Source organism: Pantoea sp. MBLJ3 (assembly GCF_000816655.1).
Lineage (GTDB): Bacteria > Pseudomonadota > Gammaproteobacteria > Enterobacterales > Enterobacteriaceae > Pantoea > Pantoea eucalypti.
Window position 1 is genome coordinate 282,782 of sequence record NZ_JSUT01000005.1, and the last position, 115,343, is coordinate 398,124.

The 115,343-nt window shown below is 55.3% G+C and carries 101 protein-coding genes (2 of these 101 running past the window's edge); 76 read left to right on the forward strand and 25 right to left on the reverse strand.

The window, feature by feature from the left end; all coding sequences use genetic code 11:
- The 10 genes in view from NP77_RS07865 to NP77_RS24005 are tightly spaced (at most 44 nt apart) and all read left to right on the forward strand, a layout consistent with a single transcriptional unit that may run on beyond the window.
- Positions 1–839, forward strand: partial view of a phage tail tape measure protein gene (locus NP77_RS07865; protein WP_039659685.1) — the 3' portion only. The gene continues 1,186 nt to the left of window position 1, outside the view; the window shows 839 of its 2,025 coding nt (coding positions 1,187–2,025); its start codon lies off the left edge, out of view; its stop codon occupies positions 837–839.
- 13 nt (positions 840–852) lie between these two features.
- A complete protein-coding gene (locus NP77_RS07870) occupies positions 853–1,347 on the forward strand; it encodes a hypothetical protein (RefSeq protein WP_039659687.1) in 495 nt (164 codons plus the stop codon).
- Between the two features lie 44 nt (positions 1,348–1,391).
- The gene (locus tag NP77_RS07875; RefSeq protein WP_039659690.1) at positions 1,392–2,801 is read left to right on the forward strand and encodes a DNA circularization protein; all 1,410 of its coding nucleotides are present in this window, start codon (positions 1,392–1,394) and stop codon (positions 2,799–2,801) included.
- On the forward strand, positions 2,798–3,871 hold the full coding sequence (locus NP77_RS07880; protein WP_039659692.1) for a phage baseplate assembly protein: 1,074 nt from the start codon (positions 2,798–2,800) through the stop codon (positions 3,869–3,871). The genes NP77_RS07875 and NP77_RS07880 overlap by 4 nt, the downstream gene beginning before the upstream one ends.
- Positions 3,871–4,428, forward strand: a complete 558-nt coding sequence (locus NP77_RS07885; RefSeq protein WP_082040835.1) for a phage baseplate assembly protein V — start codon at positions 3,871–3,873, stop codon at positions 4,426–4,428. The genes NP77_RS07880 and NP77_RS07885 overlap by 1 nt, the downstream gene beginning before the upstream one ends.
- Entirely contained in the window at positions 4,425–4,838 is a 414-nt protein-coding gene (locus tag NP77_RS07890; RefSeq protein WP_039659694.1) for a phage GP46 family protein, read from the forward strand. Before NP77_RS07885 ends, NP77_RS07890 begins: the two co-directional genes overlap by 4 nt.
- On the forward strand, positions 4,831–5,898 hold the full coding sequence (locus tag NP77_RS07895) for a baseplate J/gp47 family protein (RefSeq protein ID WP_039659696.1): 1,068 nt from the start codon (positions 4,831–4,833) through the stop codon (positions 5,896–5,898). Before NP77_RS07890 ends, NP77_RS07895 begins: the two co-directional genes overlap by 8 nt.
- Positions 5,889–6,470 (forward strand): YmfQ family protein, encoded by a 582-nt coding sequence (locus NP77_RS07900; RefSeq protein ID WP_039659698.1) that lies wholly within the window; start codon positions 5,889–5,891, stop codon positions 6,468–6,470. Before NP77_RS07895 ends, NP77_RS07900 begins: the two co-directional genes overlap by 10 nt.
- Before the next feature lie 2 nt (positions 6,471–6,472).
- Complete coding sequence (locus NP77_RS07905) at positions 6,473–7,303, forward strand: glycine-rich domain-containing protein (RefSeq protein WP_052250636.1); 831 nt, start codon at positions 6,473–6,475, stop codon at positions 7,301–7,303.
- The gene (locus tag NP77_RS24005) at positions 7,303–7,734 is read left to right on the forward strand and encodes a tail fiber assembly protein (RefSeq protein ID WP_039659700.1); all 432 of its coding nucleotides are present in this window, start codon (positions 7,303–7,305) and stop codon (positions 7,732–7,734) included. The genes NP77_RS07905 and NP77_RS24005 overlap by 1 nt, the downstream gene beginning before the upstream one ends.
- Before the next feature lie 74 nt (positions 7,735–7,808).
- On the opposite strand, the gene NP77_RS07915 is transcribed toward NP77_RS24005, so the two are convergent.
- Positions 7,809–9,296 carry a hypothetical protein gene (locus NP77_RS07915; RefSeq protein WP_039659702.1) on the reverse strand — a complete coding sequence of 496 codons (1,488 nt, stop codon included), beginning with the start codon at positions 9,294–9,296 and terminating at the stop codon, positions 7,809–7,811.
- Positions 9,297–9,590: 294 nt separating this feature from the next.
- Here NP77_RS07915 and NP77_RS07920 point away from each other — a divergent pair, with 294 nt between their 5' ends.
- Both NP77_RS07920 and NP77_RS07925 read left to right on the forward strand, forming a co-directional pair.
- Entirely contained in the window at positions 9,591–9,830 is a 240-nt protein-coding gene (locus NP77_RS07920) for a hypothetical protein (protein ID WP_039659704.1), read from the forward strand.
- Positions 9,831–9,832: 2 nt separating this feature from the next.
- Entirely contained in the window at positions 9,833–10,156 is a 324-nt protein-coding gene (locus NP77_RS07925; RefSeq protein ID WP_039659706.1) for a phage repressor protein, read from the forward strand.
- A 127-nt stretch (positions 10,157–10,283) separates the two neighbouring features.
- Here NP77_RS07925 and NP77_RS07930 read toward each other — a convergent pair whose 3' ends face one another.
- Both NP77_RS07930 and NP77_RS07935 read right to left on the reverse strand, forming a co-directional pair.
- Entirely contained in the window at positions 10,284–11,093 is an 810-nt protein-coding gene (locus tag NP77_RS07930; protein WP_039659708.1) for a hypothetical protein, read from the reverse strand.
- 433 nt (positions 11,094–11,526) lie between these two features.
- A complete protein-coding gene (locus NP77_RS07935; RefSeq protein ID WP_039659709.1) occupies positions 11,527–12,462 on the reverse strand; it encodes a formate/nitrite transporter family protein in 936 nt (311 codons plus the stop codon).
- Between the two features lie 242 nt (positions 12,463–12,704).
- Here NP77_RS07935 and ccmA point away from each other — a divergent pair, with 242 nt between their 5' ends.
- From ccmA to mlaA, 10 genes are all read left to right on the forward strand, one after another.
- Complete coding sequence (ccmA, locus tag NP77_RS07940) at positions 12,705–13,322, forward strand: cytochrome c biogenesis heme-transporting ATPase CcmA (protein ID WP_039659710.1); 618 nt, start codon at positions 12,705–12,707, stop codon at positions 13,320–13,322.
- A complete protein-coding gene (ccmB, locus tag NP77_RS07945) occupies positions 13,322–13,981 on the forward strand; it encodes a heme exporter protein CcmB (protein ID WP_008926500.1) in 660 nt (219 codons plus the stop codon). The genes ccmA and ccmB overlap by 1 nt, the downstream gene beginning before the upstream one ends.
- 67 nt (positions 13,982–14,048) lie before the next feature.
- Complete coding sequence (locus NP77_RS07950) at positions 14,049–14,789, forward strand: heme ABC transporter permease (RefSeq protein ID WP_008926499.1); 741 nt, start codon at positions 14,049–14,051, stop codon at positions 14,787–14,789.
- Positions 14,786–15,019 (forward strand): heme exporter protein CcmD, encoded by a 234-nt coding sequence (ccmD, locus tag NP77_RS07955; protein ID WP_039659712.1) that lies wholly within the window; start codon positions 14,786–14,788, stop codon positions 15,017–15,019. The genes NP77_RS07950 and ccmD overlap by 4 nt, the downstream gene beginning before the upstream one ends.
- Positions 15,016–15,501, forward strand: a complete 486-nt coding sequence (gene ccmE, locus NP77_RS07960; RefSeq protein ID WP_008926498.1) for a cytochrome c maturation protein CcmE — start codon at positions 15,016–15,018, stop codon at positions 15,499–15,501. Before ccmD ends, ccmE begins: the two co-directional genes overlap by 4 nt.
- Positions 15,498–17,456 (forward strand): heme lyase CcmF/NrfE family subunit, encoded by a 1,959-nt coding sequence (locus tag NP77_RS07965; protein WP_008926497.1) that lies wholly within the window; start codon positions 15,498–15,500, stop codon positions 17,454–17,456. Before ccmE ends, NP77_RS07965 begins: the two co-directional genes overlap by 4 nt.
- Entirely contained in the window at positions 17,453–18,010 is a 558-nt protein-coding gene (locus NP77_RS07970) for a DsbE family thiol:disulfide interchange protein (RefSeq protein ID WP_039659714.1), read from the forward strand. The genes NP77_RS07965 and NP77_RS07970 overlap by 4 nt, the downstream gene beginning before the upstream one ends.
- Complete coding sequence (locus NP77_RS07975; protein ID WP_003853088.1) at positions 18,007–18,459, forward strand: cytochrome c-type biogenesis protein; 453 nt, start codon at positions 18,007–18,009, stop codon at positions 18,457–18,459. The genes NP77_RS07970 and NP77_RS07975 overlap by 4 nt, the downstream gene beginning before the upstream one ends.
- Entirely contained in the window at positions 18,459–19,670 is a 1,212-nt protein-coding gene (gene ccmI, locus NP77_RS07980) for a c-type cytochrome biogenesis protein CcmI (protein ID WP_003853087.1), read from the forward strand. Before NP77_RS07975 ends, ccmI begins: the two co-directional genes overlap by 1 nt.
- A gap of 150 nt (positions 19,671–19,820) precedes the next feature.
- Positions 19,821–20,585, forward strand: coding sequence for a phospholipid-binding lipoprotein MlaA (gene mlaA / locus NP77_RS07985; protein WP_003853085.1), 765 nt, complete (start codon positions 19,821–19,823; stop codon positions 20,583–20,585).
- Positions 20,586–20,902: 317 nt separating this feature from the next.
- Here the strand turns inward: mlaA and fadL are convergent, their stop codons facing one another.
- A complete protein-coding gene (gene fadL / locus NP77_RS07990) occupies positions 20,903–22,186 on the reverse strand; it encodes a long-chain fatty acid transporter FadL (protein WP_039659716.1) in 1,284 nt (427 codons plus the stop codon).
- A 358-nt stretch (positions 22,187–22,544) separates the two neighbouring features.
- On the opposite strand from fadL, the gene NP77_RS07995 reads away from it, so the two are divergent.
- From NP77_RS07995 to sixA, 4 genes are all read left to right on the forward strand, one after another.
- Entirely contained in the window at positions 22,545–22,841 is a 297-nt protein-coding gene (locus tag NP77_RS07995; RefSeq protein WP_082040836.1) for a YfcZ/YiiS family protein, read from the forward strand.
- Between the two features lie 158 nt (positions 22,842–22,999).
- Complete coding sequence (fadI, locus tag NP77_RS08000) at positions 23,000–24,310, forward strand: acetyl-CoA C-acyltransferase FadI (RefSeq protein WP_008926494.1); 1,311 nt, start codon at positions 23,000–23,002, stop codon at positions 24,308–24,310.
- The gene (fadJ, locus tag NP77_RS08005; RefSeq protein WP_039659718.1) at positions 24,310–26,406 is read left to right on the forward strand and encodes a fatty acid oxidation complex subunit alpha FadJ; all 2,097 of its coding nucleotides are present in this window, start codon (positions 24,310–24,312) and stop codon (positions 26,404–26,406) included. Before fadI ends, fadJ begins: the two co-directional genes overlap by 1 nt.
- A gap of 224 nt (positions 26,407–26,630) precedes the next feature.
- Positions 26,631–27,113, forward strand: coding sequence for a phosphohistidine phosphatase SixA (gene sixA / locus NP77_RS08010; protein ID WP_033763107.1), 483 nt, complete (start codon positions 26,631–26,633; stop codon positions 27,111–27,113).
- A 29-nt stretch (positions 27,114–27,142) separates the two neighbouring features.
- Here sixA and smrB read toward each other — a convergent pair whose 3' ends face one another.
- Complete coding sequence (smrB, locus tag NP77_RS08015) at positions 27,143–27,691, reverse strand: endonuclease SmrB (RefSeq protein WP_008926491.1); 549 nt, start codon at positions 27,689–27,691, stop codon at positions 27,143–27,145.
- A gap of 159 nt (positions 27,692–27,850) precedes the next feature.
- Between smrB and prmB the strand changes: the two genes are divergently transcribed.
- From prmB to NP77_RS08045, 6 genes are read left to right on the forward strand one after another with little or no spacing between them, the layout of a single operon-like run.
- The gene (gene prmB, locus NP77_RS08020; RefSeq protein WP_008926490.1) at positions 27,851–28,783 is read left to right on the forward strand and encodes a 50S ribosomal protein L3 N(5)-glutamine methyltransferase; all 933 of its coding nucleotides are present in this window, start codon (positions 27,851–27,853) and stop codon (positions 28,781–28,783) included.
- 45 nt (positions 28,784–28,828) lie between these two features.
- On the forward strand, positions 28,829–29,914 hold the full coding sequence (gene aroC, locus NP77_RS08025; protein ID WP_003854287.1) for a chorismate synthase: 1,086 nt from the start codon (positions 28,829–28,831) through the stop codon (positions 29,912–29,914).
- Between the two features lie 4 nt (positions 29,915–29,918).
- A complete protein-coding gene (gene mepA / locus NP77_RS08030; protein WP_003854286.1) occupies positions 29,919–30,743 on the forward strand; it encodes a penicillin-insensitive murein endopeptidase in 825 nt (274 codons plus the stop codon).
- An 8-nt stretch (positions 30,744–30,751) separates the two neighbouring features.
- Positions 30,752–31,555: a sulfite exporter TauE/SafE family protein gene (locus NP77_RS08035; protein ID WP_003854285.1), complete on the forward strand. Its 804-nt coding sequence runs from the start codon at positions 30,752–30,754 to the stop codon at positions 31,553–31,555.
- Positions 31,556–31,574: 19 nt separating this feature from the next.
- Positions 31,575–32,120: an elongation factor P hydroxylase gene (locus tag NP77_RS08040; protein WP_003854284.1), complete on the forward strand. Its 546-nt coding sequence runs from the start codon at positions 31,575–31,577 to the stop codon at positions 32,118–32,120.
- A 32-nt stretch (positions 32,121–32,152) separates the two neighbouring features.
- Complete coding sequence (locus tag NP77_RS08045) at positions 32,153–32,437, forward strand: YfcL family protein (RefSeq protein ID WP_003854283.1); 285 nt, start codon at positions 32,153–32,155, stop codon at positions 32,435–32,437.
- A gap of 36 nt (positions 32,438–32,473) precedes the next feature.
- On the opposite strand, the gene mnmC is transcribed toward NP77_RS08045, so the two are convergent.
- Entirely contained in the window at positions 32,474–34,480 is a 2,007-nt protein-coding gene (gene mnmC / locus NP77_RS08050; protein WP_039659720.1) for a bifunctional tRNA (5-methylaminomethyl-2-thiouridine)(34)-methyltransferase MnmD/FAD-dependent 5-carboxymethylaminomethyl-2-thiouridine(34) oxidoreductase MnmC, read from the reverse strand.
- 154 nt (positions 34,481–34,634) lie between these two features.
- Here mnmC and fabB point away from each other — a divergent pair, with 154 nt between their 5' ends.
- On the forward strand, positions 34,635–35,855 hold the full coding sequence (gene fabB, locus NP77_RS08055) for a beta-ketoacyl-ACP synthase I (RefSeq protein WP_003854282.1): 1,221 nt from the start codon (positions 34,635–34,637) through the stop codon (positions 35,853–35,855).
- Positions 35,856–35,933: 78 nt separating this feature from the next.
- On the opposite strand, the gene NP77_RS08060 is transcribed toward fabB, so the two are convergent.
- A complete protein-coding gene (locus NP77_RS08060) occupies positions 35,934–37,358 on the reverse strand; it encodes a PLP-dependent aminotransferase family protein (protein WP_008926488.1) in 1,425 nt (474 codons plus the stop codon).
- A gap of 87 nt (positions 37,359–37,445) precedes the next feature.
- Here NP77_RS08060 and NP77_RS08065 point away from each other — a divergent pair, with 87 nt between their 5' ends.
- Positions 37,446–37,889 carry a rhodanese-like domain-containing protein gene (locus NP77_RS08065; protein WP_003854280.1) on the forward strand — a complete coding sequence of 148 codons (444 nt, stop codon included), beginning with the start codon at positions 37,446–37,448 and terminating at the stop codon, positions 37,887–37,889.
- A 1-nt stretch (position 37,890) separates the two neighbouring features.
- Here the strand turns inward: NP77_RS08065 and flk are convergent, their stop codons facing one another.
- The 4 genes from flk to NP77_RS08085 all read right to left on the reverse strand — a co-directional run bounded on the left by flk (position 37,891) and on the right by NP77_RS08085 (position 41,991).
- Positions 37,891–38,937 (reverse strand): flagella biosynthesis regulator Flk, encoded by a 1,047-nt coding sequence (gene flk / locus NP77_RS08070; RefSeq protein ID WP_003854279.1) that lies wholly within the window; start codon positions 38,935–38,937, stop codon positions 37,891–37,893.
- Positions 38,938–39,050: 113 nt separating this feature from the next.
- Positions 39,051–40,556, reverse strand: coding sequence for a tripartite tricarboxylate transporter permease (locus tag NP77_RS08075; RefSeq protein WP_003854278.1), 1,506 nt, complete (start codon positions 40,554–40,556; stop codon positions 39,051–39,053).
- Positions 40,557–40,566: 10 nt separating this feature from the next.
- Positions 40,567–40,998: a tripartite tricarboxylate transporter TctB family protein gene (locus NP77_RS08080; protein ID WP_008926487.1), complete on the reverse strand. Its 432-nt coding sequence runs from the start codon at positions 40,996–40,998 to the stop codon at positions 40,567–40,569.
- Positions 40,999–41,010: 12 nt separating this feature from the next.
- On the reverse strand, positions 41,011–41,991 hold the full coding sequence (locus tag NP77_RS08085; RefSeq protein ID WP_008926486.1) for a tripartite tricarboxylate transporter substrate binding protein: 981 nt from the start codon (positions 41,989–41,991) through the stop codon (positions 41,011–41,013).
- Positions 41,992–42,111: 120 nt separating this feature from the next.
- On the opposite strand from NP77_RS08085, the gene tctD reads away from it, so the two are divergent.
- Both tctD and NP77_RS08095 read left to right on the forward strand, forming a co-directional pair.
- Positions 42,112–42,783 carry a transcriptional regulator TctD gene (tctD, locus tag NP77_RS08090; protein WP_039659724.1) on the forward strand — a complete coding sequence of 224 codons (672 nt, stop codon included), beginning with the start codon at positions 42,112–42,114 and terminating at the stop codon, positions 42,781–42,783.
- Positions 42,774–44,162 carry a sensor histidine kinase gene (locus tag NP77_RS08095; RefSeq protein WP_039659726.1) on the forward strand — a complete coding sequence of 463 codons (1,389 nt, stop codon included), beginning with the start codon at positions 42,774–42,776 and terminating at the stop codon, positions 44,160–44,162. The genes tctD and NP77_RS08095 overlap by 10 nt, the downstream gene beginning before the upstream one ends.
- Here the strand turns inward: NP77_RS08095 and NP77_RS08100 are convergent.
- Positions 44,143–45,042, reverse strand: a complete 900-nt coding sequence (locus NP77_RS08100) for a DMT family transporter (RefSeq protein ID WP_003854273.1) — start codon at positions 45,040–45,042, stop codon at positions 44,143–44,145. The genes NP77_RS08095 and NP77_RS08100 overlap by 20 nt on opposite strands.
- A gap of 89 nt (positions 45,043–45,131) precedes the next feature.
- Between NP77_RS08100 and NP77_RS08105 the strand changes: the two genes are divergently transcribed.
- From NP77_RS08105 to hisP, 15 genes are all read left to right on the forward strand, one after another.
- The gene (locus NP77_RS08105) at positions 45,132–45,359 is read left to right on the forward strand and encodes a hypothetical protein (protein WP_039659727.1); all 228 of its coding nucleotides are present in this window, start codon (positions 45,132–45,134) and stop codon (positions 45,357–45,359) included.
- 55 nt (positions 45,360–45,414) lie between these two features.
- Positions 45,415–46,548, forward strand: coding sequence for a 4-phosphoerythronate dehydrogenase PdxB (gene pdxB / locus NP77_RS08110; protein ID WP_008926482.1), 1,134 nt, complete (start codon positions 45,415–45,417; stop codon positions 46,546–46,548).
- Between the two features lie 303 nt (positions 46,549–46,851).
- On the forward strand, positions 46,852–47,859 hold the full coding sequence (locus tag NP77_RS08115; protein ID WP_003854270.1) for an aspartate-semialdehyde dehydrogenase: 1,008 nt from the start codon (positions 46,852–46,854) through the stop codon (positions 47,857–47,859).
- A 2-nt stretch (positions 47,860–47,861) separates the two neighbouring features.
- Entirely contained in the window at positions 47,862–48,665 is an 804-nt protein-coding gene (truA, locus tag NP77_RS08120; protein WP_003854269.1) for a tRNA pseudouridine(38-40) synthase TruA, read from the forward strand.
- 29 nt (positions 48,666–48,694) lie between these two features.
- A complete protein-coding gene (locus NP77_RS08125; RefSeq protein ID WP_008926480.1) occupies positions 48,695–49,357 on the forward strand; it encodes a DedA family protein in 663 nt (220 codons plus the stop codon).
- A gap of 144 nt (positions 49,358–49,501) precedes the next feature.
- Positions 49,502–50,416, forward strand: coding sequence for an acetyl-CoA carboxylase, carboxyltransferase subunit beta (gene accD / locus NP77_RS08130; RefSeq protein ID WP_031590594.1), 915 nt, complete (start codon positions 49,502–49,504; stop codon positions 50,414–50,416).
- A 94-nt stretch (positions 50,417–50,510) separates the two neighbouring features.
- A complete protein-coding gene (gene folC, locus NP77_RS08135) occupies positions 50,511–51,779 on the forward strand; it encodes a bifunctional tetrahydrofolate synthase/dihydrofolate synthase (protein ID WP_008926478.1) in 1,269 nt (422 codons plus the stop codon).
- On the forward strand, positions 51,769–52,551 hold the full coding sequence (dedD, locus tag NP77_RS08140) for a cell division protein DedD (RefSeq protein WP_003854266.1): 783 nt from the start codon (positions 51,769–51,771) through the stop codon (positions 52,549–52,551). Before folC ends, dedD begins: the two co-directional genes overlap by 11 nt.
- 265 nt (positions 52,552–52,816) lie before the next feature.
- Positions 52,817–53,302 (forward strand): colicin V production protein, encoded by a 486-nt coding sequence (cvpA, locus tag NP77_RS08145; RefSeq protein ID WP_003854265.1) that lies wholly within the window; start codon positions 52,817–52,819, stop codon positions 53,300–53,302.
- Between the two features lie 37 nt (positions 53,303–53,339).
- Positions 53,340–54,857: an amidophosphoribosyltransferase gene (purF, locus tag NP77_RS08150; protein ID WP_003854264.1), complete on the forward strand. Its 1,518-nt coding sequence runs from the start codon at positions 53,340–53,342 to the stop codon at positions 54,855–54,857.
- A gap of 112 nt (positions 54,858–54,969) precedes the next feature.
- Complete coding sequence (locus NP77_RS08155; protein ID WP_008926477.1) at positions 54,970–55,539, forward strand: UbiX family flavin prenyltransferase; 570 nt, start codon at positions 54,970–54,972, stop codon at positions 55,537–55,539.
- Positions 55,540–55,798: 259 nt separating this feature from the next.
- Positions 55,799–56,581, forward strand: a complete 783-nt coding sequence (gene argT, locus NP77_RS08160; protein ID WP_003854262.1) for a lysine/arginine/ornithine ABC transporter substrate-binding protein ArgT — start codon at positions 55,799–55,801, stop codon at positions 56,579–56,581.
- A 178-nt stretch (positions 56,582–56,759) separates the two neighbouring features.
- Positions 56,760–57,449, forward strand: a complete 690-nt coding sequence (locus NP77_RS08165) for a histidine ABC transporter permease HisQ (protein WP_003854260.1) — start codon at positions 56,760–56,762, stop codon at positions 57,447–57,449.
- Positions 57,442–58,158, forward strand: coding sequence for an ABC transporter permease (locus NP77_RS08170; protein ID WP_003854259.1), 717 nt, complete (start codon positions 57,442–57,444; stop codon positions 58,156–58,158). The genes NP77_RS08165 and NP77_RS08170 overlap by 8 nt, the downstream gene beginning before the upstream one ends.
- An 8-nt stretch (positions 58,159–58,166) precedes the next feature.
- Entirely contained in the window at positions 58,167–58,940 is a 774-nt protein-coding gene (gene hisP, locus NP77_RS08175) for a histidine ABC transporter ATP-binding protein HisP (RefSeq protein ID WP_003854258.1), read from the forward strand.
- Positions 58,941–58,976: 36 nt separating this feature from the next.
- On the opposite strand, the gene NP77_RS08180 is transcribed toward hisP, so the two are convergent.
- Positions 58,977–59,876 (reverse strand): TIGR01777 family oxidoreductase, encoded by a 900-nt coding sequence (locus NP77_RS08180; RefSeq protein WP_003854257.1) that lies wholly within the window; start codon positions 59,874–59,876, stop codon positions 58,977–58,979.
- Between the two features lie 182 nt (positions 59,877–60,058).
- On the opposite strand from NP77_RS08180, the gene yfcF reads away from it, so the two are divergent.
- Complete coding sequence (yfcF, locus tag NP77_RS08185; RefSeq protein WP_008926475.1) at positions 60,059–60,700, forward strand: glutathione transferase; 642 nt, start codon at positions 60,059–60,061, stop codon at positions 60,698–60,700.
- 108 nt (positions 60,701–60,808) lie between these two features.
- Positions 60,809–61,333, forward strand: coding sequence for an NUDIX hydrolase YfcD (gene yfcD / locus NP77_RS08190; protein ID WP_003854255.1), 525 nt, complete (start codon positions 60,809–60,811; stop codon positions 61,331–61,333).
- Positions 61,334–61,443: 110 nt separating this feature from the next.
- On the opposite strand, the gene pta is transcribed toward yfcD, so the two are convergent.
- Complete coding sequence (gene pta, locus NP77_RS08195) at positions 61,444–63,573, reverse strand: phosphate acetyltransferase (protein ID WP_033743374.1); 2,130 nt, start codon at positions 63,571–63,573, stop codon at positions 61,444–61,446.
- Positions 63,574–63,659: 86 nt separating this feature from the next.
- On the reverse strand, positions 63,660–64,862 hold the full coding sequence (gene ackA / locus NP77_RS08200) for an acetate kinase (RefSeq protein ID WP_039659730.1): 1,203 nt from the start codon (positions 64,860–64,862) through the stop codon (positions 63,660–63,662).
- A 337-nt stretch (positions 64,863–65,199) separates the two neighbouring features.
- Between ackA and yfbV the strand changes: the two genes are divergently transcribed.
- From yfbV to NP77_RS08215, 3 genes are all read left to right on the forward strand, one after another.
- On the forward strand, positions 65,200–65,652 hold the full coding sequence (gene yfbV / locus NP77_RS08205) for a terminus macrodomain insulation protein YfbV (RefSeq protein ID WP_039659731.1): 453 nt from the start codon (positions 65,200–65,202) through the stop codon (positions 65,650–65,652).
- A 145-nt stretch (positions 65,653–65,797) separates the two neighbouring features.
- The gene (locus tag NP77_RS08210; RefSeq protein ID WP_003854251.1) at positions 65,798–66,292 is read left to right on the forward strand and encodes a YfbU family protein; all 495 of its coding nucleotides are present in this window, start codon (positions 65,798–65,800) and stop codon (positions 66,290–66,292) included.
- Between the two features lie 13 nt (positions 66,293–66,305).
- Positions 66,306–66,965: a sugar phosphatase gene (locus NP77_RS08215; protein ID WP_003854250.1), complete on the forward strand. Its 660-nt coding sequence runs from the start codon at positions 66,306–66,308 to the stop codon at positions 66,963–66,965.
- A gap of 29 nt (positions 66,966–66,994) precedes the next feature.
- Here the strand turns inward: NP77_RS08215 and yfbR are convergent, their stop codons facing one another.
- The gene (yfbR, locus tag NP77_RS08220; protein ID WP_039659732.1) at positions 66,995–67,594 is read right to left on the reverse strand and encodes a 5'-deoxynucleotidase; all 600 of its coding nucleotides are present in this window, start codon (positions 67,592–67,594) and stop codon (positions 66,995–66,997) included.
- Positions 67,595–67,663: 69 nt separating this feature from the next.
- Positions 67,664–68,881 carry a pyridoxal phosphate-dependent aminotransferase gene (locus NP77_RS08225; protein ID WP_003854248.1) on the reverse strand — a complete coding sequence of 406 codons (1,218 nt, stop codon included), beginning with the start codon at positions 68,879–68,881 and terminating at the stop codon, positions 67,664–67,666.
- A 963-nt stretch (positions 68,882–69,844) separates the two neighbouring features.
- Between NP77_RS08225 and lrhA the strand changes: the two genes are divergently transcribed.
- From lrhA to NP77_RS08300, 15 genes are all read left to right on the forward strand, one after another.
- Positions 69,845–70,768 carry a transcriptional regulator LrhA gene (gene lrhA / locus NP77_RS08230; RefSeq protein WP_003854247.1) on the forward strand — a complete coding sequence of 308 codons (924 nt, stop codon included), beginning with the start codon at positions 69,845–69,847 and terminating at the stop codon, positions 70,766–70,768.
- A 638-nt stretch (positions 70,769–71,406) separates the two neighbouring features.
- The gene (locus tag NP77_RS08235; RefSeq protein ID WP_003854246.1) at positions 71,407–71,850 is read left to right on the forward strand and encodes an NADH-quinone oxidoreductase subunit A; all 444 of its coding nucleotides are present in this window, start codon (positions 71,407–71,409) and stop codon (positions 71,848–71,850) included.
- 15 nt (positions 71,851–71,865) lie between these two features.
- A complete protein-coding gene (locus NP77_RS08240) occupies positions 71,866–72,543 on the forward strand; it encodes an NADH-quinone oxidoreductase subunit B family protein (RefSeq protein ID WP_003854245.1) in 678 nt (225 codons plus the stop codon).
- Between the two features lie 113 nt (positions 72,544–72,656).
- Positions 72,657–74,456 (forward strand): NADH-quinone oxidoreductase subunit C/D, encoded by a 1,800-nt coding sequence (gene nuoC, locus NP77_RS08245; protein WP_008926471.1) that lies wholly within the window; start codon positions 72,657–72,659, stop codon positions 74,454–74,456.
- 2 nt (positions 74,457–74,458) lie between these two features.
- Positions 74,459–74,974, forward strand: coding sequence for an NADH-quinone oxidoreductase subunit NuoE (gene nuoE, locus NP77_RS08250; protein WP_003854243.1), 516 nt, complete (start codon positions 74,459–74,461; stop codon positions 74,972–74,974).
- Positions 74,975–74,976: 2 nt separating this feature from the next.
- Positions 74,977–76,317 carry an NADH-quinone oxidoreductase subunit NuoF gene (nuoF, locus tag NP77_RS08255; RefSeq protein WP_175501446.1) on the forward strand — a complete coding sequence of 447 codons (1,341 nt, stop codon included), beginning with the start codon at positions 74,977–74,979 and terminating at the stop codon, positions 76,315–76,317.
- Between the two features lie 110 nt (positions 76,318–76,427).
- Positions 76,428–79,151 carry an NADH-quinone oxidoreductase subunit NuoG gene (gene nuoG / locus NP77_RS08260; RefSeq protein ID WP_039659734.1) on the forward strand — a complete coding sequence of 908 codons (2,724 nt, stop codon included), beginning with the start codon at positions 76,428–76,430 and terminating at the stop codon, positions 79,149–79,151.
- A complete protein-coding gene (gene nuoH, locus NP77_RS08265) occupies positions 79,148–80,125 on the forward strand; it encodes an NADH-quinone oxidoreductase subunit NuoH (protein ID WP_003854240.1) in 978 nt (325 codons plus the stop codon). Before nuoG ends, nuoH begins: the two co-directional genes overlap by 4 nt.
- An 11-nt stretch (positions 80,126–80,136) precedes the next feature.
- Positions 80,137–80,679, forward strand: coding sequence for an NADH-quinone oxidoreductase subunit NuoI (nuoI, locus tag NP77_RS08270; protein ID WP_003854239.1), 543 nt, complete (start codon positions 80,137–80,139; stop codon positions 80,677–80,679).
- A gap of 10 nt (positions 80,680–80,689) precedes the next feature.
- Complete coding sequence (gene nuoJ, locus NP77_RS08275) at positions 80,690–81,241, forward strand: NADH-quinone oxidoreductase subunit J (RefSeq protein WP_003854237.1); 552 nt, start codon at positions 80,690–80,692, stop codon at positions 81,239–81,241.
- Positions 81,238–81,540, forward strand: coding sequence for an NADH-quinone oxidoreductase subunit NuoK (gene nuoK / locus NP77_RS08280; protein ID WP_003854236.1), 303 nt, complete (start codon positions 81,238–81,240; stop codon positions 81,538–81,540). The genes nuoJ and nuoK overlap by 4 nt, the downstream gene beginning before the upstream one ends.
- The gene (gene nuoL, locus NP77_RS08285; protein WP_003854234.1) at positions 81,537–83,372 is read left to right on the forward strand and encodes an NADH-quinone oxidoreductase subunit L; all 1,836 of its coding nucleotides are present in this window, start codon (positions 81,537–81,539) and stop codon (positions 83,370–83,372) included. Before nuoK ends, nuoL begins: the two co-directional genes overlap by 4 nt.
- Positions 83,373–83,582: 210 nt before the next feature.
- Positions 83,583–85,103: an NADH-quinone oxidoreductase subunit M gene (gene nuoM, locus NP77_RS08290; protein ID WP_039659736.1), complete on the forward strand. Its 1,521-nt coding sequence runs from the start codon at positions 83,583–83,585 to the stop codon at positions 85,101–85,103.
- Positions 85,104–85,109: 6 nt separating this feature from the next.
- On the forward strand, positions 85,110–86,567 hold the full coding sequence (gene nuoN / locus NP77_RS08295; protein WP_003854230.1) for an NADH-quinone oxidoreductase subunit NuoN: 1,458 nt from the start codon (positions 85,110–85,112) through the stop codon (positions 86,565–86,567).
- A 125-nt stretch (positions 86,568–86,692) separates the two neighbouring features.
- Entirely contained in the window at positions 86,693–87,151 is a 459-nt protein-coding gene (locus tag NP77_RS08300; RefSeq protein WP_003854228.1) for a GNAT family N-acetyltransferase, read from the forward strand.
- Positions 87,152–87,183: 32 nt separating this feature from the next.
- Here NP77_RS08300 and NP77_RS08305 read toward each other — a convergent pair whose 3' ends face one another.
- Entirely contained in the window at positions 87,184–88,842 is a 1,659-nt protein-coding gene (locus NP77_RS08305) for a glucan biosynthesis protein D (RefSeq protein ID WP_008926468.1), read from the reverse strand.
- Between the two features lie 335 nt (positions 88,843–89,177).
- Here NP77_RS08305 and elaB point away from each other — a divergent pair, with 335 nt between their 5' ends.
- Together elaB and NP77_RS08315 are read left to right on the forward strand one after the other, a co-directional pair.
- Positions 89,178–89,489, forward strand: a complete 312-nt coding sequence (gene elaB / locus NP77_RS08310) for a stress response protein ElaB (protein WP_003854223.1) — start codon at positions 89,178–89,180, stop codon at positions 89,487–89,489.
- Between the two features lie 246 nt (positions 89,490–89,735).
- A complete protein-coding gene (locus NP77_RS08315) occupies positions 89,736–90,932 on the forward strand; it encodes a nicotinamide mononucleotide deamidase-related protein YfaY (RefSeq protein WP_008926467.1) in 1,197 nt (398 codons plus the stop codon).
- A 139-nt stretch (positions 90,933–91,071) separates the two neighbouring features.
- On the opposite strand, the gene yfaE is transcribed toward NP77_RS08315, so the two are convergent.
- From yfaE to ubiG, 4 genes are all read right to left on the reverse strand, one after another.
- A complete protein-coding gene (gene yfaE / locus NP77_RS08320; RefSeq protein ID WP_003854219.1) occupies positions 91,072–91,332 on the reverse strand; it encodes a class I ribonucleotide reductase maintenance protein YfaE in 261 nt (86 codons plus the stop codon).
- A 2-nt stretch (positions 91,333–91,334) separates the two neighbouring features.
- On the reverse strand, positions 91,335–92,465 hold the full coding sequence (gene nrdB, locus NP77_RS08325; RefSeq protein WP_003854217.1) for a class Ia ribonucleoside-diphosphate reductase subunit beta: 1,131 nt from the start codon (positions 92,463–92,465) through the stop codon (positions 91,335–91,337).
- Positions 92,466–92,537: 72 nt separating this feature from the next.
- Entirely contained in the window at positions 92,538–94,823 is a 2,286-nt protein-coding gene (nrdA, locus tag NP77_RS08330) for a class 1a ribonucleoside-diphosphate reductase subunit alpha (RefSeq protein WP_003854215.1), read from the reverse strand.
- A gap of 504 nt (positions 94,824–95,327) precedes the next feature.
- Positions 95,328–96,053, reverse strand: coding sequence for a bifunctional 2-polyprenyl-6-hydroxyphenol methylase/3-demethylubiquinol 3-O-methyltransferase UbiG (gene ubiG, locus NP77_RS08335; protein WP_003854209.1), 726 nt, complete (start codon positions 96,051–96,053; stop codon positions 95,328–95,330).
- Positions 96,054–96,230: 177 nt separating this feature from the next.
- Here ubiG and gyrA point away from each other — a divergent pair, with 177 nt between their 5' ends.
- Together gyrA and rcsC are read left to right on the forward strand one after the other, a co-directional pair.
- The gene (gene gyrA / locus NP77_RS08340) at positions 96,231–98,903 is read left to right on the forward strand and encodes a DNA topoisomerase (ATP-hydrolyzing) subunit A (RefSeq protein ID WP_003854208.1); all 2,673 of its coding nucleotides are present in this window, start codon (positions 96,231–96,233) and stop codon (positions 98,901–98,903) included.
- A 503-nt stretch (positions 98,904–99,406) separates the two neighbouring features.
- Entirely contained in the window at positions 99,407–102,259 is a 2,853-nt protein-coding gene (rcsC, locus tag NP77_RS08345; RefSeq protein WP_003854206.1) for a two-component system sensor histidine kinase RcsC, read from the forward strand.
- A gap of 52 nt (positions 102,260–102,311) precedes the next feature.
- Here rcsC and rcsB read toward each other — a convergent pair whose 3' ends face one another.
- Genes rcsB through NP77_RS08360 form a run of 3 tightly spaced genes read right to left on the reverse strand, consistent with a single transcriptional unit; the run spans position 102,312 to position 106,795 of the window.
- Positions 102,312–102,962, reverse strand: a complete 651-nt coding sequence (gene rcsB / locus NP77_RS08350; protein ID WP_003854204.1) for a response regulator transcription factor RcsB — start codon at positions 102,960–102,962, stop codon at positions 102,312–102,314.
- Position 102,963: 1 nt separating this feature from the next.
- Positions 102,964–105,621, reverse strand: coding sequence for a phosphotransferase RcsD (gene rcsD, locus NP77_RS08355; protein WP_008926131.1), 2,658 nt, complete (start codon positions 105,619–105,621; stop codon positions 102,964–102,966).
- 19 nt (positions 105,622–105,640) lie between these two features.
- Positions 105,641–106,795 carry an MFS transporter gene (locus tag NP77_RS08360; protein WP_003854200.1) on the reverse strand — a complete coding sequence of 385 codons (1,155 nt, stop codon included), beginning with the start codon at positions 106,793–106,795 and terminating at the stop codon, positions 105,641–105,643.
- A 749-nt stretch (positions 106,796–107,544) separates the two neighbouring features.
- Here NP77_RS08360 and NP77_RS08365 point away from each other — a divergent pair.
- Positions 107,545–115,343 carry the 5' portion of an Ig-like domain-containing protein gene (locus NP77_RS08365; protein ID WP_039659738.1) on the forward strand. 9,901 nt of this gene lie beyond the right edge of the window, so the window shows 7,799 of its 17,700 coding nt (coding positions 1–7,799); the start codon lies at positions 107,545–107,547; its stop codon lies beyond the right edge, outside the window.

Genomic DNA, 115,343 nt, shown 5'->3' on the forward strand with positions numbered 1-115,343 from the left:
CGGCCGGTTTTGTTGGAATGAAGTTGGGGCTGCTGGGAATTAACTTTGCACTGGGTATTTTGGGACAAGGCCTGAAGCTTTCTCCCATGGATGTATTTCTAAGGCTGGCCTCGCTGGGGATCGGTTTATTGATTTCTGACTGGGATAAGTTCGGCCCGATAGTTGGAAGGGTCTGGACTAAGATAGACGGCCTGACAGAGTCCCTGGGCGGTATGAACGGCATTATTACCGGAATTGGTGGAGTAATGGCCGGATTATTCACGGTTCAGGTTATTGGCTCGCTGACAACCGCCACAACTAAAGCAAGCGGTCTTCTCGCTGTGCTTACCAAAATAGGCAAGCTAAGTGCTCTGACAGTATCAATAGCCGTCGCGCTGTATATGTTCAAGAAGCTTGAAGAAATTTCTGATGCCGCAACCCAGAAGGATGGCACTGAATCCTTCTGGGAATCATTTAAAAAGAGGTGGAAAGCTGGCGGCTGGTATAACAACCAGAAAGATCTCGACGCAGGTAACCTAAAATTGCCAGGTAAAATTCCATCCGTTCCTTCTGAGATGGTGACCAAGAGTGGCGAATCGAAGCCGTTCTGGGATTCGATAGCAGATGAATGGGGGGCTGGAGACTGGTTTAAAATTCAGAGGCAGAACTCAACAAGCAATCCGCAAATGGCAAACCAAAATCTTACTATGCCGCCATTGCTTAAGGAGCCTGCAAGACAGGGGGAGCTCAAAGTAAGTTTTGAAGATGCTCCGCAGGGAATGCGGGTAACTCCTGTAGGGGGTAATCTTCCCTGGCTTGACCTTGATGTGGGTTATAATCGGTTCTCGACTCTAAATTAAGGAAAGCATCCGTATGCCCCTGCTTGCGTTTCTAATGACTCTATTTTTTGTTAGTGGGGTAATGGCCAGTGAGTGTTACCCCGCTTTCAATGAAAAAGACTTCATAGCTGCAATTGGTAAAAAGCCTGAGAAGGTGCAGGTTTTTAAAGATGGCGGGATGCTAAGACACCAGTATTCCTTCAGGAAGGAGCAGTCTCTTGAGGATGCGTTTGATGATAGTAAACAGTCAGAGTATGGACCGCAGATTTACGTGACCGTTTATGAGCCGCCATGCGCTGAAAAGATAAGCATTCATTTCTACGCGAATGAAGACAAATCAATGAATGAGGTTAACGTAGCTTTAGCCGGTAAAGCTTTTGAATACCTTACCGGAATAAGCCCGGCGATATTCAAAAATAAGCTGGAGAAGTTCAAAGGCGTTCAGAGATTTGATTCCTATGATGAAAAAGCTGATTCTGTCTTCGCAAAATTAGGCGACTCCTATTCGATACAGATACACCTGAGATAAACATTAACCCGCTCCGGCGGGTTTTTTATTGCCCGGAGTAAGCCATGAGTTGGAAAGACAATCTGCAGGATGCCTCGCTGCGGGGCGTCCCGTTTAAGGTAGATGAAGATGAGGCCACCTTTGGCCGCCGCGTACAGGTGCATGAGTACCCGAATCGCGACAAGCCGTGGGCAGAAGATTTAGGGCGTGCGACGCGCCGGTTCAGTGTGCAGGCATACCTGATTGGTGATGACTACTTTGAGCAGCGCAACCGGCTGATTGAGGCTATTGAAAAGCCGGGTTCCTGTACGCTGGTTCATCCTTACTATGGCGAGATGACCGTAGTTGTGGACGATGCTGTGCGCATCAGTCATTCCCAGAACGAAGGCCGCATGTGCCGCGTCAGTTTCAGCTTCATTGAGTCGGGCGAACTCTCCTTCCCGACCGCAGGTCTGGCAACCGGCCAGAAATTATCTTCTTCCGTTTCATTCCTGGATGACGCCATTTCATCGGCTTTCGGTGCCTTTGGTATGGATGGCATGCCTGATTTTCTGCAGGACGGCGTTCTGGATGAGGCCAGCGGCATGTTCAGTACCGTAACGAGCGCTTTTCAGTATGTGGATTCAGGTGTCAGCGCGGCTTCACGTCTGCTGCAGGGAGATTTATCAGTGCTGCTCAGCCCTCCATCCAGCGGCATGAGTTTCGTCAACCGGCTGCAGACCATGTGGCGGGCAGGCTCACGGCTGACCGGTAACGCTTCCGACCTGATGTCGATGATTAAGGGGCTGACAGGCGTCACCGTCGATTCAGGACTTGCCCCGCGCGGCGTCTGGAATACCGACAGCAAAACGGCTCAGACGCAGACCATCCAGCGAAACTATGTGGCGCAGGCGGTGCGAACCACGGCAATCAGTGAAGCGTCCGCAGCGGTAACAAACCTGCCTCAGCCAGCAAACCGCACCGTCACGCGCCAGCAGGACCCATTGCAGCCGGTCAGAGTTTCGCATCCGGCCGTCACCAACATCCAGCCGGTATCTGGCGTCACCTCCGCAGTGTCAGCATCCACTGCAGCGACGACTACAGATTCAGCTTCATTGACGTCCGTCACCACCGCCTCTGCCTCATCAGGAGTCACATCATCAACCGACAGCGGGACCGTCATCACATGGGATGACCTGGCTCAGGTGCGTGACAGCCTCAACGAAGCTATTGATCGTGAGATGGAGCGAGTTTCCGATGACGGCCTGTATCAGGCGCTGGTTACCGTGCGGACTGACCTTAACCGGGATATCTCAGCCCGACTTGAGCAGGTCGAGCGCATGACAGAGCGCATGCCGTCACAGGTGATGCCTGCACTGGTGCTGGCCGCTGACTGGTACGACTCCGCATCCCGCGCCGGTGACATTACCGCACGCAACGGCATCCGCCATCCCGGCTTTGTGCCGGTTCAGACACTGAGGGTGCCGGTACGATGAACAACACCGTTATTCTTCGCGTTAACGGGCAAGAGTGGGGCGGCTGGACATCGGTCCGGATCGCCGCCGGCATTGAGCGTATCGCGCGCGACTTCACCGTTGAGATTACCCGCAGCTGGCCGGGTGATACCGACCAGGCAAACCGCAGTAACCGGATTAAAAACGGTGACCTCGTTGAAGTCCTGATAGGCACAGACAAAGTGCTGACCGGCTACATCGAGGCGACGCCGGTCCGGTATGACGCACGCAGCATCAGCGTGGGAATCTCAGGGCGCAGTAAAACCGCTGACCTCATCGACTGCTCAGCCACGCCGTCGCAGTACGCCGGTCGCTCGCTTGCACAGGTAGCCGCAGAGCTGGCGAAGCCGTTCAGCATTACCGTGGTGGATGCAGGCGGTGCATCAGGTGCTTTACAGGGCGTTCAGGCTGACCAGGGGGAAACGGTCATGGACGTGCTGAATAAGATGCTGGGCCTGCAACAGGCGCTGGCCTACGACAACGCAGAAGGCAATCTGGTTATCGGCGGCATCGGCAGTCAGCAGGCCCACACCGCTCTGGTTCTGGGTGAGAACATTCTTTCCTGCGATACCGAAAAGAGCATCCGCGACCGGTTCAGCGACTATCAGGTGTCCGGTCAGCGAAAGGGAAATGACGATGATTTTGGCGAGGCGACAACCACTGCAATTCGCTCAAAGACCATTGATGGCGGACTGAAGCGTTACCGCCCAATGATTATCCGTCAGACCGGCAACGCCACCACGGCAACCTGCACTGCGCGCGCAGAGTTTGAGATGCGCCAGCGTGCCGCCCGGACTGATGAAGTGACCTACACCGTGCAGGGCTGGCGACAGGGTGACGGCTCACTCTGGCTACCTAACCTGCAGGTAATCGTCTTCGATCCCATCCTCGGCTTTAACAATCGCCAGATGGTCATCGCTGAGGTCACCTATCAGCAGGATGAGAACGGCACTATCACGGAAATCCGGGTCGGACCGCCGGATGCTTACCTCCCTGAACCGGCTAAGCCCGGCAAGCGTAAAAAGAAAAAGACTGAAGAGGATGATTTCTGATGGCAAACCCGATGTCAGGTATGGGCCGTGCGCTGTCTAACCTGCTGGCCCGCGCCGTGGTTCGCGGACTGAACACGGCGACAAAGTGCCAGATGCTTCAGGTTGAAATGGCCGGGGGCGAGGGGAAAAGCGATATTGAGCACATGGAGCCTTACGGCTTTACCGCGGCGCCCCTGACCGGAGCTGAGGCCGTGGCCGCCTATTTCGACGGTGACCGTTCTCATGGTGTGGTGCTGGTCGTTTCTGACCGTCGCTACCGCATCAAAAACCTGACGTCCGGTGAGGTGGCGGTATATGACGATCAGGGGCAGTCGGTCACGCTCACGCGCGAGGGGATAATCGTCAACGGTGCAGGAAAGCCAATCACCTTTACCAACGCGCCTAAAGCCCGGTTTGAAATGGACATCGAGGCGACAGGTGAAATTAAGGATAAGTGTGATTCTTCCGGTATTACGATGTCAGCGATGCGCGTTTCTTACAACGATCATACGCATAAAGAAAACGGCTCTGGCGGCGGCACTACCGACGCTCCAACCCAGAAAATGGTGGCGTCATGATAATCGTCGTAAATGGCTCTGAGCAGGATGCAACCTGGCCGACCGACCCGCTTACCAGAGCCGTAATTGTTTCGCTTTTCTCCTGGCGAAAAGCCGAGGCTGATGATAATCCCACTCAGGATAACGGGTGGTGGGGCGACAGCTTTCCGACAACTCAGAATGACCGCATCGGATCGCGCCTTTATCTCCTCAGTCGTGAAAAGCTCACTAACAAGACAGCGCTCAAAGCCCGTGAATACATCAGCCAGGCGCTGCAATGGCTTGTCGATGACGGCGTGGCCGTGCGCGTGGACGTGACAGCAGAGCGCACAGGTATCAGCACTCTCAACGCCGCTATCGTCATCAGTCAGAAAGACGGAAACCGGGCAACTTATTCATTTAACGATCTATGGAGTGAGCTAAATGGCTGACAGTGGATTTACCCGCCCGACACTCCCTCAGTTAATTACCGCCGTTCGCAGCGATATCCTTACCCGCCTCGCAGCAGATACGACGCTGGCAGCGCTGAGGCGCACTGATGCTGAGGTATACGGGCGTGTTCAGGCGGCAGCCGTGCATACCGTCTACGGCTATATCGATTACCTAGCACGCAACCTGCTGCCGGACCTTGCTGATGAGGACTGGCTTACCCGCCATGCCAACATGAAGCGATGCCCGCGCAAAGCAGCCACGACAGCGGCAGGCTATGCCCGCTGGGCGGTCGCAATAGCCGGTATCACCGTACCCGCAGGGGTCACCATTCAGCGTGACGACCTGGTGTCGTTCACCACTACAGCAGCGGCCACATCAGCTGGCGGCGTGCTTCGAGTGCCTGTTGTCTGCGATACGGCGGGTAAAGCCGGAAACACGGATGACGGTCTGGCTATGCGTCTGGTGAGCCCGATTACAGGTCTTACCTCAGCTGGCGTAGCGGACAGCATTCAGGGTGGTGCTGACGTGGAAGACCTGGAAGTCTGGCGCGCGCGTGTCATTGAGCGCTGGTACTGGACGCCGCAGGGTGGCGCTGACGGTGACTATGAGGTGTGGGCTAAAGAGGTTGCGGGCATTACCCGTGCGTGGACTTACCGTCACTGGAGCGGCCGAGGAACGGTTGGTGTGATGGTGGCTAACAGCGACCTGATTAATCCGGTTCCGGACGCCGCAACTGTAGCGGCTGCACAGGCTTACATCGAGCCGCGGGCTCCCGTGGCCGGCGCCGATATCTATGTGTTTGCGGCAGCGCCGCACACGGTTAACTTTCAGATTCACCTGAACCCCGACACCACGGCGGTTCGCTATGCCGTTGAAGCTGAACTGCGATCAATGATGCTGCGCGACGGTGGCCCGGAAAGTGTACTGAAGCCGTCGCGCATCAGCGAGGCAATCAGTATCGCAGCCGGCGAGTACAGTCACACGCTGGTCAGTCCGTCTGCTGACATCACTATCGGTAAGGGTGAGCTGGGCGTTGTGGGGACTATCTCATGGATTTAACGGCGCAGTACCGGCAGATGCTTGGCGCACTCCTGCCGCGTGGTCCTGCATGGGATGCCGATGACCTGCTGCTGACTGGCCTGGCTCCTTCGCTTGCAGTGCTTCACGGGCGCGGTGACGCACTGATGCTGGAAACCGACCCGCGCTCCGTAACGGAGCTTATCGACCGGTATGAGGAGATCAGCGGATTACCTGACAGCTGCGCACCTCCGGGTGTTCAGACGCTTCAGCAGCGCAGGCAAAGGTTAGATGCAAAGCTGAACCTGGCGGGTGGAATAAACGAAGCTTTTTATCTGGAACAGCTTGAAGCGCTGGGGTACACAGACGTCACCATCACCCGATATAAAAAGAGCCAGTTTACTTGTCTCTCAGTATGCACGGATTCTTTGTATAGCGAAGAGTGGCGCTACTACTGGCAGGTCAATATGCCTGCTGCAACTCAGATAACCCCGATGACGGCAATCAGTAACGCCACTGACAGCATCAGAACATGGGGAGACACGACCGCTGAGTGTGTTCTTAACAAGCTTTCCCCGTCACACACCTACGTCATTTTCAGATACCCGGAGTAACCATGCATCGTATTGATACATCAACCGCGCAGAAAGATAAGTTCGGCTCGGGAAAAAACGGATTCACCGGCGGTAACCCGCAGACAGGTGAGCTCCCGACCGCACTGGACGCTGACTTTTTTGATTCCGTCCAGGAGGAGATCGCAGCCGTTATCGAAGCTGCCGGCATTACCCTGGCAAAAACAAATAATGCACAGCTTGTCGCAGCAATCAAGTCGCTTACAGGACCGGGTCGCCTTCTCAATATCCAGTCATTTCCAATAACCAGTAATTACGTTCCTGTAGCTGGAACAAAAAAAGTGCGTGTGAGGGCGTGGGGTGCAGGGGGGGCAGGCGCCGGAACAGCAACCGCAGGAGTAGGCGCGGCAGGCGGTGCAGGCGGGGCTTATGTCGAGGTTACGATAGATTTGTCGGGTCTGACATCAATTCCTATTACCGTTGGCAAGGGAGGCACAGCAGTGCCGGCAAATAGCTCAGCTTCAGGAGTGGCTGGAGGGGACACCTTGATTCCATTGCTTGGAGTTACTGCTAAAGGCGGCGGTGGCGGCAGTGCTGTTGCTGCTGCAATCGGCGGAACCCCAACCTCTTCAAAGGCTACTGCTTCTTTGCTTGTAAAAGGACAGGACGGACAAGGATCAGCAATTACGAGTATTGGCGGCCAGGGGGGCGCAGCATTCGCGAGCTCTGCGGGTGTGGCCCGAACAGGCTCCAGTAGTGATAACGGTGGATACCCTGGCGGTGCAAGTGCAGGAGCTTCGTATCCATCAGGTGGCACGCCAAGAGGCTCAGGCGCTGGTGCGGATGGCCTGGTTATTATTGAGGAGTACGCATAATGAGTGACCGTTACGCAATCGTCGTTGAGGGTGTGGTACAAAACATCATCGCATGGGATGGTGAGACAGAATATGACGTAAAGCAAGCAGGCTATGGTGATAAAGCTGAGCTGATGGCTCTGGATGAGGACTCATCGGTAAATGCTGGATATCTTTATAACGGGAAATCATTCTCAGCGCCTCCGCTTACTAAAGAACAGCAGGCAGCTCAGGACGCGTATGCGCTGACAGGAAACCTAAACCTCAAGTCTGCGCTGATGGATGAAGCAAACCAAAAGATATCAGTCCTCCAAGATGCTGTTGATCTGGAGATGGCAACAGAGGATGAAGCTGCATCCTTGCCTTTATGGAAAAAGTATCGTGTGCTGCTTAATCGTATTGATGCTAATACGTCAAATCAGGTCACATGGCCTGAAAAACCCAAGTCATAATTAAACGCTAACCTTCTGGTGTTTAATAGTATTAAATATGAATGGGGCATCAATGCTGCCCTTCATATCTTTAATTAGTGTATTTGCCTTTCTAGTAAGCCGCCTCTATATACATCAATGGATGTTATTCTTTGGAGGTCTTTAAATGGTATATCCCCGTTTATTACAATAATCGGGCATTCACCTTTATCGTTCTTTTCATTTTCAGTTGGCAGCCTCTCCCATACAGAACGTCCCATAATCAAGTTAAGGTAAGCTCTTACTCGGGTGCTATTGTAGATTGATGCGCAATCATAACCTTCAACGGCCATCGCTTTATTCGCTATGGCAACATTGGCTGTTTGCGCATCCTTCCAGTTTCTGAACTGGCCAACATCAGATCGATATGTGGCAAATGATAAGATGCAAGAGATAATAGTTAAAGTCATTGACGCAAAGAGCCATCTCCCTTTACTGACCAGAAAGATGTGACACATCATTATTGAAATGATAAATGAAAGCTTTAATCTATCAAACGTGTAACTCGTTGCATGCTGCGCGAGGATTATGTTCTCAATCAAAGAAAATGCCAACAAAATTACCATTAGATTTTCTAAGTCGTTGCGCACTCCCTTATTCATTAATTTTGAAGTTGTAAACGCAGGGATGACAATCAAAAACAAACTGTAGGACTGGTAATATCCAGCAAGCAAGGCCCTGAAATCCGCTCCGCCACCACTCCTTACTGAGAATCTCGCAATCGAAGCCGAAATAAACTCTCCTAGATCAAGAGTCATGTATAGCTGAGTAGCGAATGTCACAGCAGCTACGAACATTGATGCCAGCAAGGTAAAAGCTAACCTTACGTCTCTTCTTTTTTTACTTGCCAAAAAGTAGGTTGCTGATAGACCGCCAATAACGTAACCGGTCCACTCCGTCATGCACAGAAGGCATAAGGAAATTCCTGATGCTATTGACCATGCATTTTTATTACTTGCAATTAACTTGCAGATTGAAAAAACCAATGTAGCAATAAACAGTTGGCTAAGTGATTGAGGCCAATATAGTAACCCTGTAGAAGCCAAAGACTCTCTTGATAAAATCAATGGAGAGCACGCCAATGCTATTAAAATGGCTTGGGTTTGATTTTGTGGCTTGAACACTTTTAACAATGTGAAGAAAAATATCAAAGATGATGATGCCAGAATGATGAGGTTTAAAACCAAAAGGTTCATTATTGAATAGTTCAAGCCAAGTGCTTTTATGAATAAAGCTGGAGCTAAAAAACCAACCGATGGGAAGCTTGTGTATATGTACGAGCCTGACTTATCACGAACTGCCGCACCCCAGGGTATACCCTTATTTATATCACCACCCTGAGTTACCACGGGCAAAAGGTGGTGTTCACTTATCGAGCCTTCATTCAGAGATTTTGCAATAAGCAATGAGTGATAGGACGCCTCAATATTCTCAATGGCTTCATTTTTACTGACATCGATATATTTTATGGATGAGGAAATAATAATCATGGCACTTATAATTAACAATCCAAACAAAAAACCTCTGCGTTTATATTCAGCCATGACTACCTATTCCATAAGTTAAAGTTGTTAAAGTTAGCTAGGTTCGATCTTATCATCAGTCATATATACACACCTATAAAAAAGCCCGGCGACCGGGCAATGACTCATCCGCTCCTGTCTGAGCAGGCTACGGGGTGGGTAATTTGATGTTAGTCACCCCCAGCCGAAGCCGCCAACCAAAAATATCCTTTACTGTCATGCCCTTTACAAATCTGTGGCTCACTTCAACTTGATCAAACCCATCGATCGATATTACTGTTTATCCATACAGTACTTATCAGAGGAGGATTTAGCATGGCAAGAGAGAGCGACATACGCGGCGCATTCATGGCTGCAATAAAAAAAGACAGTAAGGGGCGGCAGATAGTCACTACAGCTGCATTCCAGAAGCACCTGGACGATGTGAACCACGTATGGACGCTGCAGGAGTGCAACCGGTGGATACGGTACTATCAGAACTTCTTCTTCGAGTTGGTCACGGAGCAGAGTGAGAACAAGACCTGGGCGCTCCGCAATATGGGATACGTGAGGTAGCTATGGGATTTCCATCACCTGCAAGTGACTATGTTGAAAAGCGCATCGACCTGAACGACATATTGATGCCTCACCGCAACAACATGATTCTGATTGAGACGCCGGACGGGTTCGTTCTGGCCGACAAATCAGTGAAGCCAAAACCGGGCGATAAGGTCGCATTCCAGCTCGGTGAGTTCCCTCAGCTGGGAAGGCTATTCCGAACGGGCATCATTACCTTGGACGGTGAGACGATCGACGGAGAAGGGCTGGAAGGGATTATCTTACTGGGTAAGGTGACGGCTCAAGTCTTGGCTGTTTATGAGCCATTCCGACCTACGATTTAACTTGATTGGGATATTTGTCGTAAAAAAAGCAGCTATAAGTAGCTGCTTTTATTTAGTAATTTCTAGGTGGAGGGGGACACCCCTTTAACCTTTAAATTCCATGACTATGTTAAAGGCAAAAGCGATCTTACAAAGATTCAAACCATTTAAGGTGATCAACGACAGTAGATACTGTCATCTTAGTTGCATGATTATTTGCCTGAGTTTTAGCTATAGCCTGTCCACGAGAACGCTTCTCTTGCAGCGTACGTTTTTTGTCAGCCAATGAAGCTACTACTTGGTTTTCCGCTTTTTCAGTGTACATGTCATGTGTCTCCCTCATAGTCTCCACAAGGGTAAGTTTAAGATTTATAAAGTATTTATCGTCAATTGGAAGCATTGTGCCATGAACGGTTGAATTTTGAACCCATTCAAGTTTGTGCACTTTACCACCAGAACAACCATCTTGGCTATAAGCATAATTCATTGCGCAGATTATGCCACACGAATGAGAAAAAGCCCTTGGAGGAGTTTTATTCCTTTTCTTATGCGCATAAACAGCGGCGTGATAAAAAAACGAGCCAGCGTAAAAACCCCCGCTTCCAAAGGAGTAGATACCGTTAGCCTTATGGCTGGGATAGTAGACATGAGGCTTAGATTTTAGGTTGCCATTAGACAGCGTCAAAGTCACAGAGTCGTATTCAAGTTCGAAATATGGGTCGTACATATTGAACAGGTTGTAGAACTGCTGCCCCGTTATCAGTCCACTTAAAAGTGCTTGATAAAGCACTATTGCTATGTGACTACCTGCCATAAGCGTAACTAACATTTCTCCAGTCTTAGGGGAGTGATGTAGTATAAACTTATCTTCTTTTATGTCGTTGATTTCGAAGCCGTTTATAGACCATTTCGAATCGCAGGCAGCAAATGCGGTTGGCTGATAAAACACGGTAGTCATAAATAAATCCGTTTTTTATTCTAATTTAACGAATTATTTACGGCTTACAAGCCTTAAAAGTTTAGCGAAAGAAGATTTATTTTTATTATTGCGTACATTTTTAAGTACTTTATGGTGGGTTTTATTGTAATTTTTTATATAAAAAACAAATGCTTGTTTTGTTTAATCGCTATATCCATTTATACTAAGAGGACAGCGGCGTGCAGTATAGCGAAACAGTCCTGAACATTCACCAGGTTGCCGCGCGTTTGCTCATTACGCCAGCAATCCCGATTTTCTGCACTGGACGCGGTTAAACATGACGCGCGCAGATCGTTCACGCTGAAAAGATTCTCTGCTTCAGCCTGACGGTTTGATCTCAATATCATAGGTTCAGCCAGCATGCCTGAAAGGCAGACAAAACCGGTAAATCAGCCTTGTCTGCCCTTGCCATTTATTCCGCGTTTTCCTTCTCTTCACGCTGGCGGCGTTTTTCCTGCTTCCGCTTCTCAGCTTTTGCTTTGGCCACAGCGGCTTCACTCATGTCATTGCGAATCTGTGCATGGCTGATCAACGCAAAAATCAGGGTGCCGCCAGTGATGTTGCCGAGCAGCGTCGGCAGGGCAAACGGCCACAGGAATTCATGCCAGCTAATGCTGCCGTTAAACACCAGATAGAGCACTTCTACTGAGCCCACGACAATGTGCGCCAGGTCGCCCAGCGCAACCAGCCAGGTCATCATCACAATCACCAGCAGTTTCGCGCCGCCCGCAGAGGGGAACATCCAGACCATGGTGGCGATAATCCAGCCGGAAATGACCGCATTGGCAAACATCTCGCCTGGGGTGTTTTCCATGACCTTCATGCTGATGTCGGTAAACGCCTGACGGGTGGCCTCGTCAAAAATCGGCATCTCATTGAAGGCCAGCGCACCCAGCGCTGTACCAATCAGGTTACCCAGCAACACAATGCCCCATAACCGTAACAGCAGGCCCGTGTTACCCCAGGTGGGTTTGTGCATCACCGGTAATACGGCGGTAACGGTATTTTCGGTAAACAGCTGCTGGCGCGCCATAATGACAATAACAAAACCAAAGGTATAACCCAGATTTTCCAGCAGGAATGCACCCGGTACGCCATCCAGATGCACCTTAAATATCCCCTTGGCCATCAGCGAAGCGCCCATGGACAAGCCTGCCGCGATAGCTGACCAGAGCAGCGCCATCCCGTCGCGCTCCAGCTCCTTTTCCCCATCCTGGCGAATCTCTTCATGAATCGCAGCCGCGCGGGAGGGTAAAGCCTCCTCATCAACTTCGATGTCAGTGCCCTTGTCCTTCTCTTCGCTCTCTACGTCGTTAGGACCCTGCTCATTACCTGATGAAGGCTTCATATTTTCTCCTGGTGATAGTGCTGTAACGTTATAAGCGTAGCCGTTTTTTATTTGCCGGAAATGTAACGTCCGATGCGAATAAGCGTAACAACGTTTTTCGGAACTGCATTTTTATTCAGACTGCTGATGAAAACGCACGAATAATCCCTTACCAGCGAAACTGAGCGCTGGCTCACACTTCGGCCCACAGCAACATTGTGGTAATATCCCGGCCACTTTTAGCTGGTGCGACTCCCCCTTCAATGCTGGAAATCATTACACTCACTTGTGCATACGACGAACGGTCGCTGTTCCGGCGGCTCTCATTTCGCGTATCCGCAGGTGACATTGTGCAGATTGAAGGCCCCAATGGTGCCGGTAAAACCTCGTTGCTGCGCCTGCTGGCCGGGCTGAGCCGTCCTGAAGAGGGTGAAATACGCTGGCAGCAGCAGTCGATCCTGCGTCAGCGTGAAAGCTGGCATCAGGCGATGCTCTATCTGGGTCATCAGCCCGGCGTCAAAGGCGTGCTCACGCCACTGGAAAATCTGCGCTTTTACCATCCCGATTGCAGTAATGCGCAGATTTTTGCTGCGCTGGAAAGTGTCGATCTCACGGGCGACGAAGAGGTGCCCGTCAGCCGGTTGTCGGCAGGGCAGCAGCGTCGGGTAGCGCTGGCACGTCTGTGGCTCAGTCAGGCTCGCGTATGGATTCTTGACGAGCCGCTGACCGCCATCGACAAAGCGGGTATTGAAAAATTAATGACGCAGTTCGCCCGGCATGCCGATAACGGCGGTGCAGTGATCCTGACCACCCATCAGGATTTGCCTGCAGAGGTAGCGCGGGTGCGTAAAATTCGCCTCGGCGATGTGGAGGCAGAGTGATGCTGTTTCGCCTCATCCAGCGTGAATTACGCATCGCCTTTCGTGGCGGCGCGGATGTCGTCAATCCACTCTGGTTTTTCCTGATCGTCATTACCCTGTTTCCTTTAGGTATCGGACCGGACCCGCAACAGCTGGCTCGCATTGCACCGGGCGTTGCCTGGGTTGCTGCGCTGCTGGCGTCGCTGCTGGCGCTGGAGCGTCTGTTCCGTGATGACTTCAGCGATGGCTCGCTGGAGCAACTGGTGTTGCTGCCGACGCCGCTGCCGGTAACGGTTATCGGCAAAGTGGTGGCGCACTGGCTGGTCACTGGCGTGCCACTGATTATCCTGTCGCCGCTGGCCGCGCTGCTGCTGTCACTGGATTTTAATGGCTGGCGGGCAATGGCCCTGACGCTGTTGCTGGGTACGCCAACCCTGAGTTTTCTCGGTGCGATTGGCGTGGGTCTGACGGTGGGTTTACGGCGCGGCGGCGTGCTGCTGAGCCTGCTGGTATTACCGCTGGCTATTCCGGTTTTAATCTTCGCCAGTGCGGCGATGGAGGCGGCCAGTCAGGGGTTGCCGATTGGCGGCTATCTGGCGATTCTTGGCGCTATGTTGATGGGCAGTGCGACACTCGCGCCGTTTGCTACGGCGGCGGCGCTACGCATCACGTTGCAATAGCCACTTTGCAATAACCGCGCGTACAAGACGCGGCAACACTCTTTTATCGTTAATGTGAGCATTTGATATGTGGAAAGCGTTACATCAGCTGGCCAGACCCGAACGGCTTTATCAGTTTTCGGGGCGACTGGTTCCGTGGTTCGCCATCGCCGGGCTGGCGGCGTTGCTGCTGGGCTGGGTCTGGGGATTTGGATACGCACCCGCTGACTATCAGCAGGGCGACAGCTTCCGCATCATGTACATTCATGTGCCCGCTGCGATGTGGTCGATGGGGGTTTATGCTTCAATGGCCATCGCCGCCTTTATCGGCCTGGTGTGGCAGATGAAAATGGCCGATCTGGTTTCCGCCGCCATGGCTCCGGTGGGTGCGGTTTTTACCTTTATTGCGCTGGTCACCGGCTCGGCATGGGGCAAACCGATGTGGGGCACGTGGTGGATCTGGGATGCCCGCCTCACATCAGAGCTGGTACTGCTGTTCCTCTATATGGGCGTGATTGCGCTGTATCACGCTTTTGATGACCGCCGCACCGCAGGCCGGGCAGCGGGTATTTTGATTCTGGTCGGCGTGGTCAATCTGCCGATCATTCACTTCTCAGTGCAGTGGTGGAATACCCTGCATCAGGGCTCGTCGGGCATTCTCCAGCAGGCGATTGCGCCGGTTATGCGCACGCCGCTGCGCTGGGCAATCCTCGGTTATCTGCTGGTCTTTATTACGCTGACGCTGATGCGACTGCGTAACCTGATTCTGTTAACCGAACGTCATCGTCCCTGGGCGATTGATGTGGCGAAGCGGGGGGAGCAGGCATGACTCCAGCCTTTTCCTCCTGGCACGCCTTCTTTGCGATGGGCGGTTACGCTTTCTACGTCTGGCTGGCAGTGGCCTGCACGTTGCTTTCACTGATCGGCCTGACGCTGCATACCCTGTTACTGCGCCGCCGTTTGCTGGCGGAGATTCGCCAGCGTGACGCACGTGAACGTCGCATCCGGGCAGCAAAATCGAAAAAAGCCGCGACTGAAGCGGCAGGAGAGAAGTTGTGAATATCCGTCGACGCAACCGCCTTTATGCGGCCCTGGCGATCCTGCTCGGTCTTGGCCTGGCCACCGCGCTGGTGATGTATGCGCTGCGCTCAAACATCGATCTCTTCTATACCCCAGGCGAAATCCTCTACGGCAAAGGGGAGGCGCACGAGAAGCCCGAAGCGGGACAGCGGCTGCGCGTCGGTGGCATGGTGATGCCCGGCAGCGTCCGGCGCGATCCGAAAACGCTGGCTGTGTCGTTCAAACTTTATGATGCGCGTGGTGTGGTCAGCGTCAGTTTTGAAGGGATCCTGCCGGACCTGTTCCGTGAAGGGCAGGGCGTTGTCGCGCAGGGCGTGCTGGCGGCGGGCAACCAGGTGATCGCCAAAGAGGTTCTGGCAAAACATGATGAGAAATATACGCCGCCGGAGATTGAAAACGCGATGAAGAGTGATCAAACCGGCCCGCAGTCGCGCTATCAGGTGGGAAATAAATCATCATGATGCCCGAAATCGGAACCTTTCTGCTCTGCCTGGCGCTGGGCCTCTCCCTGTTGCTGAGCAGCTATCCACTGTGGGGCGCGGTGCGCCAGGATGCCCGCCTGATGGCGATGGCGCGTCCGCTGGCCTCGGGTCTGTTTGTCTGTATCGCTGCGGCGTTTGCACTGCTGGTCTGGGCCTTTATCAGCAACGACTTTACCGTTGCCTATGTCGTCACCAACTCTAACAGCCTGCTGCCGGTTTACTATCGCATCGCCGCCACCTGGGGCGCACATGAAGGATCGCTGCTGTTGTGGGTGTTGCTGCTGAGCACCTGGACACTGGCGGTGGCGATATTCAGTCGTGGTATGCCGCAGGATGCGCTGGCACGCGTGCTGGCAGTGATGGGGATGATCAATCTTGGCTTCCTGCTGTTTATCCTGCTGACGTCTAATCCGTTTGGCCGCACGCTGCCGGACTTCCCGATAGACGGCCATGACCTGAATCCCATGCTGCAGGATATCGGCCTGATCTTCCATCCGCCGCTGCTCTATATGGGCTATGTCGGCTTTTCGGTGGCGTTTGCGTTTGCCATCGCCTCACTGATGGCTGGCCGGCTGGATACCGCCTGGGCGCGCTGGTCACGCCCGTGGACGACTGCGGCCTGGGTCTTTCTGACCATTGGCATCGTACTGGGATCGGCGTGGGCCTATTACGAGCTGGGCTGGGGCGGCTGGTGGTTCTGGGATCCGGTTGAAAATGCGTCGTTTATGCCGTGGCTGGCGGGCACCGCCCTGATGCACTCGCTGGCGGTCACTGAAAAGCGTGGCACCTTCAAAGCGTGGACTGTGCTGCTGGCGATTACGGCGTTTTCGCTGAGCCTGCTGGGGACGTTCCTGGTGCGATCCGGGGTGCTGGTGTCGGTGCATTCCTTCGCCTCCGATCCGGCGCGCGGGATGTTTATCCTCGCGTTTCTGGTGATTGTCATCGGCAGTTCGCTGCTGCTTTACGCCATCAAAGGCGGGCAGGTGCGTGGCCGGGTACAGAATGAAACCTGGTCGCGCGAATCATTTTTGCTGGGCAATAATGTGCTGCTGATTGCCGCGATGCTGGTGGTCCTGCTCGGCACGCTGTTGCCACTGGTACATAAGCAACTGGGGCTGGGCAGCATTTCGGTCGGCGAGCCGTTCTTCAACACCATGTTCAGCTGGCTGATGGCGCCGTTTGCGCTACTGATGGGAATCGGACCGCTGGTGCGCTGGCGTCGCGATGAACCGCAAAAGCTGGCAAAACGGCTGGCACTGGCGCTGATCGTGACCCTGGCCTGTTCCATGATCATTCCCTGGTGGTTGCAGGATCGCATTGAGGCGATGACCGTGGTTGGCCTGCTGATGTCGCTCTGGATTATTGTACTGACACTGCTGGAGCTGCACGAACGCGCCACCCATCGTCACCCGTTCTTTGCCGGATTACGTCATCTGTCACGCAGTCACTGGGGCATGGTGCTGGGCCATCTGGGCGTAGGGGTCACGGTGATTGGCATTGCATTCAGCACGCAGTACAGCGTGGAGCGCGATGTGCGGATGAAAGCAGGCGATAGTGTCGATATTCATCACTATCACTTTGTCTTCCGTGGTGTGCAGAATCTGCAGGGGCCGAACTACAGCGGCGGCATGGGTATTATTGATGTCACCCGCAACGGCAAACATGAAGCAACACTGCAGGCGGAAAAACGCTTTTACACCGCTGCCCGCACCATGATGACTGAAGCGGCGATCGATGGCGGTTTCAGCCGCGATCTCTATGCGGCGCTGGGCGAAGAGCTGGATGATGACAGCTGGGCCGTGCGCATTTACTACAAACCCTTTGTTCGCTGGATCTGGTTCGGTGGCGCACTGATGGCGCTGGGTGGCCTATTCTGCCTGTTCGATCCCCGCTACCGTTCGCGCAAAAAAGCGGAAACGGAGGCGCGGACATGAATAAGAAAATCCTGTTCATTCCCCTGATGCTGTTTCTGCTGCTGGCGGCGGCGCTGCTGTGGCAGCTGACCCGCAATGCCGAGGGTGACGATCCGACCCGACTCGAATCTGCGCTGATTGGCAAACCGGTGCCGCTGTTCCGGCTGGAAGCACTGGATCAGCCGGGCAAAATCTACGATCAGCATGTGCTGACGGATGGCAAGCCGATGTTGCTGAATGTCTGGGCGACCTGGTGTCCGACCTGCCGCGCAGAGCATCAGTATCTGAATACGCTGGCGGAGCAGGGCATCCGCGTGGTGGGGCTGAACTACAAAGACGATCGACGCAAGGCCGTTAACTGGCTGAACACGCTGGGCAATCCCTATGCGCTGAGTCTTTATGATGGCAACGGTATGCTGGGACTCGATCTTGGTGTCTATGGCGCGCCGGAAACCTTCCTGATCGACGGCAAAGGAATCATTCGTTATCGCCATGCGGGCGATCTGAATGTGCGTGTCTGGGAGCAGGAAGTGAAACCGTTGTGGATGAAATACAGCGCGGAGGCGGGATCATGAGAACGCTGTTACTGCTCTGCGGCCTGCTGTTCAGCATCAATCTCTGGGCGACCATCGACACGCTGCAATTTGACTCGGTAGCCCAGGAAGAGCAATACCGTGACCTGACTGCGTCGTTGCGTTGTCCGAAATGTCAGAACAACAGCATCGCCGACTCGAATGCCATGATTGCCGCCGACATGCGATTAAAGGTCTACGAGCTGATGAAGCAGGGCCAGAGTCGCCAGCAGATCATCGACTATATGGTGGCGCGTTACGGCAATTTCGTCAGCTATTCGCCACCGGTCACGCCCTCCACCCTGATTCTCTGGGCGGGCCCGGCGCTGTTTGCGCTACTGGGCGGCGCGGTGATCATCCTGCGCAGCCGTCAGCGTAAAACCCGCAGCGAGCTGGATGAAGATGAGCAACAGCGTCTTAATGCGCTACTGAAGTCAGACAGGAAGCCGTAATGAGTGCATTTTGGATCACCCTTTTTCTGTTACTGCTGGCAGCCTGCACGCTGTTTATGGCGGCGGGCTGGCGGCAACGTCAGGCCAGCACAGGCGATCGCGATCGTCTTAATCAGCGCTTCTACCATCAGCGCATAGATGAGCTGGCGCAGGATGAAGCGCAGGGCGTGGTCGCTGAACGTCCGCTGATGGAGCGGGAATTACAGCAGACACTACTGGCGGATATTCCGCCGTCACAGGCAATGCAATCACACACCAGCAGCCGCTGGATTTTGCTGCCAGGCCTGATTGTACTGATTGCGGTCTCGCTGGGCACTTATCTGAAAACCGGCGGCCTGGCACAATTCACTGGCTGGATGCAGGTGCAGCAGGCGTATCCTGAGCTGCGTGCCCGTCTGATGGACCCTGGCGCTAAACCGCTGAGCATGGAAGAGCTGGCGCGTTTAGAGCTCGGATTGCGTACCGCGTTGCAAACAGAACCGGATAATCTGGCCGACTGGACGATGCTGGGGCGGCTCGGCATGGTGCTGAATAATACAGAGATCGCCAGTCAGGCCTTTGAGCATGCTTTACAGCTGGCCCCCAACGATCTGGCGCTCAAACAGGATTATGCAGAGGTTCTGACGCGATCTTCTGACCCGCAGGATAACCGGCAGGCGTCACTGCTGCTGCAATCATTGCTGAAAGCAGATCCGCACAACCTGCGGACGCTGAGCCTGCTGGCGTTTAATGCTTACGGACAGCAGCAATACGATCAGGCTATCGACGCATGGCAGACGCTTTTAGCTCTGTTGCCTGCCGATGACAAGCGGCACGCGATGATCGCCCGCAGCATTGAAAAGGCCAGAAGTGAGGCAGGGCAGCAGAGTCGTCAGCTGGCGCTGACCGTGACGCTGACACCTGAGGCAGAAAAAATGTTACCGCCAGACGGAGTGTTGTATATTTCGGTTTCTGACGGGGATTCACCCGTGCCGGTGGCGGTTAAGCGGATGCCGCTGAGTCATTTCCCGCTGACGCTGACGCTCGATGACAGTAACGCCATGATGCCAGATCGCCTGCTTTCGGCGCAGCATCAGGTCGCAGTAAGGGTGCGCGTTTCACGCGATGGCAGCGCCAATCCGCAGCCGGGTGACTGGCTGGGGCTGAGCGCCGTAACGCCCTGGGATGGGCATCAGTCCATCGCGGTAGAGATCAATAAGCAGCTTCCCTGAACGTAAAAATTGATAATGTTAACAATGATGCGTGCCATTGCCTGCTGCCTCTGGCACAAAGTCAGCTATGCTCATCGGGTAAGCCGATTCGACTCCGGGCTGTGACCTGAACGATGGGTAGACCTTTTTCATCCGCACAGGGAGATTGGAATGAATTATCGCCTGACCAGCCTGGCTGTGGCCAGCGTCCTTCTGGTGGGTTGTGCCAGTTCAAAGCCCGCGAATAGCGATCCTGCCGGGCGCAGCGATCCATTCGAAGGCTTTAACCGCACGATGTTTAACTTTAACTACAATGTGCTGGATCCGTATGTGTTACGTCCGGTCGCTGTCGCCTGGCGCGATTATGTGCCGGTTCCGGCACGTACCGGCCTGAGCAATTTCCTTGGCAACCTGGAAGAACCTGCCAGCATGGTCAACGCCATCCTGGTGGGTGACGGGCGCGATGCGGGTATTCACTTTACCCGTTTCTTCCTGAACAGCGTGCTGGGCCTGGGCGGTTTCATTGACGTTGCCGGTAAAGCGAACCCGGAACTGGCGCGTGAAGAGCCGCACCGTTTCGGTACTACGCTGGGTCATTACGGCGTTGGCTATGGTCCTTACGTTGAACTGCCTGCCTATGGCAGCTTTACGGTTCGTCAGGATGGCGGCGACTACGTTGATACCCTCTATCCGATTCTTGGCTGGCTGACCTGGCCGATGTCGATCGGTAAATGGACGCTTGAAGGGATCGAGACCCGTGCGCAGCTGCTGGATTCCGATGCGATCCTGAAACAGCAGAGCGATCCTTACGCCTTTATTCGTAACGCTTACTTCCAGCGTCACGACTTCCTGGCGCGCGGTGGCAAGCTCAAGCCGGAAGACAACCCTAACGCAGCCGCGATTCAGGATGACCTGAAGGATATCGACGCGCAGTAAGTGCAGGATCCCCTGCCTGCGTGTCGCTGTGTTTTTCTGCAGAGCGCACAGCAGCTGAAGTGATGGGAGCATACGCCCGGAACAAAGCATCGCGGGCCATGGATAAAGACGCCGGGAGCGTTTTTAAACAACGCAAAGCGTTGGCCCGGAAGCGGGCGCATCTCAGGGATGAGGTGCGTAATCGCCCGCGCTGAGCAGTCAGGTATGGCGGGTTTTGCGTCTTTGCAAAGGGCGCATGCTCCCTGAGCCAGCCAGCGACCCGCCGCCACAAAAAAGGGCGACTCACCAGAGTCGCCCTTTTTGATCGTGCTATTTCATCAGAACTTGTAGTTAAAGTTCGCGCCGTAAAGCCAGGCCTTACCTTCAGAGGTAAAGGTATAAGGACCTTCTTTCACCGTCACTTTCTGTCCGTGCATATAAGAGATGCCTAAATCAACAGAGGCATTATCGTTAAAGGCATAAGAGGTACCGGCACTTAGCCACAAACGATCCTGGTCCGGAATAGAGATAGAACGCTTATCTGCTGGCACCGGGCTGTCATCAAACGCAATACCGGTACGGAAAGTCCAGTTCTTGTCGTAGGAATAGGTCGTGCCCAGCGCAATGCGGTACGCATCGTGGAAGCTTTCATCTTTATAGAACAGCGTCTGGCCGTTTGAACCGGTCGCTTTCAGCTCCTGGAACTGACTCCAGCTGGTGTACGCCAGGCTGTAGTGAACCGCCCACTGCGGTGCCACTCTATGCCAGCCCGACACTTCCCACATCTCCGGCAGATTCAGGGTTAATGCCCCCGGAACGGTCGTGCCGTTGGTGCCATCAGGAACACCGGTCACGGTCGGATCATTAAACGCATTCAGCCGTGATGAGAGGTTGCTCTTGTAATCGCCATCGAAATCAATTTTAACTTCTGAACGGTAGGTAAAGCCGAAGCGGTTATTTTCATCCACTTCATACAGGACACCGGCATTCCAGCCGTAGCCCCACTTATCGCCTTTCAGATGGGCCACCTGGGTATCAGCCGGAATACCCAGCCTCGCGCCTGATTCACCTGCATAGCGTTCAATTTTGGCTTTGGCGTAAACCGCATCAAAACCCACACCCACACTAAAATGATCATTCAGACGATAGGCGGTGCTGAGATTGAAATTGCCGGTCATCAGGTCGGTTTTACCCCCGTAACCGCCTGCGGTGTAGCCATTATTAAACTCTGTGGCTAAGCCATAATTTGACGTTGCAGATGCGCCAATCCACCACTGATCGTTAATAGGCTGAACGTAATGAATATTGGGGATCCACTGATTCGGGGCAATATTATTGGCATCCAGGCTGCGTCCGCTGGGACTGCGACCACTGATGTTGACATCTGGCGCAATATAAACCGCACCGAGTGAAAATTCAGGACGATCCATTAATGCCATCGTCGCCGGGTTACGGCTGGCTGACGCCGCCGTATCGCCCATTGCCCCTTCGCCTGAATATGCGCGACCTAAACCAATCGTAGAGAATTCATTTAACTGAAATCCAGCTGCGTAAACGTGTGAAGAGACAAGCGCCACTGCAGCCGCCACGGCTGACTTTGCAAATAGGTTTTTATGGTTCATGACCACAACCTCATGTGAATTATTATTTAACGCTATAACGTCGCGTAACAAAGGACGGCGGATTGTAGGGACTGATGTAAAGCGCACATATCAGACCAGTGCGGAGAGTATAGGTCCGACCTGTGTGCATGTTGCAATATTGTTTTTCAAATATTTCAGAATTGATCGCTTAAAATTCGATCTGCTTAACAAAACAGCCCTAATTCTGCACAGCATACCGATTCCAGTTTGTTCTGGATCAATTTTTATTGTGATATTCGTCACTTAGGGCCATACGCGTGGCGCATTTTTGGGCAAGCAGGTAAAATTTCGGTCATAAAATCGCGCAAACCGCCAGAATGCTGGTCAGGAGAATGAAATGACTGATGCCATTAAAAAATGCAGTGCGACCGAAACCGCAGCCTGTTGCTGTGTTGATGTGGGCACAGTGATGGATAACACCGATTGCACTGCAAGCTGGTCAGAATGGTTTGCTCAGCGTGCCGATGCGGAAGCGAAATTAGCGCAACTTACCCAGCGCGCGCGTGAGGTTGAATCAAAACCCTGTGTGATTGAATCGCGCTTCAGCGAAGTAAATCAGGGCGTACAGCTCGATGTCGATTTCACCTTCAGCTGCCAGGCTGAAACCCTGATTTTTCAGCTCGGTTTGCGTTAAATCTCTAAGCGCCGCGTACATGCGGCGTTTTTCATTTTCGTGTTTCCCTTCGCACTTTTTCCTTTCCGATATTGGCGGCTCACCCGCTTGTGGTTAACACTGATCAGGTCAGACCTCTTCAGGCAATGATGCCACAGTCCCAGCCACAGGTGAGAATAATGAGCAAAGCGCAGCCGCTGCTGACGCGTGATGGTGAACGCATCGCAATAACCCATGGGTTACGCACCCCTTTCCTGCGCCAGGCGACCGGCTTTCATGGCATTCCCGCCATTGAACTGGGACGTATGGTGGTCAGCGAATTAATGGCGCGCAGTGAACTTCCCGCTGAAGTGATAGAGCAACTGGTCTTTGGGCAGGTCGTGCAGATGCCGGAAGCGCCGAACATTGCGCGGGAAATTGTTTTAAGCAGCGGGCTGAATGTACATACCGACGCTTACAGTGTCAGCCGTGCCTGCGCCACCAGTTTTCAGGCGGTAGCGAATGTGGCAGAAAGTCTGATGGCGGGCACCATCTCTGCGGGCATCGCGGGTGGGGCTGACTCCTCTTCAGTGCTGCCAATCGGTGTCAGTAAAACGCTGGCGCGTGCGCTGGTGGATCTCAATAAAGCCCGCAGCTTCGGGCAGAAACTGCAGATCCTGCGACGTCTGCGCCCACGCGATCTGCTGCCGGTGCCACCCGCAGTGGCGGAGTATTCCACTGGCCTGCGCATGGGCGACACAGCCGAACAGATGGCGAAGAGTCACGGCATTACCCGTGAAGCACAGGATGCGCTGGCATTGCGATCCCATCAGCATGCCGCCCGAGCCTGGCAATCCGGGGTACTGAATCAGGAAGTGATGGCCGCTTTTGTGCCGCCGTGGAAAACCGCTATCGATCAGGACAATAACGTCCGTATGAATGCCAAAGCGGAGGATTACGCCCGACTGCGTCCGGCATTTGATCGCCAGCACGGTAGTGTTACTGCGGCGAACAGTACGCCACTCACCGACGGCGCGGCCGCGGTGATTCTGATGCGCGAGGGCCGCGCCCGCGAGCTGGGTATCAGACCGCTGGGTTATCTGCGCAGCTACGCTTTTTCCGCTATCGGGGTGCAGCAGGATATGCTGCTGGGTCCGGCGTACGCTTCACCACTGGCCCTGGATCGCGCTGGCGTGACCCTGGCCGATCTGACGCTGATCGATATGCATGAAGCGTTTGCCGCCCAGACGCTGAGCAACCTGCAGATGTTTCGCGATGAGCGCTTTGCCCGTGAGGTACTGAATCGTCCGCATGCGCTGGGCGAAGTGAATGAAGAGCGCTTTAACGTGCTGGGCGGTTCAATCGCCTATGGTCATCCTTTCGCCGCCACGGGCGCGCGCATGATTACCCAGACGCTGAACGAATTACGCCGCCGGGGTGGCGGGTTAGGACTGGTCACTGCCTGTGCAGCAGGTGGTCTGGGTGCGGCAATGGTTCTGGAGGCCGAATAATGGAGCAGAATGCGTTTCATCTGAAGATGCGACTGGATCACGTCGGCATCATCACGATTGATGTCCCTGATGAGAAAATGAACACCCTGAAAGCGGAATTTGCCGGTCAGATCATCGCGATTATTGCGGAGGCGCGGCGCGATCCAAAGCTGGCTGGCCTGGTGCTGATTTCCGGCAAGCCGGATAACTTCATTGCGGGTGCGGACATCAGCATGATCGACCGCTGCAAGAGCGCGCAGGAAGCTGAAGCGCTGGCAAAACAGGGCCAGGAAGTGATGGCTGCGCTCGACGCGCTGCCGTTCCCGGTGGTTGCAGCCATCCACGGTGCCTGCCTCGGCGGCGGACTGGAGCTGGCGCTGGCCTGCGATGCACGTATCTGTTCGCTGGATGATAAAACCCGGCTCGGATTACCGGAGGTACAGCTCGGCTTGCTGCCAGGCTCTGGCGGCACTCAGCGGCTGCCACGCTTAATCGGCGTGCAGCAGGCGCTGCCGCTGATTCTGACCGGCAAAACGCTGCGGGCTAAACAGGCACGTAAGCTGGGTGTGGTTGATGACGCGGTGCCGCAGGCGATTCTGCTGGAGACCGCCATCGCCCGTGTGAAAAAGGGCAAGGTCAGCGGACGAACGCTGCCGCTGCGCGACCGTCTGCTGCATGGCCCGATTGGCCGTCAGGCACTGTTTGCCCTGGCGAGCCGTCAGACAGCTGCCAAGACCCAGGGCAATTATCCGGCGGCAAATCGCATTATTGAGGTGGTGCGCATCGGGCTGGAACAGGGCAGCCGGGCAGGACATGATGCTGAAGCGCGTGCCTTTGGTGAACTGGCGATGACGCCAGAATCCGTTGCGCTGCGCGGCATCTTCTTCGCGACAACGGCCATGAAGAAAGAGCGGGGCGGAGACGCGGAGCCTGCCGCGGTGAAAAGCGTCGCTATTCTCGGCGGTGGCCTGATGGGCGGCGGCATTGCCAGCGTCACCGCCATCAACGCGGGCTTGCCGGTGCGCATCAAAGATATCAGCCTGGAAGGGGTAAACCATGCGCTGAAAACCAGCTGGGAGCTGCTGAGTAAAAAGGTTAAACGACGCCAGCTGACGCCGGCACAGCGTCAACAGCAGATGGCTCGTATCACGGGCGGCACCGATTATCAGGGCTTTTCACAGCGTGATGTGGTGATCGAAGCCGTATTCGAAGATTTAGCGCTGAAGCAGCAGATGGTGAGCGAAGTGGAAGCACACTGCCAGCCGCACACGCTGTTTGCCTCAAACACCTCTTCGTTGCCGATCGAAGAGATCGCCGCCAAAGCGCAGCGTCCGGAAAACGTCATCGGGCTGCACTATTTCAGTCCGGTCGAAAAAATGCCGCTGGTGGAGGTGATTCCCCATCTGAACACCTCAACCGCAACGCTGGTGACGATTGTGGCACTGGCACGCAGCCAGGGCAAAACCCCGATTGTGGTGGCGGACAAGCCGGGTTTCTATGTTAACCGCATCCTGACGCCTTATATAAATGAAGCGATGCGCTGCCTGCTGGAGGGCGAACCCATCGACCATATTGATCGGGCGCTGGTGAAGTTTGGTTTTCCGGTCGGCCCGATTCAGCTGCTGGATGAGGTGGGTATCGACGTCGGCAGTAAAATCAGTCCCATCCTGCATCAGGCCTATGGCGAACGCTTTGCCGCGCCGGCCGCGTTTGATGCGGTGTTGAAAGATGGCCGCAAGGGACGTAAAAACAGCAAAGGCTTTTATCGCTATGACCAGGCGCGCTGGCAGCGTAAAAAACCTGACGCCTCACTTTATACTTTGCTGAAGGTCACACCGAAAGCCAGGCAGAGTGAGGCACAGATTGCTGAACGCTGTGTCATGATGATGCTCAATGAGGCGGCTCGCTGTCTTGACGAGCAGGTGATCCGCTGCGCGCGCGATGGCGATATCGGTGCCGTGTTTGGCATCGGCTTTCCGCCATTTTTGGGTGGTCCGTTCCACTACATGGACAAACTGGGCGCGGCGGAAATGGTCAACAGATTAACCCGGCTTACGCAGCAACATGGGGAACGTTTTACACCCTGTGACGCGCTGATTGAGGTGGCTAAAAAATAGACGAAATTTTACATTTCTGCTGAAAATGGAATAACCAATCCGATTCAGCGGCTTAGAAAAACGCCGCCAGAGTGTGCGGCGCAGCATGATTCTGAGAAGTGCTTATTTAATAAACAACCGGTTGACTATACTGAAGCCATTAGGGTAAAACACAGCGTTCATTCGCAGAGTGAAGAGTCAGGCGCTACGCGTCGGGCGATGTCGACAAACAACAGCGGTGCTTTATGCAAGTTTTTATCATGCGTCACGGCGATGCGGCTCTGGAAGCAGCCAGTGATTCAGTCAGGCCATTGACCTTATGTGGCTGCAACGAATCACGTCAAATGGCCAACTGGCTTAACAGCCAGACGCCGGACATTGAGCGAGTAATGGTGAGTCCCTATTTACGCGCGCAGCAAACGCTCGCGACGGTGCGTGAAGCCTTTCCCCTGCCGGAAGGCCAGGACGTTCTGCCGGAGTTAACGCCGGGTGGCGATCCTGAGATGGTAGGGTGCTATCTGCAGGCGCTGGCGAATGAAGGCGTGAAATCGGCGCTGGTGATCTCACATTTACCGTTGGTAGGGTATTTAGTCTCTGAACTGTGCCCACAGGAAGCACCGCCCATGTTTGCCACTTCCGCCATTGCCTGCGTGGAGTTCGATCCCGCGGCAAGCGCAGGTAAATTGCTGTGGCAGGTCAGTCCCAAAAAACTGGCGAAAGCGATCTGACGTCTCTGGGCCGATCCCGTCGGCCCCTTTTATGGCAACTCAGGCGGTTGCCACTCCTCAATCTCAATCAATACCAGCAGCGCGGCGTCACCGCCAAACATCTTCGGCGCCTGATGAAAAGCCATCACCCACGGATGCTGGGCCAGCCACAGCGGCGTCTGCTGCTTCAGAATATGCTTCCCATGACCGGTCATGACGCTGGCGCAGAACAGATGTTCACGGCGGCAGGCGGCGATGAGTGCCCCCAGCTCCTGCTTGGCCTGCTGCTGCGTTAATCCGTGCAGATCCAGGAAAATCTCTGGCGTATAGTCGCCGCGACGCAATTTTTTCAGCTCAAAGTGACTGACATCGGCGCGAACGTAACGGGTTGCCCCTTCCGTAGAAAGCAGCGGCTGAAACTCATCCGAAAAGTAGTGACTGTTGTCCGCCTGCTCTGAAAGCAGACGTTTCACCGGAATCTGGCGGGTTTTCACCGGCGCTTTATGGACAAAGGTGTCCTGTTTTAACTGACGTGTTCCGGTCATTAACTGGCGAAACAGCGCTTCATCATCCGGGCTTAGTGGTGTTTTTTTACTCATGGCAGGTCAGTCATATCAGAAAAGGCTGTCACACAGCAGAGCCGCTACCTTACCGTTAAGTGTCATTAAATGTCAGCTTTTTCACCTCGCTGCGCTGAATTCTCCCCGGCTTCATGGCACACTACTGGCCGATTTAGCAAAAGTCCTGCGGAGGGCTACGTGGACAAAATTTTCGTCGATGAGGCAGTGAACGAACTGCACACCATTCAGGACATGCTGCGCTGGGCGGTCAGCCGCTTTTCCGCTGCCGGAATCTGGTACGGACATGGTACAGACAATCCCTGGGACGAAGCCGTTCAACTGGTCCTGCCGTCACTCTGGCTGCCGCTGGATATTCCGGAAGATATGCGCAACGCGCGTCTGACCGCCAGCGAACGTCTGCTGATCGTTGAGCGCGTTATCCGTCGCGTCAACGAGCGCATTCCGGTCGCCTATCTGACCAATAAAGCCTGGTTCTGCGGTCACGAATTCTTTGTGGATGAGCGCGTGCTGGTTCCACGTTCACCCATTGGCGAACTGATTGAGAACCGCTTTGCCGGCCTGGTCAGCACGCCGCCGCGTCATATTCTGGATATGTGTACCGGCAGCGGCTGCATCGCGATTGCCTGCGCCTATGCCTTCCCGGAAGCGGAAGTGGACGCCGTGGATATCTCCACCGGTGCGCTGGCCGTCGCCGAGCAGAATATTGAAGAGCATGGACTGATTCATCAGGTGACGCCAATTCGTGCTGACCTGTTCCGCGAACTGCCACAGCTAAAATACGATCTGATCGTCACGAATCCGCCGTATGTGGATGCGGAAGACATGGATGATCTGCCAAACGAATATCGTCACGAACCTGAGCTGGGTCTGGCGGCAGGCAGCGATGGCCTGAAGCTGGTGCGCCGTATTCTGGCGTGTGCACCTGACTATCTCAGCGAGCAGGGCGTTCTGGTCTGCGAAGTGGGCAACAGCATGGTGCACATGATCGAGCAGTATCCCGATGTGCCCTTTACCTGGCTGGAATTCGACAACGGCGGTGACGGCGTCTTTACGCTGACGCGCCAGCAGATTGTCGACGCACAACACCATTTCTCTTTTTATAAAGACTAAAAGTGGGGCGAAGTATCGCCCGCCAAACCCTGAGAAGGAAACAGCATGGCCGGAAACAGCATCGGGCAATTTTTTCGAGTAACCACCTTCGGCGAGTCCCACGGTCTTGCGCTGGGCTGCATTGTTGACGGCGTGCCGCCAGGCATCCCGCTGACCGAAGCCGATATTCAGCACGATCTCGATCGCCGTCGTCCTGGCACATCGCGCTATACCACGCAGCGCCGCGAGCCGGATCAGGTGAAAATTTTGTCCGGTGTGTTTGAAGGCGTGACGACCGGCACCTCAATTGGTCTGCTGATTGAGAACACCGATCAGCGCTCGCAGGATTACGGCGCGATCAAAGATCTGTTCCGTCCGGGCCATGCGGATTACACCTACGAGCAGAAATATGGTCAGCGCGACTACCGTGGCGGCGGCCGCTCGTCGGCGCGCGAAACCGCGATGCGTGTGGCGGCAGGTGCCATCGCCAAGAAATACCTGCAGATGAAACACGGTGTGGTGGTGCGCGGCTATCTGTCACAGATTGGTGATATCGCCTGCGAGCTGAAAGACTGGAGCATCGTAGAAGAGAACCCGTTCTTCTGCCCGGATGCTGGCAAGCTGGAAGCGCTGGACGAACTGATGCGCGGCCTGAAAAAAGAGGGCGACTCCATTGGCGCTAAAGTCACTGTCATGGCTGAGAACGTGCCACCAGGCCTGGGCGAGCCGGTCTTCGACCGACTGGACGCCGATCTGGCGCATGCGCTGATGAGTATCAATGCCGTCAAAGGCGTCGAAATCGGTGACGGCTTTGCGGTGGTAAACCAGCGCGGCAGTCAGCATCGCGACGAGATCCGTCACGATGGTTTCCAGAGCAATCACGCGGGTGGCATTCTGGGCGGTATCAGCAGCGGTCAGATCATCAGCGCCAATGTGGCGATGAAACCGACTTCCAGCATCACCGTGCCGGGTAAAACCATTACCCGCGATGGCGAAGAAGTGGAGATGATCACCAAAGGTCGTCACGATCCCTGCGTGGGGATCCGTGCCGTGCCGATCGCGGAAGCGATGATGGCGATCGTGCTGATGGATCATCTGCTGCGCCAGCGGGCGCAGAACGGTGATGTTAACAGCTCCGTGCCGCGCTGGTGATGGCATGAAAGCGCTCTTGCTTACCCTGAGTGCGCTGCTGATCAGCGCCTCAAGCCTGGCGGCGACGCCGTGGCAAAACATTCAGCATCCAATCAGCGGCGCACCGCAATCTATTGGCGGCTTTGCCAATGGCTGTATTGTTGGCGCGCAGTCGCTGCCGCTGAATTCACCCAACTATCAGGTGATGCGGCAGGATCAGCGGCGTTATTTCGGTCATCCCGATTTGATTCAGTTTATTCAGCGGCTCAGCACCCAGGTGCATAACCTGCAACTGGGTAACGTGCTGATTGGCGACATGGGCATGGCAGCAGGCGGGCGCTTCAGCAGCGGTCACGCCAGTCATCAGACCGGACTGGATGTAGATATCTGGCTGCAGCTACCAAAAAGCCGCTGGAGCGCGCAGCAACTGCTGAAGCCGCAGCCGCTGGATCTGGTTGGGCCAGGCGATAAAAATGTCATTGCGCGCCACTGGCAGCCGGAAATCGACAGCCTGATTAAACTGGCGGCCAAAGATGATGATGTCACACGCATCTTCGTCAATCCGGCAATTAAAAAGCAGCTTTGTGCTGATGCAGGTAACGATCGCGACTGGCTGCGTAAAGTGCGTCCGTGGTTTGCTCATCGTGCCCATATGCATGTGCGGCTGCGCTGCCCGGCAGGCAGTATTGGCTGTGAAGATCAGCCTGCACCGCCGCCAGGCGATGGCTGTGGCGCAGAACTGCAGAGCTGGTTCCTGCCGAAGCAACCGGGTTCTGGTGCACCGGTGAAACGTGAGCCACCGCCGCTGCCGCCTGCCTGTCAGGCCCTGCTGGATAAACATTTACTGTAAGGGATTCCATGGATTGGTTTGTGGTCAGCCCGCTGCTGGTCGGGCTGCTGTTTTTAATCGCCATGCTGGCCGGTTTTATTGATTCAATCGCGGGTGGCGGGGGATTACTTACGGTACCTTCGTTGCTGGCGGCGGGCCTCTCTCCCGCCCAGGCGCTGGCGACCAATAAACTGCAATCAGTCGGCGGATCGTTTTCCGCCAGTCTCTACTTTGTCCGACGCGGTGCAGTGAAGCTGAATGAACAGTGGCTGAATATCGCCATGACGCTGATGGGGTCCGTGCTGGGTGCGATACTGATTCAGCGCCTGCAGGCGGATTTTCTGCGCCAGATGCTGCCGCTGTTTTTAATCGCCATCGGCCTGTGGTTCCTGCTGATGCCGCGCCTGGGGGAAGTGGATCAGGCGCGCCGCCTGCATGGCCTGGCTTATGCGCTGGTGGGCGGCGGAGCAGTAGGATTCTACGACGGATTTTTCGGACCGGGCGCAGGCTCCTTTTATGCGCTGGCTTTCGTCACGCTCTGCGGCTACAACCTGGCCAAAGCGACCGCGCACGCCAAGGTCCTTAACTTCACTTCAAACCTGGGCAGCCTGCTGTTCTTTATGTTCGGCGGCAAAGTGGTGTGGGGAACAGGCCTGGTTATGATGCTCGGCGCGTTCTGCGGCGCGCGTCTGGGCGCGCGGCTGGTGCTGAGCCGCGGACAGAAACTGATCCGCCCGATGGTGGTCATTGTCTCTGCCGTCATGAGCATTAAATTACTGTGGGACAGCCACGGCAGCGACGTTCTGGCCTGGCTGGCCACGCTGCATTCGTAACTTTTTACGTGATACCGTCATGAACCCGACTCATCATTATGAACAGCTGATCACGCTGTTTGATCGCTGTTTCAGCGATGAATTTCAGACCCGTCTAATTAAAGGCGACGATGAACCGATCTATCTTCCTGCGGATGCAGAGTCGCCGTGGAACCGCGTGGTCTTTGCCCACGGCTTCTACGCCAGCGCTCTGCACGAGATCTCACACTGGTGCATCGCCGGTGAAGCCCGCCGCAAACTGGTCGATTTTGGCTACTGGTACTGCCCGGATGGCCGCGACGCGCTGACCCAGAGTCAGTTTGAAGCCGTGGAAGTGAAGCCGCAGGCGCTGGAGTGGATGTTTTGTACGGCGGCAGGCTTTCCCTTCAACGTGAGTTGTGACAATCTCGATGGAGATTGTGAGCCGGATCGCATTGCGTTTCAGCGTAAAGTCCATGCTCAGGTCATGAGCTATCTGACGTCGGGCATTCCCGACCGTCCCGCGCGTTTTATTACCGCCCTGGCGGAATTTTATGGCAGGCCGTCATTAACAGCGTCGCAGTTTCCCTGGCCGGACGATCTGTGATGCAGAAAGGCATTATAAATAGAGGAATTAAGATGATCGCAGAATTTGAAGCGCGTATTCTGGCCCTGATTGACGACATGGTCGAGCATGCCAGTGACGATGAGCTGTTCGCCAGCGGTTATCTGCGCGGGCATCTGACACTGGCCGTGGCCGAGGTGGAGCAACTGGGCGAACATACGCCAGAAGCGCTGCAGATTCAGGTCTCCCGCAGCCTGCAAAATGCCATTGCGGCGGGTGAACTCTCGCCGCGCGATCAGGCATTAGTGGTGGGGATGTGGGACAACCTGTTTGTCCAGGCTCGTCAGCTCTCCGCCTGACAGTGCAGGGCGGCATGCCGCCCTTATCATCGCCAGTTAAACCGCTTTTCCCTTCAGTAATTTCCTTACCCAGTAACGATTAGGATTGAGGGCTGCCAGCGTACTGGCATCCAGCGGCTGTGGCTCGCCGGTCAGCTGGGCTGCCAGCACTTCGGCTGCCAGCGGTGCACTGCACAGGCCGCGCGACCCCAGCGCCCCAAACAGGTATAAGCCCGTAAACTCAGGTGCGTCAGCGATGTCATGACCTGCTGCAAGCTGGGTCGGTAAATCAGCATACTGCTTAAGCGTCGCATCATAATCCGGTACGCCGCCCACCATCGGCAGGTGGTCCCGCGTGGCACAACGCACGCCCATTCTTGCTTCACCGCCACTGACATCCACGTTTGTTGCCCAGCGGCTGTCAGGCAGGCAATGCAACAGGCGGCTGCGGTTCTCCTGCTGATCCTCTTCCCGGTAATCTGTGGCGGTTTCGCCACGGTGATAGCTGGCACCGATGCAGTGAGTACCAAACTGTGGGCTGACGGGCGTCAGATAGCCGTCGTAACAGAGCACGGTGTGGAGTGCATTAAGCCCCGGCGTGGAGGGAACATGGCTTACCTGACCGGCCACCGGATAGGCTGGCAGCGGGGCGCTCTGCGCAAAGTCGGCTATCGCATGACCGTTTGCCAGCACCACCGTGGCATGACGGACCGCCGGACGATCGCTGAACGTCAGCGTCCAGTGATCGCCCTCGCGTGAAAGTTCGCTGACGCGATGCAGCCAGTGAATGCGTAATCCCTGGGTTTCGCCATGCGCCAGCATCGCGCTGGTCAGCTCAGCCGGTGAAAGCCAGCCGCCCTGCGGGTAGAAAATACCGCCACAGCCGTGGTCGACATTCGCCAGCGTCTCTGCCTCATCCACATTAACGCCACGGGCGATGGATTCAGGCAGGCCCATCGCCAGCATCTGATCGATCTTCTTGCGGCTTTTCTCATCCCAGCCCAGTTGCAGCACACCGCTCCAGTGATGTTCATAGGCGACAGTTAACTGATCGTAGAGCCGCCGGGCAAAACTGAATGCTGCCGGGAAAAAGGTGGCAAGCGCCGGGTCGTGCTGATTGAGCAGCGGATAGAGTGCTCCCTGACGATTGCCGGACGCACCCAGCGCCGGCGCCTCATCGGCGCAGTAAAGCGTCACCCGCCAGCCGCGACGCAGCAGCGCCAGCGCCAGCGTGGCACTGGCAACGCCGCCGCCAATGAGCGCAACATCATGTTGCGCCGCTGATTGACGATGATACCAGGGCTGCCCGGCAGGCAGCGCAGGTGCATCCTGTAAAGGTCCGCATAGCATTTCGCGCTTGGGACCAAATCCTTTGCGGCGGATGACGTCAAAGCCGGCCTCCTGCAGACCGCGCCGGACAATGCCTGCGGCGGTAAAGGTCGCGAATGTCCCCTGCGGACGCGCCAGTTTTGCCATCATGCTGAACAGTGCTGGCGTCCACATATCCGGGTTCTTCGACGGCGCGAAACCATCCAGGAACCAGGCATCCACCTGATGATTCAGGCTCTCATCCAGCTCTCCCATCAGCTGGTTAATATCGCCCAGCCACAGGTCGAGGGTGATACGTCCGCCGTCAAACAGCAGTCGCTGACAGCCGGGCAGGGCGGCGGGCCATTGCGCCTGCAGCGCCGCCGCCCACGGGGCCAGTTCAGGCCAGTGCTGCTGCGCCGCAGCCAGGTCATCACGGGTTAACGGAAATTTCTCAAAGCTGATGAAATGCAGACGTTTTAAAGTGGCATCAGGCTGGTCACGCTGAAACGCATCGAACGCCTGCCACAACGTCAGAAAATTGAGGCCGGTGCCAAAACCGCTTTCCGCCACGATCAGCAGATCCCGTGGATGCTCAGCAAAACGCTGGGGAAAACCGTTGCCGCCAAGGAAGACATAGCGTGTCTCTTCCAGACCATTGTCATTAGAGAAATAGACGTCGCCAAACGCTCGGGAAACAGGTGTACCCTGTTCATTCCAGTTTAGCTGCGCATGTTCGACCGGGGTTAATTTCACGGTAAAGGCTCATTTTTCAGGCAGTGGCGCGATTTTAGCGACCCACGTGACATGACGCAAATTTACAAAAGGAAATAGCTGATCGGACTTGTTCGGCGTACAAGTGTACGCTAGAGTGCATGCCAATTAAGAAGAAGTGGATGAGGAAGATTGAATGAAACGTGCTGTGATTACTGGCTTAGGGATCGTTTCCAGTATTGGTAATAACCAGCAGGAGGTGCTGTCATCTCTGCGTGAAGGACGCTCTGGCATCACCTTTTCTGAAGAGATGAAAGATTCCGGCATGCGTAGTCACGTCTGGGGTAACGTTAAACTGGATACCACCGGCCTCATCGATCGCAAAGTTGTGCGTTTTATGAGTGATGCGTCAATCTATGCTTATCTTTCCATGGAAGAAGCGATTAAAGATTCCGGCCTCACCACTGAAATGTATCAGAGCAACCCACGTGTGGGTCTGATTGCAGGCTCAGGCGGCGGTTCTCCACGTTTCCAGGTATTTGGTGCTGATGCGATGCGCAGCCCACGTGGCCTGAAAGCGGTTGGCCCTTACGTGGTCACCAAAGCGATGGCTTCTGGCGTCTCTGCCTGCCTCGCCACGCCGTTCAAGATTCATGGCGTAAACTACTCAATCAGCTCCGCCTGTGCCACCTCGGCGCACTGTATCGGTAATGCTGTTGAGCAGATTCAGCTCGGCAAGCAGGATATCGTTTTTGCTGGCGGCGGCGAAGAGCTGTGCTGGGAAATGGCCTGTGAATTCGACGCGATGGGCGCGCTCTCTACCCGTTACAACGACACCCCGGAAAAAGCGTCACGTACCTATGACAACGAGCGCGACGGTTTTGTTATTGCGGGTGGCGGCGGCATGGTCGTTGTTGAAGAGCTGGAGCATGCGCTGGCTCGTGGTGCGCACATCTATGCCGAAATCGTCGGTTACGGTGCGACGTCAGACGGTGCAGACATGGTTGCGCCATCCGGCGAAGGCGCAGTACGCTGCATGAAGATGGCGATGCACGGTGTCGATACACCCATCGACTATCTGAACAGCCACGGAACCTCTACCCCGGTAGGTGATGTGAAAGAGCTGGGTGCGATTCGTGAAGTGTTTGGCGATAACACGCCATACATCTCTGCGACCAAAGCAATGACCGGCCACTCACTGGGTGCCGCTGGCGTGCAGGAAGCGATCTACTCGCTGCTGATGCTGGAGCATGGTTTTATCGCGCCAAGCATCAACATCACCTCGCTGGACGCGGCAGCAACCGGCATGAACATTGTGACTGAGCCAGTGGAAAAAGAGCTGACCACCGTGATGTCTAACAGCTTTGGTTTTGGCGGCACCAACGCCACACTGACCATGCGTAAATATCAGGCGTAATCAGTACTCTGAAGGGCCGGCTTGCCGGCCCTTTTTGTTTTTAAAGCCCATCTCCGTTACCTCATTTACCCCTCGGTATTAACCCTCCCGCTGCAGCAGCCGCAGCAACTTATCGCATCCTGCCACAATCTCGTCAGGCGTCAGCGCGGCAAAACCGAGCATCCAGCCTTGCTGAGATGCGTGTCCGGCATAAAGCGGACTCAGTCGCGGTAGCAACAATCCCTGTTGTGTTGCCAGCGCGGTTAAGCGCGCTTCATCCTTTTGCACTGTCACCGTCAGCTGCAATCCACCGCCGCTGGCTATTGGCGTGATCCACGGCGAGAGCCGCTGCTCAATCTGCTCAAGCAACCGATCGCGACGGCTGTGATAGAGCTGACGCATCAGGCGCAGATGGCTGGCGAAATGTCCCTGTTGCAGAAAGGCGGCAGTGACAGCCTGCGGCAGCAGGGCGCTGTGCCCATCCAGCACGCTCCGTGCCCGGCCTATGGGCGTAACCAGCGCCGGCGGCACCACCATCCAGGCCAGACGCAGGGAAGGAAACAGCGATTTCGAGAAGGTGCCCAGCGTAATGACCCGCTGATGCCGGTCCAGGCCCTGCAATGCAGGAATCGGACGTTCGTTGTAGTGAAACTCGCTGTCGTAATCGTCCTCTATCAGCCAGCTCTGGTTGCGCTGTGCCCAGTCCAGCCATGCCAGACGTCGCGGCAGGCTGAGCGTGACGCTGGTGGGATAGTGATGCGAGGGCGTCAGGTACATGAGCGTTGCACTGCCACTGGTGGGCAGGGCGCCTTCGGCATCAACAACAATCCCACGCACCTGTGCGCCTGCAGCCAGGAAGGCATTGCGGGCACCGGGATAGCCCGGCTCCTCCATCCACACCTCATCACCAGGATCGACCAGCATCATGCTCAGTAACTGCAGCGCCTGTTGGGAACTGGTCAGAATGATGACCTGCTCCGGCTGGCACGCGACGCCCCGGGAGAGTGTCAGATAATCAGCAAGTGCACTGCGTAACGGCAGATAGCCACAGGGATCGCCATATCCCATTGCGGTGCTGCCCAGAGAACGTTGTACGCTGCTGCTCAGGCGTCGCCAGGTGTCGTGAGGAAACGCACGTAACTCCGGTGAACCGGATGCGAACGCGTGAGGAAAAGGGGGATCCTGACAGCCACCGGTTGCCAGCACCTGCTGGCCGCGCGCCGAAAAACGGGCGGGCTGATGCCGTGTCGGCAAAGATGAGGGTGTGCCGGGGATGATGATGGCGACAAAAGTACCGCGACCGGTTTCACGTCGCAGATAGCCTTCACTCTCCAGTTGTCCGTAGGCCGCTTCCACCGTCACGCGTGAAAGGTGCAGATCCAGCGCCAGCTGTCTGCTGGAGGGTAACTGCTGACCCGCACGCAGATGGTGCCGGTTAATCGCCAGCCGAAGGGTCGCGCAGAGACGTTCACGCACGCCGCCACTGGTCTGATGCTGGAAAAGTTGTAACAGCGGTGAAGGCATATCGGTCTTATCCCTGATGAAGAATGGGTATCAGTAAGCAGTCCACTTTGCCGTAAACTGCGAATTCATCACAACAGGAGAATCGCTATGTCATCAGTTTTACGCATTCCGGCCGCCACGCCGCAGCAAAGCCTCGACTATCTGCAGTCAAAACTCGCGTATTACACCGACGCGTGGGATCTGGCGGAAGACCTGGAGCAGCAGCGTCAGGCTATCGTGGTGATTGATGCGCGTGCGCCGGAGGCTTATCGCGCCGGGCACATCTGCGGCGCCATCAACTTTCCGCATCGCGGGATGGATGCCAGCACGACGGCCCGGCTTGATCGCCGCAAAGTGTATGTCACTTATTGTGACGGCATTGGCTGTAACGGCTCGACGAAAGCGGCCCTGAAGCTGGCATCGCTGGGCTTTCAGGTAAAGGAGTTAATTGGCGGGCTGGATTTCTGGAAACGTGATGGTCATCCGCTGACCTGGGGTGATGCGGCGGGTGAATGGCCCGTTACCGCGACCAAAGCATCCTGTGGCTGTTAGCTCAGAGTACCAGCCAGAGTAAAAGGGTGATGACGACCAGTGCAATAAAGAAACCCAACAGCGGACGCCCTGCCAGTGACTGAATCGGCGGCGGCAGCGAGGCGACAAAGGGTGACCAGATCGGCTGCGGTTTAATCTCGCTGGCAGCCAGCGGCTGTTCGTGCAGTTTTTCTGCCCGGTCTGCGCGACGGCTGAACAGAAAATTCAGCAAATCCTGAGTCTGCGTCACCGTGAGCACCGTCTGTGGCGTGGCCTGAAAACGCTGCTGGCTGTAATCCTCCAGCTGCTGCCGCTCCTGCTGATCAAGCGGCTGTTTCAGGGAGGCTTCCAGCAAGTGCAGCGTGGGGGCGCTGTGCTGACTCAGCGTCTGGCGCACCTGGAGATATTGGGTCAGCAGCGGGAAGTGACGTGACGGGATCGGATCGCCGCTGGTCAGGTTCACCAGCTTCAGCGCAGCCGTCCACAGCTTACCGGTAGATTCGCCGGTGGCAGCGGCAAGGCGCACCACCTGCTGATTCAGCGTATGGTGCTCAGCAGGCAGCAGCGTACGGTCGCTGACGCGAATCTGCTGCGGCTGGGGAATCGTCATCTGCCCGTTCTGCAGCATCGTCAGCACCTGGCGCAACTGATCCTGGCTCAGCGCGCTAAGCACTGTCTGGCCAAATTGCTGACGGATAAAATCGCTGACAGCCTGGCGGTTATTGCCCTTGGGCAGCAAGTCGGTGAGCTGGGTCATCAGCAGGCGGGTGGCATGTCCATTTTGCGTCTGTGTTAGGCGGTTATTAAGATACTGCTCCGCTGCCGGAAAATGACGCGACTGCAACTCCGCTTCACTCTTGACGCCCACTTCATGACGGAGCCCCGCCCAGAGTTCAGGCGCTTTAAGATTGCTGAGCGAAGAGATACGCACGATCAGGCGTTCTAACGTCGTGCGCTGCGCAGGCGAAAGAGGCTGTTCACCGGCCACGGAACCGTGACGCGTTACGCCGGTTTGCGGATTGACAGATGAACGATCGACCGGCACACCGGGGCCGCTAAGAGGTTGCATGGCGGATTCCTTGGAAAAACAGAACAGCGTGGGGTGCGCCGGAAAAAGAATAGGCCATGATAGCAAAAGCCCCCGGGAAATCCCACGGGGGCATGCGCGTTTCGGCAGGAGAATTACGCTTCGGTGCGCTTCAGTTGGTGACGACGCCAGCGTTTCCAGATTGGCGGCACCAGCAGAACCGCAATTGCCAGAACCAGCAGGATTTTACAGATCAGACTTTCCCACAGAATGACCATGTTGCCGTTGCTGATCGACAGGGCGCGACGGAGGTTCTGCTCCAGCATCTCACCCAGCACAAATCCCAGAATCAACGGCGACATCGGAAAATCCATTTTACGCAGGATATAACCAAAGATACCCAATCCCACCATCAGCAACAGGTCAAAGGTGGTGCTGTGCACCGCGTAGACGCCCACGGCAGAAATAGCGGCAATGGCTGGCACCAGAAACCACAATGGAATGGTTAGCATGCGGGCGAAGACGTTGATCATCGGGATATTCATGATCAACAGCATTACGTTGCCAATCAGCAGGGCAGCAATCAAGCCCCAGACAATATCTGGCTGCTCAACAAACATCGCCGGTCCTGGTGTGATGTTGTAGAGCGTTAATGCGCCGACCATCACCGCTGTTGTCCCTGAGCCGGGAATACCCAGTGTCAGCATCGGAATAAAGGATCCACAGGCAGAAGCATTGTTTGCCGCTTCCGGTGCTGCCACACCACGAATATCGCCTTTACCGAACTGATCGCTGCCGCTGATCTTTTTTTCAGTCATGTAGGCAATAGCACTGGCGATGGTGGCGCCTGCGCCAGGTAACACACCCACAAAGAAACCGATAAACGAGGAGCGCAGCGTTGCGCCGGTTGCCATAGAGGCTTCTTTCATGTTGAACATCATGCGACCGCTGGCACGAACCGCTTTCTGCCCGGTACTGGTGGACTCTAGCATCAGCAGAATTTCGCTGACTGAGAACAGACCAATCACCACCACCACAAACTGAATGCCATCGGAAAGGTGAACGCTGTCAAAGGTAAAGCGGTACACGCCGGTATTGGCATCCACGCCCACCGTAGCCATGCTGAGCCCTATTAATGCCGCAAGGAACGACTTCAGGGGATTGTGACTCATCATGCTGCCAAGACAGGCGATAGCGAACACCATCAGCGCAAAATATTCCGCCGGGCCAAATGCCAGCGACCAGCTGGCCAGCAGGGGCGCGAACAGAATAATGCCGATAATCGCGATGGTTGAACCGATGAATGAACTGACAGCTGAGATGGACAGGGCAACGCCTGCTTTGCCCTGTTGCGCCATCGGATAACCATCCAGCGCGGTCATGATCGCGCCGGCATCACCGGGCACGTTCAGCAGGATGGAGGAGATGCGTCCGCCATATTCACAGCCGATATAGACCGTTGCCAGCAGGATCAGCGCCGATTCCGCCGGTAAGTGCAGGGCAAAGGCCAGCGGCATCAGGATCGCCACGCCGTTGATCGGCCCCAGACCCGGCAGCAGGCCGACGATGGTACCGATAAAACAGCCAATCAGGGCAATCAGCAGGTTCTCTGGCGTCATGGCGACGGCAAAGCCCTGCATTAAAAAGGACCAGGTATCCATGATACTCTCCTTAACTCAGCCAGCTGCCGACCGGAAGGGTCACTTCCAGCAGACGGTCAAAGGCATAAAAAAGTGTGGAGCCCATTACCACGCCGGACAGTGCGGCTGCCCACCAGCGCGCACCAAACAGCAAGCCGATGCCAAACGTCAGCAGCGTTGTGCTGATGGCAAAGCCCAGCATTTCAAACAGCCAGCCATAGAGCATCATCATTGCCGCCAGCGCCACCAGACGTTTCAGTGTGCTGTGGGCTGGCCAGTGAATGGTGTCCGGTTTACGAAACAGCATCAGCACGGCACAGATTGCCATCAGGCCAAGGATCGCCATTGGGAACGGTCGTGGTCCCACCGGTTCGTAGCTGTATTCACTCTGAATTTGCCAGGCTATTACCATGCCGCCGAGGCACAGGGCCAGCCAGAGGCCCGCAAAAATACGATCGCTCATGATTCGCTCCGCTTATTTGGCCAGACCAAATGATTTTGCCTTCTCACGATAATCCGCCACCTGCGTTTTCACGTAGCTATCGAGTTCCTGCCCGAACATGTTGAATTCAAACAGACCACGCATATCGCGTTGTTTTTTAAACTCCGGGGTATCCACCATCTTTTTAAATGCCTGCTCCCACCACTGATAATCAGCATCGCTGACTTTAGGGCCGAGGTAGTAGCCACGAATAACGGGCCAGACGATATTAAAACCCTGTTCTTTGGCGGTAGGGACCTCAGCCAGCTGGCCAGGAAGACGTTGATCGGACATCACCGCCAGTACCCGCATTTTGCCGCCCTGCAGATGTGGCACCATCTCACTCATGTCGCCGGAAACCACCTGAATATGATTGCCGAGCAGCGCCGTTACCGGCTCACCACCGCCTTCAAAGGCGACATAGCGCATTTTGCGGGGATCGATGCCCGCTTCGCGCGCCAGCAACGCCGTTTTCATCCAGTCCTGACTGCCGATTGATGCGCCGGCACCGACCACCACTTTGGTCGGGTCTTCTTTCATTGCCGCCATCAGTTCGCCCAGGGTTTTCCATGGCGCGTCTTCGCGGACGGCGACCATACCGTAGTCCGTTCCCACGGCGGCCAGCCACTTCACATCGTCAACCGAATAGCGGCCAAATTTGCCCTGTGACAGGTTCAGCAGCGATCCGCCAGAAAAGGCGACCACCGTGCCCGCTTCAGCCGGACGCTGGGCAATAATGGCGTTATAGGCCACCGCACCCACGCCGCCAGGCATATAGGTCACGCGCATCGGGGTTTCAATTTGTTTGGTTTCCTGCAGCGAGACCTGCAACAGCTTGCAGGTAAGATCAAATCCGCCGCCCGGTTTGGCTGGTGCAATACATTCGGTGCGGCCAGGGCCGTCAGCGGCATTCGCAGCCGGCACCAGCAGAGCCAGCAGGGCAGAGGTAAGGGCGGTATGGATTATTTTTTTCATCGTGCGCTCCATTCATTCTTCCAGAGTGTGATTACAGCCGTAATATTGGCGTTACTGAATTGTTAAAACAGTTACCTTTCATTTACCTTTCACTGCCCGGATTTAATGACAGGATGTGATATGCGTCTCTTACTGGTAGAAGATACCGTTGAACTGGCACGCTGGCTGCAGAAGGCGCTGACGCAAAAGGGCTTCGCCGTTGACTGGGTTGCAGATGGGGTTGCCGCCGATCACGCGTTGCAATGTGAAGCCTATGCGCTGGTCGTGCTGGATGTTTCCCTGCCGCGTATTGATGGTCTGGAGGTGCTGACGCGGTTACGGCGGCGTGGACAGGGTGTGCCGGTGTTGCTGTTAACGGCGCGCAGTGCACTGGATGACCGGGTGCGCGGCCTGAATCTGGGGGCGGATGATTATCTGACCAAGCCGTTTGAACTGGATGAACTGGAAGCGCGATTGCGCGCGCTGTTGCGGCGCAGTCAAAGCCAGGCCGCGCAAAGTCAGTCACTGGGGCAACTGGTGCTGGATGGTGAAGGCTATTTTCTGCTGGCTGAAAAGCCGCTGGCATTAACGCCGCGCGAATCCAGTATTCTTACTACCCTGATGCAGCGCCATGGCCGGCCCGTTTCCCGTCAGCATCTCTATGAACAGACCTTTACTCTGGCTGATGAGGCCAGTCCGGAGAGCATTGAGCTGTATGTGCATCGGGTGCGTAAAAAACTGGCGGGCAGTGATGTAGCGATTGTGACGCTGCGCGGACTCGGCTACAGCCTGGAAACCTTGCCGTGCGGCTGATTCACTCTCTGCGCGGCGAGCTGCTGGCGTGGCTGGGCCTGCCACTGCTGTTGCTGTGGGCCCTGTCAGTCTATACCCACTATCAGAGTGGGCTGGCGGCAGCCAACCAGGCCTATGACCGCTCGCTGCTGGCTTCGGCCCGAACCGTGGCAGAACGTCTGGTGGTACGACAGCAGCATCTGGAAGTCGATGTTCCCTGGGTGGTGCTCGACAGTTTTGAACGTAATATGAATGATCAGCTGTTTTATCAGGTCATTTCCCCGCAGGGGAAAACCCTCTCCGGTTACGACGATATGCCGCCGATTCCGCCAGCCAGTAAAATGTCGACCGCTTATCCGGCGCTGGTGCACTTCTATGATGGTCGCTATCACCAGCATCGCATTCGCGTTGCGGCACTCTGGCAACCGGTCAGTGAGGCGGGTGTTGAAGGCATGGCACTGGTCCTGGTGGCTGAAACCATTAATTCTCGTCAGGAGTTCGCCAGCCGGTTGATGCGCACTGCGCTGATCAGTCAGAGCGGGCTGGTTCTGATGACGCTACTGCTGGCCAGTCTGATGCTGCGTCGGGTGCTGCGACCGCTACGTCGACTGTCACGCATTGTCCTGCAGCGGGATGGGGGAGAGTTAACGCCATTGCCGTCATTACCCTGGTCAGAGCTTCAGCCGCTGATCATCGCGTTTAACCGTTACCTGGAGCGCCTGCGCGGGCTGCTGGCGCGTCAGGATCGCTTCAGCGCCGACGCGGCTCACCAGCTTCGCACCCCGCTGACCATCCTCAAAACTCAGGTCAGCGTGGCACTCAACAGCGATCGTCCTGAGCAGTGGCAGGAGAGCCTGCTTGGGATGCGCCACACGCTGGATGAGACCATTTTACTTACCGACCGGCTGCTACAGCTGGCCCGCATTAAAGCACGGCATGGTGAAGATAAGCCAATGGCACGTGTCGATCTGGCCGCCATTGTGCGTGAAGCCTGTTTTAGCCGTTATCCGGCGGCGCGAACCCGACAGCTTGACCTCGGTTATGAGGGTGAAGAGTGTCATAAGGTGGTGGGGGATGGTGTTCTGCTGGGCGAGCTGTGCGCCAACCTGCTGGATAACGCCATTAAATACACCCCGCACAATGGCGTGGTGACGGCGCGCGTGACACCTGGAAAACTGGAAATTGAGGATAGTGGTCCGGGCATTGAGGATGCCAGTCAGGCCAAAGCACTGCAGCCTTTTCAGCGGCTGGATAATGTCGGCATGCAGCCCGGTGCGGGTATTGGTCTTGCGCTGGTCCAGGATATCTGTGCCTGGCATGGTGCCACAATGCAGCTGGACCGCAGCCCGCAGCTTGGCGGGCTGCGGGTAACCGTCTTGTTTACCTCGGTGGCAGGCTGACCGCTTTACGCCGGATTAACGGCGTACGCAGTCGCTGCGCCAGGATGACACCGCCCAGCGTCAGACCGCCGCCAATCCAGTGGTAACTGTGCAGCTGTTCATGCAGGAATATCACCGCAATCACCGCGGTAAATACCGGAATCAGATTCATAAAGATGCTGGTGGTGCTGGCCCCCAGACGCTGCACGCCATGGATCCACAGGAAAGGCGCAATGATCGACGCAAACAGACCGGCAAATGCCACCAGCGGCAGATTATGCCGGTTAAGCGCCACCTCAGGTGCCAGCAGAAAACCAGGCAACAGCAGCACGACACCAAATAAAATCTGCACATACAGGCTTTGCCAGATAGGCAGCGGCAGCGCCCAGCGCCGTGTCAACACGCCATAGAGTGCATAGGCGGCGGAAGCGGCCAGCATCAGCAGTTCGCCTTTGCCCAGTCCATGATTCAGCAGTTGCATCACATTGCCTTCACTGACCAGCCATACCAGACCGATGAATGAGATGATACTGCCGAGCAGGATACCGAGCGTCGGCGCAATGCGGAGGATCACGACGCTCAGCAGCACGGTGAGCAGCGGAATGAGTGCGCCAATAATGCCCATAAAGAGTGCGCTGACACTGTGTGCCGCGTAATACGCGAGGCTCTGATAGAGCACCATCCCGAGCAGTCCAAGCATAGCCAGCCGCCAGAGATGCGGCTTGATAGCCACACGCGCCCGCCACACGCCCGGCAGCACAAAGGGCGTCAGCACCAGTAGCGCCAGCAGCCAGCGATAGAAAGAGATCGCCGCGGGATCGATCGCACTGGCTGAGAGCTTGCTGACAATGGAGTTGATTGACCAGATTATTACCGCAAAGAGCGGATAGAGGAAAAACATGCTGACTCTCTATATGTATAATTAATGAGGCGCATTGTACGCGTGTCCGGATTTATTCAGATCATTAATATCGGAAAAATAAGTGATTGATGGGACAGAGTGATCCTGAAAGTGACCAGTCACTCCCCGCGTCATATGACATCGGGCGGGTCACGACAGCGGCTGCGTTTTCTGCGCGCCATCGTGCTGCCGGAGCAGGGGGACGTGTGCAGCGTCTCGCCCTTGCGCTGGAATACCGTTCCGCCCCGGCGCTGATTGTCATTTTCAGGCAGCCGGCGGAAATCACGCCCGATCGCTATCGCGCACGGTTAGGCTAACGCGTCGCTTTGTGCCAGAATCACTCCCCTCTATGCAACTGACAGGAAAGCCGTAGTGAAAATTCTGGTCGATGAAAATATGCCCTACGCCCGTGAGTTATTCAGTCGTACCGGCGATGTTGTCGCGGTGCCGGGACGTCCGCTGCCGGTGGCAGAACTGGCCGATGCCGATGGTCTGATGGTGCGCTCAGTCACCCAGGTGAATGAGTCACTGCTGGCAGGAAAGCCGGTAAAGTTTGTCGGAACCGCCACGGCGGGCACCGATCATATCGACGAGAACTGGCTGCAGCAGGCGGGCATTGCGTTCTCTGCCGCTCCGGGTTGTAACGCCATTGCCGTGGTGGAATATGTTTTCTCTGCGCTGCTGCTGCTGGCGGAGCGTGACGGCTTTGAGCTGCGTGACCGCACGGTCGGCATCGTCGGTGTCGGTAACGTTGGCGGGCGTCTGCAAAAGCGTCTGGAGGCCTGGGGCATCAAAACCCTGCTGTGCGATCCACCACGCGCCGATCGGGGTGACGAGGGCGATTTCCTGTCGCTGGAAGCCGTCACCGCACAGGCTGATATTCTGACTTTCCACACCCCGCTGTTTAAAGACGGCCCCTATAAAAGCTGGCATCTGGCGGATGCGGCGCTGCTGATGGCGCTGAAGCCCAACACGATTCTGATCAATGCCTGTCGCGGTCCGGTGGTGGATAACAGCGCGCTGCTGGAAGTGCTGAAAATGCGGCCGGATCTCAGCGTTGTACTGGATGTCTGGGAGCCGGAGCCGGATCTCTCACTGGCGTTACTGGATAAAGTTGATATCGCCACGCCGCACATTGCGGGCTACACGCTGGAAGGTAAAGCACGCGGCACCACGCAGGTATTTGAAGCCTGGTGCGATTTTATTGGTCAGCCGCAGCAGGTGCCGCTCAGCACTTTACTGCCGGTGCCGGAATTCAGTGAAATCACCCTGAATGGCCCGCTGGATCAGCCAACGCTGAAACGCCTGGCGCATCTGGTGTATGATGTGCGCCGCGATGATGCCCCCCTGCGTAAAGTGGCGGCCAAACCGGGCGAATTTGATCGCCTGCGCAAGCAGTATCTGGAGCGCCGCGAATGGTCGTCGCTGCAGGTGAACTGTGATGACGCCACAACGGCTGAGAAGCTAAACCAGCTGGGCTTTAACGCAATCATCTCCCCGAAATAACGGGCGCTGCAGGTCAGTCGCCCCGGCGCAGTTTCCGCACTGAATCAGTCAGTGTACGGAAACGATGCGTACTGCTGGCATGGCTGCATGACGGTGGTTTCCGGGGGAGATACCCCATGGATTTCGGGTTGCATTGCGGCGGCAAGAGCACGAGTCCCGATGAGCTTACTCAGGTAAGTGATTCGGTTGAGTGAACGCAGCCAGCAAAGATGCAACGTGAAAGACGATGGGGATAAATCTGAATCCCTGGGCGGTGAATATCACCGCCTTCTGTTTTTATGTCATTGTCTGGAGTAAACCAACATGTCTGACGGCTGGAATATTGCGCTACTTGGCGCGACAGGCGCAGTAGGGAACGCTGTACTGGAACTGCTGGCGGAACGCCAGTTCCCGGTTGGTGAATTATATTTGCTGGCCAGCGAAAACAGCGCAGGCGAAATCAAGCGTTACGAGGGCCGCTCGGTGCGGGTCGACAATGCAGAGACATTCGACTGGTCACAGGCGCAGCTGGCCTTTTTCGTGGCGGGACGTGACGCTTCGGCGCGCTTTGCCGATGAAGCGGCAAACGCCGGTTGTCTGGTGATCGACAGCAGCGAGCTGTTTGCGCTGGAACCTGATGTGCCGCTGGTAGTGCCGGATGTGAACCCGCAGGTGCTGGCTGATTATCGTAATCGCAACATCATCAGCGTGGCAGATAATCTGGTGAGCCAGCTGCTGACCGCGATAAAACCGCTGGTGGATGCAGCCGGACTGAGCCGTTTACAGGTGACGAACCTGATCTCGGTCTCCAGCTACGGCAAAGTGGCGGTGGATGCGCTGGCCGGGGAAAGTGCCCGCTTGCTGAATGGTATTCCAGCCGATGAACACCATTTTGGTCGTCAGCTGGCATTTAACCTGATGCCCCAACAGGCCGATGCAGAAGGCAGCGTGGAAAGTGAACGTCGCCTGATTGATCAGGTGCGTAAAGTCCTGCAGGACGAAGGCTTACCGATTGCGGTCAGCAGCGTACAGGCACCGGTGTTCTACGGTAATGCGCAGATTGTGCATATCGAAAACCTGCGCCCGCTCTCTGCGGAAGAAGCGCGTGCCGAGCTGGCGCTGGCGTCAGATATTCGTCTGAGCGAAGAGGATGAAGTGCCAACGCCGGTTACGGATGCCTCAGGCAACGGCGAACTGAGCATCGGCGCGGTACGCAACGACTACGGTATTCCGGAGTTGCTGCAGTTCTGGTCAGTGGCGGACAATATTCGTTTTGGCGGCGCGCTGATGGCGGTGAAAACTGCCGAGAAACTGGTTCAGGAGTATCTGTAACCATGTCCGATGGTCAGACACAAAAACTGGCGCTCGGCATCGAGTATGACGGCAGTCGTTACTACGGCTGGCAACGTCAGAATGAAGTCCGCAGCGTGCAGGAGAAGGTAGAGCGCGCGCTGTCGAAGGTCGCGGATCACCCGGTCAGCATTTTTTGCGCGGGCCGCACCGATGCCGGCGTTCACGGAACGGGGCAGGTGGTCCATTTCGAGACGACATCGCAACGACCTGATGGTGCCTGGACGCTGGGCGTTAACGCTAATCTGCCGCCGGATATTGCGGTGCGCTGGGTGAAAGCGGTGCCGGATGAGTTTCATGCCCGCTTCAGCGCTACGGCCCGACGCTATCGCTACCTGATCTACAATCAGCGTCTGCGTCCGGCGGTGCTGTCGCAGGGCGTCACGCACTTCTACCATCCTCTGGATGCGGAGAAGATGCAGCGCGCCGGGCAATGTTTGTTAGGCGAAAATGATTTCACCTCATTTCGCGCCGTGCAGTGCCAGTCGCGTACCCCGTGGCGCAACGTGATTCATCTTAACGTCACGCGTCAGGGCCCTTACGTGATTGTGGATATCAAAGCCAACGCTTTTGTCCATCACATGGTGCGCAATATCGTGGGCAGTCTGATGGAGATAGGCTGCGGCAATAAGCCTGAGTCATGGATGGCCACGCTGCTGGCAGCGAAAGATCGGACACTGGCGGCAGCCACAGCCCGGGCAGAGGGATTGTATCTGGTGGCGGTGGACTACCCATCCCACTTTGCGTTACCACAACCGTCGATGGGACCGTTGTTCCTCGCGGATTAATTTACTTTCAGGACTTAAAAGGGCGCGCTATGGAGTTTATCCATTTTCTGGTCGATTTTATTCTGCACATCGATGTGCATCTTGCTGAACTGGTTGCACAGTACGGTATCTGGATTTACGCTATTTTGTTCCTGATTTTGTTCTGCGAAACCGGACTGGTGGTCACGCCATTCCTGCCGGGTGATTCGCTGCTGTTTGTGGCTGGCGCACTGGCCGCGCTGCCAGGTAACGATCTCAATGTGCACATTATGGTGGCATTGTTAGTGGTAGCGGCGGTTCTGGGCGATGCGGTGAACTACACCATTGGCCGCCTGTTTGGCGAACGGTTGTTCAGTAACCCGAACTCGAAGATTTTCCGTCGCAGCCATCTGGATAAAACCCATGCGTTTTATGCCCGTCATGGCGGAAAAACCATTATCCTTGCGCGCTTTGTGCCCATCGTCCGGACATTCGCGCCGTTTGTTGCGGGTATGGGCCATATGTCCTATCGCCACTTCGCACTGTTCAACGTGACGGGTGCGCTGCTATGGGTGCTGCTGTTCTCCTACGCCGGCTACCTGTTTGGCGATCTGCCGGTGGTGCAGGAGAACCTGAAGCTGCTGATTGTCGGCATTATCCTGGTGTCGATTCTGCCGGGTGTGATTGAAGTCTGGCGTCATCGCCGTCAGGCTAAGCAGCAGAAGCTGCCATAAGGCTTCGCTCAGGGGTAAGACCAGATTTTTATCCACAGTCTGAACAGGTTGTGGTTTAATGAGCGACATTTACCGTCTGCTGAAGCGGTTTTCAGCAGTATCAAGACGACTGGACCAGGTCAGTTTTAAACAGAAAGGTCATCAATGAGCTGGATTGAACGCATTCTTAATAAAAGCACCGGAACGCCTGTGCGCAAAGCCAGTATCCCGGAAGGGGTCTGGACCAAGTGTGACAGCTGTGGTCAGGTTCTCTACCGCGCCGAGCTGGAGCGTAATCTTGAGGTCTGCCCGAAGTGTGACCATCACATGCGTATGCATGCCCGTGAGCGTCTCGGCAGTGTCCTCGATCAGGGCACTATGGTTGAGCTGGGCAGTGAACTTGAACCTAAAGATCTGCTCAAGTTCCGTGACTCCAAAAAGTATAAAGACCGTCTGGTAGCGGCCCAGAAAGACACCGGCGAGAAAGATGCGCTGGTTGTCATGAAAGGTCAGCTGCACGGCATGCCGGTTGTTGCGGCAGCCTTTGAATTTGCCTTTATGGGCGGTTCAATGGGTTCTGTGGTTGGTGCGCGCTTTGTGCGTGCGGTTGAGCAGGCGTTAGAAGATAACTGTCCGCTGATCTGCTTCTCCGCCAGTGGTGGTGCCCGTATGCAGGAAGCGCTGCAGTCGCTGATGCAGATGGCGAAAACCAGTGCGGCACTGGCCAAAATGCGCGAGCGCGGTCTGCCATATATTTCTGTGCTGACTGACCCGACGATGGGTGGCGTTTCGGCCAGTTTTGCGATGCTGGGTGACCTCAATATCGCGGAGCCTAAAGCGCTGATCGGCTTTGCCGGTCCACGCGTGATCGAACAGACCGTGCGCGAAAAACTGCCGCCAGGCTTCCAGCGCAGTGAGTTCCTGATTGAGAAGGGCGCGATCGATATGATCATTCGTCGTCCGGAAATGCGTTACAAACTGGCAAGCCTGCTGGCAAAAATGATGAACCTGCCAGCACCGCTGCATGACGGTGAACAGTCCGCTCCTGCGACGACTGAATCGGAAAGCAACGAGGCCTGACAGGAGATAGAGAGGTGCGTCCAAAGCACCTCTTACCAATGCACCGTATACCGCAGCACCAGTCTGCCAGGTATAAATAAGCAAAACGGGACATATGGACAATCTTCACCTTCCTCAAGCCACGTCGCCTTTGGCCACGTGGCTTTATTATCTTGAGCACCTGCATACTCAGGCCATCGAACTGGGTCTGGACCGTATTCGTCAGGTAGCACTTCGTCTCGACCTGCTGAAACCCGCTCCCTTTGTCTTTACCGTAGCCGGCACTAATGGCAAAGGCACGACATGTCGGACCCTGGAAACGCTGCTGATTGCCGCGGGCTACCGCGTTGGCGTCTACAGCTCGCCACATCTGGTGCGCTACACCGAGCGTGTTCGGGTCCAGGGAGAGGAGCTGAGTGAAGCGCAGCACTGCGCCAGCTTTGCGGAGATTGAAGCCGGACGTGCGGATATCTCCCTGACCTATTTCGAATTTGGCACGCTCTCTGCGCTCAATCTTTTCCGCCAGGCGCAGCTGGATGTGGTGATTCTCGAAGTCGGCCTCGGCGGACGGCTGGATGCCACCAACATCGTGGATGCCGATGTCGCCGTAGTCACCAGCATTGCACTGGATCATACTGACTGGCTTGGGCCGGATCGCGAAAGTATCGGGCGTGAGAAAGCGGGTGTGTTCCGGGCGGGGAAACCGGCAGTCGTCGGTGAACCCGATATGCCACACAGCATCGCGGTGGTCGCGCAGGAAAAAGGTGCTGAGCTGTTACAGCGCAACCGTGACTGGTCATGGCAAGCCCAGGCCGAAAGCTGGTCGCTGCGTGATGCGCTGGGGGAGCTGAACGATCTGCCACTGCCCCAGGTGCCGTTACCTAACGCGGCGACGGCACTGGTGGCGCTGCGTGTCTCAGGGCTTGAGGTCAGTGAGGCGCAGATTCGCGCCAGCCTGCCGCTGGCGATGCTGCCAGGGCGTTTTCAGACGATTAGTGAATCACCGCGCGTGATTCTGGATGTCGCCCATAATCCGCATGCAGCGTCGTATCTGGCGTCACAGCTGGCGACGCTGCCGAAACGCGGCAAAGTGCATGCCGTCGTGGGCATGCTGCATGATAAAGATATTGCCGGTACGCTGACGGCGCTGGCACCCATGGTCGATGCCTGGTACTGCGCACCGCTTGACGGTCCGCGCGGCGCCAGTGCTGAGCAACTGCTGGATTGCCTCTCGCAGGGCGAAGCCTTTAGCTCGGTTGAGCTCGCCTGGCAGCAGGCACGCCAGCGGGCAGCGCCGCAGGACACTGTGCTGGTCTGTGGTTCATTCCACACCGTTGCGCAGGTCATGGAATCGATTGAAACGGAGAAAGGACGTGGCAAGTAAGTTTCAAAACCGTTTAGTCGGCACCGTTATTCTGGTCGCCGTTGGCGTGATTGTGCTGCCAGGGCTGCTGGATGGTCAGAAAAAGCATTACAAAGAAGAGTTCGCAGCCATTCCGCTGGTGCCGAAACCTGACGATCAGCAGGACAGTGAAATGGTGCCACCGGTTACCCAGTCGCTGCCATCCCAGCCACCTGAAGGCGCGGGCAATGCGGTCAACAGCAGTAATGGTAATAGCAAAAGCAGCGTCACGGCAGAGCAGGGGCGTGCCGAGCCGGATGATGATACCGAACCGACTGTGGTTTCGCCGCCGCCGGTTCATCAGTCTGTGCCTGCACAGACGGTGACCAAACCGAAAGTGGCAGAGCAGCAGAAAACTAAAGTCACTGAGCAGCCTAAGCAGAAACCGGTCGAACAGCAGAAGCCTAAAGCGGTGGAGCAGACGAAGCCGAAGCCGGAAGAACCGCCTAAAGCGGTCGAACAGCCGAAGCAGGAAGCGGCGCCAAAAGCAGCAGAGACGACCGCACCGGCAGGGCAGGCTTATGTGGTGCAGTTAGGTGCGCTGAAAAACGCCAGCAAAGTGAATGAGATTGTCGCGCAGTTGCGGCTGTCGGGCTATCGCGCCTTTACTGTGCCTTCAACGCCCGTTCAGGGTCAGATTACCCGCATTTACGTCGGGCCGGATGCCTCGAAAGCCAAAATGCAGAGTGCCGTTGGCGAGCTGAAAAGCATCTCAGGGTTGGGCGGTGTTGTGAAACCGTACAGCGCCCGCTAAACCGGCGATTGGCGCTGCCGATAGCAGTAACAGGCAGCGTCTTTTTCCCGGCGTACAGCGTGATCAGGTCGCGCTGTAGGACTGAAAAAGTGAATATTTTCAACGGCCTTTCCGGCTGAGAATCACCCAGGCGATTGCGTTTTTTTTCATCGCCTTTTTTATGGATGCAGAAAAAGAAAACCGCTACGCAAACGTTTTCTTTTTCTGTTAGAATGCGCCCCGAACTGGATGCAGGGGTGCAATTGCACTGGCGCTGGAAGAGTTCATGATCTGGATTGATTACGTCATTATTGCGGTAGTTGGTTTTTCGGCTCTGGTCAGCCTCGTCCGTGGGTTTGTCCGGGAAGCCTTATCTCTTGTTACCTGGGGATGCGCGTTTTTTGTCGCCAGTCATTACTACGCCTACCTTGCAGTCTGGTTTACAGGTTTTGACGACGAACTGGTTCGTAACGGTATCGCCATCGGTGTGCTGTTTGTGGCTACCCTGATTGTAGGGGCCATTGTGAACTACGTTATCGGCACGCTGGTGGAGAAAACCGGCCTGTCGGGAACCGACCGGGTGTTGGGCGTCTGTTTCGGGGCGTTGCGTGGTGTGCTGATCGTAGCCGCTTTGCTGTTCTTCCTTGATACATTCACTGGCTTTTCTAAAAGTCCAGACTGGCAACAGTCTCAACTCATTCCCGAGTTCAGTTATATCATCAGGTGGTTTTTTGATTACCTGAAAAGCACGTCGAGTTTTTTACCCCGGTGATGTGACCGGGAGTGCGGCTAAATGAGGAAATGACAACATGTGCGGTATTGTCGGTATCACCGGTTTCATGCCGGTCAACCAGTCGATCTATGACGCGTTAACGGTGCTCCAGCACCGCGGGCAGGATGCCGCAGGCATTTGTACGATTGATGCGCTGAAATGTTTTCGCCTGCGAAAGGCAAATGGCCTGGTCAGCGACGTTTTCGAAGCACGCCACATGCAGCGTCTGCAGGGCAATATGGGGATTGGCCACGCGCGTTATCCCACTGCGGGAAGCTCCAGTGCCTCTGAAGCGCAGCCATTCTATGTAAACTCCCCATACGGCATCACCCTGGCGCATAACGGTAACCTGACCAACGCCCACGTGCTGCGCAAGCACCTGTTTGAAAAGGGCCGCCGTCACGTTAATACCACCTCAGATTCTGAAATCCTGCTGAATATCTTTGCGCAGGAGTTAGATCGTTTTCAAAATGATCCGCTGGAAGCCGACAACATTTTTGCCGCGGTGGCTGCCGTACATCAGCAGGTGCGAGGCGCCTACGCGGTTGTCTCGATGATTATCGGCCACGGCATGGTTGCTTTCCGTGACCCTAATGGCATCCGTCCGCTGGTGCTGGGCAAGCGCGTTATCGCTGATGGTCGCACCGAATATATGGTCGCCTCCGAGAGCGTCGCGCTGGATACGCTGGGCTTTGAGTTCATCCGTGACGTCGCACCGGGTGAAGCCGTCTATGTCACTGAAGCGGGCCAGCTCTCTACCCGCCAGTGTGCTGAAAACCCGAAAAGCAATCCGTGCCTGTTCGAATATGTCTATTTTGCCCGTCCGGACTCTTTCCTGGATAAAATCTCCGTCTACAGCGCCCGTGTCCGCATGGGCACCAAGCTGGGCGAGAAAATTGCCCGCGAGTGGGAAGATCTGGATATCGACGTGGTGATTCCTATTCCGGAAACCTCTACCGATATTGCGCTGGAAATTGCCCGTATTCTCGACAAGCCTTATCGTCAGGGCTTCGTGAAAAACCGTTACGTTGGCCGTACTTTTATCATGCCGGGCCAGCAGTTACGTCGCAGCGCGGTTCGCCGCAAGCTCAACGCTAACCGTGCCGAATTCCGTGATAAAAATGTCCTGCTGGTGGATGACTCTATCGTGCGCGGCACCACCTCAGAGCAGATCATTGAGATGGCGCGTGAAGCCGGCGCTAAACGCGTTTATCTGGCGTCTGCTGCACCGGAAATTCGTTTCCCGAACGTCTACGGCATTGATATGCCGAGCGCCACGGAACTGATTGCGCATGGCCGCGAAGTGGAAGAGATTCGCCAGCTGATTAAAGCCGATGCGCTGATTTTCCAGGACCTGGACGATTTGATTGAAGCGGTGCGTGAAGAGAACCCGGACATCGCCCAGTTTGAATGCTCGGTGTTCAACGGTATCTACGTGACGAAAGATGTCGATCAGCAGTATCTGGAGTATCTGGAATCGCTGCGCAACGATGACGCCAAAGCGCTTCAACGCCAGAACGAAGTCGAAAACCTCGAGCTGCACAACGAGGGCTGATATGCTCAGCGGGTGGTCAACATAAAGCAGGGCGGGAGCAATCCCGCCCTGTTTGTTTTCAGAAACCTGCTGGCCGCGTATGATGGTGCATTGGCTGACATAAGGTTGGAATATGAAACGACTCATCATTGGCATCTCCGGCGCAAGCGGGGTGATCTATGGCGTGCGCATGCTGCAGGTGTTGCAGCAGGTGGAAGAAGTAGAAACGCATCTGGTCATGAGCCAGGCGGCGCGTCAGACGCTGGGGCTGGAGAGCGACTATTCGCTGCGTGACGTGCAGGCGCTGGCCGATGTGGTGCATGACGTGCGCGATATTGCAGCAAATATCTCGTCGGGGTCGTTTAAAACCCTGGGCATGGCGATTTTACCCTGCTCAATGAAAACGCTTTCAGGCATCGTCCACAGTTACACTGACTCCCTGCTGACCCGTGCGGCTGACGTCATATTAAAAGAGCAGCGTAAGCTGGTATTGTGCGTACGTGAAACGCCATTGCACGTTGGACACCTGCGCATGATGACCACCGCCGCCGAGCTGGGCGCCATAATAATGCCACCAGTGCCGGCTTTTTATCATCGGCCTGAAACCATCGATCAGCTGATTGACCAGACCGTCAACCGGGTTATTGATCAATTCGATATCGAATTACCGGAAGATCTCTTCGCGCGCTGGCAGGGTGCATAAAGTTCCGCTGGCGCACTTATTTAGTGCATAAGCGCGCCTCGGATCACTCTTCGTGCATTTGATGCACCAAAAGTTAACAACGTCGCTTTTTCTCTTTTACTTCACTGCTATATTCCCCCTACAAACACAGCGTTTTCGCCTGTCTGACATCACGCTAACTGCGTGGAAAACTTGCAGAACTGGCATGAAACATGCAAATTAATTTGCGCAAACACATCACAAACCACATAACAAAAAGCACTTCACTTGAGGGTAATCTATGAAAAAGCGTGTTCTGGCTCTTTCCCTGATGCTGGGCTTATCCAGTGCTGCCAGCGTATTCGCGGCAGTGCCGGGTTCAATCCGTATCGGCACAGATCCAACTTACCCACCGTTTGAGTCGAAAGACGCGCAAGGCAAGTTAGTGGGCTTCGATATCGACCTCGCTAACGAAATCTGTAAACGTATTCATACCCAATGCACCTACGTTGAAAGCGACTTCGATGCGCTGATCCCGTCGCTGAAAGCGAAAAAAATTGATGCCATCATCTCCTCACTTTCCATCACAGCAAAACGTCAGGAAGAGATCGCCTTCTCGGATAAGCTTTACGCTGCTAATGCGCGTTTAGTCGCACCGAAAGGATCGAAAATTCAACCGACCATTGAGTCGCTGAAAGGCAAAAATATCGGTCTGCTGCAGGGCACAACCCAGGAAACCTATGCCAATCAAAACTGGCGGCCTAAAGGGGTTAACGTCACCCCTTATGCTAATCAGGATCTGGTTTATCAGGATCTGAATGCCGGTCGTATTGATGCGGCCTTCCAGGATGAAGTGCAGGCCAGCGAAGGTTTTCTGAAGCAGCCAGTCGGTAAAAACTACGCGTTTGCCGGTCCGGCCGTCAAAGATGACAAGATCTTTGGCGTCGGCACCGGTATGGGACTGCGTAAAGATGACAGCGAACTGAAAGCCGCCATCGACAAAGCCTTTGCTGACATGCGTAAAGATGGCACCTACGACAAGATTGCGAAGAAATACTTCGATTTCAATGTGTACGGCGACTAACCATCCTGTCGCTTTACCTTCTGTTTCCGTTCTGCCGGGACTGAGCCGGTTCTGCCCGAGGCAGAAACCGGACCTGGCCCAGTGATGACGGAAAGCGTCTGAAACGGAGAGGTAAAGCTAAACTGCCCGTCTCGCTTGCGGGCAGCGTTTCGTTTACACCCCACGACAGGACCTTTCGATGCTGTATGGCTATTCTGATGTAATTCTTCGGGGCACGCTGGTGACGCTGGAGCTGGCACTCACCTCTGTCGTACTGGCCGTGCTGCTGGGCCTGATTGGCGCAGGCGCGAAACTGTCGCGCAGCCGGCCGCTGGCGATGATTTTTGAAGGCTACACCACGCTGATTCGTGGCGTGCCTGACCTCGTACTGATGCTGCTGATCTTCTACGGTCTGCAGATTGTCCTCAACCAGGTAACCGATGCGCTGGGTATGGCGCAGTTTGATATCGACCCGATGGTGGCCGGTATCATCACGCTCGGCTTTATCTATGGTGCCTACTTCACCGAAACCTTCCGGGGTGCTTTTATGGCTGTGCCTCAGGGACAGATAGAGGCGGCTACTGCATTTGGTTTTACCAGCGCGCAGGTGTTCCGCCGCATTCTGTTTCCGGCCATGATGCGCTATGCGTTGCCGGGCATCGGCAACAACTGGCAGGTGATTCTGAAAGCCACCGCGCTGGTCTCGCTGCTGGGGCTGGAAGATGTCGTGAAGGCAACGCAACTGGCGGGGAAAAGTACCTGGCAGCCGTTCTACTTCGCTATTGTAGCGGGTGTGATTTATCTGGTGTTCACCACGCTGTCGAATGGCGTGCTGTGGTGGCTGAACCGTCGCTATACGGTCGGTGTGAAGAGGGCGAGTTATGATTGAGATTATTCAGGAATACTGGAAATCGCTGCTCTGGACCGACGGTTATCGTTTTACCGGTGTGGCTATCACCCTTTGGCTGCTGATCCTTTCGGTGACCGTTGGTGGCTGTCTGGCCATCCTGCTGGCGATAGCGCGGGTTTCGCCTAACCGGTTTATCAGTTTTCCGGTCTGGCTCTTTACCTACGTGTTTCGCGGCACGCCGCTCTATGTACAGCTGCTGGTATTCTACTCCGGCATGTACACGCTGGAGATTGTGAAAGGCACTGAACTGCTGAACGCATTTTTCCGCAGTGGCCTGAACTGTACGTTACTCGCCTTCACCCTGAATACCTGTGCTTACACCACAGAGATCTTTGCCGGTGCCATTCGCTCGGTGCCCCACGGCGAGATTGAGGCGGCGCGGGCGTATGGCTTCTCCACCTTTAAACTCTATCGCTGCATTATCCTGCCCTCGGCGCTGCGGACGGCACTGCCGGCCTACAGTAACGAAGTGATTCTGATGCTGCACTCCACGGCGCTGGCTTTCACCGCCACGGTGCCGGATCTGCTGAAAATCGCGCGGGATATTAACTCGGCGACCTATCAGCCGTTTACCGCCTTTGGCATTGCGGCTGTGTTATACCTGATTATCTCTTACGTGTTGATCAGCCTGTTCCGCCTGGCGGAACGCCGCTGGCTGGCCCACGTGAAACCCTCTTCATCGCATTGAGTAGAACTATGGCTGACAATAAATTAAGCGTCACCGAATTGCATAAGCGTTACGGTGAACATGAAGTGCTGAAAGGGGTCTCGTTAACTGCTAAAGCGGGCGATGTGATCAGTATCATTGGATCGTCCGGTTCAGGGAAAAGTACCTTTTTACGCTGCATCAACTTCCTCGAAAAACCGAGTGAAGGCAGCATCATGGTGAACAACCAGCAGATCACCTTAGTCCGGGATAAAGATGGTCAGCTTAAAGTGGCTGACAAAGAGCAACTGCGCGCGTTGCGCACCAGCCTCACCATGGTGTTCCAGCACTTTAATCTCTGGAGTCACATGACAGTGCTGGAAAACGTGATGGAAGCGCCGATTCAGGTGCTGGGGCTGAGTAAAGCGGAAGCGCGTGAGCGCGCCATCCGCTATCTCGATAAAGTCGGCATTGATGCGCGGGCGCAGGCGAAGTATCCGGTGCATCTCTCGGGTGGTCAGCAGCAGCGTGTGTCGATTGCGCGCGCGCTGGCGATGGAGCCGGAAGTGTTGCTGTTTGATGAGCCGACGTCGGCGCTGGATCCTGAACTGGTGGGCGAAGTGCTGCGCATTATGCAGAAGCTGGCGGAGGAGGGTAAAACCATGGTGGTCGTCACGCATGAGATGGAATTTGCCCGTCACGTCTCCAGCCATGTGATTTTCCTGCACCAGGGCAAAATTGAAGAGCAGGGGCCGCCTGCGGAGGTGTTTGGCAACCCGAAAAGTCCACGTTTACAGCAGTTCCTCAAGGGATCGCTGAAGTAAGCCTGAGCCCGCGCCTGGCCGGGCGCGGGCTTCTGGTTAATGCTTCACTACATCCTGCAATGCCTCCTGCAGATCGTACCAGCGGAAGCCAAAACCTGACGCCTCCAGCCGCTTTGGCAGCACATGTTGTCCTCCCAGCACCAGAACCGACGATTCGCCCATCATCAGCTTAATGGCGCTGGCAGGCGTACGCATAAAGGCCGGACGATGCATAACCCGACCCAGCGTGGCGGCAAACTGCTCATTACGCACCGCGTAAGGTGCGACCATGTTGAACGGCCCTCTCAGGTCATCATGGTCCAGCAGCCAGATAATGGCGTTGAGCATGTCATCAATATGGATCCACGGCATGTACTGTTTACCACTGCCGATTGGCCCGCCGATGCCGAGCTTAAACGGCAACTTCATTTTGCTGAGTGCGCCGCCCTCGGGCGCCAGTACCACGCCAGTTCGCAGCAGACAAACGCGGGTGCGTTCGCTTTCCGCCGTGAGCGCCAGCTGTTCCCAGCGGGCGCAGAGCTGATGCGTGAACTCATCCTGTCCCTGATCCTCTTCGGTCAGCACCAGATCGCCGGTATTGCCATAAAAGCCGGTTGCCGAACCTGAGATCAATACGGCGGGTGGCGTGGTGCTGGCGTTGATCAGTGAGGCGATCTGCTCGGTTATCTGCCAGCGACTTTCACAGAGCTGCTGCTTGTGTGGCTCCGTCCAGCGTTTGTCAGCGATCGGTTCGCCCGCCAGATTAATCACCGCATCGATGTCATCCAGTGTCGACTGTTGCGCTAGTCCTGACCAGAGTGCGACGTTCTCGCCCAGTTTTTCACGCGCGCTGACCACGTCGCGCGTTACCACGCTGATCTGATGGCCCAACTGCTGCAGACGTGGAATCAGGTGACGGCCAATCAGTCCCGTGCCACCGGTAATAAGAATGTGCATGTTGCGGCTCCCTTGATGTTTTTGTTATTTGCACCTTTCAGCATAGAAGAGTGGAGCCACTCTATAGTGAGTCGCGTCGCGGTTTCTTCTTCTGAAGGAAGAGATCGGATCAGCTCAGCGTTGCCTTCGCAAAAAAAAATCGGTAAACATGATGCAATCCTGACAGCCAATTGAGGTAACCGATGAATTATCCGCCCATCACCCTGTGGTCAGATTCATCATTTTTCAGTCCTTACGCCATGTCGGCCTACGTTGCCCTTAACGAAAAAGGGATTCCGTTCCACCTGAAACGCGTCGATTTGTCGCAGAATCAGCAATACGCAGCGGCATACCGTGAGTTGTCGCTGACCTGCCGGGTTCCGACCCTGCAGATTGATGACTTTCTGTTAAGCGAATCCTCGGCGATAACCGAATATCTTGAAGAGCGTTTTCCGGCACCCGAGTTTGAACGTCTCTATCCTCGCGACCGCGAAAAGCGCGCGCGCGCGAGAGAGATTCAGGCCTGGCTGCGCAGTGACTTCCTGTGGATTCGTCAGGAGCGTCCGACAGAGGTGCTGTTTGCCGGTGAACGCTTTGCGCCGCTGACCGCGTCAGCGCAGCAGGCGGTGGATAAACTCGTTACGGCTGTCGAACGTCTGCTGCCAGACGGACAGCAGAACCTGTTTGGCGAGTGGTCAATTGCAGATACCGATCTGGCGGTGATGCTTAACCGGCTGGTACTGCATGGCGATCCTCTGCCTGCACGCTTACAGCAATATGCTGAGTTTCAGTGGCAACGCGCCTCGGTACAGCTGTGGTTAGCAGAAAGTGGTAAAAATCGGTAACAGCCGGGGCTTGCTCATGCTGGCGTAAGTGATTACCTTACGCCACATAAAAATAACGACGTGGCAAACTGCGTACGCAACTGTACGCCAAACAGGAAAGGGTTACGGATGGTGGATCAAACTGCGGGTGACGGCATTGAGTGGGTCGATATCGTAAACGAAGAGAATGAAGTCGTTGCTCAGGCGACACGCGCGCAGATGCGTGCTCAGTGCCTGCGTCACCGCGCCACCTATATCGTGGTTCATGACGGTATGGGTAAGATTCTGGTACAGCGTCGCACCGAGATAAAAGATTTTATGCCGGGCAAACTGGACGCAACCGCGGGCGGCGTGGTGCAGAGCGGTGAAGATATGCTGGAATCTGCGCGACGTGAAGCGGAAGAGGAGTTAGGGATTGCCGCCGTGCCGTTTGCTGAGCATGGCAAATTCTACTTCGAAGATCAGCATTGCCGTGTCTGGGGCGGTCTGTTCAGTTGTGTGTCACATGGCCCTTTCGCCATGCAGGAATCGGAAGTCGATGAGATTATCTGGATGACGCCCGATGAGATCACCGCACGCTGTGATGAATTTACCGACGATTCGCTGAAAGCGCTCTCTCTGTGGATGAGCCGCAACGGTGATAACCGGGCCTGAAAACGGGCGCATTCATACCAGTGACCGACGCGCATTAACGTGGACTGCCCGGTTACCGGCGAAAAAAAAGGCATGCCTCGTGGCATGCCTTTTTCGTTGTTACCAGACGCTTAACCTTCAGCCTGCTGTGACTGAATAGCCGTCAGGGCGATGGTATAGACGATGTCGTCAACCAGCGCACCGCGCGACAGATCGTTGACCGGCTTACGCATACCCTGCAGCATCGGTCCGATTGAGATCAGATCGGCTGAACGCTGTACCGCTTTGTAGGTGGTGTTACCGGTGTTGAGATCCGGGAAGATAAACACGGTAGCGCGACCTGCAACCTGTGAATTTGGCGCTTTCGATTTCGCCACATCTTCCATGATCGCGGCGTCATACTGCAGCGGACCATCGATGACCAGATCAGGACGTTTCTCCTGCGCAATGCGCGTTGCTTCACGCACTTTCTCAACATCGCTACCTGCACCTGACGTGCCGGTAGAGTAGGAGATCATCGCCACACGCGGATCGATACCAAAGGCGCTGGCAGAATCCGCTGACTGGATAGCAATCTCAGCCAGCTGCTCAGCGGTGGGATCCGGGTTAATGGCGCAGTCACCGTAGACCAGCACCTGCTCCGGCAGCAGCATAAAGAACACGGATGAAACCAGCGAGCTGTTCGGCGCGGTTTTGATCAACTGCAGTGGCGGACGAATGGTGTTGGCGGTGGTGTGAACCGCGCCTGAAACCAGACCATCCACTTCACCGCTCTCCAGCATCATGGTGCCGAGAACCACGTTATCTTCCAGCTGCTCCTGAGCGACTACTTCGGTCATGCCTTTGCTCTTACGCAGCTCAACCAGACGTGGCACGTAGTTTTCACGTACCTGTTCCGGGTCAACAATTTCGACACCTTTGCCCAGTACGACACCCTGAGCCGCAGCGACACGCTGAATCTCATCCGGATTGCCTAACAGGACGCAGGTGGCGATACCGCGCTCAGCACAGATAGAGGCCGCTTTAACCGTACGCGGCTCATCACCCTCTGGCAGCACGACGCGTTTACCCGCTTTACGCGCGAGCTCAGTCAGCTGGTAGCGGAAGGCTGGAGGTGACAGGCGACGGCTGCGCTCAGAGGTGGCGGTCAGTGACTCAATCCACTCGGCATTAATGTAGCTGGCCACATATTCCTGCACTTTCTCAATGCGCTGGGTATCGTCAGCAGGCACTTCAAGATTAAAGCTCTGCAGGCTCAGGGAGGTCTGCCAGGTGTTGGTTTTCACCATAAACACCGGCAGGCCGGTCTGGAAAGCCCGGTCGCAGAGACGGGCGATGCGATCGTCAATCTCATAGTTACCGGTCAGCAGAATTGCACCAATTTCAATGCCGTTCATCGCGGCCAGACAGGCGGCGACCAGCACATCAGGGCGGTCTGCGGAAGTCACCAGCAGTGAGCCAGGACGGAAATGCTCCAGCATGTGCGGGATACTGCGCGCACAGAAGGTGACGGATTTGACCCGGCGGGTCTGAATTTCACCTTCATTGATGATACGCGCATCCAGGTGGCGGCACATATCGATCGCGCGGGTAGCAATCAGATCAAAGCTCCACGGCACGCAGCCCAGCACCGGCAGCGGGCTGTCTGAGAACAGCTGCTTTGGATCGATGTTGGCGATGCTCGCTTTTGAGGAGTCATCAAAGATCTCTGACAGGTCAGGACGGGTACGCCCCTGATCATCCACCGGCGCGTTGAGTTTGTTGATAATTACGCCCGTGATATTTTTGTTCTTCTGACCGCCGAAGCTGCTTTGAGTCAGTTCAATGCGCTCTTTCAACTGTGCCGGCGAGTCATTGCCCAGCGCCATCACGAAGACGATTTCTGCGTTCAGGGTTTTGGCGATTTCGTAGTTCAGTGCGTTGGCAAACTGATGCTTACGGGTCGGCACAAGCCCTTCAACCAGAACCACTTCCGCATCCTGCGTGTTGGCATGGTAACGGGAGATGATCTCTTCCATCAGCACATCCTGCTGGTTCGATCCCAGCAGTGATTCCACACGTGACATCTGCAGCGGTTCAGCGGCAGGAATTGAGGAGTTCTTACGGATAATCGTGGTGGTTTGATCCGGCGTATCGCCGCCGCTACGCGGCTGAGCAATTGGCTTAAAGACGCTGAGACGGACGCCTTTGCGCTCCATGGCGCGAATAACGCCGAGGCTGACGCTGGTCAGGCCGACGCTGGTGCCGGTCGGAATGAGCATAATTGTACGTGACACGTTTGAACCTCTCAGTAATGGCAGGGTGTCAAAAACAACTCCGTCAGCCTGAGCTGACGGAGAGAAGTGTTTTACGCAGTCAGCCGCGCGGCGTCCTGGGCGATGACCAGTTCTTCGTTGGTCGGAATCACCAGCGCCGGGCGAGTGCCTTCTTTATTGATGTAACCAGACTTGCCGAAACGGGCGGCCAGGTTGCGATCGTGGTCAACTTCAAAGCCCAGCAGCGCCAGTTTTTTCAGTGAGAGTTCACGCACCATCGCGGCGTTTTCGCCGATGCCGCCAGTAAACACGACGGCGTCAAGACGGCCATCCATCAGCGCGGTGTAACTGCCGATATATTTCGCCAGACGATGACAGAAGACATCCATTGCACGCTTCGCATCTTCTTTGGTGCTGTAGTTATCTTCAACGTAGCGGCAGTCGCTGGTGACTTCGGTCAGACCTAACAGGCCAGACTCTTTAGTCAGCAGTTTATTGATGGCATCAACGCTCATACCCAGCGTATCGTGGAGGAAGAAGACTATCGCCGGGTCGATGTCGCCACTGCGCGTACCCATCACCAGGCCTTCCAGCGGGGTCAGACCCATTGAGGTGTCCACGCACTCGCCGTTGCGAATCGCAGAGACCGAACCGCCGTTGCCGAGGTGACAGGTGATGATGTTCAGTGACGCCAGTGGCTTGTTAAGCATTTTGGCCGCTTCGTGAGTCACGTAGAAGTGGCTGGTACCATGTGCGCCATAGCGACGAACGCCATGCTCTTTGTACAATTTGTACGGCAGCGCATAGAGATAAGACTCTTCCGGCATTGTCTGATGGAAAGCGGTGTCAAATACCGCGACATTCTTGTCTGACAGGTGAGGGAAATTTTTCATCGCTTCATCAATACCGATCAGATGAGCCGGATTGTGCAGCGGTGCGAAAGAGGAGGCGTCTTTGATGCCCTGGACGACTTCTTCAGTAATGATGACTGACTGCGTCAGTTTTTCGCCGCCATGAACGATACGATGGCCGATTGCAGCAATTTGTGCCGAAAGCTCAGGTTTTTGTGCCAGAATGGATTTAACGATAAAGTTCAGCGCTTCGCTGTGCGCTGCGCCAGCACCCAGAGGCGCTTCCTGTTTTTCGCCTTCCAGCTTCCATTTGATACGGGCTTCAGGAAGATGGAAACATTCCGCCAGGCCTGACAGGAACTCTTCACCGCTGGCAGGGTTAAGAATGGCAAACTTAAGGGAAGAGCTGCCACAGTTCAGAACCAGAACTAACTTACTCGACATGGAAGTACCTATTTTTTGAGAGTGGCTAAATTAAACGCAATCAGACTATCAGCGTAGCCCATGAAAGCTGGTAGATTAATGACAAACATCATGCGGTAGACAGAAATCTGCGATTCCGCAAAAAATTTCGGTAATCTTACGCGAAAATTTTAAGATTGCCTTGTCGAAACTTGGCTCAGGCCTCTTCCCAAAGGCGCATTCCGCTTCCGGAGAGGTGTTAAAACGGCGTCAGAATAGCTGGAGTCATCTTTAAAGACAAAAATAATTGAAGGTTGTTACGTAAAGTTGTGTCTTTATAACTATTTTTTAATCTTTGCAGTATTAGTTGAGGTGAGCCATGGCGAATGAATCTGGCAGTACCAATTGGTTTCGGATGTTTCAGCGCGGCCAACACTATATGAAGACCTGGCCTGCTGATAAGCGCCTGGCCCCCGTGTTCCCGGAAAACCGGGTTTCATCGGCAACCCGTTTTGCCATTCGTTTTATGCCACCTCTGGCGATTTTTACGCTGACCTGGCAGATTGCGATGGGCGGTCAGTTAGGCCCGGCCGTGGCGACTGCGCTGTTTGCCTGCAGCCTGCCGATGCAGGGACTGTGGTGGCTGGGCAAGCGTTCAGTGACGCCACTGCCGCCAACGCTGCTTAACTGGTTTCATGAGGTGCGTACCCGACTGGAAGAAGCCGGGCAGGCGATAGCACCGGTTGAAGGCAAGCCGACTTATCAGACACTGGCCGATCTGCTTAAGCGGGCGTTTAAACAGCTCGACCGCACTTTCCTCGACGATCTCTAGGCAAACCCAGGCTGGCGGTAAAATAATTACCGCTAACCTGCGGCCAAATCAAAGAAAGGCGAGACGGCGGTTTCCGTGTCGTTAACGCTGTGCAATCATTTCTCCATTGTCGATTAACTGAGCGGTCTCTGACCGGGAGTCAATGATGGAAATGACCCATGCACAGCGTTTGATTCTCACTAACCAGTATAAAATCATGGCGATGCTTGAGCCTGAAAATGCTGAACGCTTCCGCCGTTACCAGACCATCATCGAACGCGGCTATGCGCTGCAGATGCGTGAGCTGGACAAAGAGTTTGGCGAACTCAGCGAAGCGATCTGCCGGACGGTGATCGATATTATGGAGATGCATCATGCCCTCCATGTTTCCTGGTCGAACCTCAAAGATAAAGGTCAGCTTGAAGCGCGCCGTCTCGCCTTTTTGGGCTTTGATGCGGCAACTGAAGCGCGGCTGCTGGGCTACGTCCGTTTTATGGTGAATACAGAAGGGCGGTATACCCACTTCGATTCCGGTACTCACGGTTTCAATGCCCAGACCCCAATGTGGGAAAAGTATCAACGCATGTTAGCTTTGTGGCAGACTTGTCCGCGCCAGTACCATTTAAGTGCAAATGAAATCGCACAAGTGATCAATGCCTGAAGAGGAGGAGCGCGTGACCTACAGAGGTTTTCTATTTGATTTAGACGGCACGCTGGTGGATTCGCTGCCAGCGGTTGAACGAGCCTGGAGCCAGTGGGGTGCCCGTCATGGTATCGCCGCTGATGAGATCCTGGATTTTATCCATGGCAAACAGGCGATCACCTCTTTGCGTCATTTTATGGCAGGTCAGTCGGAAGAGGCTATACAGGCGGAGTTTACCGCGCTGGAGCAGGCTGAAGCGGCGGACACCGACGGTGTGCAGGCGCTGCCCGGTGCCGTCGCGTTGCTGAACCGGCTGAACGAACTGAATATTCCCTGGGCAATTGTCACCTCAGGCTCGGTGCCGGTCGCTCATGCCCGTCACAAAGCCGCGGGGTTACCAAAGCCTGCCGTGTTCATTACGGCTGAGCAGGTGGCGAAAGGTAAACCTGAACCCGATCCTTACCTGCTGGGTGCGGAGAAACTGGGGTTAGCGGCGACAGCGTGCGTAGTGGCAGAAGATGCTCCCGCCGGAATTTTATCCGGCCTGAATGCGGGCTGCACGGTGATTGCTATTAATCCTGCGGCGGAGACACCCCGGCTGGATGACGTGGCGCTTAAGCTCGAATCGCTGGCATCGCTGGTAGTTTCCCGCGAGTCTGATGGCAGTTTTACCTTTAGTCAGCAGGCTTAAGGGTTCGCCCGGCGGCCAGTTCGCCGGGCTTAAAGAGGCGTATCCTGCGAGATTTCATCCAGTGACAGGCTGAAGCTCGGAATGAACACGTCAACGAAGTAATCCATCTCCGGCGAACGACGCTGCGCCAGTGTCTTTTCCAGCCGTGCTTTCGCCAGTAAAAATTCATTATTCCCGGCAGACAACTCTTCAAGACACTTAACATAGGCACAGAGCGCATCCGCCTGTTTCACAACGGCCTGCTCCTCTTCACTATGCAGATGCTCATCGATCAGCGGGCGATAGATTTCCTGAAACTCTTCCGGCAGCATCTCAATCAGCTTTTGCTGAGCAATCTTTTCGATTTTCTTATATTCGTGGGCGATCTGCGCGTTGTAATACTTCACCGGTGTCGGTAAATCGCCGGTAAGCACTTCACTGGCATCGTGATAAAGCGCCAGCATGGCAATACGATCGGCATTAAGCGACCCGCTGAACTTGAGATTTTTGATCACCGCCAGGGCGTGCGCCACCATAGCGACCTGCAGACTGTGTTCCGAGACATTTTCGGTGCGCACATTGCGCATCAGCGGCCAGCGATTAATCAGCTTAAGACGGGAGAGGTGAGCAAAGAAGTGGCTTTGTGTCATGCGCGTTCCTGTTGGCAGGCAGGGGAGAGACCGGCTCTCCCCAAATAACGTCAGTATACGCGGGCGTGATTACTGACGATAGCCTTGCAGGAAACGCCCAAATTTATTAATCGCCATCTCCAGATCATCGACGCGTGGCAGCGTAACGATGCGAAGATGATCGGGCCACGGCCAGTTGAACGCACTGCCCTGAACCAGCAACACTTTTTCCTGTAACAGAAAATCCAGCACCATCTTCTGATCGTCGAAGATATTGAATTTTTTGGCATCGATTTTCGGGAACATGTAGAGCGCGCCCTGCGGCTTCACACAGCTGACGCCAGGAATATCATTGATCAACTCCCATGCACGCTGGCGCTGCTCGTAGAGACGACCACCAGGCATGATAAATTCGCTGATGCTCTGATAGCCGCCCAGTGCCGTCTGAATCGCATGCTGCGCCGGGACGTTGGCACACAGACGCATTGAGGCGAGCATTTCCAGCCCTTCAATATAGCCTTTCGCATGTTTCTTCGGTCCGTTCAGTACCATCCAGCCCTGACGGAAACCGGCCACGCGATAGGTTTTGGAGAGGCCATTGAACGTCACGGTCAGCAGATCGGGCGCCAGGGCCGCAATGCAGTGATGCTGGGCGTCGTCGTAAAGGATCTTGTCGTAGATTTCGTCGGCGAAAATGATCAGATTATGCTGACGCGCAATTTCAACCACCTCTAACAGCAGTTCTTTACTGTAGACCGCGCCGGTAGGGTTATTCGGGTTGATGATCACGATGCCACGGGTGCGAGGCGTTATCTTGCTACGGATATCATCCAGGTCAGGGAACCAGCCGGCAGACTCATCACACAGATAGTGCACCGCTTTACCGCTGGAGAGAGAAACCGCGGCTGTCCATAAGGGATAGTCGGGCGCGGGCACCAGCATTTCGTCGCCGCTATTCAGTAACGCCTGCATCGCCTGCACGATGAGTTCTGATACCCCGTTACCGATATAAATATCTTCTACCGTGACATCGCGCATGTCGCGTGCCTGATAGTGCTGCATGATTGCTTTACGGGCGGAGTAGAGGCCCTTGGAGTCGCAATAACCCTGAGCGCTGGGAAGGTTACGAATGACATCAACCAGGATCTCATCCGGTGCTTCGAAACCAAACGGCGCCGGATTGCCAATGTTCAGCTTGAGAACTTTATTACCTTCTTCTTCAAGGCGCTTAGCCTCTTTCAGTACCGGTCCACGGATGTCATAGCAGACGTTATCGAGTTTTCCGGATTTATCAATTTGAAAAGTCATTGTTACCGCCTTGATGGGCAGAATCCTTGTGGCTGCCACAGAAATCGAACCAGCACAATGTACTCTCCTCACGGTCACAAAAGAAGGGTGCCGCCCCGTTTTGGCGGGTTCAACAACTTTTTGCAGAATGCGTAGCGTAAAAAGTAACAGCTCTCGCTGAGGGTGGTTAATAAAACTCTGTATAAAGAAATTTTTAGAATTTTAATCCACCCAAAACCGTAGCGAGCCAACATCTGCCTCTGGAATTTAAAAAGGTTTGTGGACTCAATACGGAGAGATATTTTCTTTACCGCTGAAATATACACTTTGAGGAATAGTTAAAATTTATTTTATTAATGTTCGTTTTATGGCCAGTTTTATAACATGAGAACTATTTACGCCTTAACACTGCTTAAGAGTGTGCTGTTTAAGGCCTTGTGATCGCCGGAAAAGTACCAAAAAAGGCGTTTCATTCGGCATCTTAAATACAGGATAGTGAGCACTACTTAACACTTCCTCACTAACTTTCAGAACGTTGAAGGCTTAAAAAGTGATCAATAATGTGGCATAAGGGTCACGAAATGCCTTTGTCACAAAATTTACAGCGCTTTTCACAAAATCATTTCCATTTTGAAGTCAAAAATGATTAAGTATAATTTATTATTTAGTGCACTTAGCCGCTTCGCCTTGATAGTCCGCTAAGTGTGGTTTTTATCCCGCCCGATTCATTCCGGTGGGAATAAGACAACTACACAGCTTCCTGCATTTGCGCACCCCAGCGCCATCGGTACAGAAGAAGTTGTCTCTGTCTTAAAGCATCGTGCTCCCTTCGGGTGAGTCAACGGTGCAGGTTCCACATAAAATTTTTTCATGTCAGTCTTCACACAGGACTGTCATTAAGCACCATTACCGCTTATCACTTTGATAAGCTTGTAATAACACCAGGGTAGTAGTTCGTAAAAATCTTATAAGTGAAGAAAAAACATGACTAATGCAAATCGTCCGATACTGAATCTCGACCTCGATCTGCTGAGAACTTTCGTTGCCGTTGCGGATTTGAATACCTTTGCAGCCGCCGCTGCAGCGGTCTGCAGAACCCAGTCAGCAGTCAGTCAGCAGATGCAGCGTCTGGAGCAATTGGTAGGTAAAGAGCTGTTTGCCAGACATGGACGTAATAAGCTTTTAACAGAGCATGGGATCCAGCTTTTAGGCTATGCCAGAAAAATTCTTCGTTTTAACGACGAAGCCTGCACATCTCTGATGTACAGCAATATTCAGGGCGTACTGACTATTGGTGCCTCTGATGACACCTCTGACACTATTCTGCCGTTCCTGTTAAACCGGGTGACCTCGGTTTATCCGAAACTGGCCATTGATGTGCGGGTTAAACGTAATCCATTCATGATGGAAATGCTCAATCAGGGTGAAGTGGACCTGGTGGTGACAACGTCCAGCCCAGGCAACTTTACCTATCAGGTACTGCGTACTTCACCCACCTTGTGGTACTGCGCAGCGGACTATATCTTCCAGCGCGGCGAAGCGATTCCATTGGTGCTGCTGGATGAGCCAAGTCCTTACCGTGATATGGCCATTGATCATCTCAATGAAGCCGGTATCCCATGGCGTATCTCTTACGTCGCTTCTACTCTGGCTGCCGTACGAGCTGCAGTGAAAGCGGGTCTTGGCGTAACAGCGCGCCCGGTCGAGATGATGAGCCCGGAACTGCGTGTTATGGGTGCGGCTGAAGGTCTGCCGGTTCTCCCGGATACGCAGTATCTGCTGTGCCGTAATCCTGACAGTGATAATGAGCTGGCGCTGGCTATCTTTAATGCCATGCAGTCTACTAATGATCCGTACAATCTGAGCAACAATCCAGATGGTGCGTTGCTGTTGGATGACGAAGAGTAATAGCGCTAACGTGTTGTACTCAACATCAGCGCCATTGCCTTAACAAACGCTTATAAATAAGCCTCTCATTCTTTGAACAGAACGAGGGGCTTTTTTACTATCTGACCCTTGTCAGACTCGCCCCGACGACAACCTCCCTGATGTAAATCCCTCACTGTATTTCACTCCATTACAAACTGAAATCTGCAATCCATAAAAACGAACCTTTTGTTCCGTATCAAGGCTTCAGGTGGAGGAAATTAACGCAAAAAGGGCAAAAGTGTGTTCTGGATCAAGAAAATACCCCTGCTAAGGGGAAGGAAAAAAGAGTCATACCTGTCAAAATATGTTTGTTAAACGCACGATCCATGCGTGTGATTACCCGCTACACTAAAATTAACCCTACAGACTGAAGCGATTTAGCTGGAAAGCGGGGCATCATTTGTTAATAATATGATGCAGGTGTGAAATAATGTTTGGATACTTTTGTCAAAGTTGACAAAAGGTTATAGAAAGGAGTAAAAAACCCCATTAAATTGCTGTTTATTCCGTAATAACAGTGACATTTAAAAGGTTTTTACCCTTCCCTTGAATCGATGTGGTCAGTTTGCTGCGGGAAACGCGTGCAGGATGCCAGCGCCACTTTTGATGAGTAAGCAATGAGTATGTCAACTACCACCGAAATCATCGCTCAGCACTGGGCGTTTATCGTATTTATCGTTATTGCCTTTGGCTTGTGTGCTTTCATGCTGACCGGAGGATGGTTGCTTGGCGGCAGAGCGCGCGCCCGCTATAAAGACACGCCATTCGAATCGGGCATTGAATCCGTTGGTGACACCCATATCCGCCTGTCGGCGAAATTTTATCTGGTTGCGATGTTTTTCGTCATTTTTGACGTCGAAGCCCTCTTTTTATACGCATGGGCGACTTCAATCCGCGAAAGCGGTTGGGTCGGCTTTGTGGAAGCCGCAATTTTCATTTTGGTGCTCCTTGCGGGTCTGGTCTATCTGGTACGCATTGGCGCACTGGACTGGGCTCCAGCTCGCCGTCGCGTAGTGGTGAAAACTACTACGGTCAGCCACACCAATCCTCATAAGCAGTAAAAGAGAGGCAATAAGATGGACTATACGCTCACCCGCATAGACCCGAACGGTGGTGAGAACGACCGTTATCCTCTGCAAAAGCAGGAAATCGTCAGCGATCCGCTGGAGCAGCACGTTCATCGCAGCGTTTATATGGGCAAACTCGAAAATGCCCTGCATGACATGGTGAACTGGGGACGTAAAAACTCACTCTGGCCTTATAACTTTGGCCTGTCCTGTTGTTACGTTGAGATGACCACATCGTTTACCGCGGTCCATGACGTGGCACGTTTTGGTGCTGAAGTTATGCGCGCCTCGCCACGCCAGGCGGATTTCATGGTTATTGCCGGCACGCCGTTTACCAAAATGGCTCCGGTTATTCAGCGTTTATACGATCAGATGCTGGAGCCAAAATGGGTGATCTCAATGGGTGCCTGCGCCAATTCGGGCGGCATGTATGACATCTATTCGGTGGTGCAGGGCGTCGATAAATTCCTGCCAGTAGATGTCTATATTCCTGGCTGCCCGCCACGTCCTGAAGCCTACATGCAGGCACTGCTGCTGTTGCAGGAGTCGATCGGCAAAGAGCGCCGTCCGCTTTCATGGGTTGTCGGCGACCAGGGCGTTTACCGCGCTAACATGCCTTCAGAGCGTGAAAGAAAACGCGGCGAGCGCATCGCAGTCACAAACCTGCGCAGCCCGGACGAAGTTTAAAACCGTATGGATGGAAAAGAGCGCCTGCAGCAGAACATCACAATTTAATGCATGGCCCCATCCTGACGCCTTCATTTGAGTGCCTGAGACCAGGCCGGAATGGTGAGTAACGTATGACAGATTTGACCACGCAAGATCTCGCTCAGCCTTCATGGCAAACCCGTGATCACCTTGATGACCCGGTGATCGGCGAGTTGCGTAACCGTTTTGGGCCGGATGCCTTCACTGTACAGCCAACCCGCACCGGCATTCCGGTGGTCTGGGTTAAGCGTGAACAGATACTGGAAATTACCGAGTTCCTGCGTAAATTACCGAAGCCTTACGTCATGCTGTATGACCTGCATGGCGTGGATGAGCGTTTACGTACCCACCGTGCAGGCCTGCCTGCGGCGGATTTTTCCGTTTTCTACCACCTGCTGTCGATTGAACGCAACCGCGACATCATGCTCAAGGTGGCACTCTCTGAAAACGACATGCATCTGCCGACCATCACCCGTCTTTTCCCGAATGCCAACTGGTATGAGCGTGAAACCTGGGAGATGTTTGGTATTACCTTTGATGGTCACCCGCACCTGACGCGCATCATGATGCCGTCTACCTGGGAAGGCCATCCGCTGCGTAAAGATTACCCGGCGCGCGCCACCGAATTCGATCCTTTCACGCTGACTAAGCAGAAAGAAGATTTAGAGATGGAGGCGCTGACCTTTAAGCCTGAAGACTGGGGCATGAAGCGCAGCACCACCAACGAAGACTTCATGTTCCTGAACCTCGGGCCTAACCACCCGTCGGCGCACGGTGCGTTCCGCATCATCCTGCAGCTGGACGGTGAAGAGATTGTCGACTGCGTACCTGACATCGGTTATCACCATCGTGGTGCCGAAAAGATGGGTGAGCGTCAGTCCTGGCACAGCTACATTCCTTACACTGACCGTATCGAGTACCTCGGCGGCTGCGTAAACGAAATGCCTTACGTGCTGGCGGTAGAAAAACTGGCCGGTATCGTGGTGCCCGATCGCGTAAACGTGATCCGCGTGATGCTCTCTGAGCTGTTCCGCATTAACAGCCATCTGCTTTATATCTCGACCTTTATTCAGGACGTCGGCGCGATGACGCCGGTGTTCTTTGCCTTTACCGATCGCCAGAAAATCTATGACGTGGTTGAAGCCATTACCGGTTTCCGTATGCACCCGGCCTGGTTCCGTATCGGTGGTGTAGCACACGACCTGCCGCGAGGCTGGGAACGTCTGCTGCGTGACTTCCTGGACTGGATGCCGAAGCGTCTGAAGGAATATGACAAAGCGGCACTGCGTAACACCGTGCTGATTGGTCGTTCAAAAGGCGTTGCTGCTTACAATATGGAAGAGGCGCTGGCGTGGGGCACGACCGGTGCCGGCCTGCGTGCCACGGGTCTCGACTTTGACGTGCGCAAATGGCGTCCATACTCAGGCTACGAAAACTTCGATTTCGAAATCCCGGTCGGCGACGGCGTCAGCGATGCTTACAGCCGTGTTCAGCTGAAGATGGAAGAGATGTGGCAGTCCCTGCGTATCCTTGAGCAGTGTCTCAACAATATGCCAGAGGGGCCGTTTAAAGCGGATCATCCGCTGACCACGCCACCACCGAAAGAGCGTACGCTGCAGCACATCGAAACGCTGATCACCCACTTCCTGCAGGTTTCGTGGGGACCGGTGATGCCAGCCAATGAATCGTTCCAGATGATTGAAGCGACGAAAGGGATCAACAGCTACTACCTGACCAGCGATGGCAGCACCATGAGCTACCGCACCCGCGTGCGTACGCCGAGCTTCCCGCATCTGCAGCAGATTCCTTCAGTAATCCGTGGCAGCCTGGTATCCGACCTGATCGTATATCTGGGTAGTATCGATTTTGTTATGTCAGACGTGGACCGCTAATTATGCACGATCAACACATTGCCATTAAAACGATCGACCCTAACGAGGTCTTCGTGCTGAGCGCGGAAGAGCATCACGCTATTGAGCACGAAAAACACCACTACGAAGATGCGCGTGCAGCCTCCATTGAAGCGCTGAAGATCGTGCAGAAACAGCGCGGCTGGGTGCCGGACGGCGCAATCAACGCGATTGCCGACGTACTGGGTATCCCGGCGAGTGATGTTGAAGGGGTGGCGACGTTTTATAGCCAGATCTTCCGTCAGCCGGTTGGCCGTCATGTGATCCGTTATTGTGACAGCGTGGTCTGTCACATCACCGGTTATCAGGGCATCCAGTCCGCACTGGAGCAGCAGCTGAATATCAAACCGGGTCAAACCACTGCTGATGGCCGCTTTACGCTGCTGCCAACCTGCTGCCTGGGTAACTGTGACAAGGGCCCAACGATGATGGTGGATGAAGACACGCATGTTCATCTGACGCCAGAAGGCATTCCCTCTTTGCTGGAGCAGTATCAATGACAATCAAACAGATCATTCGTACTGCTGAAACCCATCCGCTCACCTGGCGGATGCGTGACGACAAGCAACCTGTCTGGCTAGATGAATATCGCAGCAAGAACGGCTATGCCGGTGCGGAAAAAGCGCTGAAAAGCATGTCACAGGATGAAATTGTCGCGGCAGTCAAAGACTCCGGCCTGAAAGGGCGCGGCGGTGCAGGCTTCTCTACCGGTCTGAAGTGGAGCCTGATGCCGAAAGATGAGTCGATGAACATCCGTTACCTGCTGTGTAACGCCGATGAAATGGAGCCAGGCACCTATAAAGACCGCCTGCTGATGGAGCAGATGCCTCACCAGCTGGTGGAAGGCATGCTGATCAGCGCCTTTGCGCTAAAGGCCTACCGTGGCTACATCTTCTTACGTGGCGAATACATTGAAGCGGCGGTGCATCTGCGTCGTGCGATTGCTGAAGCCACGGAAGCGGGCTATCTCGGTAAAAATATTCTCGGTACCGGCTTCGACTTTGAGCTGATCGTCCATACCGGCGCAGGGCGTTATATCTGCGGCGAAGAGACGGCACTGATTAACTCACTGGAAGGCCGTCGTGCTAACCCGCGTTCCAAGCCGCCATTCCCGGCGAGTGCGGGCGCGTGGGGCAAACCGACCTGCGTGAACAACGTAGAGACCCTCTCGAACGTGCCGGCGATTCTGGCCAACGGTGTGGAGTGGTACAAAAACATCTCTAAAAGCGAAGATGCCGGTACCAAAATGATGGGTTTTTCCGGACGGGTTAAAAATCCCGGCGTCTGGGAGCTGCCATTCGGTATCACCGCCCGTGAGATCCTGGAAGATTATGCAGGCGGCATGCGTGACGGACTGAAGTTCAAGGCCTGGCAGCCCGGCGGCGCAGGGACTGACTTCCTGACCGACCAGCACCTGGATCTGCCGATGGAATTTGCCAGCATTGGCAAAGCGGGCAGTCGTCTGGGTACGGCGCTGGCAATGGCCGTTGATCACGAGATCAACATGGTTTCCCTGGTGCGTAACCTGGAAGAGTTCTTTGCCCGTGAGTCGTGCGGCTGGTGTACTCCGTGTCGTGACGGTCTGCCGTGGAGCGTGAAAATTCTGCGTGCGCTGGAGCAGAAACAGGGCCAGCCAGGCGATATTGAAACCTTACTGCAACTCTGCCGTCAGCTTGGCCCGGGTAAAACCTTCTGTGCGCATGCGCCGGGTGCGGTTGAGCCGCTGCAGAGTGCGATTAAATATTTCCGTGAAGAGTTTGAAGCCGGTATGGCGCCGCAGGTGTTTGGTAATACCCGAGCCATTGGCGGGATCCAGCCAAACCTGCTGAAAGCGCGCTGGTAATTCACCAAAAAACGGAACAGGCCTGGTGCCGCCGCCCCGACAATGTCGTGCGTCGGGGCAAGAATATGATTAACGCTCGTCTCTGACGAGCCTTACGGAAGCATGTCACTATGGCTACAATTCATGTAGACGGTAAAGAGTATGATGTGAACGGAGCGGACAACCTGCTACAGGCATGTCTCTCTCTGGGCCTTGATATTCCTTACTTTTGCTGGCATCCGGCGCTGGGAAGCGTTGGGGCCTGCCGCCAGTGTGCGGTAAAGCAATTCCAGAATGCCGAAGATACCCGCGGCCGTCTTGTCATGTCCTGCATGACACCGGCCTCTGACGGCACATTCATCTCCATCGATGATGGCGAAGCGAAAGAGTTCCGCGAAAGCGTGGTGGAGTGGCTGATGACCAACCACCCGCACGACTGTCCGGTGTGCGAAGAGGGCGGTAACTGTCACCTGCAGGATATGACAGTAATGACTGGCCACAGCTTCCGCCGCTATCGCTTCACCAAACGTACTCACCGTAATCAGGATCTCGGTCCGTTCATCTCCCACGAGATGAACCGCTGTATCGCCTGTTACCGCTGTGTGCGTTACTACAAAGATTATGCCGATGGCAAAGATCTGGGTGTCTACGGTGCGCATGACAACGTCTACTTTGGTCGCCCGGAAGATGGCACGCTGGAAAGCGAGTTCTCTGGCAACCTGGTTGAAATCTGCCCGACCGGCGTCTTCACGGATAAAACTCACTCTGAACGCTATAACCGCAAATGGGATATGCAGTTTGCGCCGAGCATCTGCCAGCAGTGCAGTGTCGGCTGTAACACCAGCCCGGGTGAGCGTTATGGTGAGTTGCGTCGTATTGAAAACCGCTATAACGGCACCGTAAACCACTACTTCCTGTGTGACCGTGGCCGCTTTGGCTATGGCTACGTGAACCGCAAAGATCGTCCACGCCAGCCGATGCTGCTGCGCGGCAATGACTGGGTTACGCTGAACGCAGAGCAGGCAGTCAATGCCGGTGCAGATTTGCTGCGTCAGGCGAAGAAAGTGATCGGTATCGGCTCGCCGCGCGCCAGCGTTGAAAGTAACTTCGCCCTGCGTGAACTGGTGGGAGCAGAGAACTTCTCAACCGGTATGCCAGCGGACGAGCAGGCCCGTCTTGAACTGATGCTCAAAGTCCTGCGCGAAAGCGGTGTCTATACGCCATCGCTGCGTGAAATTGAAAGCTATGATGCGGTGCTGGTGCTGGGTGAAGACCTTACACAGGTTGGCGCGCGCGTGGCACTCTCTGTCCGTCAGGCGGTGAAAGGCAAAGCGCGTGATATGGCCGCTGCGCAGAAAGTCGCAGACTGGCAGATCGCCGCCATTATGAACATCGGTCAGAACGCGAAGCATCCTCTGTTCGTTACCCATGTTGATGAAACCCGTCTGGATGATATCGCGGCATGGAGCTATCGTGCGCCGGTTGAAGATCAGGCGCGCCTCGGCTTCGCTATCGCCAGTGCACTGGATGAATCTGCTCCGGCAGTGACCGATTTCGACAGCAAGCTCAACGGGAAAATGGATGTTGTCGTTCAGGCGCTGGCCGGCGCGAAAAAGCCATTAATCATCTCCGGTACTCACTCAGGCAGCAGCGCAGTCATTGAAGCCGCAGCGAACGTGGCGAAAGCCCTGAAGGCACGCGGCGCAGATGTCGGCATTACTCTGCTGGCGGGTCACGCCAACAGCATCGGTCTGGGCATGATCGGCGGTAATCCGCTGGAGCATGCGCTGGAGCAACTGAGCAACGGCGAAGCCGATGCGCTGGTGGTGCTGGAAAATGACCTCTATCGTCACGCACCAAAAGCCGTGGTGGATGCAGCCCTGGCGCAGACCACGAACGTGATTGTTGTTGATCATCAGCGTACAGCCACGCTGGAGAAAGCGGGTCTGGTGTTATCGACCGCCAGCTTCGCTGAAAGTGATGGTACCTCGATTAACCATGAAGGCCGCGCCCAGCGTTTCTTCCAGGTTTACGATCCTGCCTATTACGACAGCAACGTTGTGATGCTGGAAAGCTGGCGCTGGCTGCACTCGCTGCACAGCACGCTGGAAAGCCGTCACGTGGACTGGACGCAGCTCGATCACGTGATCGATGCCGTGGTGACCCGTCTGCCACAGCTCGCGGGTATTAAAGAAGCGGCACCTGACGCCAGCTTCCGCATCCGTGGTCAGAAACTGGCGCGTTCTCCAATACGTAACAGTGGACGTACTGCGATGCGCGCGAATATCAGCGTTCATGAACCGCGTCAGCCGCAGGACCAGGACACCATGTTCGCCTTCTCTATGGAAGGGAACAACCAGCCATCAGCTCCGCGTTCGCAGATTCCGTTTGCCTGGGTTCCAGGCTGGAACTCACCGCAGGCGTGGAACAAGTTCCAGGCTGAAGTGGGCGGCAAACTGCGTCATGGCGATCCGGGCGTACGCCTGTTTGAAGCCAGCAACAGTGAGCTGCCATGGTTCACAACCGTTCCTGCCGCGTTTGTCAGTGATGCGAAGTGGCGTGTGGCGCCTCTCCACCGGTTGTTCGGTAGCGAAGAGATGTCACAGCGTTCACCGGTCTTCCAGCAGCGCATGACAGAGCCTGCATTGGTGATTAACCCGGAGGATGCAGCGAAGCTGGGCGTCAACAATGGCGCGGCGGTTGAATTCAGCTGTGCCGGCGAGACAGTGCGTCTGCCGGTCCGTTTCTCGGCGTCACTGCAGGCGGGTCAGATTGGTCTGCCGCTGGGTATGCCGGGCGTTCCGCCATTCCTGGCGAACGGTAAAATCGACACTCTGCAGGAGGCGGCGCAATGAGCTGGTTAACACCGGACGTTATCGACATTCTGCTGGCCATTGTTAAAGCCATTGTGATTCTGCTGGTGGTTGTGGCCTGCGGCGCGTTCATGAGCTTCGCCGAGCGTCGTCTGCTCGGCCTGTTCCAGAACCGTTACGGACCTAACCGCGTCGGCTGGGGCGGCTCGCTCCAGCTGGTTGCGGACATGATCAAAATGTTCTTTAAAGAGGACTGGGTTCCGCCATTTACCGACCGCTTTATCTTTACCCTTGCGCCGGTTATTGCCTTTGTTTCTCTGCTGCTGGCCTTTGCTATCGTGCCAGTGTCGCCAACCTGGATGGTGACAGACCTGAATATCGGTCTGCTGTTCTTCCTGATGATGGCGGGCCTTGCGGTCTACGCCGTGCTGTTTGCTGGCTGGTCGAGTAACAACAAATACTCGCTGCTGGGTGCGATGCGCGCCTCGGCGCAGACGCTGAGCTACGAAGTGTTCCTGGGTCTGTCGCTGATGGGTGTGGTGGCGCAGGCGGGCTCGTTCAACATGAACGATATCGTCAACAGCCAGACGCACCTGTGGAACATCATTCCGCAGTTCTTTGGTTTCGTAACCTTCTGTATTGCTGGCGTGGCGGTGTGTCACCGTCATCCCTTTGACCAGCCAGAAGCGGAGCAGGAACTGGCAGATGGTTATCACATTGAATATGCCGGCATGAAGTTTGGCCTGTTCTTTGTCGGCGAATATGTGGCGATTACCACCGTTTCAGCGCTGATCGTAACGCTGTTCTTTGGTGGCTGGCACGGACCTTTCCTGCCGCCGTTCATCTGGTTCGCCCTGAAAACGGCGTTCTTTATGATGATGTTCATCCTGATTCGTGCTGCGCTTCCGCGTCCACGCTACGACCAGGTGCTGTCATTCGGCTGGAAAGTGTGTCTGCCGTTGACGCTGTTGAACCTGCTGGCGACTGCCGCAGTGATTCTCTACACAGCGCCGTAAGGGGTTAACAAATGACTTTGAAAGATATTGTCGTAGGCTTTGGCACGACAGTTCGCAGTATCTGGCTGATAGGGCTGCACGCCTTTGCCAAACGTGAAACGCAGATGTACCCGGAAGAGCCGGTTTATCTGCCGCCACGCTATCGTGGCCGTATCGTGTTAACCCGCGATCCGGATGGTCAGGAGCGTTGCGTCGCCTGTAACCTGTGTGCGGTTGCCTGTCCGGTTGGCTGTATTTCACTGCAGAAAGCCGAGACCAAAGATGGCCGCTGGTACCCGGAGTTCTTCCGCATCAACTTCTCACGCTGTATTTTCTGCGGAATGTGTGAAGAAGCCTGTCCGACCACCGCGATTCAGCTTACCCCGGATTTCGAACTGGGTGAGTTTAAGCGTCAGGATCTGGTGTATGAAAAGGACGATCTGCTGATTTCGGGACCGGGTAAATATCCGGAGTACAACTTCTACCGCATGGCAGGTATGGCGATTGACGGTAAAGATAAGGGCGAAGCGGAAAACGAAGCCAAGCCTATCGACGTCAAAGGCTTATTACCTTAAGGAGCAAGGCATGGAATTTGCGTTTTATCTTTGCGGACTGGTGGCGGTGCTGACGACGTTGCGCGTCATCACCCACACTAATCCGGTACATGCGTTGCTGTACCTGATCGTTTCGCTGTTATCGATCGCGGGCGTTTTCTTCTCTATGGGTGCCTATTTTGCGGGTGCGCTGGAGATCATCGTCTACGCTGGCGCCATCATGGTGCTGTTCGTCTTCGTCGTTATGATGCTGAACCTGGGCAAGCAGACGGAGAAGCAGGAGCGTGAGTGGCTTAGCCCGTCATTGTGGATTGGTCCCGGCATCGTCTCGTTGCTGCTGCTGGTGGTGATGATTTACGCCATCCTGACGGCGAATGACCAGGGCATTGATGGCACCATCATCGACGCCAAAGCGGTCGGCATCAGCCTGTTTGGTCCTTATGTACTGGCGGTTGAACTGGCTTCTATGCTCCTGCTGGCAGGTCTGGTTGTGGCGTTCCATATCGGTCGTGAAGAGCGTCAGGGCGAAGTCCTGAGTAACCGTAATGCTGACGCCGCTCAGGTGAAAAAGGAGAACGCATGATCCCGTTACAACATGGATTGATTCTTGCTGCCGTGCTGTTTGTCCTTGGACTGACGTCGCTGGTGATACGCCGCAATCTGCTGTTTATGCTGATCGGCCTTGAAATCATGATCAACGCCGCCGCCTTAGCTCTGGTGGTTGCCGGGAGCTACTGGGGTCAGGCCGATGGACAGGTGATGTATATCCTGGCGATCAGCCTGGCGGCAGCGGAAGCCAGTATTGGTCTGGCGCTGCTGCTTCAGCTCTATCGTCGTCGTCAGACGCTGAACATTGATACTGTGAGCGAGATGCGCGGATGAATCTTCTCTATTTAACTGTCTTGTTTCCGCTGATAGGCTTTCTGCTGTTAGCGTTTTCCCGCGGTCGCTGGTCTGAGAACCTGTCGGCCACGGTAGGTATGGGATCGGTGGGTCTGGCAGCATTGACTACAGTGATGCTCGGATTCGAGTTCTTCGCCAGTGGTCAGCAAGCCTATACCCAGTCACTCTGGACCTGGATGCATGTCGGCAACTTCGACATGAAAGTGAACCTGACGCTGGATGGCCTGTCTCTGACCATGCTGTCAGTCGTCACCGGTGTTGGCTTCTTCATTCATATGTTCGCCTCCTGGTATATGCGTGGAGAAGAGGGCTACTCCCGCTTCTTCGCCTATACCAACCTGTTTATCGCCAGCATGGTTGTTCTGGTGCTGGCCGATAACCTGATGCTGATGTATCTGGGCTGGGAAGGGGTAGGGCTCTGCTCTTATCTGCTGATCGGCTTCTACTACAGCAATCCGGAAAACGGCAAAGCGGCGATGAAAGCCTTTATCATCACCCGCGTGGGCGACGTATTCCTGGCATTCGGCCTGTTCATTCTCTACAACGAGCTGGGCACGCTGAACTTCCGCGAGATGATGGAACTGGCGCCGGCGCACTTTGCCGCAGACAACCATATGCTGCAGTGGGCAACGCTGATGCTGCTGGGTGGCGCGGTCGGTAAATCGGCACAGTTGCCGTTGCAGACCTGGCTGGCTGATGCGATGGCCGGTCCGACACCGGTTTCAGCACTGATCCACGCCGCGACCATGGTAACAGCGGGTGTTTACCTGATTGCCCGCAGCCACGGTCTCTTCCTGCTGACGCCGGAAGTGCTGCATCTGGTCGGCATCGTCGGGGCAATTACCCTGGTGCTGGCGGGCTTTGCCGCGCTGGTACAGACCGACATCAAACGTGTTCTCGCTTACTCCACCATGAGCCAGATTGGTTACATGTTCCTGGCGTTGGGTGTTCAGGCGTGGGATGCGGCGATTTTCCATCTGATGACGCACGCCTTCTTTAAAGCGTTACTGTTCCTCTCTTCGGGTTCAGTGATTCTGGCCTGCCATCACGAACAGAACATCTTCAAAATGGGTGGCCTGCGTAAGAGCATTCCGCTGGTCTACACCTGCTTCCTGGTTGGCGGCGCGGCGCTGGCGGCACTGCCGCTGATTACGGCGGGCTTCTACAGTAAAGATGAGATTCTGTTCGGCGCACTGGCTAACGGTCACATCAACCTGATGGTTGCGGGTCTGGTAGGGGCGTTCCTGACCTCTATCTACACCTTCCGCATGATCTTCATCGTGTTCCACGGCGAAGAGAAAATTCATGCGCACGCCGGTAAAGGCATTACCCATCATCTGCCGCTGATTGTACTGCTGCTGCTCTCTACCTTCATTGGTGCGCTGATTACGCCACCGCTGGCGGGTGTATTGCCAGCCAGTGAGTTTGGTGAAGCGGGCAAAGTGGGACTGGAAATCACCTCGGGCGTCGTAGCGATTGTCGGCATTCTGATCGCTGCTGCGCTGTGGCTGGGCAAACGTGAGCTGGTTACCCGTATCGCAAACAGTGCGCCAGGCCGCTTCTTCGGCACCTGGTGGTTTGCGGCCTGGGGCTTCGACTGGCTCTACGATAAAGTGTTCGTTAAACCCTACCTGGGCATTGCGTGGCTGCTGAAGCGCGACCCACTGAATGGTCTGATGAACCTGCCTGCGCTGCTGTCACGCATTGCCAACAAAGGCCTGGTTGTCAGTGAGAACGGCTACCTGCGCTGGTACGTTGCGTCAATGAGCCTGGGTGCCGTACTGGTGCTGGCTCTGCTGCTGGTGATTTAAAGATTGATGAGCGGGGCAGGTTAGTTAATCTGCCCATTGAGAATGTCAAAAATTGTCCTGAGCAAGGGCGTTATCGTCGCAGCCAGTCTGGTTACCGCCAGCGCGCAGCAACCGGAGCATACCGAGGTATGTGAGGATTGCGAGCACTGCCGGGAATCAAACTGGCAAGTAAGATAGCCCGAACTAAGACAAAGAAAAGGGAAGTGTGCCGTGTTATTACCTTGGCTAATTATCATACCCTTCGTCGGCGGTCTGATCTGCTGGCTCACTGAGCGCCTTGGCGCGAAGGTGCCACGCTGGATCGCGCTGATCACCATGGGGCTGACGTTGGCGCTTTCGCTGCAACTCTGGTTGCAGGGAGGCTATTCACTGACGCAGGCAGCGGGCATTCCGCAGTGGCAGTCAAGTTTCTCCGTTCCGTGGATCCCACGCTTCGGCATCAGCTTCCATTTAGCCATTGATGGCCTGTCGCTGCTGATGGTAGTGCTGACAGGCCTGCTCGGTCTGATGGCGGTGCTCTGTTCATGGAATGAGATTTCAAAGTATCAGGGTTTCTTCCATCTGAACCTGATGTGGATCCTGGGCGGCGTAATCGGTGTGTTCCTCTCCATCGACATGTTCCTGTTCTTCTTCTTCTGGGAAATGATGCTGGTGCCGATGTACTTCCTCATCGCGCTCTGGGGTCATAAAGCGTCTGACGGCAAAACCCGCATCTCCGCTGCGACTAAGTTCTTCATCTACACCCAGGCTTCCGGTCTGGTGATGCTGATTGCGATCCTGGGTCTGGTGTTTGTCCACTACAACGCGACCGGTGTCTGGACGTTCAACTATGAACAGCTTCTGAAGACGCCAATGTCGAGCGGTGTTGAATATCTGCTGATGCTGGGCTTCTTTATCGCCTTTGCGGTGAAGATGCCGGTAGTGCCGTTACATGGCTGGCTGCCGGATGCGCACAGTCAGGCGCCGACTGCGGGTTCTGTTGACCTGGCAGGTATCCTGCTGAAAACCGCGGCTTATGGCTTACTGCGTTTCAGTCTGCCGCTGTTCCCGAACGCGTCAGCAGAGTTTGCGCCAATCGCTATGTGGTTAGGCATCATTGGGATCTTCTACGGTGCCTGGATGGCCTTCTCGCAGACCGATATCAAACGTCTGATCGCGTATACCTCGATTTCGCACATGGGCTTTGTGCTGATTGCTATCTACACCGGCAGCCAGCTGGCGCTGCAGGGTGCGGTGATTCAGATGATTGCACACGGTCTGTCCGCAGCGGCACTCTTCATTCTGTGTGGTCAGCTGTATGAGCGTCTGCATACCCGTGATATGCGTCAGATGGGTGGTCTGTGGTCGCGCATCAAATGGATTCCGGGTCTGTCGCTCTTCTTTGCTGTCGCCAACCTCGGTATGCCGGGTACGGGTAACTTCGTCGGCGAATTTATGATTCTGACCGGCAGCTTCGAGGTGGTGCCGATGATTATCATCATCGCGACCTTTGGTCTGGTGTTCGCCTCGATTTACTCGCTGGTGATGATGCAGCGCGCTTACTATGGCGAAGCGAAATCGAAAGATCCGCTGCCAGGCATGTCGCCGCGCGAGTTCATGACCATCGGTGTTCTGGTGGTGCTGCTGGTGCTGCTGGGCGTCTATCCACAGCCGATTCTGGATACTTCGCACGCTGCCATGAGCAATATTCAGCAGTGGTTTACCGCTTCAATTTCAACTACAAGGCCGTAATTCGCCATGACAATAACTCCTCACCAATTGATTGCGTTACTACCGCTGTTAATCGTCGGATTGACGGTGGTGGTTGTGATGCTGTCCATTGCCTGGCGACGCAACCACTTCGTTAACGCCACGCTAACGGTAGTTGGCCTGAACCTGGCGCTGCTCTCGCTCTACTTTGTCGGTCAGGTCGGGGCGATGGATGTCACGCCGCTGCTGCGCGTCGATGGCTATTCGATGTTCTATACCGCGCTGGTGATGCTGGCGAGTCTGGCGACCTGTACCTTTGCCTATCCATGGCTGGCGGGTTACCCGGACAACAAAGATGAGTTCTATCTGCTGGTGCTGATTGCGGCCCTCGGTGGCATCGTGCTGGCCAGTGCTAACCATCTGGCCTCGCTCTTCATCGGCATTGAGCTGTTGTCGCTGCCGCTGTTTGGTCTGATTGGCTACGCTTTCCGCCAGAAACGTTCGCTGGAAGCCGCACTGAAATACACCATTCTGTCTGCGGCGGCCTCATCGTTCCTGCTGTTTGGTATTGCGCTTATCTACGCCGACTCCGGTAACCTGAGCTTTGTTGCGCTGGGTCAGAGCCTGACTGACAGCATGATCCATGAGCCATTGCTGCTGGTGGGTCTGGGCATGATGATCATCGGCCTGGGCTTCAAACTTTCACTGGTTCCGTTCCATCTCTGGACGCCCGATGTGTATCAGGGTGCGCCTGCGCCGGTTTCAACCTTCCTGGCGACAGCCAGCAAGATTGCGATCTTCGGTGTCATCATGCGTCTGTTTATGTACGCGCCGGTGACCGACAGCGAAGCGGTGCGCACCGTGCTGGCCATGATCGCCTTTGTGTCGATTCTGTTCGGTAACCTGATGGCGATTTCGCAGAGCAACATCAAGCGTCTGCTGGGTTACTCCTCTATCGCCCACCTCGGTTATCTGCTGGTCGCGCTGATTGCAGTGAAAGATCATCAGCTGTCGCTGGAAACTTCCGGTGTTTACCTGGCCGGTTATCTGTTCAGCAGCCTGGGTGCCTTTGGTGTGGTGAGTCTGATGTCCAGCCCGTATCGTGGCCCGGATGCAGATTCACTCTACTCTTATCGCGGTCTGTTCTGGCATCGTCCTATCCTGTCAGCGGTCATGACAGTGATGATGCTGTCACTGGCCGGTATCCCGATGACGCTGGGCTTTATCGGTAAATTCTACGTGATTGCTTCAGGCGTCAGTGCGCATCTGTGGTGGCTGACCGGTGCGGTAGTAGCGGGCAGTGCGATTGGCCTTTACTACTATCTGCGCGTAACGGTAAGTCTCTACCTCAGCCCGCCAGAACTGCACACCCGTGATACCCCGGCTAACTGGGCATTCACCGCCGGTGGTGTCGTGGTTCTGATTTCTGCCATTCTGGTACTGCTGTTAGGGGTTTACCCGCAGCCGCTCATCAGACTGGTCCAGATGGCTCAGCCACTGATGTAAGCTGATAACTGCGAATAATGAATCAGGCCTCCGGGCCTGATTTTTTTTGTCTGTCAGATGAGGTGACCAGCTGGTGCTGACGACCTCGTGCTGATGTAGAGTGTCTGGTTTAGTAAGGAGAGACCATGAACATTGACTGGCAGGATAAACACCATAGCGAACTTACCGCCCCGGAACTCTATGCGCTGCTGGCGTTGCGCAGTGAGGTGTTTGTGGTGGAGCAACAGTGTGCTTACCTTGATGTGGATGGCAAAGATTTACAGGCCGAAAACAGGCATCTGCTGGGCACGGTGGATGATCAGCTGGTGGCTTATGCGCGACTTCTTTCCCCGGAAGATGAAACCAGCCCGGTGAAAATTGGACGGGTCATTGTTTCAGATCGGGTGCGCGGTGCGCGTCTGGGCAATCGTCTGATGGAACAGGCGATCAGCAGTTGTCAGCAGCACTGGCCAGGCCGTGACATATTTCTCTCTGCGCAGGCGCATCTTGAAAACTTCTATGGGCAGCACGGCTTTGTGGCGGTGGGGGAAAACTATCTGGAAGATGGCATTCCGCACGTCGATATGCTGAAGAATGCGCCATAAAAAAAGCGAGGCCTGAGCCTCGCTTTATTCCATCAACCCACCGTCATCTGACGGTCATCGACATATTTGCGCTGATCCGGCGCAGGCGGGAAATACTGATAAAGCCAGGTTTCACTCAGCGTCTCATCCTTGCTGCGCAGGAACAGACGCATCTCTACCGGCTGGGTGGAATCGCTGTTCGGATACCAGTCAAACAGGATGCGGTATCCTTTGAGCGGATCGACATACAGAATTTCAACCTGCTTCACGCTGCCGGATGAAACGGTAATCACCGGCTCAATGCCTTTCGGCGCAGCAGCCTGCAGATCACCACCAATAAAATCGATGGCGAAGCGGCGGCACCAGGTTTCCGGGAAGTGTTCGCCAGGCGCCCAGCCTTCCGGGAAACCACCGATACCGGTACGGGTCGCATCCACACGTGCCAGACCGCTTCGCACTGGCGGCAGACCACTCCAGTAAAGCTTGTAGGAGAAATTCAGCTCGCTACCCGCTTTCACCGGCTCAGCCGGTTGCCAGAAGCAGACCACGTTATCCAGCGTTTCACCGGTGGTCGGGATCTCCATCAGGTTAATCGCGCCTTTGCCCCACTTGCCGACCGGCTCAACCCACAGGCTCGGACGTTTGTCATACCAGCCAATCACATCCTGATAATCCTTGAAGTCGTGATTCAACTGCAGCAGGCCGAAGCCTCGCGGATTCTCATCTTCATAGGCGTTGAACTGCAGACGCTGCGGATTATTCAGTGGGCGGGCGATCCATTCGCCTTTACCGGTCCACATCGCCAGACGATCGGAGTCGTGGATCTGCGGATGGTAGGTGTTGCACATGCGGCGCTCGTTGGTGCCGCAGCTGAACATACTGGTCATTGGCGAGATGCCAATCTGACGAATCTCTTTACGGGCGAACAGGTGGTTTTCCACCTCCATCACCACGCGTTTCTCTTCGCAGTGGATGATGAACTTATAGGCACCCGTCACACTGGCGCCATCCAGCAGGGCGTAGCAGGTAAAGGTGGTATCTTCCGCTTTCGGCGTTTCAAACCAGAAGGCGGTGAAATCGGGGAACTCTTCCTGGCCATTGCTGAAGGTGTTGATCGCGACACCACGCGCCGAGAGGCCATACTGGTAAGTATCGTCTACCGCACGGAAGTAACTTGCGCCAAGGAAGGATACGATGTCGCGACGGGCCAGTTCCGGTTTTTTGAATGCGCGGAAACCGGCAAAGCCGAGGTCAGTTTTGCCCTCCAGCTGCTTAGTATCAACCTTCGCGTCGTTATAGTTGAACAGCTCAGGGCGGAAGTGAATTTCGCGTGCCTGACGGCTCTCGCCGTCAACAGAGAACATGCGGATGCGCCGCTTGAAGCCCATGCCGACGTGGAAGAACTGCACGTCCAGCTGACGATCGGGCAGGTTATTCCAGAGTGAGTGGTTGGCGTCATACTGAATTTCGTTGTACGCCTGTGGGGTCAGTGTGGCCAGCGTCTCCGGCAGTGCACCTGGTGCACCGCCCCAGGGTTTCTTCGCCAGCGCAGCCGCGTTTTTCTTCAATACGTCGAAATCGAAGCGTACGGCGGTTCCGTCAGCAATGCCATCTTCTGCCCATGCGGATTGCGCAAACAGCGTTGACAGGCCGGTCATGCCGCTGACGGCAGAGAAGGCCATTGACGCTTTCATAAACATTCTTCGATTCATGCCAGAGATCATTCCTTAGCTGTTCGAGGGTGTCGTGACTGTTGTGCAACATGCACTTTCATGGCCCGATAATCACAGGCAACAGAGGGGTACGACAGTAGGGTTACTGGAAAATTCAGTCACGACAAAATTTATCAGATTAATCAAAGAAGCGAAGCGAAATTCGGCGGTTGCCGCTGCGTCTTACACTTCTTTGCGCAACGAAGCGGCGCACCGCCTGCACTGAGTAAGATTAACAGATGAAAAATCAGGTGATTCCTGGAGCAGGAAATCAGCAGAGCGCCAGATTATGGCTATAGTTAATGAACTGCTTTGCAATTCACACGGAGGAAATGATGGTAAATCAGACAAATCAATTCGAATCGGGCCTCGATGACGATATTGCGTTACTGACCGAAACCCTGGAAGAAGTGCTTAAGGCATCAGGCGATCCGGCCGATCAGAAATACATTGAGCTTAAAAGCAAAGCTGAACAGGCGCTGAACGATGTTAAATCCCGTGTCAGCCAGGCGTCCGACAGTTACTACTATCGCGCTAAACAAGCGGCATACCGTGCAGACGATTACGTGCACGAAAAACCGTGGCAGGGCGTAGGTATTGGTGCAACCGCGGGCCTGGTTCTCGGCCTGCTGCTGGCGCGTCGCTAATTGCGATTCGCTGATGTAGCGCGGTAACAGACGACAGCAGTAAACCTGCGGCGGGGAAATCCCGCCGTTTTTTTATTCTTTTCTCAACCCCTCATTGATTCACTTCTGTTGAGCCTGCTTCGCCCTCATTCATTTTTATGCGCAACGTGCTGCTTTAGATAAACCAGTAACAAACACGGGTCACACAGATTGTGTTTCGCAGGTGGACTTCATACAGTTAAATAAACGTGAAAAGGAGAACCGGACGTGATTAGAATTGAGATGCTGTCTACCGGGGATGAGGTGCTGCATGGCCAAATCGTCGATACCAATGCCGCCTGGCTGGCTGATATTTTATTCCAGCAAGGTTTGCCCATGACCAGCCGAACCACGGTTGGGGATTCACTGGAATCGCTCATCGACACCCTGCAGACACGAAGCCATGAGGCCGACGTGTTGATTGTGAATGGCGGCCTGGGTCCCACCAGTGACGATCTCAGCGCGCTGGCAGCCGCTCGCGCCTGTGGGGTTGAACTGGAGATGCAGCAGGACTGGCTGGCACAAATGGAAGCCTGGTTCGCCAGCCGTGGCCGGGTGATGGCCGCCAGCAATCGCAAGCAGGCTGAAATTCCGGCCAATGCGGAGCTGATTGATAATCCGGTTGGAACCGCCTGTGGCTTTGCCCTGCAACTCAACCGCTGCTGGATATTCTTCACGCCTGGCGTGCCATCTGAATTTAAGGTGATGGTGGAGCAGCAGATCATTCCCCGTCTGAAAGCAAAATTCTCGCCGCCCGAACCGCCGATTTGTCTGCGACTGACCACCTTTGGTCGCGGTGAAAGTGATATTGCCGCTGAGCTGGAGCCGCTGGCGCTGCCGGAAGGTGTGGTGATGGGCTATCGCTCGTCGATGCCGATCATTGAGATCAAACTGACCGGCCCGGCCAGTCAGCGTGTCGCGATGGAGCAGGTGTGGCAGCAGGTGCGTCTGTTACTGGCGGAGTGCACTATCTTTGAAGGCACGGAAGGGTTACCGGCGCTGCTGGCACGCGAGCTGACGCAGCGTGGCGAGCAGCTGGCGGTCAGTGAGCAATACACCGCCGGGCTGCTTTACTGGCAGCTGGCTGCCGCCAGCGTGCCGTTGCGGGGCGCTGACATTCTGCCATCAACGCAGGAGACGCTGGAGCAGCAGGTGACGCGCACCCGCGAACTTGCCGCACAGCAGCAGGCAGCGCTGGCGCTTTCTGTTGGCAGCCTGGAACAGGAAACGATTTCGGTAGCGTTACATACGCCGGATGGCGGCTTTGGTCAGCGCGTGAAGTTCAGCACCGGTCGTCATAACCTGGAGACGCGCCAGAAGGTGGTAGCGATGATGGCGATGAATATGCTGCGCCGCTGGTTACACGGCAGCGAAGTGAGCACCGGTCACGGCTGGATTGATGTGGTTGAAACTGTCAGACAGTAATTTCAGTGAAAACAAAACGGGTGCCAGAGGCGCCCGTTTTGTATGTGACTGTGAATGACCCTTTGCAGGAGCATTCTCACAGCAATAAATAAGCTGACTCGATCCAACCGCAAATCAAGCCAGACTTGTTCAGCCTCAGCTACAACTCAAGCTCAATCTCGCCTTTAGCTTTGCAGCAGCAGGGCAGAATCTCATCCTGCTGCACAAAGGCCAGCGGCCGCTGTGGGTAATGCACTTCGCCTTTCAGCAGCCGCATCCGGCAGGAGCCGCAGTAACCTTCGCGGCACTGAAACTCCACGCAGAGATTATTGGCTTCCAGCAGGGAGAGCAGATTGGGGTGATCTTCTGCGCATTCCAGCCGGGCGCCGGAACTGCGCAGAATAACAACGTCGCGACTCATGATTAAAGCTGGAAGTCGTCGAAGTCGTTAGCGCCTACTTCAGAATCGATCTGACCCACCAGATAGGAGCTCACTTCCACTTCCTGTGGCGCAACCTGCACGTTGTCAGACACCAGCCAGGAGTTAATCCATGGGATCGGGTTAGAGCGCGTCTGGAAGGGCAGATCAAGGCCAACTGCCTGCATACGGATATTGGTGATGTACTCAATGTACTGGCAGAGAATGTCTTTGTTCAGGCCGATCATTGAACCGCCGCTGAACAGATATTCCGCCCACTCTTTCTCCTGCAGCGCTGCCTTCTTAAACAGCTCGAAGCACTCTTCACGACACTCTGCCGCAATCTCTTTCATTTCCGGATCGTCTTCGCCGCTGCGCAGCAGGTTCAGCATATGCTGGGTGCCGGTCAGGTGCAGCGCTTCATCGCGGGCGATCAGTTTGATGATTTTGGCATTGCCTTCCATCAGTTCACGCTCGGCGAAAGCGAATGAACAGGCGAAGCTGACATAGAAACGGATCGCTTCCAGCGCATTGACGCTCATCAGGCAGATATAGAGCTGCTTCTTCAGGGCGCGCAGGCTGACCACAACCTGTTTGTCGTTGACCTTATGCGTGCCTTCGCCCAGCTGATGCCAGTAGTTGGTCATCTCAATCAGATCGTCGTAATAGCGAGAGATATCCTGGGCACGCGCCAGAATCTGCTCATTGGTGACGATATCGTCGAATACCACCGCCGGATCGTTAACGATATTACGGATGATATGGGTGTAAGAACGCGAGTGGATCGTCTCGGAGAACGCCCAGGTTTCAATCCAGGTTTCCAGCTCAGGAATCGAGATCAGCGGAAGCAGGGCGACGTTCGGGCTGCGACCCTGAATGGAATCCAGCAGTGTCTGATACTTCAGGTTGCTGATAAAGATATGCTTCTCGTGGTCCGGCAGCGCCTGGTAGTCAATTCGGTCGCGTGAGACATCAACCTCTTCCGGACGCCAGAAGAAGGAGAGCTGCTTTTCGATTAGCTTTTCAAAGATGTCATATTTTTGCTGATCGAAGCGCGCCACGTTTACGGACTGACCGAAAAACATCGGCTCTTTCAGCTGATCATTTTTGTTTTGTGAGAAAGTGGAGTAAGCCATAAAAGTTGTCCAAAAGTAGACGAAGCCAGGCCTCGTGAAATGAATGAGGCGGGAGAATCTCCCGCCTGACCATTAGATTTTACAGGCGCCGCTCTCGCAGCCATCATCCTGGATAGAAGGTGCCAGGTCATCCTGCGCATCTTCCGCACCGTCACGGGTGTTCTGATAGTAGAGCGTTTTCACGCCAAACTTGTACGCGGTCAGCAGATCTTTCAGCAGCTGTTTCATCGGCACTTTACCGTTAGTAAAGCGTGATGGATCGTAGTTGGTGTTAGACGAAATCGCCTGGTCGATGAATTTCTGCATCAGACCCACCAGTTGCAGGTAACCGTCATTGTTCGGCATTTCCCACAGCAGTTCGTACTGATCTTTCAGACGCTCATACTCCGGCACCACCTGACGCAGGATGCCATCTTTCGATGCTTTGATGCTGATGTGACCGCGTGGTGGCTCGATGCCGTTGGTGGCATTGGAGATCTGCGACGAAGTCTCAGACGGCATCAGCGCAGACAGGGTCGAGTTACGCAGGCCGTGCGTTTTGATCTCTTCACGCAGGCTTTCCCAGTCGAGATGCAGCGGTTCGTTGCTGATCGCGTCCAGATCTTTCTTGTAGGTGTCGATCGGCATGATGCCCTGTGCATAGGTGGTTTCATTGAACCACGGGCAGGCACCTTGCTCTTTCGCCAGCTCATTGGACGCTTTCAGCAGGTAGTACTGAATGGCTTCAAAGGTTTTGTGCGTCAGGCCATTGGCGCTGCCATCGGAGTAGCGCACACCGTGCTTCGCCAGATAGTAGGCGTAGTTGATCACGCCAATACCCAGGGTACGACGGCCCATTGCGCCACGCTGCGCAGCCGGAATCGGGTAATCCTGATAATCGAGCAGCGCATCCAGCGCACGAACGGCCAGGGTAGCCAGCTCTTCCAGATCGTCGAGGCTTTCGATGGCGCCGAGGTTGAACGCAGAAAGCGTACACAGGGCAATCTCACCGTTTTCGTCGTTAACATCTTCCAGCGGTTTGGTCGGCAGGGCGATTTCCAGGCAGAGGTTAGACTGGCGAACCGGGGCGATGCGCGGATCAAACGGGCTGTGAGTGTTGCAGTGATCGACGTTCTGAATGTAGATACGGCCGGTTGAAGCACGTTCCTGCATCATCAGCGAGAAGAGATCGACCGCTTTAACACGCTGCTTACGGATGCTCTGATCCTGCTCATATTTGGTGTAGAGACGTTCGAACTCATCCTGATCGGCGAAGAACGCATCATACAGGCCTGGCACGTCAGACGGGCTGAACAGGGTGATATCTTCGCCTTTCAGCAGGCGCTGATACATCAGCTTGTTGAGCTGTACACCGTAGTCCATGTGACGCACGCGGTTGCCTTCAACACCACGGTTGTTTTTCAGCACCAGCAGGCTTTCGATTTCCAGATGCCACATCGGGTAGAACAGCGTTGCTGCACCGCCACGCACGCCGCCCTGAGAACAGGACTTCACCGCAGTCTGGAAATGCTTGTAGAACGGGATACAGCCGGTGTGGAACGCTTCACCCCCGCGAATCGGGCTGCCCAGCGCACGGATACGACCGGCGTTGATGCCGATACCAGCACGCTGAGAAACATATTTCACAATCGCGCTTGAGGTGGCGTTGATGGAGTCCAGGCTGTCGCCGCACTCGATCAGCACACAGGAGCTGAACTGACGCGTCGGGGTTCGCACGCCTGACATGATTGGCGTCGGCAGCGAGATTTTAAACGTCGAGATCGCATCATAGAAACGCTTGATGTAATCCATACGCGTGTCGCGCGGGTAGCCAGAGAAGAGGCAGGCCGCGACCAGAATGTAAAGGAACTGCGCGCTCTCGTAGATTTCACCCGAGACGCGGTTCTGCACCAGATATTTGCCTTCCAGCTGCTTCACGGCGGCATAGGAGAAGTTCATGTCTCGCCAGTGGTCGAGGAACTCGTCCATCTGCGCGAACTCTTCCTGGCTGTAATCTTCCAGCAAGTGGCGATCATATTTGCCCATGTCGACCATCTTAACGACCTGGTCATAAAGCTTCGGCGGCTCAAACTGACCATACGCTTTTTTGCGCAGGTGGAAGATCGCCAGGCGGGCAGCCAGGTACTGATAGTCAGGGGCATCGCGAGAGATGAGGTCTGCTGCGGCCTTGATGATGGTCTCATGAATATCAGAGGTTCTGATTCCATCATAGAACTGAATATGAGAACGCAGCTCGACCTGTGACACTGAGACGTTGTTCAGCCCTTCGGCTGCCCAGTCCAGCACACGGTGAATTTTGTCGAGATCAATGCGCTCCTGGCGGCCATCGCGTTTAGTAACGAGCAGACTCTGGTTCATGTCGCGTATTTACCTTTGCGTGAGTATCCAAAAATTAAAAGAAATCCCGGTTTATACACAGCCTATTCATTGTGAATAATGTGTGGATAAACACTACATCTAGGGGGTGAAGAGAAAAGTCATAACTACATGGGGGCATATTTTAGTATTTTACGGCCGCTTAACAAGAGCAAAAAATGATGGCTGGAGGGGTTGTAATTCTTGCGAAATTTCTTAGCCCACGCCTTGTAAGGCCTGGCAACATGTCAACCGGATCACACTTTTTTTTCTTATTATGATCGGGCGCGTGTTTCTTATTCAATCCTCAGGATTCAGCCAGAAAAGGGTGAAAAATGGATAAAAGCCGCTAGCAGGGGGCCGCGACGTTGAGCGGATGCGGGCATGGCTGACGTAACCTATTGGCAGCCATCGGAATGCCTGCCACCAGGCGAGGGCACTGACCGCTTTGACAGGAAGAGCAGGCAGAGGAAAAAGTGCCCGCCCGGATTCAGGCGGGCAGATGACTTAACCCGCGTGGTGAGTGTGCACCATATAATTCACATCAGTGCCGGGCGCCAGTTTGAAGCGGTTGGTCACCGGGTTGTAATGCAGGCCAATAATGTGGCGTTCACGCAGGGGCGTTTCATCGACCCAGCCCAGCAGTTCGGATGGGCGGATGAATTTCTTCACATCATGGGTGCCGCGCGGCAACATGCGCAGCACATATTCCGCGCCGAAAATCGCCAGCAGCCAGGCCTTTGGATTGCGGTTCAGCGTTGAGAAAAAGACTTCGCCGCCGGGCTTGACCAGCTTCGCACAGGCGTGAATCACCGAGCGCGGATCCGGCACGTGCTCCAGCATCTCCATACAGGTCACCACATCATACTTTCCGGCGTTCTGATCGGCATGCTCTTCAACGGTCTGTTGCACATAGTCCAGCGTCACGCCGCTCTCCAGAGCATGCAGGCGCGCCACGGCCAGCGGTTCCGCACCCATATCCAGACCGGTCACGACGGCGCCTTCACGCGCCATGCTTTCGGATAAAATGCCGCCGCCGCATCCGACGTCGAGCACGGTTTTACCGAACAGACCGTTGCTGTGCTGCGCGATGTAGCCCAGGCGTAGCGGGTTGATACGGTGCAACGGTTTAAATTCACCCTCCAGATCCCACCAGCGCGAGGCAACGGCCTCAAACTTGGCAATTTCCTGCGCATCGACGTTATGCTGATGATTCTGCGGTTGTGCATTCATTGAATCGTAACTCCTGACAAAATGTGCCCACAGTATAAACGCTTAACCGCAGTTGGCACACCTTTCAGGGACAATGAAAAGCGGGGGAAATCGGTGGTTAACGTTCACCAGAGCATTGCAGTGTGATATACTTTCGCACCTTTAAAATCCGGGATTAAGTAGAGGGATAGCGGCTCCATGAGCGACCTTGCGAGAGAAATTACACCGGTCAATATCGAAGAAGAATTAAAAAATTCTTACCTCGGTTACGCCATGTCGGTCATCGTTGGCCGAGCTTTACCCGATGTGCGTGATGGCCTGAAGCCGGTTCACCGTCGCGTTCTTTTTGCGATGAGTGTACTGGGTAACGACTGGAACAAACCCTATAAAAAATCTGCCCGCGTCGTCGGTGACGTTATCGGTAAATATCACCCGCATGGTGATTCCGCCGTTTACGACACCATTGTACGTATGGCCCAGCCTTTCTCCCTGCGTTACATGCTGGTGGACGGACAAGGCAACTTCGGTTCCATCGACGGCGACTCCGCCGCGGCGATGCGTTATACCGAAATTCGCATGTCGAAAATTGCCCACGACCTGTTAGCTGACCTGGAAAAAGAGACCGTCGATTTCGTCCCGAACTATGACGGCACTGAGCAGATCCCTGAAGTTCTGCCAACCAAAATCCCTAACCTGCTGGTGAACGGTTCTTCCGGTATCGCCGTGGGTATGGCAACCAACATTCCACCGCATAACCTGCGTGAAGTGATTAACGGCTGCCTGGCATATATTGAAAATGAAGACATCAGCATCGAAGAGTTGATGGAGCACATTCCGGGGCCAGATTTCCCGACAGCCGCCATCATCAATGGTCGCCGTGGTATTGAAGAAGCGTACCGCACCGGTCGCGGTAAAATTTATATCCGTGCGCGTGGCGAAGTCGAAGCCGATGCGAAAACGGGCCGCGAGACCATCATCATTCATGAGCTTCCGTATCAGGTTAACAAAGCACGCCTGATTGAGAAGATTGCGGAGCTGGTGAAAGAGAAGCGCGTTGAAGGCATCAGCGCACTGCGCGATGAGTCTGATAAAGACGGCATGCGTATCGTGATTGAGATCAAGCGCGATGCCGTCGGCGAAGTGGTTCTGAATAATCTCTATTCACTGACCCAGCTGCAGACCTCGTTTGGTATCAATATGGTGGCGCTGCATCAGGGCCAGCCAAAGATTATGGCACTGAAGGAGATTCTGGACGCCTTCGTTCGCCATCGTCGTGAAGTCGTGACGCGTCGTACTATTTTCGAACTGCGTAAAGCCCGTGACCGTGCGCATATTCTGGAAGGTCTGGCGATTGCGCTGGCGAATATCGATCCGATTATTGAGCTGATTCGTCGTGCACCTAACCCGGCAGAAGCGAAAGCGGGTCTGATTGCGCAGGCGTGGGATCTGGGTAATGTGTCAGCGATGCTGGAACGTGCGGGCGACGATGCCGCTCGTCCGGAGTGGCTGGATCCGCAGTACGGCATCCGTGACGGTCAGTACTATCTTACCGAGCAGCAGGCTCAGGCGATTCTGGATCTGCGTCTGCAGAAACTGACCGGTCTTGAGCACGAGAAGCTGCTGGATGAGTATAAAGGTCTGCTGGAGCAGATCGCAGAGCTGTTGCGCATTCTGTCTGACGCCGATCGTCTGATGGAAGTGATTCGCGAAGAGCTGGAGCTGATGCGTGATCAGTTCGGCGATGAGCGCCGCACAGAGATTACTGCCAATACCGCTGATATTAATATCGAAGACCTGATCAATCAGGAAGATGTTGTGGTGACATTGTCGCATCAGGGCTACGTGAAGTATCAGCCGCTGACCGACTATGAAGCGCAGCGTCGTGGTGGTAAAGGCAAGTCAGCCGCACGTATTAAAGAAGAGGACTTCATTGATCGTCTGCTGGTGGCCAATACCCATGACACGATTCTCTGCTTCTCAAGCCGTGGTCGTCTCTACTGGATGAAGGTTTATCAGTTGCCGGAAGCGAGTCGTGGTGCGCGGGGACGTCCTATCGTGAACCTGCTGCCGCTGGAAGCCAACGAGCGTATTACAGCGATTCTGCCGGTACGTGAGTATACCGAAGGCTTCAATATCTTTATGGCGACCGCGCTGGGAACCGTGAAGAAGACCGCGCTGAAAGAGTTCAGCCGTCCGCGCAGCGCCGGTATTATTGCCGTGAACCTGCGTGACGATGATGAGCTGATCGGTGTGGCGCTGACCAATGGTAATGACGAAGCGATGCTGTTCTCAGCGGCCGGTAAAGTGGTGCGCTTTGCAGAAACCGCAGTCCGTGCGATGGGTCGTACTGCCTCTGGCGTTCGCGGCATCAGGCTGGCTGAAGGCGATCGTGTGGTCTCGCTGATTGTACCGCGTGAAGAGGGTGCAATTATGACCGTGACCCAGAATGGTTACGGTAAGCGTACTGCCAACAGCGAATACCCGACCAAGTCGCGTGCGACGCAGGGTGTTATTTCTATCAAAGTGACCGAACGTAATGGTCCGGTGATTGGCGCGGTTCAGGTTGTCGATGGCGATCAGATTATGATGATCACCGATGCTGGTACGCTGGTGCGTACCCGCGTGTCAGAAGTGAGCGTCGTGGGTCGTAATACCCAGGGTGTGATTCTGATTCGTACCGCAGAGGATGAGAACGTGGTCGGTCTGCAGCGTGTTGCCGAGCCGGTTGAAGAAGAAGAGCTGGATTCAATCGACGGTAGCGTAGCGGAAGGCGAGGATGATATCGCGCCAGAAGCAGAGATCGACGATGAAGAGATTGCACCGGAAGCGGATGCAGAAGACGAAGACGACGCGGCTGAAGACGAAGAATAATTTGTCTGATGTGAGCTGAGGTTCGTTGCAGAAACGGCAGGTCAGGGGAAACCCGGCCTGCCGTTTTTTTTGATGTGATGGGGAGGATTGCAGGGAGCAGGGAGCTTATGGCTGCGAAATCGGAGCCGTCGAAAGACCCGCACTGCCCGATCGCAAAGGATTCCCGCATCCCTGCGGATCGGCCACGCCATCCCTGGCGTGGACGCTTTGCTCTTCGGGAAGTGCAGGTTTTTCTTGTTCAGGCAGCGGCGTCGCGTTAAGTGGGTTGCAGGACAGAGGTGGCAGAGGGGCGGCGTCGCTTTTCAATGTTGTGAGCGTCTGTTTGTTTGAGTGCGCAGAAGCGGCCACTGGATGCTGGAGTTAATGTGTCGCTTTCACTGTCTTAAAAGATTCCCAAACTTTCCGCTAAACCTGCGGCTGGCTGGCTTTTTTCGCCCGATAAAGCTAGTGTATGGGCATTAAAAATCGATGATGCGACTAACCTTGCCAACTGCGAGTCACCTTTGAAATATCCTGTCTCTTTCCGCACTACGCTTCGCATCTCGCGCTACCTTTTCCGCGCGCTGGCGCTGCTAATCTGGACGCTGGGCGCCGTTCTGACAGCGTTTTATATTATCAGCGTACTGCATAATAAAGAGACGCAGGTTCGGCAGGAGTTTGCCAGCAACTACGGCACGATTCAGTGGTATGTGCGCCATTCGGCGGACATGGTGCGTGAACTGAAATATATCACCGAGAACCGCTTAACCAATGCCAGCAGTGGCCTGGATGTACTGACCGGCATGATGCCAGGCAAAACAACCCAGCCGCAGTTTACGCCACTCTTTTCGGATGGCGACTGTACCTCAATGAGCAATACCTGGCGCAATTCGCTCGATTCTCTCAGCTACTACATCAATTACTGGAAAAGTAACTTCGCCTCGTCGTATGAACTGAATCGGGTGTTCTTTATCGGTGGCGAGAGTCAGTGTCTGGCCGACTTTACGATTGGCAGCAGCAACGCTGATCGGGAACGCAGCCTGAAATCGCTGCGTGAGAATGTGCTGCGTTATCGCAACAGCAGTGAAGAAGAGCGCCGAAATCCGATGTACTGGATCAACAGCAGTGCTCAGCCTGGAGTCGGTACTTTCTATATGGTGGTGCCGGTTTACGTCGCGAACAAGTTACAGGCACTGCTGGGTGTTGAGCAAAATATCCGACTGGATGAGTTTATTCAGCCGGGCAGCCTGCCGATCATTGCGTCGATTACCGATGAGAACTATCGTCCACTGCTTAACTCGCGGCGCGGCGGCCTGGGCTTCTCGCTCGACAATCTGCCTGATGATAAAACCTGGTTCGGTTACCTGAATGGGTATCGTCAGCTGGTGCTGAAAAAGCCACTTCCGCCCTCCGATCTGAATGTGGTGTGGTCAGTACCTACCGATGTCATGGTGGATCAGCTCAAGCTGATGATCATCAATGCGCTGCTGCTCAATATTTTCAGTGCCGTTATCCTGTTTACTCTCGCCTGGGTATTCGAGCGCCGGATGTTCCTGCCGGCAGAGGAGAATGCACATCGTCTGGAAGAGCATGAGCAGTTTAACCGTAAGATTGTCGCCTCGGCGCCGGTGGGGATCTGTATCTTACGCACCAGCGACGGCACCAATATTCTGAGTAATGAGCTGGCACATAATTATCTGACGTTGCTGACGCAGGAGGACCGCCTTCGGCTGAATGAAATCATTGGCGGGCAGCAGGTTAACTTTGTTGATGTGCTGACCGGCAGCAATACCAACCTGCAAATCAGCTTTGTGCATTCGCGCTATCGTAATGAGAACGTCGCGATTTGTGTGCTGGTTGATGTCTCGGCGCGCGTAAGGATGGAGCAGTCTCTGCAGGAGATGGCCCACGCGGCAGAGCAGGCGAGCCAGTCAAAATCGATGTTCCTTGCCACCGTCAGTCATGAACTGCGCACGCCGCTCTATGGCATTATCGGTAACCTCGATCTGTTGCAGACCAAAGAGCTACCCAGCGGTATCGACTCGCTGGTGACGGCCATGAATAACTCCTCCAGCCTGCTGCTGAAGATCATCAGTGATATTCTCGACTTCTCGAAAATCGAGTCAGAGCAGTTGAAAATTGAGCCACGTCCGTTTGCCCCTCGCGAAATTGTCACGCACATTGTGGGCAACTATCTGTCGCTGGTGGTGAAGAAGCGGCTGACGCTTTACTGCTTTATCGAACATGACGTTCCGCAGGTGCTGGACGGCGATCCGTTGCGCCTGCAGCAGGTGATCTCGAACCTGCTTAACAACGCGATTAAGTTTACGCATACCGGCTGTATTATTCTGCACGCCTACGTTGCACAGGGCTATCTGGCTTTCCGCGTTCGTGACACCGGTGTCGGCATTCCGGCGAAAGAGCTTCCACGCCTGTTTGATCCTTTCTTCCAGGTGGGAAATGGCGTGCAGCGTAATTTCCAGGGGACCGGGCTGGGACTGGCGATCTGTGAAAAGCTGATCAATATGATGGATGGCGACATCGAGGTCGATTCAGAGCCAGGCATGGGCAGCCAGTTTATTGTGCGTATTCCGATTTACCAGGGACAGAAGCCGTCGTTGATGCTGCTGGAGGACTTACAGGATAAGAGAATCTGGCTGGCGATGCGCAATGAGTATCTTGCGGCGTTTATCACGCGTCAGATTCAGCAGCAGGGCATTCAGGTAGCGGAGTATAACGGTAAGCCAGGCCCGGATGATGTGGTCATGACGGATTACGAACTGGAGACTGATGCACCGCTTCGCGCACTGGTCACGTTTGACGGATCCCATGTCGATATGCCGCGTGAACGTCAGCCGGGACGCTGGATCCACTCCACCGCCACACTGCACGAGGTGCCGGCGCTGCTGGCACGCATCTACCGGATTGCACTGGGCAATGACGCCGCCGATGCGCTGCTGCTGGCCACCCCGGTAGAAGAGAAAGTTCATAACGATGACATCATGGTGCTGATCGTCGATGACCATCCTATTAACCGCATGCTGCTGTCTGAACAGCTTGGCACGCTGGGCTATCAGGTGAAAACGGCCCAGGATGGCGTTGATGCCCTGAATGTCCTGAGTCGTAATGAGATTGATATCGTGCTCACCGACGTGAATATGCCGAACATGGATGGTTATCGCCTGACGCAGCGATTACGTCAGCTGGGCCATCTGTTCCCGGTTGTGGGCGTAACGGCGAATGCGCTGGCAGAAGAGAAACAGCGTTGTATGGATGCAGGTATGGATAACTGTCTGTCGAAGCCGGTGACGTTAGACGTGCTGAAAGTGACGCTGGCAATCTATGCTGAACGGGTTCGTAAAACGCGGCGGGGATAGGGCAGGAAAGGGCAGAGGCGAAGCGGTGCAGCTGCACCGCTTCAGGAGGAACTTAGTCTCTTTCGACCTGACTCTGGCTGACAGAGGACAGGTAGTTAAGCAGTGCGATATCGTTATCCACGCCCAGTTTCATCATCGCTGATTTCTTCTGGCTACTGATGGTTTTGATACTGCGGTTCAGTTTCTTGGCGATTTCGGTTACCAGGAAACCTTCTGCAAACAGACGCAGCACTTCACTCTCTTTCGGTGACAGGCGCTTGTCGCCATAACCACCCGCGCTGATCTTCTCCAGCAGTTTCGCAACGCTTTCTGGCGTGTATTTCTTGCCTTTCTGCAGTGCAGCCAGTGCTTTTGGTAAATCGGTAGGCGCGCCCTGTTTCAGGACAATCCCTTCGATATCGAGATCAAGGACTGAACTCAGAATCGCGGGGTTATTGTTCATGGTCAGAACAATAATCGAGAGATCCGGGTAGTGGCGTTTAATATATTTAATCAGCGTAATACCATCGCCATACTTCTCACCTGGCATAGAGAGGTCGGTGATCAGGACGTTGGCATCAAGCTTGGACAGATTATTGATCAGTGCTGTTGAGTCTTCGAACTCACCTACAACGTTGACCCATTCAATTTGTTCCAGAGACTTTCGGATACCGAAAAGGACAATTGGATGGTCATCGGCAATAATTACGTTTAAGTTATTCATCTTATTGGTTACCTTGCTGCAGCAGTTGATTGACGTAAGCGTCAATATCACTGGTGGTATTTGTAATGTTTGAATCGTCACACGCTTTAATGTGGTGTTCTAACTCTTCACAAAGCTGTTTGCCGGGAGTCAGATTGAGCATGGCAAACACGCCCTTTAGGCGATGCGCTGTCTGAGCAAGCGAGGCGTAGTCCTTTTCCGCCGACTCAGTATACAGTCTCTTCACATCAACCGGTACTGTCTCCGTAAACAGCTGGAAATAGCCGCCGCTCATTAATGGCGTGGCCGCGTCGTCTTCCATGTCGTTATCCATCACATCATGCGACAGTTGTTTCTCAATCAGGGCCAGCAATGCATCCAGCATCGCATTACTGAGATTGAAATTGACCCGATACTGCTGGTCGTTCAGTGCATGATGACCCAATTCATCTTCCGCCAGCAGCAGTGCCCAGCCGCTAAGCTTCGAGGGATCGTCGGTCACCATGACATCGTGATCCTGACCGGAAATGCGCTCATCAGGTGTCAGACAACGCGCTCCCCAGTTCTCCAGATGGCGGCAGACGATTTTATGTACGTCCTCCACGGTGATCTCCACCAGCGCGGTCACGCCATCCAGAATTTTTTCCTCTTCTTCCTCACGCTTCTCTTCCAGCACCAGCGGCAGTTGCATGTTATAGCGCGTGCCGATATCCGCTTTTGCCACGATATCGAGACTGCCACCCATCTGCTTGCAGAGCTGCTTACACAGGAAGAACGCCATGCCGGAGGCCTGTCCGTAACGATCCTGGCTGGTATCCCCCAGGAACGGGAAGTCGACATTCGCCAGTTCATCCACCGTCAGGCCCGCACCGGTATCCACCAGTTCGATGATCACTCTGTCGGCCTGCTTCTCCGCAGCCTTAACTTCCAGGGTAATTTTCCCCCAGCGGGTCGTGGTCAGGGCGTAGTGCATCAACGTGGTCAGGACTTTGCGCAGGGCGCGACGGTCGCCAAAGCGCGTCTCGTCATTCGCCAGATGATTATTCACCACCAGCGACAGCCCTTTGCGGCGCATCAACGGCAGGCTTTCCAGCGCAATCTCATCCAGCAGTTCCTGCAGGTTGAAGACGGTCGCATCCGGTGACCAGTCGTGTGCTTCAAGCCGGTTCAGCAGCACGATATCATCTACCAGTCGCGCCAGGCCCTGGCTCTCGTCGAGCAGGTCCAGTACGGTTTCATCGGCATCACGCTGGCTGAGCTGCACCAGCTGCGCCACCATTTTTTCCAGTGGCTGATTCAGCGCATGGCCCAGATTATGCAGCAGCTGCTGGCGCATCTGATGATTGCGATCCAGCACCTGCTGCGCTTTCTGCAATTTCTTGTTAACCAGCAGTTCGCGATCCTGATCACGCATCATAAACAGCTGCGTATGCGGCGACAGCACGCTGCGGGCGTGACGGATCTCATACACTTCGTTGTTGATGGTGGCCTGCAGCACGCCCTGATGCTGGTCGGACATATTAATGATCTTCTGCAGATTGAGGTGAGGCAAAAGATGTTCAGCAATCTTATTGCTCAGCAGAGTACGGTTGCTGGCAAAGTCATACACCAGCAGACCGACCGGAAGGCTGGCCACAATCTCTTCATTCAGCACCCGCAGTGAATCGAGTTCAGCGCTCTGGTTTTCGCTGGGACGCAGTGACTGCTGACGCAGCAGCACGATCCCCGCCAGCGAGAGCAGGAACAGCAGCAGGTTGATCAGGAGCGGCCAGAGCAGATTATGCAGGCTGTCGATAATCAGGCGAGTAATCGGCACCTGATAAACCAGCTGCAACGGCGTACTTGGCAGGGTGGCCGCAATCTCGATATTGGGATTAACCAGTGAGACACGGGTATTTTCCACATCCTGCTGTTCACTGCTGCTGGCAGGCATTGAGGTGTCCTGACGCAGCTGGAAGTTTTCCAGCGGCATGTTCTGCGGAACAATATCGTTAACCGGCAGATCAAAGGCGACAACAGTGGCCAGATGGCCCGGCTGGTTAAAGGTGGTGCGCAGCGTGAAATAGTGATCGTTCTGGAAGGCGAGGTGGCGCAGTGGCGAGAAGCTCTCGCGTTCATCCAGCGCATTGGCCTGCTGCAGCATCTCAGCGCGACGGCTATCCACCATTGAACTGATGGCGCTCTCTTTATAGCGCGTTGCCATATCTTTCAGTGGCAGGGTCGAAATCATAATCAGGCTGTTGTCCTGACCATTTAAAAAGTACATCGACCACGTGGGATTTTCCGCGCCCCACAGCGTGTCGAGATAGTTCGACATCCGCATGGTCATATCCAGCGTACTGCTGTCATGTGAGCCGAAAATCAGTGCTTCCGTTTTACGCCGGGTTTTTTCCAGATAATAGACATCAGGACGCAGCCGCGTCTCCTGCAGGTTACTGCCAGGTGGCGCACCGGCTGCGCTGGTTGAGAGGTTTTCATATATCTGCCAGGTGGCAAAGCGATAGGCATCAATACGTTTCTGTACGTCACGCGCCAGATCGTCCATGGCATAGCGTTTCCCGGTCAGCCAGGCATTGACCGAGTTATGCACCATAAAGCCCAGCGCCAGCAGGAGCACCAGATTGAAAACCACAAAAAAGCGGGTGACATTGCCGGAGGTCAGTGGAAACTTATACAACATAGCGTGTCAGGTACCTGAATTATCGCGCAACTTTTCGCGCACTGGCGGCTACCGCTAACAGCAACAGGGCGATCAGTAAAAATGCGCCGCTGAGGCTGATCCATTGCGAAATGAATCCGATTAAAGCCGGACCTGAGAGAATACCCGCATATCCCAGCGTTGTCATGGCAGAAATCGCCAGGTTCGCAGGCATATCCTGTTGATTCCCGGCAGCATTGAACAACATCGGCACCGTATTGGATAAACCAAAGCCGACCAGCAGGAAAGCCAGCAGAGCGATCTCCGGCCACGGCAGCCAGACGGCCAGACACATACCCGCTGCGGCGGTCAGGGCGCCGGAGAGCATCACAGGATAGCGGCCAAAACGCTGGATGATCTTGTCGCCACTAAAACGGCCCAGCGTCATCGCCACGGAAAAGACGGCATAGCCGAGTCCGGCATAGGCGGGTGACATCGCCGGGTTCTGCAGCAGCAGCAGCGCGCCCCAGTCCAGTACGGCCCCTTCCGCCAGGAAAAGGATAAAGCAGAGCAGGCCAAGGAACGCAACCCAGCCACGTGGGATCACCAGCCAGGGCTGATCGGGCTGATGCAGACGCGCATTCATCAGGACCGGCAATCGCCATAGCAGCAGCAAGAGCATTATTGCCATTACCACCAGCGTAGCGGTCAGTGGAGTGAAATCCCGGCTCAACAACAGGCTGACGGTTCCTGCGCCCAGAATACCACCAAGACTGAAGAAACCATGAAAGCCCGACATCATCGGTTTATCTGCAGCCTGCTCAACCTGAACCGCCTGATAATTCATCGCCACATCCAGCATGCCCAGCCCGGCACCAAAAAGCATTAGCGCAGCCGCCATCACCAGATGAGAGTCTGCTGTCGCCAGCAGCGGCATCATCATCAGTACTAACAGGGTGGAGACGCACATCACGCGACGGCAGCCAAAACGCGCCACCAGCGTGCCGGTCACCGGCATCGCCGCCAGCGAACCAATACCCAGACAGAGCAGCAAGGCGCCCAGGGACGCGCCACTGAGCTGCAGACGATCCCGGGCAAACGGCACCAGCGGAGCCCAGGCTGACATCCCTAAGCCATTAATTAAAAAGATAGTGCGTGTACCCCAGTTAAGGCGGCTTTGATGTTTATGTTGTTGTGAAGCGTCCAGTGCGGTCATAGGTCGGATTCATCAATGTTAAAGCGGAAAAGTGTAGCACTGGCCGCGAGTCAGTGGCCGTTGCGCCTCTTGTCAAAAGTGGTGCAGTCACATCGCATAAATGGCAAAACCGGCAGTTTACCGACTTTTGTTGCATCGCAAATTTTTTCCAGAACTTTCCTGGTATGACCACCGCTCATCCGGGAGTACTTAACTCAAATTTCCCTGCCTTTTTTCAAGGGCTTGCTGTTAAAAACGCAGAACAGCACCACCTGTAAATGCTGACTGAATCACACAATTAAAAAAATTCCTGTCATTGCCCTCACGTTAATGACGCAGTGGTTTTAAGCCTCATCGCATCATTTATGGAAACAGTCAGCAATAAATTGACATGAAAAAACAAAGACAAAGCGCATTACCTGAAAACGAATTTTCGGTTATGGCTAATGTAATAATGTTTTAATCATAACCAAAGCTGTACATTGAAATTGATTTTTAACATGGTTACGCTAAAAGTTAATCAGTCACAACCTTTACCTTGTGTGAAAGTCTGTACAGCTTAAAACACTCAAAAACTAATAATAATACCGCTGCGCGCCTATTTTATGTGCGTTAGTGACGCGGCTTAGTTTCGCCATTTTTACCTGCGCCAGGTTAAGACACCTTCTTCATCTCAGGAGGTGAAATGATGCGTGAAGACTTTAAGCATAAAATAAATTTATGTTTAAGGATTCAGTATATTAGCTAATCTGGTGTAACAGAGGTTATAAATGGCAGAACTCACACAGAGCCGTGTAGATATCATCTCGCGCGAAAACGGTACACTCCTCTCACAGACCACTGGCGGTTCATCACAGTCCATTAACCTCACCGAACCCAGCGTTGTACGTATCAGCGGCACGCGAGACATGGTGACGCAGTTTGAGCGCCAGGGTAACGATCTGGTGCTGAAAATGCGTGACGGCAGCACAGTACGCTACCAAAAATTCTTTCTTGATGACGCCGATGGTCAGCACAGCGAACTGGTGTTCGATGATGGCGTCAATCCACCGGAACATGCACTTTTCCCGCAGACCGCAGAAGGGGCTGAACTCGCTTCCCGTTCGATCACACCGACCTATGAATCACTCGACAGCGTAGAGCCGCTGCTGCTGGCGGATAACGCCAATACGTCAATGGGCGTCATCACCGCAGGCGGTCTGGGTGTGCTCGGTTTAGCCGGACTGGCAGTGGGCATCGGCGGCGGTGGCGGAGGGGGTGGAGGTAACGGCGGCGGCAACGCCGGTGGCACCGATCCGGGAACACCGGTCACACCCGGGACACCTGCCATCACCCTGAATGCCTTCGCTGGCGATAATGTGCTGGATAATGCGGAAAAAACGACCGATCAGGCGCTGAGCGGCACGACCAGCAATGTCGAAGCCGGTCAGATTGTCACGGTTACGCTGGGCGGACAGACCTACAACACCACAGTCGGCACGGATGGCAGCTGGAGCGTTACGATCCCTGCCGCCGCGCTGGCGGGACTTCCCGCAGGCACCACCACCATCGACGTCAGCGTCAGTAACGCGGTGGGCACAGGCGCTACGGGCAGCCTGCCGGTTACCGTCGCTGCCGCCGATCCCGGTACACCCGCGACACCGGTTATCAGTCTGAATCCCTTTGCCGGCGACAACCTGCTGGATAACAGCGAAAAAACAACGCCACAAACGCTCTCCGGCAGCACCAGTAACGTTGAAGCCGGGCAGGTGGTCACCGTGACACTGGGCGGCCAGAGCTACAGCAGTAGCGTAGCCGCGGACGGAAGCTGGAGTATTACTGTGCCTGTGGATGCGCTGAGCGCGCTGGCCACCGGCAACGCCACCCTCACAGCAACCGTCACTAACCAGGCAGGCACCGCCGCCAGTGGCAGCCTGACCTTTAACGTCGAGCCGCCCCTGACCGAGCCGGGCACGCCGGTTATCACCATCAATCAGTTTGCCGGTGATGATGTCCTCAGCAACAGCGAGAAAGCCACCGATCAGCTGCTGAGCGGCTCCACCAGCAATGTGGAAGCGGGTCAGGTTGTCACCATCACGCTGGGCAATCAGACCTTCAGCGCAGTCGTGGATGCGCAGGGCAACTGGAGCGTCACGCTCTCACCTGCGGCGCTGAATGCGCTCAATGCCGGTTCACTTGCGATTTCTGCGGTCGTCACTAATCAGGCTGGCATTGAAGCCAGTGAAAACCGCGCAATCAGCGTCGATACGCCTGTCGTTACGGGTCCGCCTGCGGTCACGGTGGATGAATTTACCGGTGACAACCAGCTGAGCAACGCAGAGAAAACCACCGATCAGACGGTGACCGGCAGCACCAGCAATATCGAACCGGGTCAGGTTGTGACGGTCACGCTGGGCGGTCAGACGTACAGCGGCAGCGTAGATGCGCAGGGCAACTGGAGCATCACGCTACCCTCAGCGGCCCTGAGCGCACTGGCGGCAGGTGAAACGACACTGACGGTTTCGGTCAGCAATGCGGCCGGTAACACCGTGACCAGCAGCCTGCCCATCAGCGTGGAAGCGCCGGTGACGCAACCGGGCGAACCGACCGTTACCATCAATGAATTTGCCGGGGATGACATCCTCAGCAACGACGAAAAAGGGACCGCCCAGACGCTTTCTGGCACCACCACCAACGTCGAAGCGGGCCAGACGGTCACGATCACCTTTGGTGGCCAGACTTACGCTGGCATCGTGGATGGCAGTGGTAACTGGAGCGTGACTGTTCCGGCTGGTGCGCTGGGCAACCTGCCTGCGGGATCCAATGTCATCAGCGCCACCGTCAGCAACGTCGATGGTGTGAGCGCAGGCGAAACCCGCGATATCTCGGTTGAGGCACCTGTGACTGAGCCTGGCGTGCCGGCGCTGACCCTGAATGAATTTGCTGGCGATAACGACCTGAGCAACGCCGAGAAAGCGTCCGATCAGCCTGTCAGCGGCACGGTCACCAACGTTGAAGCCGGACAGATCGTCACCGTGACCCTCGGTGGTCAGACCTACAGCGCCAGCGTGCAGGGTGACGGCAGCTGGAGCGTCACCGTGCCATCCGCCGCGCTGAACGCACTGGCAGCAGGCACCACTACCCTGACCGCCTCGGTCAGCAATGCGGCGGGCGACACCGCGACAACTTCGGAGTCGATCACCGTCGAAGCCCCGGCGACGCAGCCGGGTGAAGCCACCGTAACCATCAACGCCTTTGCCGGTGACGATATCCTCAGCAACAGCGAGAAAGCCACCGATCAGCTGCTGAGCGGCACCACCACCAATATTGCTGAGGGCCAGCAGGTCACTATCACCCTGAATGGTGAGACCTTTACCGCCACGGTTGGCGCGGATGGCAACTGGAGCGTCTCGATCCCAGCCAGTTCGCTGGCGGCGCTGGCCGCCGGTAGCACGACCCTGAACGCTACAGTCACCGATACGCTCGGCGCAGCCGTCAGTGAAACCCGTGACTTCCTGGTGGCGTCAGCGGGCACTTCACCGAATGCCCCAACGTTAACCGTCAATGCCTTCGCTGAAGACAACATCCTGAGCAACGATGAGAAGCTGGAGGCTCAGGCGGTCTCAGGCAGCACCACCAACATCGAAGCGGGCCAGGTTGTGAACGTAACCCTGGGCGGAGAGCGCTACAGCGGCACGGTCAATCCTGACGGCAGCTGGAATATCGCGATTCCGGCCGATGCACTCGGTGCGCTGGCCGCAGGATCTGCCTCGCTGGTGGTGACGGTCAGCAACGCAGCGGGCACCAGCGTTAGCGACACGCTGGCGATCACCGTCGAGCCACCGGTGACTGAGCCGGGCCAGCCCACCCTCATCATCAATCAGTTCGCCGGTGATGACGTCCTGAGCAACGATGAGAAAACCAGCGACCAGTTGCTGAGCGGCAGCAGTACCAATGTCGAGGTGGGTCAAATCGTCACAGTCACGCTGGGCGACCAGACTTACAGCGCCACGGTCGGCGCGGATGGCAGCTGGAGCCTGAATGTCCCAGCCAGCGCACTGGCAGCACTGGCGGCGGGCAGTGCAACTATCGCGGCCACGGTTTCCAGTCAGGCGGGCATAATCGCCAGCGAAGATCGGGCGATTGTGGTGGATACCCCGGCGCAACCGGAAACGCCGACAGTGGCTATTGCCCTGTTCGCCGGTGACGATCTGGTGGATAACAGCGAAAAAGCCCTGGATCAGACGCTCTCCGGCACCACCAGCAATGTGGAGGCGGGCCAGACGGTCACCATCACCCTGGGCGGTCAGAATTACAGTGCCACGGTCAATCCTGATGGCAGCTGGAGTACACAGATCCCGTCTGCAGCGCTCAGCGCACTGGCAGCGGGCAGCACCGCCATTGCGGTTAGCGTCACGACGGTAGCCGGTGCTGTGGCCACTGACACCCGTGACATTAACGTCGCGCCAGCAGCAGGCGAACCTGGCATCGTCTCAATCAATGAACCGGTCAGCGCGGATGGCTTCCTCAATTTGCAGGAGCTGAGCAGCGATCTGATCATCAGCGGTTCGGCGGTGGGTGTTAATCCAGGCCAGACGGTGCAGCTTAATTTTAACGGCGGTAATTACAGCGCAGTGGTGAGCAGCAATGGCGTCTGGAGCGTCACCGTTCCGGCAAGTGCACTCACCGATATCACCGACGGTGTTAAACAGATTTCAGTGACGACCGTCGATGCCAGCAATACGCTGCTGACCGCCTCCGCTCCGCTGAATGTGGTCGCCTCTGCGCTGCCGCAAATCACGCTGAACGAGAGTGCGATCACCGATGGTATTCTCAACCGGACGGAAGCGGGTAGCGATCTGCTGATCGGCGGCAGCACCGGCAAGGCCGTCGCGGGCCAGCAGGTGGAAGTGGAACTTAACGGCAAAACTTACAGTACCACTGTCAATGCCGACGGCAGCTGGAGCCTGCCAGTGCCTGCCAGCGATCTCGCTTTACTGGCGCAGGGCGCTAACAGCCTGATCATTACCGCCATTGACGAGGCGGGCAACCGCGCGGACCAGACGGTGAATTTCAGCGTCGACACGCTGCCACCGACGCTGATTGTGAGTGAGGTCGCAGGTGGCGATGGCATTCTCAACAGCAGTGAAGTGACGGCGGGTGTGCCGGTCAGTGGTTCAGGTGCACTGCCGGGCGAGCGGGTTTCTGTTTCGCTGAACAACCAGAGTTACAGCGCCACAGTCGATGAGCAGGGCAACTGGACGGTTGATTTGCCGCCAGCAGCATTGCAGGCATTGTCTGATGGCAGCAGCTATACGCTGACCGTCACGCTGACCGACGCCAGCGGGAACATCGCCACCCAGACGCAACCGCTGTTAGTCAACACACAACTTCCGGTTGCGGCCGTGACCGCACCGGGCGGTGATGGGGTTCTGACCAACAACGAACTGACTCAGCCGCTGCTGATCAGCGGCACCGGCACCACGGGCGACACCGTAACGGTGGGGTTAAACGGCAAGACCTATAACGCCGTTGTTGATGAAAACGGAACCTGGAGTGCTTCCGTTCCGGTTGCCGATCTGGGCCCGCTGACCAATCAGACTTATCCGGTAACGGTTACGGTGACCGATCCGGCCGGTAACAGCAGCTCGCAGGATACGTCTTTGCGGGTCGCCACGTCCGTACCGGCTCTGACGATCAACGATCTCACTAATGATGGCGCGATCAACAACAGCGATGCGCAGCAGCCATTGATCGTCAGCGGCACTGGCGACGAAGGCGACATCATTCGCGTCACGCTGAATAACGTGACTTACAGCGCCGTGGTGGCGCAGGGTGGCAACTGGAGCGTCAATATTCCTGCCTCTGATCTGGCGAATGTGCCGAATGGCACCCAGACCGTAACGGTGGTGGCAACGGACGCCGATGGCAACACCACACAAACCGGCAGTCCCTTGATTTTCGCCACCACGCCGCCGCTGCTGGAAGTCTCCACGCCGGGCAGCGATGGTTATATCAATATCGCTGAGCACACCCAGGATCTCACTCTCGACGGGCGCGGCGGTGCGCAGGGCGATACGGTCACGGTAACGTTCAATAATGAAACCTACACCACCACCGTGGATACCAACGGCGCGTGGAGCGTGACGGTTCCCGCCGCGATTGTCAGCCAGCTGGGCGATGAGATCTATCCGATCAACGTTGCCATCAGCGATGCGTATGGCAACACCACCACGCAGTTGACCAGCGTTACCGTGCTGGCGGCCACGTCACCCGCACTGACCATTGATCCCGTGACCAGCGACAACCAGGTCGATAGCGCGGAACAGCTCAGCGACATTCTGGTCACCGGCAATGTCACCGGCGTACCGGCCGGCTCGCCGGTATTATTGACCATTAACGGGCAGTCTTACGACGGTGAGGTACTGGCGAACGGTCGCTGGAGTGTGACGCTGCCCGCCGGATCGCTGGGCGGTTTAGGTGAAAAAACCTTTACCGTAGCGATTACTGATCAGGCCGGTAACCCGGCGCTGCCTGCTGAAGGGCAATTCAGCGTGGTTATCTTACCCGAACCGTCGCTGTCAATTTCTCCGATCAGTGGTGACAATGCGCTGAATGGGCTGGAAGCACAGAGTGATCTCACTGTAAGTGGCGGCTCGGCAAACCTGCCGGCTAACAGTCCGATCAGCGTGACGCTGGAACCCAACGGCACGGTTTACACCACCACAACCGATATAAACGGCAGCTGGACCCTGACGGTGCCCGCTGCCGACCTGGCAAATCTGCCGCAGGGTAACACCACGGTTACCGTCTCTTCGGGTGGTGTGCAGATCAATCAGCCGCTGCTGGTGGCGACTACGCCGCTGGCAGACCCGGAAATCAACACGCCTTTCACTGACGGCATTCTCAACACGGATGAAGCCAGCGTGGCGCAGACGCTGACCGGCTCAGTCCAGCCAGGCCAGGCCGTCAGCGTGACCCTGGGCGGCATAAGCTATCCGGCAACGGTCGCAGCAAATGGTGAATGGCGCGTCACGCTGCCGCCAGATGCGCTACAGGCACTGCCGCAGGGCAGCAATCCGGTTACCGTGACGGTAAGCGATGTGGCAGGTAACAGCACCAGCATCAGTGAACCGCTGATTGTTGATACCGGCTTACCCGCGCTGACCGTTAATCCGATTGCCATCGATGGCATTATCAATGCGACTGAAACGACCACGGATTTGAACCTGAGCGGCACCGTTGCGCCCGGCGGCAGCGTCAGCCTTGTACTGAATAACCAGACCTATGAGGCAGTAGTTGCCGCCGACGGCAGCTGGACGGCTACCGTGCCTGCTGCCAGTCTGCAACTGCTGCCAGAGGGTCGTTACGATCTTAACGTGACTGTCACGACTCTGAGCGGCAACGTCGCCACCACGCCATTCCCGGTTACCGTGGATACCACGCCACCCGACTTCAGCTTTGATACGCCTGCTGGCGATGGCGTGCTGAACATTGCAGAACAGGCCGACGGCTTCAGTTTCAGCGGTGCAGGCACTGAAGGCGACAGCGTGAGTGTCACGCTGAATGGCGTCACCTACACAGGCACCGTTGAGGCGGGCGGAAACTGGACGCTGGCTGTGCCGCCAGCGGCACTGGCCGGTCTGACTAACGGCATCAGCTATCCCGTGGTGATCACCGTCACCGACGAGGCGGGGAACAGCAACAGCCAGAACAGTGCGCTGACAGTTGCCACAACGCCGCCTCCGCTGGTGGTCGCACCGATCAGCGGCGACAATGCGCTGAACACAGGTGAACTGGCGGAGCCGCTGGTCGTCAGTGGCAGCGGTCAGAATGGCGATATTGTCACGGTCCAGCTTAATGACCAGATTTACAGCACCACGGTTGGCGTAAATGGACAGTGGACGCTGCAGATCGCCTCTGAAGCGCTAGCAGCACTGCCGTCAGGCAGTAATCTGGTAACGGTGACGGAAACCAGTGCGAACGGTAATCAGAGCAGCCAGGTGATTGATCTGAATGTGGCTACCTCGCCGGAGATACAGCCTGCGCTGACCATAGATAGCAGCACCTTTGCCGGTGATGGCATCGTGACGGCGGCAGAGCAGCTACAGCCGATTACGGTCCGCGGCAGCAGCAGCAATGTTGAAGCGGGCCAGCAGGTCATCATCTCTCTGAATGGCACCGAATACAGTGGCGTGGTCGCGGCCAGTGGCAACTGGAGTATCATTCTGCCTGCAGGTGCACTGGCTGAATTGGGGGAGGGTAATCAGACACTGAACGTCAGTGTGATTAACGTCGTGGGTAATACGGCCAGCAGCCCGCTTAACTTCAGCGTGGACAACACCCTGCCGTCGATTGCGCTGGCACCGATTAGCGACGACAACTACCTCAATGCACAGGAAGTGAATGGCGCCATCGTCGTGAGCGGCAGCACCAGTGGTCTGCCGGACGGCAGCATTGTCACCGTCGTGGCTAATGGGACGCCGGTCAGTGTCACCGTGGCGGCAGAGGGAAGCTGGAGCCTCACCTTACCGGCTGGCACCTTTACCGGCACTGCGGATGGCCCGCAAATCATCACGGTCACCGCCAG

Excerpts from the sequence above, each read along its gene's own strand:
- NP77_RS07870 (WP_039659687.1), top strand. The coding sequence starts at position 853 with ATGCCCCTGCTTGCGTTTCTAATGACTCTATTTTTTGTTAGTGGGGTA.
- NP77_RS07875 (WP_039659690.1), top strand. The coding sequence starts at position 1,392 with ATGAGTTGGAAAGACAATCTGCAGGATGCCTCGCTGCGGGGCGTCCCG.
- NP77_RS07880 (WP_039659692.1), top strand. The coding sequence starts at position 2,798 with ATGAACAACACCGTTATTCTTCGCGTTAACGGGCAAGAGTGGGGCGGC.
- NP77_RS07885 (WP_082040835.1), top strand. The coding sequence starts at position 3,871 with ATGGCAAACCCGATGTCAGGTATGGGCCGTGCGCTGTCTAACCTGCTG.
- NP77_RS07890 (WP_039659694.1), top strand. The coding sequence starts at position 4,425 with ATGATAATCGTCGTAAATGGCTCTGAGCAGGATGCAACCTGGCCGACC.
- NP77_RS07895 (WP_039659696.1), top strand. The coding sequence starts at position 4,831 with ATGGCTGACAGTGGATTTACCCGCCCGACACTCCCTCAGTTAATTACC.
- NP77_RS07900 (WP_039659698.1), top strand. The coding sequence starts at position 5,889 with ATGGATTTAACGGCGCAGTACCGGCAGATGCTTGGCGCACTCCTGCCG.
- NP77_RS07905 (WP_052250636.1), top strand. The coding sequence starts at position 6,473 with ATGCATCGTATTGATACATCAACCGCGCAGAAAGATAAGTTCGGCTCG.
- NP77_RS24005 (WP_039659700.1), top strand. The coding sequence starts at position 7,303 with ATGAGTGACCGTTACGCAATCGTCGTTGAGGGTGTGGTACAAAACATC.
- NP77_RS07915 (WP_039659702.1), bottom strand. The coding sequence starts at position 9,296 with ATGGCTGAATATAAACGCAGAGGTTTTTTGTTTGGATTGTTAATTATA.
- NP77_RS07920 (WP_039659704.1), top strand. The coding sequence starts at position 9,591 with ATGGCAAGAGAGAGCGACATACGCGGCGCATTCATGGCTGCAATAAAA.
- NP77_RS07925 (WP_039659706.1), top strand. The coding sequence starts at position 9,833 with ATGGGATTTCCATCACCTGCAAGTGACTATGTTGAAAAGCGCATCGAC.
- NP77_RS07930 (WP_039659708.1), bottom strand. The coding sequence starts at position 11,093 with ATGACTACCGTGTTTTATCAGCCAACCGCATTTGCTGCCTGCGATTCG.
- NP77_RS07935 (WP_039659709.1), bottom strand. The coding sequence starts at position 12,462 with ATGAAGCCTTCATCAGGTAATGAGCAGGGTCCTAACGACGTAGAGAGC.
- ccmA (WP_039659710.1), top strand. The coding sequence starts at position 12,705 with ATGCTGGAAATCATTACACTCACTTGTGCATACGACGAACGGTCGCTG.
- ccmB (WP_008926500.1), top strand. The coding sequence starts at position 13,322 with ATGCTGTTTCGCCTCATCCAGCGTGAATTACGCATCGCCTTTCGTGGC.
- NP77_RS07950 (WP_008926499.1), top strand. The coding sequence starts at position 14,049 with ATGTGGAAAGCGTTACATCAGCTGGCCAGACCCGAACGGCTTTATCAG.
- ccmD (WP_039659712.1), top strand. The coding sequence starts at position 14,786 with ATGACTCCAGCCTTTTCCTCCTGGCACGCCTTCTTTGCGATGGGCGGT.
- NP77_RS07965 (WP_008926497.1), top strand. The coding sequence starts at position 15,498 with ATGATGCCCGAAATCGGAACCTTTCTGCTCTGCCTGGCGCTGGGCCTC.
- NP77_RS07970 (WP_039659714.1), top strand. The coding sequence starts at position 17,453 with ATGAATAAGAAAATCCTGTTCATTCCCCTGATGCTGTTTCTGCTGCTG.
- NP77_RS07975 (WP_003853088.1), top strand. The coding sequence starts at position 18,007 with ATGAGAACGCTGTTACTGCTCTGCGGCCTGCTGTTCAGCATCAATCTC.
- ccmI (WP_003853087.1), top strand. The coding sequence starts at position 18,459 with ATGAGTGCATTTTGGATCACCCTTTTTCTGTTACTGCTGGCAGCCTGC.
- mlaA (WP_003853085.1), top strand. The coding sequence starts at position 19,821 with ATGAATTATCGCCTGACCAGCCTGGCTGTGGCCAGCGTCCTTCTGGTG.
- fadL (WP_039659716.1), bottom strand. The coding sequence starts at position 22,186 with ATGAACCATAAAAACCTATTTGCAAAGTCAGCCGTGGCGGCTGCAGTG.
- NP77_RS07995 (WP_082040836.1), top strand. The coding sequence starts at position 22,545 with ATGACTGATGCCATTAAAAAATGCAGTGCGACCGAAACCGCAGCCTGT.
- fadI (WP_008926494.1), top strand. The coding sequence starts at position 23,000 with ATGAGCAAAGCGCAGCCGCTGCTGACGCGTGATGGTGAACGCATCGCA.
- fadJ (WP_039659718.1), top strand. The coding sequence starts at position 24,310 with ATGGAGCAGAATGCGTTTCATCTGAAGATGCGACTGGATCACGTCGGC.
- sixA (WP_033763107.1), top strand. The coding sequence starts at position 26,631 with ATGCAAGTTTTTATCATGCGTCACGGCGATGCGGCTCTGGAAGCAGCC.
- smrB (WP_008926491.1), bottom strand. The coding sequence starts at position 27,691 with ATGAGTAAAAAAACACCACTAAGCCCGGATGATGAAGCGCTGTTTCGC.
- aroC (WP_003854287.1), top strand. The coding sequence starts at position 28,829 with ATGGCCGGAAACAGCATCGGGCAATTTTTTCGAGTAACCACCTTCGGC.
- mepA (WP_003854286.1), top strand. The coding sequence starts at position 29,919 with ATGAAAGCGCTCTTGCTTACCCTGAGTGCGCTGCTGATCAGCGCCTCA.
- NP77_RS08035 (WP_003854285.1), top strand. The coding sequence starts at position 30,752 with ATGGATTGGTTTGTGGTCAGCCCGCTGCTGGTCGGGCTGCTGTTTTTA.
- NP77_RS08040 (WP_003854284.1), top strand. The coding sequence starts at position 31,575 with ATGAACCCGACTCATCATTATGAACAGCTGATCACGCTGTTTGATCGC.
- NP77_RS08045 (WP_003854283.1), top strand. The coding sequence starts at position 32,153 with ATGATCGCAGAATTTGAAGCGCGTATTCTGGCCCTGATTGACGACATG.
- fabB (WP_003854282.1), top strand. The coding sequence starts at position 34,635 with ATGAAACGTGCTGTGATTACTGGCTTAGGGATCGTTTCCAGTATTGGT.
- NP77_RS08060 (WP_008926488.1), bottom strand. The coding sequence starts at position 37,358 with ATGCCTTCACCGCTGTTACAACTTTTCCAGCATCAGACCAGTGGCGGC.
- NP77_RS08065 (WP_003854280.1), top strand. The coding sequence starts at position 37,446 with ATGTCATCAGTTTTACGCATTCCGGCCGCCACGCCGCAGCAAAGCCTC.
- flk (WP_003854279.1), bottom strand. The coding sequence starts at position 38,937 with ATGCAACCTCTTAGCGGCCCCGGTGTGCCGGTCGATCGTTCATCTGTC.
- NP77_RS08075 (WP_003854278.1), bottom strand. The coding sequence starts at position 40,556 with ATGGATACCTGGTCCTTTTTAATGCAGGGCTTTGCCGTCGCCATGACG.
- NP77_RS08080 (WP_008926487.1), bottom strand. The coding sequence starts at position 40,998 with ATGAGCGATCGTATTTTTGCGGGCCTCTGGCTGGCCCTGTGCCTCGGC.
- NP77_RS08085 (WP_008926486.1), bottom strand. The coding sequence starts at position 41,991 with ATGAAAAAAATAATCCATACCGCCCTTACCTCTGCCCTGCTGGCTCTG.
- tctD (WP_039659724.1), top strand. The coding sequence starts at position 42,112 with ATGCGTCTCTTACTGGTAGAAGATACCGTTGAACTGGCACGCTGGCTG.
- NP77_RS08100 (WP_003854273.1), bottom strand. The coding sequence starts at position 45,042 with ATGTTTTTCCTCTATCCGCTCTTTGCGGTAATAATCTGGTCAATCAAC.
- NP77_RS08105 (WP_039659727.1), top strand. The coding sequence starts at position 45,132 with ATGGGACAGAGTGATCCTGAAAGTGACCAGTCACTCCCCGCGTCATAT.
- NP77_RS08115 (WP_003854270.1), top strand. The coding sequence starts at position 46,852 with ATGTCTGACGGCTGGAATATTGCGCTACTTGGCGCGACAGGCGCAGTA.
- truA (WP_003854269.1), top strand. The coding sequence starts at position 47,862 with ATGTCCGATGGTCAGACACAAAAACTGGCGCTCGGCATCGAGTATGAC.
- NP77_RS08125 (WP_008926480.1), top strand. The coding sequence starts at position 48,695 with ATGGAGTTTATCCATTTTCTGGTCGATTTTATTCTGCACATCGATGTG.
- accD (WP_031590594.1), top strand. The coding sequence starts at position 49,502 with ATGAGCTGGATTGAACGCATTCTTAATAAAAGCACCGGAACGCCTGTG.
- folC (WP_008926478.1), top strand. The coding sequence starts at position 50,511 with ATGGACAATCTTCACCTTCCTCAAGCCACGTCGCCTTTGGCCACGTGG.
- cvpA (WP_003854265.1), top strand. The coding sequence starts at position 52,817 with ATGATCTGGATTGATTACGTCATTATTGCGGTAGTTGGTTTTTCGGCT.
- purF (WP_003854264.1), top strand. The coding sequence starts at position 53,340 with ATGTGCGGTATTGTCGGTATCACCGGTTTCATGCCGGTCAACCAGTCG.
- NP77_RS08155 (WP_008926477.1), top strand. The coding sequence starts at position 54,970 with ATGAAACGACTCATCATTGGCATCTCCGGCGCAAGCGGGGTGATCTAT.
- argT (WP_003854262.1), top strand. The coding sequence starts at position 55,799 with ATGAAAAAGCGTGTTCTGGCTCTTTCCCTGATGCTGGGCTTATCCAGT.
- NP77_RS08165 (WP_003854260.1), top strand. The coding sequence starts at position 56,760 with ATGCTGTATGGCTATTCTGATGTAATTCTTCGGGGCACGCTGGTGACG.
- NP77_RS08170 (WP_003854259.1), top strand. The coding sequence starts at position 57,442 with ATGATTGAGATTATTCAGGAATACTGGAAATCGCTGCTCTGGACCGAC.
- hisP (WP_003854258.1), top strand. The coding sequence starts at position 58,167 with ATGGCTGACAATAAATTAAGCGTCACCGAATTGCATAAGCGTTACGGT.
- NP77_RS08180 (WP_003854257.1), bottom strand. The coding sequence starts at position 59,876 with ATGCACATTCTTATTACCGGTGGCACGGGACTGATTGGCCGTCACCTG.
- yfcF (WP_008926475.1), top strand. The coding sequence starts at position 60,059 with ATGAATTATCCGCCCATCACCCTGTGGTCAGATTCATCATTTTTCAGT.
- yfcD (WP_003854255.1), top strand. The coding sequence starts at position 60,809 with ATGGTGGATCAAACTGCGGGTGACGGCATTGAGTGGGTCGATATCGTA.
- pta (WP_033743374.1), bottom strand. The coding sequence starts at position 63,573 with ATGCTCATTCCGACCGGCACCAGCGTCGGCCTGACCAGCGTCAGCCTC.
- ackA (WP_039659730.1), bottom strand. The coding sequence starts at position 64,862 with ATGTCGAGTAAGTTAGTTCTGGTTCTGAACTGTGGCAGCTCTTCCCTT.
- yfbV (WP_039659731.1), top strand. The coding sequence starts at position 65,200 with ATGGCGAATGAATCTGGCAGTACCAATTGGTTTCGGATGTTTCAGCGC.
- NP77_RS08210 (WP_003854251.1), top strand. The coding sequence starts at position 65,798 with ATGGAAATGACCCATGCACAGCGTTTGATTCTCACTAACCAGTATAAA.
- yfbR (WP_039659732.1), bottom strand. The coding sequence starts at position 67,594 with ATGACACAAAGCCACTTCTTTGCTCACCTCTCCCGTCTTAAGCTGATT.
- NP77_RS08225 (WP_003854248.1), bottom strand. The coding sequence starts at position 68,881 with ATGACTTTTCAAATTGATAAATCCGGAAAACTCGATAACGTCTGCTAT.
- lrhA (WP_003854247.1), top strand. The coding sequence starts at position 69,845 with ATGACTAATGCAAATCGTCCGATACTGAATCTCGACCTCGATCTGCTG.
- NP77_RS08235 (WP_003854246.1), top strand. The coding sequence starts at position 71,407 with ATGAGTATGTCAACTACCACCGAAATCATCGCTCAGCACTGGGCGTTT.
- NP77_RS08240 (WP_003854245.1), top strand. The coding sequence starts at position 71,866 with ATGGACTATACGCTCACCCGCATAGACCCGAACGGTGGTGAGAACGAC.
- nuoC (WP_008926471.1), top strand. The coding sequence starts at position 72,657 with ATGACAGATTTGACCACGCAAGATCTCGCTCAGCCTTCATGGCAAACC.
- nuoE (WP_003854243.1), top strand. The coding sequence starts at position 74,459 with ATGCACGATCAACACATTGCCATTAAAACGATCGACCCTAACGAGGTC.
- nuoG (WP_039659734.1), top strand. The coding sequence starts at position 76,428 with ATGGCTACAATTCATGTAGACGGTAAAGAGTATGATGTGAACGGAGCG.
- nuoH (WP_003854240.1), top strand. The coding sequence starts at position 79,148 with ATGAGCTGGTTAACACCGGACGTTATCGACATTCTGCTGGCCATTGTT.
- nuoI (WP_003854239.1), top strand. The coding sequence starts at position 80,137 with ATGACTTTGAAAGATATTGTCGTAGGCTTTGGCACGACAGTTCGCAGT.
- nuoJ (WP_003854237.1), top strand. The coding sequence starts at position 80,690 with ATGGAATTTGCGTTTTATCTTTGCGGACTGGTGGCGGTGCTGACGACG.
- nuoK (WP_003854236.1), top strand. The coding sequence starts at position 81,238 with ATGATCCCGTTACAACATGGATTGATTCTTGCTGCCGTGCTGTTTGTC.
- nuoL (WP_003854234.1), top strand. The coding sequence starts at position 81,537 with ATGAATCTTCTCTATTTAACTGTCTTGTTTCCGCTGATAGGCTTTCTG.
- nuoN (WP_003854230.1), top strand. The coding sequence starts at position 85,110 with ATGACAATAACTCCTCACCAATTGATTGCGTTACTACCGCTGTTAATC.
- NP77_RS08300 (WP_003854228.1), top strand. The coding sequence starts at position 86,693 with ATGAACATTGACTGGCAGGATAAACACCATAGCGAACTTACCGCCCCG.
- NP77_RS08305 (WP_008926468.1), bottom strand. The coding sequence starts at position 88,842 with ATGAATCGAAGAATGTTTATGAAAGCGTCAATGGCCTTCTCTGCCGTC.
- elaB (WP_003854223.1), top strand. The coding sequence starts at position 89,178 with ATGGTAAATCAGACAAATCAATTCGAATCGGGCCTCGATGACGATATT.
- yfaE (WP_003854219.1), bottom strand. The coding sequence starts at position 91,332 with ATGAGTCGCGACGTTGTTATTCTGCGCAGTTCCGGCGCCCGGCTGGAA.
- nrdB (WP_003854217.1), bottom strand. The coding sequence starts at position 92,465 with ATGGCTTACTCCACTTTCTCACAAAACAAAAATGATCAGCTGAAAGAG.
- nrdA (WP_003854215.1), bottom strand. The coding sequence starts at position 94,823 with ATGAACCAGAGTCTGCTCGTTACTAAACGCGATGGCCGCCAGGAGCGC.
- ubiG (WP_003854209.1), bottom strand. The coding sequence starts at position 96,053 with ATGAATGCACAACCGCAGAATCATCAGCATAACGTCGATGCGCAGGAA.
- gyrA (WP_003854208.1), top strand. The coding sequence starts at position 96,231 with ATGAGCGACCTTGCGAGAGAAATTACACCGGTCAATATCGAAGAAGAA.
- rcsB (WP_003854204.1), bottom strand. The coding sequence starts at position 102,962 with ATGAATAACTTAAACGTAATTATTGCCGATGACCATCCAATTGTCCTT.
- rcsD (WP_008926131.1), bottom strand. The coding sequence starts at position 105,621 with ATGTTGTATAAGTTTCCACTGACCTCCGGCAATGTCACCCGCTTTTTT.
- NP77_RS08360 (WP_003854200.1), bottom strand. The coding sequence starts at position 106,795 with ATGACCGCACTGGACGCTTCACAACAACATAAACATCAAAGCCGCCTT.